The organism is Burkholderia sp. lig30, assembly GCF_000687455.2.
In the GTDB taxonomy this organism is placed as follows: domain Bacteria; phylum Pseudomonadota; class Gammaproteobacteria; order Burkholderiales; family Burkholderiaceae; genus Burkholderia.
In genome coordinates, this window is record NZ_JGVW01000070.1 from 1 (window position 1) to 108,384 (window position 108,384).

General features: G+C 67.2%; 87 protein-coding genes, 4 pseudogenes and 2 riboswitches. Of the genes and pseudogenes, 50 read left to right on the forward strand and 41 right to left on the reverse strand.

Annotated elements, in window-relative coordinates; translation table 11 throughout:
* Positions 1-511: 511 nt before the first annotated feature.
* Both LIG30_RS10435 and LIG30_RS10440 read right to left on the reverse strand, forming a co-directional pair.
* Complete coding sequence (locus LIG30_RS10435; protein ID WP_038711887.1) at positions 512-1,144, reverse strand: LysE family translocator; 633 nt, start codon at positions 1,142-1,144, stop codon at positions 512-514.
* 479 nt (positions 1,145-1,623) lie between these two features.
* Positions 1,624-2,607: a LysR family transcriptional regulator gene (locus LIG30_RS10440; RefSeq protein ID WP_038711889.1), complete on the reverse strand. Its 984-nt coding sequence runs from the start codon at positions 2,605-2,607 to the stop codon at positions 1,624-1,626.
* Between the two features lie 104 nt (positions 2,608-2,711).
* On the opposite strand from LIG30_RS10440, the gene LIG30_RS10445 reads away from it, so the two are divergent.
* Positions 2,712-3,947, forward strand: a complete 1,236-nt coding sequence (locus tag LIG30_RS10445; RefSeq protein ID WP_038711890.1) for an MFS transporter — start codon at positions 2,712-2,714, stop codon at positions 3,945-3,947.
* A gap of 140 nt (positions 3,948-4,087) precedes the next feature.
* On the opposite strand, the gene LIG30_RS10450 is transcribed toward LIG30_RS10445, so the two are convergent.
* The 8 genes from LIG30_RS10450 to cobA all read right to left on the reverse strand — a co-directional run bounded on the left by LIG30_RS10450 (position 4,088) and on the right by cobA (position 12,353).
* Complete coding sequence (locus LIG30_RS10450; RefSeq protein ID WP_038711891.1) at positions 4,088-5,152, reverse strand: 2,3-butanediol dehydrogenase; 1,065 nt, start codon at positions 5,150-5,152, stop codon at positions 4,088-4,090.
* Between the two features lie 389 nt (positions 5,153-5,541).
* Positions 5,542-7,029: a trypsin-like peptidase domain-containing protein gene (locus LIG30_RS10455; RefSeq protein WP_038711893.1), complete on the reverse strand. Its 1,488-nt coding sequence runs from the start codon at positions 7,027-7,029 to the stop codon at positions 5,542-5,544.
* 241 nt (positions 7,030-7,270) lie between these two features.
* The gene (locus tag LIG30_RS10460) at positions 7,271-7,969 is read right to left on the reverse strand and encodes a fumarylacetoacetate hydrolase family protein (RefSeq protein ID WP_038711894.1); all 699 of its coding nucleotides are present in this window, start codon (positions 7,967-7,969) and stop codon (positions 7,271-7,273) included.
* Between the two features lie 128 nt (positions 7,970-8,097).
* On the reverse strand, positions 8,098-9,018 hold the full coding sequence (locus LIG30_RS10465; protein ID WP_038711896.1) for a helix-turn-helix transcriptional regulator: 921 nt from the start codon (positions 9,016-9,018) through the stop codon (positions 8,098-8,100).
* 159 nt (positions 9,019-9,177) lie between these two features.
* Positions 9,178-9,777 carry a uracil-DNA glycosylase family protein gene (locus tag LIG30_RS10470; protein ID WP_038711995.1) on the reverse strand — a complete coding sequence of 200 codons (600 nt, stop codon included), beginning with the start codon at positions 9,775-9,777 and terminating at the stop codon, positions 9,178-9,180.
* A 61-nt stretch (positions 9,778-9,838) separates the two neighbouring features.
* Entirely contained in the window at positions 9,839-10,885 is a 1,047-nt protein-coding gene (locus LIG30_RS10475; protein WP_038711898.1) for a CmpA/NrtA family ABC transporter substrate-binding protein, read from the reverse strand.
* Between the two features lie 13 nt (positions 10,886-10,898).
* Positions 10,899-11,495 carry an ANTAR domain-containing response regulator gene (locus LIG30_RS10480; protein WP_038711899.1) on the reverse strand — a complete coding sequence of 199 codons (597 nt, stop codon included), beginning with the start codon at positions 11,493-11,495 and terminating at the stop codon, positions 10,899-10,901.
* Between the two features lie 93 nt (positions 11,496-11,588).
* Positions 11,589-12,353 (reverse strand): uroporphyrinogen-III C-methyltransferase, encoded by a 765-nt coding sequence (gene cobA, locus LIG30_RS10485; protein ID WP_038711997.1) that lies wholly within the window; start codon positions 12,351-12,353, stop codon positions 11,589-11,591.
* Between the two features lie 724 nt (positions 12,354-13,077).
* Between cobA and LIG30_RS10490 the strand changes: the two genes are divergently transcribed.
* From LIG30_RS10490 to LIG30_RS10515, 6 genes are all read left to right on the forward strand, one after another.
* Positions 13,078-14,400 (forward strand): MFS transporter, encoded by a 1,323-nt coding sequence (locus tag LIG30_RS10490; RefSeq protein ID WP_038711901.1) that lies wholly within the window; start codon positions 13,078-13,080, stop codon positions 14,398-14,400.
* A gap of 16 nt (positions 14,401-14,416) precedes the next feature.
* Positions 14,417-16,963, forward strand: coding sequence for a nitrite reductase large subunit NirB (nirB, locus tag LIG30_RS10495; RefSeq protein ID WP_038711902.1), 2,547 nt, complete (start codon positions 14,417-14,419; stop codon positions 16,961-16,963).
* Positions 16,964-16,992: 29 nt separating this feature from the next.
* Positions 16,993-17,340 carry a nitrite reductase small subunit NirD gene (gene nirD / locus LIG30_RS10500; RefSeq protein WP_038711903.1) on the forward strand — a complete coding sequence of 116 codons (348 nt, stop codon included), beginning with the start codon at positions 16,993-16,995 and terminating at the stop codon, positions 17,338-17,340.
* Positions 17,341-17,354: 14 nt separating this feature from the next.
* Positions 17,355-21,530 (forward strand): bifunctional nitrate reductase/sulfite reductase flavoprotein subunit alpha, encoded by a 4,176-nt coding sequence (locus LIG30_RS10505; protein ID WP_038711905.1) that lies wholly within the window; start codon positions 17,355-17,357, stop codon positions 21,528-21,530.
* Between the two features lie 534 nt (positions 21,531-22,064).
* Positions 22,065-24,659, forward strand: coding sequence for a bifunctional lysylphosphatidylglycerol flippase/synthetase MprF (mprF, locus tag LIG30_RS10510; protein ID WP_038711907.1), 2,595 nt, complete (start codon positions 22,065-22,067; stop codon positions 24,657-24,659).
* Positions 24,656-25,933, forward strand: coding sequence for a virulence factor family protein (locus LIG30_RS10515; RefSeq protein ID WP_038711908.1), 1,278 nt, complete (start codon positions 24,656-24,658; stop codon positions 25,931-25,933). The genes mprF and LIG30_RS10515 overlap by 4 nt, the downstream gene beginning before the upstream one ends.
* Positions 25,934-26,111: 178 nt before the next feature.
* Here LIG30_RS10515 and LIG30_RS10520 read toward each other — a convergent pair whose 3' ends face one another.
* From LIG30_RS10520 to LIG30_RS10540, 5 genes are all read right to left on the reverse strand, one after another.
* Entirely contained in the window at positions 26,112-27,011 is a 900-nt protein-coding gene (locus LIG30_RS10520; protein ID WP_051994955.1) for a hypothetical protein, read from the reverse strand.
* Between the two features lie 28 nt (positions 27,012-27,039).
* On the reverse strand, positions 27,040-28,494 hold the full coding sequence (locus tag LIG30_RS10525) for a hypothetical protein (RefSeq protein WP_038712000.1): 1,455 nt from the start codon (positions 28,492-28,494) through the stop codon (positions 27,040-27,042).
* A gap of 607 nt (positions 28,495-29,101) precedes the next feature.
* Positions 29,102-29,515: a DUF934 domain-containing protein gene (locus LIG30_RS10530; protein WP_442856849.1), complete on the reverse strand. Its 414-nt coding sequence runs from the start codon at positions 29,513-29,515 to the stop codon at positions 29,102-29,104.
* Positions 29,515-31,299 carry a nitrite/sulfite reductase gene (locus LIG30_RS10535; protein ID WP_038711910.1) on the reverse strand — a complete coding sequence of 595 codons (1,785 nt, stop codon included), beginning with the start codon at positions 31,297-31,299 and terminating at the stop codon, positions 29,515-29,517. Before LIG30_RS10535 ends, LIG30_RS10530 begins: the two co-directional genes overlap by 1 nt.
* 314 nt (positions 31,300-31,613) lie before the next feature.
* Complete coding sequence (locus tag LIG30_RS10540) at positions 31,614-33,035, reverse strand: aminotransferase-like domain-containing protein (protein ID WP_038711911.1); 1,422 nt, start codon at positions 33,033-33,035, stop codon at positions 31,614-31,616.
* A gap of 620 nt (positions 33,036-33,655) precedes the next feature.
* On the opposite strand from LIG30_RS10540, the gene LIG30_RS10545 reads away from it, so the two are divergent.
* Both LIG30_RS10545 and LIG30_RS10550 read left to right on the forward strand, forming a co-directional pair.
* Entirely contained in the window at positions 33,656-34,687 is a 1,032-nt protein-coding gene (locus LIG30_RS10545; protein WP_200929664.1) for an extracellular solute-binding protein, read from the forward strand.
* Positions 34,684-36,429 (forward strand): GGDEF domain-containing protein, encoded by a 1,746-nt coding sequence (locus tag LIG30_RS10550; protein ID WP_038711913.1) that lies wholly within the window; start codon positions 34,684-34,686, stop codon positions 36,427-36,429. The genes LIG30_RS10545 and LIG30_RS10550 overlap by 4 nt, the downstream gene beginning before the upstream one ends.
* A gap of 168 nt (positions 36,430-36,597) precedes the next feature.
* Here LIG30_RS10550 and LIG30_RS10555 read toward each other — a convergent pair whose 3' ends face one another.
* Positions 36,598-36,897, reverse strand: coding sequence for a DUF4148 domain-containing protein (locus LIG30_RS10555; protein WP_038711915.1), 300 nt, complete (start codon positions 36,895-36,897; stop codon positions 36,598-36,600).
* A gap of 237 nt (positions 36,898-37,134) precedes the next feature.
* Entirely contained in the window at positions 37,135-37,395 is a 261-nt protein-coding gene (locus LIG30_RS10560; RefSeq protein WP_038711916.1) for a hypothetical protein, read from the reverse strand.
* A 406-nt stretch (positions 37,396-37,801) separates the two neighbouring features.
* Here LIG30_RS10560 and LIG30_RS10565 point away from each other — a divergent pair, with 406 nt between their 5' ends.
* The 6 genes from LIG30_RS10565 (at position 37,802) to LIG30_RS10590 (ending at position 42,939) form a co-directional block, all read left to right on the forward strand.
* Positions 37,802-38,473 (forward strand): c-type cytochrome, encoded by a 672-nt coding sequence (locus LIG30_RS10565; protein WP_051994963.1) that lies wholly within the window; start codon positions 37,802-37,804, stop codon positions 38,471-38,473.
* 68 nt (positions 38,474-38,541) lie between these two features.
* Positions 38,542-39,762 carry a c-type cytochrome gene (locus tag LIG30_RS10570; RefSeq protein ID WP_442856850.1) on the forward strand — a complete coding sequence of 407 codons (1,221 nt, stop codon included), beginning with the start codon at positions 38,542-38,544 and terminating at the stop codon, positions 39,760-39,762.
* A gap of 7 nt (positions 39,763-39,769) precedes the next feature.
* On the forward strand, positions 39,770-39,952 hold the full coding sequence (locus LIG30_RS10575) for a hypothetical protein (RefSeq protein WP_038711922.1): 183 nt from the start codon (positions 39,770-39,772) through the stop codon (positions 39,950-39,952).
* Positions 39,953-39,963: 11 nt separating this feature from the next.
* Positions 39,964-40,533, forward strand: a complete 570-nt coding sequence (locus LIG30_RS10580) for a cytochrome c oxidase subunit II (RefSeq protein WP_038712003.1) — start codon at positions 39,964-39,966, stop codon at positions 40,531-40,533.
* Positions 40,523-42,148 (forward strand): b(o/a)3-type cytochrome-c oxidase subunit 1, encoded by a 1,626-nt coding sequence (locus tag LIG30_RS10585; protein WP_038711924.1) that lies wholly within the window; start codon positions 40,523-40,525, stop codon positions 42,146-42,148. The genes LIG30_RS10580 and LIG30_RS10585 overlap by 11 nt, the downstream gene beginning before the upstream one ends.
* On the forward strand, positions 42,145-42,939 hold the full coding sequence (locus LIG30_RS10590) for a c-type cytochrome (RefSeq protein WP_038711925.1): 795 nt from the start codon (positions 42,145-42,147) through the stop codon (positions 42,937-42,939). The genes LIG30_RS10585 and LIG30_RS10590 overlap by 4 nt, the downstream gene beginning before the upstream one ends.
* 213 nt (positions 42,940-43,152) lie before the next feature.
* Here LIG30_RS10590 and LIG30_RS10595 read toward each other — a convergent pair whose 3' ends face one another.
* Positions 43,153-44,307 carry a porin gene (locus LIG30_RS10595; RefSeq protein WP_235510282.1) on the reverse strand — a complete coding sequence of 385 codons (1,155 nt, stop codon included), beginning with the start codon at positions 44,305-44,307 and terminating at the stop codon, positions 43,153-43,155.
* Positions 44,308-44,562: 255 nt separating this feature from the next.
* Between LIG30_RS10595 and LIG30_RS27630 the strand changes: the two genes are divergently transcribed.
* Positions 44,563-45,063 (forward strand): hypothetical protein, encoded by a 501-nt coding sequence (locus LIG30_RS27630; protein ID WP_162491947.1) that lies wholly within the window; start codon positions 44,563-44,565, stop codon positions 45,061-45,063.
* Here LIG30_RS27630 and LIG30_RS10605 read toward each other — a convergent pair.
* Both LIG30_RS10605 and LIG30_RS10610 read right to left on the reverse strand, forming a co-directional pair.
* Complete coding sequence (locus tag LIG30_RS10605; RefSeq protein ID WP_038711928.1) at positions 45,057-45,377, reverse strand: DUF4148 domain-containing protein; 321 nt, start codon at positions 45,375-45,377, stop codon at positions 45,057-45,059. The genes LIG30_RS27630 and LIG30_RS10605 overlap by 7 nt on opposite strands.
* Before the next feature lie 428 nt (positions 45,378-45,805).
* On the reverse strand, positions 45,806-46,081 hold the full coding sequence (locus LIG30_RS10610; RefSeq protein ID WP_152986060.1) for a hypothetical protein: 276 nt from the start codon (positions 46,079-46,081) through the stop codon (positions 45,806-45,808).
* Here LIG30_RS10610 and LIG30_RS10615 point away from each other — a divergent pair.
* The 4 genes from LIG30_RS10615 (at position 46,080) to LIG30_RS10625 (ending at position 47,876) form a co-directional block, all read left to right on the forward strand.
* Positions 46,080-46,352, forward strand: coding sequence for a hypothetical protein (locus LIG30_RS10615; protein WP_038711929.1), 273 nt, complete (start codon positions 46,080-46,082; stop codon positions 46,350-46,352). The two genes, LIG30_RS10610 and LIG30_RS10615, sit on opposite strands and share 2 nt — an antisense overlap.
* A 140-nt stretch (positions 46,353-46,492) precedes the next feature.
* The gene (locus LIG30_RS25230) at positions 46,493-46,687 is read left to right on the forward strand and encodes a type II toxin-antitoxin system HicA family toxin (RefSeq protein ID WP_012367237.1); all 195 of its coding nucleotides are present in this window, start codon (positions 46,493-46,495) and stop codon (positions 46,685-46,687) included.
* A gap of 66 nt (positions 46,688-46,753) precedes the next feature.
* Entirely contained in the window at positions 46,754-47,167 is a 414-nt protein-coding gene (locus LIG30_RS10620) for a type II toxin-antitoxin system HicB family antitoxin (protein WP_012367238.1), read from the forward strand.
* 292 nt (positions 47,168-47,459) lie between these two features.
* The gene (locus LIG30_RS10625; RefSeq protein ID WP_038711931.1) at positions 47,460-47,876 is read left to right on the forward strand and encodes a hypothetical protein; all 417 of its coding nucleotides are present in this window, start codon (positions 47,460-47,462) and stop codon (positions 47,874-47,876) included.
* 637 nt (positions 47,877-48,513) lie between these two features.
* Here the strand turns inward: LIG30_RS10625 and metE are convergent.
* Positions 48,514-50,808, reverse strand: coding sequence for a 5-methyltetrahydropteroyltriglutamate--homocysteine S-methyltransferase (gene metE / locus LIG30_RS10630; RefSeq protein WP_038711933.1), 2,295 nt, complete (start codon positions 50,806-50,808; stop codon positions 48,514-48,516).
* Between the two features lie 135 nt (positions 50,809-50,943).
* Here metE and LIG30_RS10635 point away from each other — a divergent pair, with 135 nt between their 5' ends.
* Positions 50,944-51,852 (forward strand): LysR family transcriptional regulator, encoded by a 909-nt coding sequence (locus tag LIG30_RS10635; protein ID WP_038711934.1) that lies wholly within the window; start codon positions 50,944-50,946, stop codon positions 51,850-51,852.
* 44 nt (positions 51,853-51,896) lie between these two features.
* Here the strand turns inward: LIG30_RS10635 and LIG30_RS10640 are convergent, their stop codons facing one another.
* Positions 51,897-52,919, reverse strand: coding sequence for an ABC transporter substrate-binding protein (locus LIG30_RS10640; protein ID WP_038711935.1), 1,023 nt, complete (start codon positions 52,917-52,919; stop codon positions 51,897-51,899).
* 137 nt (positions 52,920-53,056) lie between these two features.
* Positions 53,057-53,179, reverse strand: a riboswitch (guanidine-I (ykkC/yxkD leader).
* Positions 53,180-53,634: 455 nt separating this feature from the next.
* Positions 53,635-53,770, forward strand: a riboswitch (guanidine-I (ykkC/yxkD leader).
* Positions 53,771-53,827: 57 nt separating this feature from the next.
* On the opposite strand from LIG30_RS10640, the gene LIG30_RS10645 reads away from it, so the two are divergent.
* The 8 genes from LIG30_RS10645 to LIG30_RS10680 all read left to right on the forward strand — a co-directional run bounded on the left by LIG30_RS10645 (position 53,828) and on the right by LIG30_RS10680 (position 65,122).
* Positions 53,828-54,583 carry an urea amidolyase associated protein UAAP1 gene (locus LIG30_RS10645; RefSeq protein WP_038711936.1) on the forward strand — a complete coding sequence of 252 codons (756 nt, stop codon included), beginning with the start codon at positions 53,828-53,830 and terminating at the stop codon, positions 54,581-54,583.
* Positions 54,584-54,594: 11 nt separating this feature from the next.
* A complete protein-coding gene (locus tag LIG30_RS10650) occupies positions 54,595-55,251 on the forward strand; it encodes an urea amidolyase associated protein UAAP2 (RefSeq protein ID WP_038711938.1) in 657 nt (218 codons plus the stop codon).
* Positions 55,248-58,823 (forward strand): urea carboxylase, encoded by a 3,576-nt coding sequence (gene uca / locus LIG30_RS10655; protein WP_038711940.1) that lies wholly within the window; start codon positions 55,248-55,250, stop codon positions 58,821-58,823. The genes LIG30_RS10650 and uca overlap by 4 nt, the downstream gene beginning before the upstream one ends.
* Complete coding sequence (gene atzF / locus LIG30_RS10660; protein ID WP_038711941.1) at positions 58,820-60,700, forward strand: allophanate hydrolase; 1,881 nt, start codon at positions 58,820-58,822, stop codon at positions 60,698-60,700. Before uca ends, atzF begins: the two co-directional genes overlap by 4 nt.
* A 65-nt stretch (positions 60,701-60,765) precedes the next feature.
* Complete coding sequence (locus LIG30_RS10665) at positions 60,766-61,740, forward strand: ABC transporter permease (protein ID WP_038712008.1); 975 nt, start codon at positions 60,766-60,768, stop codon at positions 61,738-61,740.
* A 43-nt stretch (positions 61,741-61,783) separates the two neighbouring features.
* On the forward strand, positions 61,784-62,698 hold the full coding sequence (locus LIG30_RS10670; RefSeq protein WP_038711942.1) for an ABC transporter ATP-binding protein: 915 nt from the start codon (positions 61,784-61,786) through the stop codon (positions 62,696-62,698).
* Positions 62,699-62,932: 234 nt separating this feature from the next.
* Complete coding sequence (locus LIG30_RS10675) at positions 62,933-64,519, forward strand: methyl-accepting chemotaxis protein (RefSeq protein WP_038711944.1); 1,587 nt, start codon at positions 62,933-62,935, stop codon at positions 64,517-64,519.
* Positions 64,520-64,726: 207 nt separating this feature from the next.
* Entirely contained in the window at positions 64,727-65,122 is a 396-nt protein-coding gene (locus LIG30_RS10680; RefSeq protein WP_038711945.1) for an acyl-CoA thioesterase, read from the forward strand.
* Between the two features lie 140 nt (positions 65,123-65,262).
* Here the strand turns inward: LIG30_RS10680 and LIG30_RS10685 are convergent, their stop codons facing one another.
* The 3 genes from LIG30_RS10685 to LIG30_RS10695 are packed head-to-tail and all read right to left on the reverse strand — an operon-like array spanning position 65,263 to position 66,824.
* Positions 65,263-65,484 carry a hypothetical protein gene (locus LIG30_RS10685; RefSeq protein ID WP_038711946.1) on the reverse strand — a complete coding sequence of 74 codons (222 nt, stop codon included), beginning with the start codon at positions 65,482-65,484 and terminating at the stop codon, positions 65,263-65,265.
* A 54-nt stretch (positions 65,485-65,538) separates the two neighbouring features.
* Positions 65,539-66,354 carry a fused MFS/spermidine synthase gene (locus LIG30_RS10690; protein WP_051994959.1) on the reverse strand — a complete coding sequence of 272 codons (816 nt, stop codon included), beginning with the start codon at positions 66,352-66,354 and terminating at the stop codon, positions 65,539-65,541.
* Between the two features lie 5 nt (positions 66,355-66,359).
* On the reverse strand, positions 66,360-66,824 hold the full coding sequence (locus tag LIG30_RS10695) for a hypothetical protein (RefSeq protein ID WP_051994965.1): 465 nt from the start codon (positions 66,822-66,824) through the stop codon (positions 66,360-66,362).
* Positions 66,825-67,110: 286 nt separating this feature from the next.
* On the opposite strand from LIG30_RS10695, the gene LIG30_RS10700 reads away from it, so the two are divergent.
* The gene (locus tag LIG30_RS10700) at positions 67,111-67,947 is read left to right on the forward strand and encodes a fused MFS/spermidine synthase (RefSeq protein ID WP_152986062.1); all 837 of its coding nucleotides are present in this window, start codon (positions 67,111-67,113) and stop codon (positions 67,945-67,947) included.
* Positions 67,948-67,956: 9 nt separating this feature from the next.
* Here the strand turns inward: LIG30_RS10700 and LIG30_RS10705 are convergent, their stop codons facing one another.
* Together LIG30_RS10705 and LIG30_RS10710 are read right to left on the reverse strand one after the other, a co-directional pair.
* Positions 67,957-68,157, reverse strand: coding sequence for a ribbon-helix-helix protein, CopG family (locus LIG30_RS10705; RefSeq protein ID WP_038711948.1), 201 nt, complete (start codon positions 68,155-68,157; stop codon positions 67,957-67,959).
* A gap of 140 nt (positions 68,158-68,297) precedes the next feature.
* Positions 68,298-69,080, reverse strand: coding sequence for a YoaK family protein (locus LIG30_RS10710; protein WP_038711950.1), 783 nt, complete (start codon positions 69,078-69,080; stop codon positions 68,298-68,300).
* 219 nt (positions 69,081-69,299) lie between these two features.
* Between LIG30_RS10710 and hyfB the strand changes: the two genes are divergently transcribed.
* The 11 genes from hyfB (at position 69,300) to LIG30_RS10765 (ending at position 83,576) form a co-directional block, all read left to right on the forward strand.
* Positions 69,300-71,306, forward strand: coding sequence for a hydrogenase 4 subunit B (gene hyfB / locus LIG30_RS10715; RefSeq protein WP_038711952.1), 2,007 nt, complete (start codon positions 69,300-69,302; stop codon positions 71,304-71,306).
* Complete coding sequence (locus LIG30_RS10720) at positions 71,300-72,250, forward strand: respiratory chain complex I subunit 1 family protein (RefSeq protein ID WP_038711954.1); 951 nt, start codon at positions 71,300-71,302, stop codon at positions 72,248-72,250. Before hyfB ends, LIG30_RS10720 begins: the two co-directional genes overlap by 7 nt.
* Positions 72,251-72,910 carry a formate hydrogenlyase gene (locus tag LIG30_RS10725; protein ID WP_038711955.1) on the forward strand — a complete coding sequence of 220 codons (660 nt, stop codon included), beginning with the start codon at positions 72,251-72,253 and terminating at the stop codon, positions 72,908-72,910.
* Entirely contained in the window at positions 72,903-74,369 is a 1,467-nt protein-coding gene (locus tag LIG30_RS10730) for a hydrogenase 4 subunit F (protein WP_038711957.1), read from the forward strand. Before LIG30_RS10725 ends, LIG30_RS10730 begins: the two co-directional genes overlap by 8 nt.
* Before the next feature lie 3 nt (positions 74,370-74,372).
* Positions 74,373-75,932, forward strand: coding sequence for a hydrogenase large subunit (locus LIG30_RS10735; protein WP_038711959.1), 1,560 nt, complete (start codon positions 74,373-74,375; stop codon positions 75,930-75,932).
* Positions 75,932-76,453 (forward strand): NADH-quinone oxidoreductase subunit B family protein, encoded by a 522-nt coding sequence (locus tag LIG30_RS10740; protein ID WP_038711960.1) that lies wholly within the window; start codon positions 75,932-75,934, stop codon positions 76,451-76,453. Before LIG30_RS10735 ends, LIG30_RS10740 begins: the two co-directional genes overlap by 1 nt.
* 163 nt (positions 76,454-76,616) lie before the next feature.
* Positions 76,617-77,513 carry a LysR substrate-binding domain-containing protein gene (locus tag LIG30_RS10745; protein WP_038711962.1) on the forward strand — a complete coding sequence of 299 codons (897 nt, stop codon included), beginning with the start codon at positions 76,617-76,619 and terminating at the stop codon, positions 77,511-77,513.
* A gap of 220 nt (positions 77,514-77,733) precedes the next feature.
* Positions 77,734-79,482: a D-lactate dehydrogenase gene (dld, locus tag LIG30_RS10750; protein ID WP_038711963.1), complete on the forward strand. Its 1,749-nt coding sequence runs from the start codon at positions 77,734-77,736 to the stop codon at positions 79,480-79,482.
* A 424-nt stretch (positions 79,483-79,906) separates the two neighbouring features.
* The gene (gene ssuD / locus LIG30_RS10755) at positions 79,907-81,040 is read left to right on the forward strand and encodes an FMNH2-dependent alkanesulfonate monooxygenase (RefSeq protein WP_038711965.1); all 1,134 of its coding nucleotides are present in this window, start codon (positions 79,907-79,909) and stop codon (positions 81,038-81,040) included.
* Positions 81,041-81,312: 272 nt separating this feature from the next.
* A complete protein-coding gene (hpnI, locus tag LIG30_RS10760; RefSeq protein WP_051994960.1) occupies positions 81,313-82,488 on the forward strand; it encodes a bacteriohopanetetrol glucosamine biosynthesis glycosyltransferase HpnI in 1,176 nt (391 codons plus the stop codon).
* Between the two features lie 53 nt (positions 82,489-82,541).
* Positions 82,542-83,576: a lysylphosphatidylglycerol synthase domain-containing protein gene (locus LIG30_RS10765; protein WP_051994961.1), complete on the forward strand. Its 1,035-nt coding sequence runs from the start codon at positions 82,542-82,544 to the stop codon at positions 83,574-83,576.
* A gap of 116 nt (positions 83,577-83,692) precedes the next feature.
* Here the strand turns inward: LIG30_RS10765 and LIG30_RS10770 are convergent, their stop codons facing one another.
* The 7 genes and pseudogenes from LIG30_RS10770 to LIG30_RS10795 all read right to left on the reverse strand — a co-directional run bounded on the left by LIG30_RS10770 (position 83,693) and on the right by LIG30_RS10795 (position 88,422).
* Complete coding sequence (locus LIG30_RS10770) at positions 83,693-85,168, reverse strand: nitronate monooxygenase (protein ID WP_235510278.1); 1,476 nt, start codon at positions 85,166-85,168, stop codon at positions 83,693-83,695.
* Positions 85,169-85,525: 357 nt separating this feature from the next.
* On the reverse strand, positions 85,526-85,768 hold the full coding sequence (locus LIG30_RS10775; RefSeq protein ID WP_038711968.1) for a hypothetical protein: 243 nt from the start codon (positions 85,766-85,768) through the stop codon (positions 85,526-85,528).
* Positions 85,769-86,207: 439 nt separating this feature from the next.
* Complete coding sequence (locus tag LIG30_RS27635; protein ID WP_038712014.1) at positions 86,208-86,345, reverse strand: toxin-antitoxin system HicB family antitoxin; 138 nt, start codon at positions 86,343-86,345, stop codon at positions 86,208-86,210.
* A gap of 108 nt (positions 86,346-86,453) precedes the next feature.
* Positions 86,454-86,660: pseudogene (locus tag LIG30_RS27235) on the reverse strand (diguanylate cyclase domain-containing protein); the annotation flags it as partial.
* 175 nt (positions 86,661-86,835) lie between these two features.
* Positions 86,836-87,093: pseudogene (locus tag LIG30_RS10785) on the reverse strand (response regulator transcription factor); the annotation flags it as partial.
* 55 nt (positions 87,094-87,148) lie between these two features.
* On the reverse strand, positions 87,149-87,601 hold the full coding sequence (locus LIG30_RS10790; protein WP_051994962.1) for a hypothetical protein: 453 nt from the start codon (positions 87,599-87,601) through the stop codon (positions 87,149-87,151).
* A 38-nt stretch (positions 87,602-87,639) separates the two neighbouring features.
* Complete coding sequence (locus LIG30_RS10795) at positions 87,640-88,422, reverse strand: COG4705 family protein (protein ID WP_038711970.1); 783 nt, start codon at positions 88,420-88,422, stop codon at positions 87,640-87,642.
* A gap of 157 nt (positions 88,423-88,579) precedes the next feature.
* On the opposite strand from LIG30_RS10795, the pseudogene LIG30_RS10800 reads away from it, so the two are divergent.
* A pseudogene (locus LIG30_RS10800) lies at positions 88,580-88,798 on the forward strand (IS5/IS1182 family transposase); the annotation flags it as partial.
* On the opposite strand, the pseudogene LIG30_RS25240 reads toward LIG30_RS10800, so the two are convergent.
* Positions 88,761-89,225, reverse strand: a pseudogene (locus LIG30_RS25240) (TonB-dependent receptor plug domain-containing protein); the annotation flags it as partial. The pseudogenes LIG30_RS10800 and LIG30_RS25240 overlap by 38 nt on opposite strands.
* 438 nt (positions 89,226-89,663) lie before the next feature.
* Here LIG30_RS25240 and LIG30_RS10810 point away from each other — a divergent pair.
* From LIG30_RS10810 to LIG30_RS10820, 3 genes are all read left to right on the forward strand, one after another.
* The gene (locus LIG30_RS10810) at positions 89,664-91,097 is read left to right on the forward strand and encodes an ISNCY family transposase (RefSeq protein ID WP_038711974.1); all 1,434 of its coding nucleotides are present in this window, start codon (positions 89,664-89,666) and stop codon (positions 91,095-91,097) included.
* Positions 91,098-91,348: 251 nt separating this feature from the next.
* Positions 91,349-92,113: a 2-keto-4-pentenoate hydratase gene (locus LIG30_RS10815; protein ID WP_038711976.1), complete on the forward strand. Its 765-nt coding sequence runs from the start codon at positions 91,349-91,351 to the stop codon at positions 92,111-92,113.
* Positions 92,114-92,403: 290 nt separating this feature from the next.
* Complete coding sequence (locus tag LIG30_RS10820; RefSeq protein WP_038711977.1) at positions 92,404-92,847, forward strand: hypothetical protein; 444 nt, start codon at positions 92,404-92,406, stop codon at positions 92,845-92,847.
* A 141-nt stretch (positions 92,848-92,988) separates the two neighbouring features.
* Here LIG30_RS10820 and LIG30_RS10825 read toward each other — a convergent pair whose 3' ends face one another.
* Together LIG30_RS10825 and LIG30_RS26205 are read right to left on the reverse strand one after the other, a co-directional pair.
* Entirely contained in the window at positions 92,989-94,137 is a 1,149-nt protein-coding gene (locus LIG30_RS10825; RefSeq protein ID WP_038711979.1) for a methyl-accepting chemotaxis protein, read from the reverse strand.
* Positions 94,134-94,478 (reverse strand): hypothetical protein, encoded by a 345-nt coding sequence (locus LIG30_RS26205; protein WP_152986063.1) that lies wholly within the window; start codon positions 94,476-94,478, stop codon positions 94,134-94,136. The genes LIG30_RS10825 and LIG30_RS26205 overlap by 4 nt, the downstream gene beginning before the upstream one ends.
* 182 nt (positions 94,479-94,660) lie before the next feature.
* Between LIG30_RS26205 and LIG30_RS10830 the strand changes: the two genes are divergently transcribed.
* The 5 genes from LIG30_RS10830 to LIG30_RS10850 all read left to right on the forward strand — a co-directional run bounded on the left by LIG30_RS10830 (position 94,661) and on the right by LIG30_RS10850 (position 103,269).
* Positions 94,661-96,001, forward strand: coding sequence for an MFS transporter (locus LIG30_RS10830; protein WP_038711980.1), 1,341 nt, complete (start codon positions 94,661-94,663; stop codon positions 95,999-96,001).
* A 489-nt stretch (positions 96,002-96,490) separates the two neighbouring features.
* Positions 96,491-97,084: a DUF2760 domain-containing protein gene (locus LIG30_RS10835; protein WP_038711981.1), complete on the forward strand. Its 594-nt coding sequence runs from the start codon at positions 96,491-96,493 to the stop codon at positions 97,082-97,084.
* Positions 97,081-98,928 (forward strand): Hsp70 family protein, encoded by a 1,848-nt coding sequence (locus LIG30_RS10840; RefSeq protein ID WP_038711983.1) that lies wholly within the window; start codon positions 97,081-97,083, stop codon positions 98,926-98,928. The genes LIG30_RS10835 and LIG30_RS10840 overlap by 4 nt, the downstream gene beginning before the upstream one ends.
* Positions 98,929-98,933: 5 nt before the next feature.
* Entirely contained in the window at positions 98,934-101,702 is a 2,769-nt protein-coding gene (locus LIG30_RS10845; protein ID WP_038711985.1) for an Hsp70 family protein, read from the forward strand.
* Between the two features lie 337 nt (positions 101,703-102,039).
* Positions 102,040-103,269, forward strand: coding sequence for a Fic family protein (locus LIG30_RS10850; RefSeq protein WP_038711988.1), 1,230 nt, complete (start codon positions 102,040-102,042; stop codon positions 103,267-103,269).
* Between the two features lie 274 nt (positions 103,270-103,543).
* Here the strand turns inward: LIG30_RS10850 and LIG30_RS10855 are convergent, their stop codons facing one another.
* The 4 genes from LIG30_RS10855 to LIG30_RS10870 form a co-directional block, all read right to left on the reverse strand.
* The gene (locus tag LIG30_RS10855; RefSeq protein WP_038711990.1) at positions 103,544-104,968 is read right to left on the reverse strand and encodes a sensor histidine kinase; all 1,425 of its coding nucleotides are present in this window, start codon (positions 104,966-104,968) and stop codon (positions 103,544-103,546) included.
* A 49-nt stretch (positions 104,969-105,017) separates the two neighbouring features.
* The gene (locus LIG30_RS10860) at positions 105,018-106,475 is read right to left on the reverse strand and encodes a nickel-dependent hydrogenase large subunit (RefSeq protein ID WP_038711992.1); all 1,458 of its coding nucleotides are present in this window, start codon (positions 106,473-106,475) and stop codon (positions 105,018-105,020) included.
* An 8-nt stretch (positions 106,476-106,483) separates the two neighbouring features.
* Positions 106,484-107,518, reverse strand: coding sequence for a HupU protein (locus tag LIG30_RS10865; RefSeq protein ID WP_083493983.1), 1,035 nt, complete (start codon positions 107,516-107,518; stop codon positions 106,484-106,486).
* Positions 107,515-108,384: sigma-54 interaction domain-containing protein (locus tag LIG30_RS10870; protein ID WP_038711994.1), on the reverse strand; the 870-nt coding region annotated here is incomplete at its 5' end. The genes LIG30_RS10865 and LIG30_RS10870, both read right to left, overlap by 4 nt.

Sequence of the window (108,384 nt, forward strand, 5' to 3'; positions counted from 1 at the left end):
ATTTCCGGCCGGGAAATCGATGGCCGGGAAATTGGCCGGCCCGCGTGGGCGCACCGCACCCCCAGCACCCAACCCAATGCGCCGCGCCCGGCAAGCCGGATCGGAGCCGGCGCGGCCACGTCTCTCGCGCTGCTCATGCCTCCCGGCACTTGCGCACGTAAAGCAGCCAGCGCGAATACCCCGCAGCAACCGTCCACCCGCCCAGTGCCGCATCGTCCGCGGGCGAGCGCTCCCTCGGACGACGCCGTGACCGCCATTGCGCCCCGGCCACGCGCCAGGCCTCCCTTCCGATCGTTCCCGACCCACGTGAATATGACGACTGCACAAGTCGAGCAGACCACGTCCGTGCCGACAAGATGCCCGCGCAGGACCGCATCGAGCGATTCGATTCGCTCGACGATGTATTCCCGCCCGGATATACGTCACAACAGCTGTCAGCCAATGGCTGCGTCCCGAAGCAAGGTGGTGTGGCCGATCGAGGGTTGTTGAAGTGAACGTTTTCGAATTCGGCTCAACCGAGTCGTTCCAGCAATTCGACTGCGGACATCATGATGCCGCCAGCAGCGATAACGACCAGCAGCGCTCCCGAGATGCGCAGCATGGCGCGGCGAAACACCGGCTTCAGAATCTTGCCGGCGAGCAGATAAGCCAGCGCCAGCGTCGAAAAATCGAGAATGAACCAGATCATTGCCAGTAAGGCAATGCTCGAGTCGGTATCCTCGGTAATGTCGATGAATTGCGGAATAAAAGATGCAAAAAAAATGAATTCTTTCGGGTTTGAAATGGCAATGACGAATCCTTTCAAAATTCCTTCATGTCGGGGCTTATTCGATGTCGATTTGTAATCGCTCGAACAGGACTCTCGAAAGATCCTCCATCCGATATATGCGATATAACAGGCGCCTGCCAGTTTGAGCAGGTTGAATGCGGACTCGTTGATGGCGAGCACTTCTTTCACCAGCATGGCCGAAAGGAGGATCACCATGAGCGACGCCGCGTTCATACCGAAGATCGTTTTCAATGCGTTCGTCGATCCACCGGCCATCCCCGCGCCCGTAACGCGTGCGGCAACCGGGTCAGGGAGCGCAATCGTGATAATGGCCGCCACCACATAAAGCGCGAAAATACTGAAATCGATTTGCATCTCATCCGTTCCTTACACATTGCCAACCGAATTGAACGGACAACGCAACGCTCTCTCCAGCGCTTTCAACGCTGATGTTGTTTCCGGCGATCTGCTTCGCGATGGCGGCCTCGTGCCGTCGAAACAAAGCCGCCATCGGCATACGCCGCTTGCGGTGCGGGACCGATGATTGGCCTGTCGTTTTTCGCTGCGCGGTAATCCGGGTTTGGGCTACGCTTGATTCGATATCTGGCGTGCGGCCGAGAAATTCGTTATGTATCTAAATATACATCGGATGGTGCGGCAGTTCGTATTGTTTGTGTGCAATTAGTGCGGCATTATCCGGAATCCCGCGTGATTGAAAATCATTTCTCGAGCGCGACGCGCGGATCATCGAATTTGGTCGTCGTCGAGTCATTGGATCTCGCCGCCATTGCCCGAATACACTCGATCGGCATCGCTGCAGGGGCGGACGCCGCGCGCTTTCCGACGCGAGGTGGTTACGGGTTGCCCCCTTCGATCAGTGCCGGCACCGCGTCGCGCATCATCGCGACGAATCGAAGCAGTCTCGACGGGTAGAACTGCGCATGCGGGTAGGTCAGGAATACCGGCAGCGGCGCCGCCTGCCAATCCGGTGTGAGGTGGAGCAAGCGTTTGTGCGCGAGATCGTCAGCCAGCAGCCACGCCGAACTGACGCACACCCCCGTGCCGAGCAGCGCCGCGGCGCGCAGCGCGAACAGGCTGTCGGTGCTGACACGCGGGCGGATCGCAATGCGCCGCGTCTCGCCCGTGACCGCATGTGTCAACGACACTTCATTGCGGTAATACGTACGCAAAGCCAGCCAGGGCAATGCTGCGAGATCTTCGGGGGCGTCGGGCACGTCGGTGCCGTCGAGCACCGACGGTGCGGCGACCACGATGCGCGGCACCTTCGACAGGCGGATCGCGACGACCGACGGATCGGCCGGCTCGCCGACCTGGATCGCGCAATCGATGCCGCTGCCGATGAAGTCCCGCACGTCGTCCTGCAGCAGCCATTCCACATTGACCCGAGGGCAGGCTTTCAGGAACGCGGCCAATGGCCCGACAAACCGCTCCTGGCCGAATGCGTGCGGCACAGCCACGCGCAGCAGCCCCTCGGGCTCTTCCTGCGCGCCGCGCATATCGGCTTCGAACGACGCCCAGCTCGCCAGCAGTTCCTTCGCGCGCTTGAAGCACCGCTCGCCGTCGACCGTCAGCCGCATCGTATGCGTGGAGCGCTGCAGCAAGCGCACGCCGAGCGATCGCTCGAGCGCCTGCAGGCGTCGGCTGATCGTCGGCTGCGTGGCGTGCAATTGCGCCGCCGCCGCCGACAAACTGCCCGACTCGACTATGCGTACGAATGTTTCCATCAGCTGGAACCGATGGCCGGCGCCGTCCATTGGCGCGGCGGAGGATTGGGAAAGCCCGCGAGGGACGGGCGTGGCAGGGCGTTTTACGGTCATGCGTCCAGCGTATAACAAATGTACATCCAGCGGTACTACCGTCGACCGCCGTGGTGCCCCACACTCGCGTCCATTCCTTCCGATCTGAAACCAGGACGTACACCATGTCTACGCCACAGAATCTCGAAGCAGCGGCGGCCGCGACGCTCGGCAAGACCGCCCCGCATGTCGCCGCGCCGATCCTCAGCCGCCGGCTGGTGCTGCTGCTCGCCGCCGGGGCTGGCCTGGGCGTCGCGCCGCTTTACTACAGCCAGCCCATGCTCGGCGTGCTCGGGCCGGACATCGGCGTATCGGCGCGGACGGTCGGATTCGTGCCGACCTTGACGCAGCTCGGCTACGCGCTCGGCATCCTGCTGCTTGCCCCGCTGGGCGACCGCTTCGACCGGCGCCGCGTGATCCTGGTCAAGGCCGCGGCACTCGTGGGCGCATTGTTGCTGGCCGCCGTCGCGCCGTCGATCGGCCCGCTGCTTGCCGCAAGCCTCGCGATCGGCATGGCCGCGACGATGGCGCAGGACATCGTGCCGGCGGCGGCCACGCTCGCGCCCGACGCGCATCGCGGCAAGGCCGTGGGAACCGTGATGACCGGGCTGCTGATGGGGATCCTGCTGTCGCGGGTGGTCAGCGGTTTCGTCGCCGAGAATGTCGGCTGGCGTGCGATGTTCGTCATCGCCGCCGCGAGCGTCGCGGCGATCGGCGTCGCCGCGTCGCGCGGGCTGCCGAGCTTCCAGCCGACCACTCGCCTGCCGTACCGCTCGCTGATCGGTTCGCTCGGCACGCTCTGGAGGCAGTACCCCGCGCTGCGGCGCGCGGCGCTCGCGCAAGGGCTGCTGTCGGTCGGTTTCAGTGCGTTCTGGTCGACGCTCGCGGTCATGCTGCACGCCGCGCCGTTCCATCTCGGCAGTGCCGCGGCGGGCGCGTTCGGCCTGGCCGGCGCGGCCGGCGCACTGGCCGCGCCGATCGCGGGGCGCCTCGCGGATCGCCGCGGGCCCGAGTGGGTCGCGCGGCTCGGGATCGGTGTCGCCGCGCTGTCGTTCGCGGCGATGGCCCTGGGCCTGCTCATGTCGCCGCATGCGCAACTGGGCCTCCTCGCCGTGAGCACGGTCGGTTTCGATCTCGGCGTGCAGGCGACGCTGATTGCTCACCAGACCATCGTCTACGGCATCGACCCGGCGTCGCGCAGCCGCCTCAATGCCGTGTTGTTCGTCGGCATGTTCATCGGGATGGCGGCTGGCGCCGCGCTCGGCAGCGCGCTGCTCGCGCAATGGGGCTGGATCGCGGTGATTGCGCTGGCCGTGTCGACGTCGCTCACGGCGCTGGCGGTACGGCTGCGCCGCAAGTGACGCGCGAGCCGAGCCCGTGCGCCGTGCGGATGGGCGAGCGGCAGACGCGCGCCCATCCGTTCGCGCAAAGCGGCAACCGCGCCGCGTGCTGCGTTGAACGACGGCCCCGGCGGCGCTGACCGGCCGGGGCTGGCGCGACGTCACCCGACCGACGGCTGGACGATGATTTTCACATTGCGGTCCTTGTTGTTGACGAGCTCGTCGAAGCCCTTCGACACGATGTCGGCGAGCGGGATGCGCCCGGTGATCAGCGGCGCGACATCGATGCGGCCGTCGGCGATGAAGCGGATCACGTCGGCAAACTCGCCGTTGTAGGCCAGCGATCCGATCACTTCCTTCTCGGTCGACACGATATCGAAGAAGTTGAATTCGGTCGGCTTCTCGAATATGCCGACCATCACGGATTTCCCGGCCTTGCGGATTACGTCGATCGCGAGCTTCGCGGTCGACGTGTTGCCGATGCACTCGAACGAGACATCCGCGCCGTAGCCGCCGGTCAGTGCCTTGACCTGCGCGACCGCGTCGGCTTCCTTGGGGTCGATCACGAGGCTGGCGCCGACTTCCAGCGCCTTCTGCTTGCGGGCCGACGACATCTCCAGCGCGATCACCCGCCCGGCGCCGGCGGCCCTGGCGCACATGATCGTGCACAGGCCGATGGTGCCGGCGCCGACCACCACGACGGTCTGACCGACGATGCTGCCGGCTTTCTTCACCGCATGGAGCCCGACCGCGAGCGGCTCGATCAGCGCGCCCGCCTCGGTCGGGAAATCGTCCGGCAGCTTGTAGAGCAGTTCGGCCGGAACGTTCACGTACTCGGCGAATGCGCCGTTGTTCATCAGCCCCGTGAACGCGAGGCGCTCGCAGATGTTGTACAGGCCATGCGTGCAGTAATAGCACTGGCCGCAGTGCTGGCATGCGTCGGCGGTTACCCGTTCGCCGACCTCGAAGCCCGTCACGCCTGCGCCGAGCTCCGCGATTTCCCCGCTGAATTCGTGACCGAGAATGCAGTGTCCCTTCAGGCCCGTCAGCGGGTGTGGCTGGTCGACCGGGATGAAGACCGGGCCTGCGACATACTCATGCAGATCCGAGCCGCAGATGCCGCACCAATGCACGCGGATCTTCACCCACCCCGCGGCAGGTTTGTCCGGGACAGGCACTTCCTCGATGCGGATGTCGTGGCGGCCGCGCCAGACCGCGGCTTTCATGCTGGGCCGATACGTCGATGCCAAATCGTTCACGTTGTTGTCTCCGTCAGTCAGAATCGTTGTCGAACGTCGAAGACGACGCGGATCCCGCCCGGGCGGGCGTCGCATCGCCTTTCGCGTCCGCGATGCTTATGCAGGAACGATGCCCGGGCGATCGGGGGGCGCACCTCGCGCGACGATGCTGCGATGCAGGAGCGGGAAGTGCCGCGTGTGCGGGAGATGTCACACCGAATCGCCGGCGCGATTGCTGCGGCGCGGCGCGGGCGTGCGGGTGAGACGATGAGACGTCCGTCTCGCGGGCGTGAGACGCGCGGCGCCGACGAGCGCCGCGGTCGCGGGCCGTTTCCGGAGGGCAACGGGCGGCGCCGGCCGGACGCCGGCGCGGCCGCTCATCGGAGCGTGACTGAAACGAACTTGCGCGCGTTGTTGCGCTGGATCAGCACGGCGATCACTTTCCCGGCTTTCGCTTCCAGGGCGGGCACCTGATCCGGCGTCTCGATGAGCGTGTCGTTGAGTTCCAGCACGACGTCGCCCGGCTGGATGCCTGCGCTTGCCGCAGGTCCATGCACCTCGTCCACCATCATGCCGACCGCGAGGCCGGTCGTGCGGCGTTCGTCGTCCGTCAGCGGGTGCATCGTCAGGCCGAGGCGATCGCCAGCGCTGCCGCCGGCGGCGGCAGGTTCCGGGCCGGCGCTCTCTCCGAACGCACCGGCTCCGACGGTAACGGGCAGCGTCATCGGCCGCCGGTTGCGGACGATCCTGAGCGACGTTCGGGTTCCCGGCGGCAGCGCCGCGGCGTCCTCGGCCAGCTCGGCCGAGCTGCCGATCGCCTTGTTGCCGATCTTCACGATCACGTCGCCCGGCTTGAGGCCGATGGCGGCGGCGGGCGTGCCGGGTTCGACGGAATTGACGAGCGCGCCCGCCGGCCGCGGCAGGCCGAACGCGGCGGCCAGGCCTGGGCCGACGTCCTGCACCTCGAGGCCGAAGCCGCCCGCCGACGCCTTGCGCTGGGCTTGCGCTTGCGCGCGCACCTTGGCCGCCAGGTTGATCGGAATGGCAAACGTCAGGCTCGGGTAGCGGTCCGCGCCCGAATAGATCTCGACGGCGATGCCGACCACCTCGCCGGCACGGTTGAACAGCGGGCCGCCCGAATTGTCCGGGTTGGAGGCGACGTCGGTTTGAAAGAACGGAAAGCTGCTGCCGTCCGGCAGCGTGCGGGACATGGCGCTGATGATGCCCGTGGTGACGGTATTCCCGTAGCTGTCCGGCGAGCCGATCGTCAACACCTGCTCGCCGACCCGCACGTGCGACGAATCGCCGAGCTTGACGGTCGGCAGCTTCGTCGCGTCGATCTGAAGCAGCGCGACGTCGCTTTGCGCGTCGACCGCGATGACGCTGGCCTTGAACTCGCGTCGGTCGGTCAGGCGGACGGTCAGCTCGGTCGCCTGATCCACGACATGGGCGGTCGTCACGATCAGCCCGTCCGCACTGACGATGAATCCGGAGCCGGTGCCCGAGATCGCGCGCGGCGCATTCTCCTTGGCGACGGGCTGGTGCGGCGCGCCGCGCTTGAAGAACGCGTAGAACGGATCGTCGGGATCGAGCGCATCGGGCGCCGGGGCGGATGCCGATGCCGATGGCTGCGGCTCTGGCGTCGCCGGGCTGATGTTCACGACGGCGGGGCCGTATCGCTCGACGATGGTCGGAAAATCGACCGCCGGCGCAGCCAGTCTGGCCTGGGCGCCGCGCTTGTCCTTCGCCGGCGGCGCTGCGATGCTGGCTGCGATTGCCGTTGGCGGCGGCCACGGAGCGCCGGCAAGCACGACCGAAATCGCCGTGGCGCGAAGCAGGGAGCGGACGAGCGTCTGGCGAAGCACAGTGCACCTCCAGGACGGTTGTGATGCAGGGGGCCGGCGCGCGAGGCCAACAAGCACGGGTGCTGGAAATTATTGCATAGCGATGGCGACTTTGGCCGGTGCGGCAGGCCGTGATGACGGAAGGGGTTGCCCTGATTGCGGCGCGCGCGGCGCGATGCGCGCCGTCATCGTGCCGCGCTCGCGTGCGATCGACGCGTATGGCCCGGGCGGCCGCGACGGCGCCCGGCTGCGCGTCATGCCGTCAAGGCTTCGCGCCGATCACGAATTCGAATGTCGCGATGCCATCGACGCCGCCCGTCACGTGGTCGCCCGGCTGCAGCGCGCCCACGCCGGCCGGCGTGCCGGTGAAGATCAGGTCGCCGGCTTGCAGTTCCACCGCCTGCGACACGTAGCTGACGATGTCCGGCACGGCCCAGATCATGTCGGCGAGATCGCCTTGCTGGCGCACGTCGCCGTTGACCGCGAGCCAGATGCGGCCGCGCGCCGGGTGGCCGGTGGCGGCCGCGGGCCGCAGCGGCGTGACCGGCCCGGACGCGTCGAATCCCTTCGCCCAGTCCCACGGCCGGCCGAGCTTTTTCGCCTGGGCCTGCAGATCGCGGCGGGTCAGGTCGACGCCGACGCCATAGCCCCACACGCGGGACAGCGCGTCGGCCGGTTCGATCGATCGCCCGCCCCGGCCGATCGCGATCACGAGTTCGATCTCGTGATGCAGATCCGCAGTCAGCGGCGGATACGGAATGGTTCCGCGCGCCGGTACGACTGCATCGGCCGGCTTGGAGAAGAAGAACGGCGGCTCGCGATCGGGATCGGCGCCCATCTCGCGCGCATGCTCGGCGTAATTGCGGCCCACGCAGAACACGCGCCGCACCGGAAAGCGCGCGGACGATTGCTCGATTTCGACGGAAGGACGCTCGGGAGCGTCGATGACGTATTCGGACATCGGAAAGCCTCGATTCGGAACAGGGACGGGAGCCGGCGCCCGCCGCGGGCGGCGCGCCGGCATGTCGTTCACGATAACCGAAGCGTGCCGCCGCACATGCGACGCAACTGCGGTTTTCCGGGACAAAACTACGCGTCGTCGTCCCGCCGCGCGGCATTGGCGTCGCGATACGCCTTTGGCGGCATCCCGACGCGCGCGCGAAAGCGCCGCGCGAAGTAGCCTTCGTCGCGGAAGCCGACCGAGCGCGCGATCTCGGCGATGCGCCGGTTCGTGTGCGCGAGCAGCGACTGTGCGAGCGCGATCCGGCGTTCGGTGACGAGATCGGTGAAGGTGCTGCCGGTTTCCTTGCGGATCAGGTGCGCGAGATAGTTCGGCGACAGGAACGCCGCTTCGGCGGTGCCGGCGAGCGTCAGGTCTTCGCGGGTCAGATTGGCGCGCACGTGGCGCAATACGCGCGCGAGCGCGTCGCGCCGTCCCGCGCGTTGCGCGCCGCGCTGCGCGAGCTTGTCGAGCGCGCCCGCGTACTGCGTGCAGACGAGGCCGATCAGTTGCAGCAGATAGCCGCGCAGCAGTGTCGTCGAGCCGAACGTGCGGGTCCGGTCGGCGTCGAGCATGCACAGCGCGAGCCGGCGCGCCTCGTCGAAGCTGTCGCCCGTCAGGATGAAATCCAGATGCTCCTGGAAGCGGAACGGCGTCAGTTCGGGGAAGCGGTGCGCGGGCACGTCCTCGAGATCGAGCGGGTCGACGTCGAGATCGGCGCGCAGGAACGCCTGGCTGAAATTGATCACGATGAAGTGCGCGCCGGGCGGATGCGGAATCAGATGCTCGCGATGCGGCAGGATGAACGCCAGCGCACCGCGCGGAAACGGCCGCGTGACGCCGCCGATCCGCTGCTCGGTGTCGCCGCCGAGATTGAACTGGATCTGGAAGTACGCGTGCCGGTGCGGCTCGGTGATCGCTTGCCGCGACGCCTGATCGCGGATGTAGAAATCGAGCCGGTCGCTGCGTTCGGGCATCCCGTACAGGCGCGGCGGGGCTAAGGAGGGCATGGCAGGTTCAGTCAGCACTGTGTGACGCGAATGGACCCGAGATGGTACAGCGAATGCGGATGCCGGGCGTGCGTCGCCGTCGCGTTGCGGCCGGCGATGCGCCGCCGGCCGGTGCCGCTTGCGCTGCCGCACCGAACCGAACCGTACCGCGCCGCAGGGTCACGGCGCAAGGCAGCGCGCGACTCGCCGCCGCAGTTCGGGCAGCACGTCGGCCTCGAACCACGGGTGGTGCTTGAACCATGCCTGATTGCGCGGCGACGGATGCGGCAGCGGCAGCAGCGCCGGGCCGTATTCCCGCCATGCGTGGACGGTCTCGGTCAGCGACGCCTTGCGCGCGTCCCGAAGAAAATAACGCTGCGCGTACTGGCCGATCAGCAGCGTGAGGCGGATCGCCGGCAATTCCGCGAGCAGGCGGTCATGCCAGCGCCGCGCGCATTCGGGCCGCGGCGGGTTGTCGCCGCTCGCGCCGCGCCCCGGATAGCAGAATCCCATCGGCACGATCGCGAAGCGCGACGCGTCGTAGAACGTGTCCGCATCGACACCGAGCCATTCGCGCAGCCGCTTGCCGCTCGCGTCGTCCCACGGGATGCCGCTCGCATGCACGCGCGCGCCGGGCGCCTGCCCGACGATCAGGATGCGCGCATCGCGGTGCGCGCGCAGCACCGGGCGCGGGCCGAGCGGCAGGTCGGCCTCGCAGGCGCGGCACGCACGGATCTCGGCGAGCAGCGTGTCGAGCGATGAGGATTCTCGAGTCGGCATCGGATGTGTCGGAGTCGGCCGCGGCGCCGAAACGCCGCCACGGAAGGCCGGCGCCGGCGCGTCATTCGGGATGCGCGACGCCGGCGTCGGCGACGGCCGCATCATACAACGCGGTGTGCGCGATGGCGGCGGCGATGGCGGCATCGTCGCGCGCGCCGTCGAGCATCCCCCAGCGCCGGTACTGCGACAGGAACCACAGGCCGTCCGCCGCGGTCGGCCGGTTGACCGTGCCGTGTTCATGGAACTTCACCGGCAGCGGCGCCTGCGCGAACGGCCCTGCACCGTAATCGCCGACGAGGCGAGGGGCGATCAGCGTCGCGGGCACGCCGATCGCGTCGGGCGCGGCCAGCCATTCGGCGGCTTGCCGGCGGTGCGCGGCGCTGTCGAGCCACGCGCAGGCGTCGACCAGCGTGCGGATCAGTGCGCGCGCCGTGTTCGGGTACAGCGCGGCGAAATCGCGCCGGCACGCGAGGGCTTTTTCCGGATGGTCGGGCCAGACTTCGCTCGTCGCGGCGACGGTGCGCCCCGCATGCCGTGCCTCGGCGAGCGCATGCCACGGCTCGCCCGCGCAGAAGCCGTCGAGTTCGCCGTCGGCCAGCGCCGCGACCATCTCGGGCGGCGGGATCACGACGCTGCGGATCTCGCGCAGCGGATCGACGCCGTGCGACGCGAGCCAGTGGTACAGCCACATCGCGTGCGTGCCGGTCGGAAACGTCTGCGCGAACACCGGCTTGCGGCCCAGCGACGCAAGCGCCTCCTTCACGCTGCCACACGCGTGGTACGCGGCGGCAAGCCGCTCGGAAAACGTGATTGCCTGCCCGTTGCGGTTGAGCACCATCAGCACCGCCATGTCGGCCTGCGGGCCGCCGATGCCGAGCTGCACGCCGCAGACGAGGCCGTACAGCGCGTGCGCGGCGTCCAGTTCGCCCGACAGCAGCTTGTCGCGCACGGCGGCCCACGACGGCTGGCGGCTCAGTTCGAGCGTGAGGCCGTGGCGCGCGCCGAGCCCGAGGCGTTGCGCGACGATCAGCGGGGCGGCGTCGCTGAGCGCGACGAAACCGAGGCGGAGATGCGCGCGTTCGGGCGCGGCAGGAGTGGGCGTGGTCATAGCGGTCAAACCATTACGGTTGCGTGGACGTGGCGAGCACCTGGCGCGCCGCGTCGACGATGCGGATGCCCTGATCCATCGCGCGCTTGCGCAGCGCGGCGTAGGCATCGTGTTCGGAAAGCTTGCGGCGGTCCATCAGCAGGCGCTTCGCGCGGTCGATGAGCTTGCGGTCGGCCAGCTCGCGCTCGACGTCGGCGAGCCGCTGGCGCAGCAGCTCGTCGTGCGAGAAGCGGGCGAGCGCGACTTCGAGGATCGGCGCGAGCCGCTCGGCGGACAGGCCTTCGACGAGATACGCGCTGACGCCCGCGCCGACCGCCGCGCGGATCAGCGCCTGATCGGCGTCGTGACTGAACATCAGCACCGGCCGCGGCGCGGTCGCGTTCATCACCGCGAGCTGCTCGAGCGTGTCGCGCGATGGCGATTCGGTGTCGATGATCACCACGTCGGGCCGCTGCTGCTCGACGACCGCAGGCAGGCGCGCGGGCGTCGCCACTTCATTCAACATGTCGTAGCCGAGGCGCGCGAGCGCGTCGCGCAGGTCGCCGATCGGCTTGTCGGTATCGGTGACGAGCAGCACGCGCAGCCGGGAATGAGGGTCGGGCTTACTCATGATGCGAACGGAACAGGCGAGCGTGCGGCGGCGCGCGACGCGCCGCCAGTTTCACTATAGGCATGCGGCTCGCGCCGCGCAGCGTGCCGCATCTCAGGCCGCCCGCGACAACAGCGGCGCCGCGCAGGCGGCGGGCGCGGCCAGTCCGGCCGCTTCGCCGATCGCCCGGCCAACCAGGATCACGGCCGGGCTGCCGAGGCCCGCCTGCTCGACGCCGCTCGCCAGCTCGCCGAGCGTGCCGCTCCAGCGGCGCTCGGCCGGCGTGCCGGCCCATTGCACCGCGGCGGCCGGCGTCGACGCGGGCAGCGCGGCGGCGAGGCCCGCCGCGATCCGCTCGATCCGGCTCATCCCCATATAGATCGCAAGCGTGGTGCCGGTGGCGGCGAGGCGCGCCCAGTCGGGCTCGCCATGATCCTGCAGGTGTGCGGTGACGAACGTCACGCCCTGGCAATGGTCGCGATGCGTCAGCGATACGCCGAGGCTCGCGGCCGCCGCGAAGCCGGACGAAATGCCGTTGACGATCTCGACCGGAATCGCCGCGTCGCGCAGCGTCTTCAGTTCCTCGCCTGCGCGGCCGAACAGCAGCGCCTCGCCGCCTTTTACGCGCACGACGTGCGCGCCGCGCAGCGCGCAGCGGCGCATCAGCCGCTCGATGAACGCCTGCGGCGTCGAGCGGCAGCCGCCGCGCTTGCCGACGCGGACGACGCGCGCCTGCGGCGCGAGCGTGACGATCTCCGGATTGACCAGGTCGTCGAGCAGCAGGATGTCGGCCGCCGCGAGCGCCTTCACGGCCTTGACCGTGAGCAGGTCCAGATCGCCGGGGCCGGCGCCGAGCAGGGTGACTTTACCTGTCGTCATGATGTTTTCCAGTGCCACGCGTGTGTGGCGGTCAATACGGCGGACGGGACGTTTCGACGGCATCCCGTCCGCGTTCGCGAAAACGACAACGGCGTCCGCCCGTGACAATGCACGGAGGGACGCCGTTGTCCTGAAGCGTCCGTCCGCGGTGGCGGGCAGGCGCGCATTGCGGGTGCTGCATCACCGGCGCCGTTGCCGGTGTTTCGCCATCACATCAGCAATATCCAGGCCAGCTTTCGGGGACACGTTGCCCGCCTTGCCGCGAGCGGCGACGCGTATCCCGCGCGGCGGCTGTCACGCCGTCACGATGATGCGGCGCACATCTATATAGGGTGGCGGCGCCGCGCACACCGCAACGGCGCCGCCCATGACGGGCACGCTTCGCGCAATCGCCCGCCGTTCACCATCGATGTGCACCGTGCTGTCGCACGCACGCAGTGCTGCGTCGCACCACACTTGTGCCTTGCTGCATCAAGACGCGTCGCGCCGCCGCCGCGAAACGCCGCCGCGCGAACCCGCGATCGGGCCGCAAGCCCTTGTGCGGCGGGAAATCGCCGGACATGGCACGGCGCTTGCGTTATCTCGCTCGAGCCCATCAATGGCGATTGGCTCGCAGTACGGAATACTGAGCGGCCCGGCAACGGGCTTCCTGGGCAACGGCGTCCTTCGTGCCCGGTCATGCGACCGGGTCCGCAGGACGCCGTTTTTGTTTGGTGGATACGAGATGTTCGACAGAGCTACCCGCATCGATCTTTTGAGTCTGCGCACGGCACCGATGCGCGCATTCCATCTGACCTGGATGGCGTTCTTCGTGTGCTTTTTCGCGTGGTTCGCCTGCGCGCCGCTGATGCCGCTGATTGCGCGCGAATTTCATCTGAACGCCGCGCAAGTGGCGAACATCAACATCGCAGCGGTCGCCGCGACGATCGTCGTGCGGCTGGTCGTCGGCCCGATGTGCGACCGCTTCGGCCCGCGCCGCGTGTATGCGGGCCTGCTCGCGATCGGCGCGATTCCCGTGCTCGCGGTGTCGTTCAGCCACGACTATCTGTCGTTCCTGATCTGCCGGCTCGGCATCGGCGCGGTGGGCGCGAGCTTCGTGATCACGCAGTACCACACGTCGGTGATGTTCGCACCGAACGTCGTCGGCACGGCGAATGCGACGACGGCCGGCTGGGGCAACGCGGGCGCCGGCGCGACGCAGGCGCTGATGCCGCTCCTCGTCACGGCCGCGCTGATGCTCGGCGTCGGCGAGGCGTCCGCGTGGCGCGTGGCGCTCGTCGTGCCGGGCATCGCGATGCTGGTCATGGCGTGGGTCTACTGGCACTTCACGCAGGATTGCCCGCAAGGCGACTTCGCCGAGCTGCGCGCACGCGGCGTGACCGTCGACAGCGGAAAGAAGGGCGGCTGGGCGAGCTTCGCTGCCGCATGCGCGAACTATCGCGTGTGGATGCTGTTCGTCACGTACGGCGCCTGTTTCGGCGTCGAGGTGTTCATCCACAACGTCGCCGCGCTCTACTACGTGAATCACTTCAACCTGTCGCTGAAGGACGCCGGCCTCGCCGCCGGAACCTTCGGGCTGCTCGCGCTGTTCGCGCGCGGGCTCGGCGGCTGGCTGTCGGACAAGGTCAGCGCGCGCCGCGGCCTCGACGTGCGCGCATCGCTGTTGTGCGCGCTGATCGTCGGCGAAGGGCTCGGCCTGATCTGGTTCTCGCACGCGGCCAGCGTCGGCATCGCGCTCGTCGCGATGCTGACCTTCGGCCTGTTCACCCACATGGCATGCGGCGCGACCTATGCGCTCGTGCCGTTCATCGACCGCAAGGCGCTCGGCGGCGTGGCGGGCATCGTCGGCGCGGGCGGTAACGTCGGCGCGCTCGCCGCGGGCTTCCTGATGAAGGGCGTCGGCGACGTGCAGCACACGCTGAGCCTGCTCGGGCTCGCAGTCACCGCGTCGGCGCTCTGCGCGATGGCGGTGCGCTTCACCGATGAACACAAGGCACGCGAGGCGGCGCTGCGCGAGCGCGCGCTGGCGGGCGGCATTGCAAACTGATCGAGAGGAATCCATCATGAAAATCATCGTCGTCGGTCATGGCATGGTCGGCCACAAGCTGCTGGAGTGCCTCGCGGCGGACGCCGCCGGCGCGCTCCAGGTCACGGTGCTCGGCGAGGAGCCGCGTCCCGCATACGACCGCGTGCATCTGTCGGAATTCTTCTCGGGCAAGTCGGCGGACGACCTGTCGCTCGTGGAGCCGGGCTTCTTCGCGCGCAACGGCCACATCGACCTGCGCCTGAACGCGCAGGTGGCGGCGATCGACCGCGCCGCGCATACGGTCACGCTGTCGACGGGCGAGACGCTGCCGTACGACAAGCTCGTGCTCGCGACCGGCTCGCGGCCGTTCGTGCCGCCCGTGCCCGGCCACGACCGGCGCGACTGCTTCGTCTATCGCACCATCGCGGATCTCGAGGCCATGCAGGCCTGCGGCGCGAGCGCGAAGCGCGGCGTGGTGGTGGGCGGCGGCCTGCTCGGTCTCGAATGCGCGAAGGCGCTGCGCGACATGGGGCTCGACACGCATGTCGTCGAATTCGCGCCGCGCCTGATGGCGGTGCAGGTCGACGACGGCGGCGGCCGGATGCTGCGCGCGAAGATCGAGGCGCTCGGCGTGCAGGTGCATACCGGCAAGAACACGCTCGAGATCGTCGACGGCGATGAAGGCACGCACCGGATGCAGTTCGCGGACGGCACGCATCTCGATGCCGACATGATCGTGTTCTCGGCCGGGATTCGTGCCCGCGACGACCTCGCGCGCGCCTGCGGCCTCGAGACCGGCCCGCGCGGCGGCGTCGCGATCGACGACGGCTGCCGCACGAGCGACGCGGACATCTACGCGATCGGCGAATGCGCGGCGTGGAACGGCCAGGTGTTCGGGCTCGTCGCGCCGGGCTACGACATGGCGCGCGTCGTCGCGAAGCAGCTGACGGGCGAGGCCGCGGCGTTCGCGGGCGCCGACATGAGCACGAAGCTCAAGCTGATGGGTGTCGACGTCGCGAGCATCGGCGACGCGCACGGCGCCACGCCCGGCAGCCGCACCTACCAGTACGCGGACGAGCGCAAGCAGGTCTACAAGAAGATCGTCGTGTCCGACTGCGGCAAGTTCCTGCACGGCGCGGTGATGGTCGGCGACGCCGCGGAATTCGGCACGCTGCTGCAGATGATGCTCAACCGGATCGAGCTGCCCGATGCGCCGGAGTTCCTGATCCTGCCGTCGTCGGACGGCGCGGCGAAGCCGTCGGTCGGTGTCGAGGCGCTGCCGGCGGCCGCGCAGATCTGCTCGTGCAACAACGTGTCGAAGGCGCAGATCTGCGCCGCGGTCGACGGCGGCGCGACCAGCATCGGCGCGCTCAAGACCTGCACGGGCGCGGGCACGTCGTGCGGCGGCTGCGTGCCGCTCGTCACGCAGATCATGAAGGCGGAGATGAAGAAGCAGGGCCTCGCGGTCAACAACCATCTCTGCGAGCACTTCCCGTTTTCGCGGCAGGAGCTGTTCCACATGATCCGCGTCGAGCGCATCCGCACCTTCGACGCGCTGCTGGCGAAGCACGGCCACGGCCTCGGCTGCGACATCTGCAAGCCGGCCGTCGCGGGCATCCTCGCGTCGTGCTGGAACGAATTCGTGCTGAAGAAGGAGCACGCGAGCCTGCAGGACTCGAACGACTACTACCTCGCGAACATCCAGCGCGACGGCACTTATTCGGTGGTGCCGCGCATGGCCGGCGGCGAAGTGACGCCGGAAGGGCTGATCGCGGTCGGCCAGGTCGCGAAGAAATACGGCCTCTACACGAAGATCACGGGCGGCCAGCGTGTCGACCTGTTCGGCGCGCGCGTCGAGCAGCTGCCGCTGATCTGGGAGGAGCTGATCGCCGCCGGCTTCGAATCGGGTCATGCGTACGGCAAGTCGGTGCGCACCGTGAAGTCGTGCGTGGGCTCGACGTGGTGCCGCTACGGCGTCGACGATTCGGTCGGCCTCGCGATCGAGATCGAGAACCGCTACAAGGGCTTGCGCGCGCCGCACAAGCTGAAGTTCGGCGTGTCCGGCTGCACGCGCGAATGCGCGGAAGCGCAGGGCAAGGATATCGGCATCATCGCGACCGAGAAGGGCTGGAACCTGTATGTGTGCGGCAACGGCGGGATGAAGCCGCGTCACGCGGAGCTGCTGGCCGCCGACCTCGATCGCGACACGCTGATCCGCTACGTCGACCGCTTCCTGATGTTCTACATCCGCACCGCCGACCGGCTGCAGCGCACCAGCGTGTGGCGCGACAACCTCGAAGGCGGGCTCGACTACCTGATCGACGTGGTCGTGCACGACAAGCTCGGCCTTGCCGCGGAACTCGAGGCCGACATGCAGCACGTCGTCGACACGTACGAATGCGAATGGAAGAAGGCCGTCACCGATCCCGAGACGCGCAAGCGCTTCCGCCATTTCGTCAACAGCGACGCGCCGGACGCGAACATCGCCTTTGTCGAGACGCGCGGCCAGATCCGCCCGGCGACGCCCGACGAGCGGGCCGCCGGCAAGCGTATCGAGATCCCGGTCGTCGTCGAAACCGTGTAACGCCAGATTTCGTCAGCAAGGAGAACGTCATGAGCAACGATCGCATTCCCGTGTCCTGGACGCCCGTGTGCGCGCTGGACGACATCGTTCCCAACACCGGCGTCTGCGCGCTCGTCAACGGCGAACAGATCGCGGTGTTCCATGTCGCCGACGCCACCGGCGGCGTGTTCGCGATCGGCAACGTCGATCCGGCGTCGCGCGCGGCCGTACTGTCGCGCGGGCTGATCGGCAATCTCGGCGAGCGGGTGGTCGTCGCGTCGCCGCTGTACAAGCATCACTTCGACCTGCGCACGGGCGAGTGCCTCGAAGCGCCGGAGCAGTCGGTCACCACGTATCCGTCGCGCATCGAGGACGGCTTCGTGTGGGTCGCGGCCTGAGCACCGGAGCAACCATGACCGGCACGAACGTCAAGACCGTCTGCCCTTACTGCGGCGTGGGCTGCGGGATGGTGCTGCACGTCGAGGACGGCGAGGTCGTCAAGGTGTCCGGCGACCCCGACCACCCGACCAACTTCGGGCGGCTCTGCACCAAGGGCTCGTCGGCGCACGTGGCGCTGCGCCGCTCCGGCCGGCTCGAAGGCGCGTTCGTGCGCCGCGCGCGCGAGGACGACCTGGTGCCGCTGCCGGTGCGCGACGCGATCGGCGAGACCGCGCGCCGCCTGCGCGCGGTGCTCGATACGCACGGCCCGGACGCGCTGTCGTTCTACGTGTCCGGCCAGATGTCGATCGAGGCGCAGTATCTCGTCAACAAGCTCGCGAAGGGCTTCATCGGCACCAACCAGATCGAGTCGAACTCGCGGCTGTGCATGGCGAGCGCGAGCAGCGGCTACAAGCAGTCGCTCGGCGCGGACGGCCCGCCCGGCTCGTATCAGGATTTCGATCGCGCGGACGTGTTCTTCGTGATCGGCGCGAACATGGCGGACTGCCATCCGATCCTGTTCCTGCGGATGATGGAGCGCGTGAAGGCCGGCGCGAAGCTGATCGTCGTCGATCCGCGGCGCACTGGTACCGCCGACAAGGCGGACCTGTTCCTGCAGATCCGCCCCGGCACCGATCTCGCGCTGCTCAACGGCCTGCTGCACCTGCTGCACGCGAACGGCAAGACCGATGCGGCGTTCATCGCCGGCCACACCGAAGGCTGGGACGCGATGCCCGCGTTTCTCGCCGATTACACGCCGGAGAAGGTCGCCGACGTCACCGGGCTGTCCGAGGCGGCGATCCGCCTCGCGGCGGAATGGATCGGCGACGCGCCCGAGTGGATCAGCTGCTGGACGATGGGGCTGAACCAGAGCACGCACGGCACGTGGAACACCAACGCGATCTGCAACCTGCACCTCGCGACCGGCAAGATCTGCCGGCCCGGCAGCGGCCCGTTCTCGCTGACGGGGCAGCCGAACGCGATGGGTGGGCGCGAGATGGGCTACATGGGGCCGGGGCTGCCCGGCCAGCGCTCGGTGCTGTCCGACGGCGACCGGCGTTTCGTCGAGGACGTCTGGCAGGTGCCGCACGGCACGCTGCGCGCCGACGCCGGCAACGGCACCGTCGACCTGTTCGAGAAGATGGCGGCGGGCGACATCAAGGCATGCTGGATCGTCTGCACGAACCCGGTCGCGACCGTGCCGAACCGGCAGAACGTGATCGCCGGCCTGCAGGCAGCGGAGCTGGTGATCGCGCAGGACGCGTTCCTCGACACCGAAACCAACCGCTACGCGGACATCCTGCTGCCGGGCGCGCTGTGGGCGGAAGGCGAAGGGGTGATGGTCAACTCCGAGCGCAACATGACGCTGATGCGGCAGGCGATCGAGCCGCCGGGCGACGCGCTGCCGGACTGGCGGATCGTCGCCGAGGTCGCGCGCGCGATGGGCTTCGCACACGGGTTCGACTACGCGTCGGCCGCCGACGTGTTCGACGAGATCGTCCGCTTCTCGAATCCGGCGACCGGCTACGACCTGCGCGGCGCGAGCCACGCGGCGCTGCGCAATGCGCCGCAGCAGTGGCCGTGCGCGCCGGGCACGGCGCACGAGCGCCATCCGGTTCGCTACCTGAACGACGGCGTCAGCCAGACGCTGCGCGCGGGCGTGGACGGCGAGATGCCGCGCATCGCGTTTCCGACCGCGTCGGGCAAGGCGATGTTCTTCGCCCGGCCGCACATCGCGCCGGCGGAGCTGCCGGCGGGCGAGTTCCCGGTGGTGCTGAACACCGGGCGGCTGCAGCACCAGTGGCACACGATGACGAAGACGGGCAAGGTCGCGATGCTCAACAAGCTCAATCCGCGCCCGTTCGTCGAGATCCATCCGGACGATGCGCGCACGCTCGGCATCGCCGCGAAGGACAGCGTCGAGATCCGCTCGCGGCGCGGCCGCGCGGTGCTGCCCGCTGTCGTGACCGATCGCGTGCGGCCCGGCAACTGCTTCGCGCCGATGCACTGGAACGACGTGTACGGCGACGAGCTGTGCATCAACGCGGTCACGAACGACGCGATCGATCCGGTTTCCCAGCAACCTGAACTGAAATTCTGCGCGGTCGCGCTGTCGCGGGTCGCCCCGGCTCCGGCCGAGCGCCCGGCACACGACACCGCGCAGCGCGATCCGGCGGAGCCGGCCGCCGCGGGCGGCGAGCCCGCGCACGAGGAACTCAACATGTCCGATATCGACACCTTCGCCGCGGCGCTCGGGATCGCCGACACTGCACCGCCGCCGCTGAGCGACGCGGAACGTCTCTACGTCGCCGGTTTCGTCAGCGGCCTGCGTACCGATGCGGGGCGCAGGGCCGGTGGCGTGCCGGTACTGCCGGCCAGCGCGCCGCTCGCCGCGCCAACACGCCTGTGGCTCGACGGCATGCTCGCCGGGCTGTTCAGCCGCGTGCCGGGTGAATGCGGTGCGGCCACTGCGCTGGCGAGCCCGCGCGGCGATGCCGACGCGGCCGCGCCGGGCAGCGTGCGGATCGTGCGCACGCGTCCCAAGGTGGTGCTGCTGTGGGCGTCGCAGACGGGCAACATCGAGTCGCTGACCGAGGACTACGCGACGCAGCTGATGAACGCCGGATTCGAGATCCGCACGACCTGCATGGCCGATTACCCGCTCGCGGGGCTCGCGAAGGCGCAATACGTGCTGCTGATGACGAGCACCTTCGGCGACGGCGATCCGCCCGACAACGGCCGCGAATTCTGGGACGCGCTGCAGGCCGACGGCGCGGCGCGCCTGGACGGCGTGCGCTTCGCGGTGCTCGCGTTCGGCGACCGCAACTACGACCAGTTCTGCGGCCACGGGCGCCAGCTCGACGCGCGCCTCGCGGAGCTGGGCGCGACGCGGCTCATCGCGCGCGTCGATTGCGACGCGGAGTTCCAGCCGGACGCGGACAGCTGGCTCGAGCGCGTCGTCGCGCGGATCAAGGAGGAAGATGCCGCACTGCACGCGGTGCCGGCCGAAGGCATGGTCCCGTCGGGCGCGCTGCCGACGAAGGCGCACCCGGCGCCGTCGCGGCTCGTGTCGAACCTGCGGCTCAACCAGCCGGGCGCGACGAAGGACACGCGCTACGTGTCGTTGTCGACCGAAGGCGCGAACCTCGAATACGAGAGCGGCGACGCGCTCGGCGTGTGGCCGACCAACTGCCCGGAACTGGTCGACGAGCTGCTGGGCGTCACCGCGCTCGCGGCCGATACGCCGGTGACGGTCGGCGGCGTCGGCGAAGTGCGGCTTGCCGACGCGCTCGCGCGGCATTTCGACATTACGCGCCCGCATCCGGACAGCCTCGCGTTCATCGCCGCGCGCAGCAACAACGACGCGTTGAAGTCGCTGCTCGCCGACGAGCGCCGGGCGGACCTGAAACACTGGCTGTGGGGGCAGCAGCTCGCGGACGTGCTGCACGAATTCCCGGTCGACCTGTCCGGCGCGGAACTCGTCGGGATGCTGAAGCGGATGCAGCCGCGGCTGTATTCGATCGCGTCGAGCCCGAGCGCGCATCGCGACGAGATCCACCTGACGGTGTCGGCCGTGCGTTATCACAACGGCCGCCGCACGCGCAAAGGCGTCGCATCGACATTCCTGGCGGATCGTGCGGGCGACGGCCGCGTGCCGGTGTTCGTGCAGAAATCCGCGCACTTCCGCCCGCCGGCGGCGGGCGACGTGCCGATCGTGATGGTCGGCCCCGGCACGGGCGTCGCGCCGTTCCGCGGCTTCCTGCACGAGCGGCGCGCACGCGGCGCGCGCGGGCGCAACTGGCTGTTCTTCGGCGAGCAGCACGAGAAGACCGATTTCTACTATCGCGACGAGTTGAGCGAGATGCACGAAAGCGGCTTCCTGACCCGGCTCGATCTCGCATTCTCGCGCGACCAGGCGGAAAAGATCTACGTGCAGGACCGCATGCGCGCGCGCGGCGCGGAGCTGTGGGCATGGCTGGAGGAGGGCGCGCACTTCTACGTGTGCGGCGACGCGGCGCGCATGGCGAAGGATGTCGATGCCGCGCTGAAGGCCGTGGCTGCCGAGCATGGCGGCCTGTCCGACGACAAGGCGAACGAGTACGTCGCCCGTCTGGCAAAGGAACGCCGCTACGTGCGCGACGTTTATTGATCGCGGTGTGACACGGCGTGGGGCTTCGGCCTCCGCCGCTCGACTCTCGCCGCACCACCACACCGCCGCGTCACGACATTGCCGCCGCTCGGTGCGGCGCATTCCCGCTGCCGGGCGGCTCACATGCCGCCGGGCATCCCGCCTGCGTTGCTGCCGGGCGGGCCGCTTGCCCGGACAGTGCGCCTCGCGCCGCCTGCCCGGCGCGTTTCTGCTCGCCAACGCGAGCCAGCCGAAATAAATCTCCCAATTCCGGCGTCGATTATTCATCCGACGAAAAAAATGCGCGGGTTCCCGGTATCATGCCTGCCTCACGCATGTAGGGACCGCTTAATATCCCGATTGCGTCAGCGCGCACGTACCCGGCGAAACGTTCTTGATGGGCGTAAGGATTTGTAATATTTATTTTGTATACTTGTAAATCCTGAATCAGGCACTGACGTGTTCCGTTGCGTCAGTCCGCCCATGCAGAACAACCCGATTCGCCGCCAGTCCGTCCGGCGTCGCGACATGCTCATGCAACACCACGAATAACCTATGTCTTTCCGCCCCACTGGTTCGCCCGGACGTGTCGCGGCGACGATCAGCCGTGTCTCGGCACTGCTCCGCCACGAGCGTGTGCTGTCGCCGCTGCTCGCGCTCGGCATCGGGCTGCTGTTGATCGTGGTCCTCCAGCACCTGTCCCAGACCGTCGACTACCGGTCCGTGATCCGCCATCTGCGGCACATGTCCGCCGCCGAATGGGGCGCGTCGCTCGGCGCGACGATCCTCAGCTATCTCGCGCTGGTCGCGCGCGACGCGGTCGGCCTGCGCTACGTCGCGGCCAAGGTGCCGCGCGTGGCGCTGTGGATCGGCGCGATCGCCGGCTCGGCGCTCGGCAACGCGACCGGCTTCGGCGCGCTGACGGGCGGCGCGGTGCGCGCGCGCGTCTATGGCGCGGCGGGCGTCACGCCCGCCCAGGTGGGCCGCATGACCGTCTTCACGAGCGGCACGCTCGCGCTCGCGCTGGTGCTGATGACCGCGCTCGGCATGGTGTGCGGCGCGCAGCCGCTCGCGGCGATGCTGCACGTCGCGCCGGCCTTGCTGACGTGGAGCGGCGGCGCGCTGTTGCTCGCGCTCGCGGCGATCGTCGCCGCATGCGGCCGCGAGGCCCGGCCGGTGCGCACGCGCTTTCGCTGGCTGTCGTTCGATATCCCGGCGCGGCGCGATCTCGTCGCGCAGGTCGTCTATGCCGTGCTCGACGTGGTGGCCGCCGGTCTTACGCTGTGGGTGCTGCTGCCGGCCACGCCGGTCAGTTTCTCCAGTTTCATCACGGTCTACGCGGCCGCGCTGCTGCTCGGGATGATCGGCCACACGCCGGGCGGCATCGGCGTGTTCGAGGCGGCGATGGTCTTCACGCTCGGCGGCCAGGTGCCCGCGCATGCGATGGTGGCGGCGCTGATCGCCTATCGCGCGATCTACTTCGGCGTGCCGCTGGTGCTGTCGGCCGCGCTGCTGGCCGGCTTCGAGGGCCGCGCGATCCAGCGCCGGCTGGTGACGCGGCAGGCCGCGCGCGCGTCGCAGCTCGCGCCGCTGTTCCTGAGTCTCGTCACGTTCGCGGTCGGCAGCATGCTGGTGATTTCCAGCGCGACGCCGGCGTTCTGGCATCGGATCGCGATCCTGCGCAACCTCGTGCCGCTGTGGGTGCTCGAGGGCTCGCAGGTGATCTGCAGCGTGCTCGGCGTCGCGCTGCTGTTCGTCGCGCGGGGCCTGTTGCGTCGTCTCGACGCCGCGTGGTGGATGACGTTCGCGATCACCGCGGTCAGTCTTGCGCTGTCGCTCGCCAAAGGGCTCGCGTTCGTCGAGGCCGGCGTGCTTGGCGCGCTGCTCGTGCTGCTGCTCGTGACCCGCCGGCGTTTCAACCGTCATTCGTCGCTGTTCGCGGAGCGCTTCACGGTCAGCTGGTTCGTGTCGGTCGCGATGGTGCTGATGCTTGCGGTGTGGGTGCTGTGCTTCGCGTTCCGCGACATTCCGTATACGCGCGACCTGTGGTCGCATTTCGCGTTCGACGAACGCGCGTCGCGGGCGCTGCGCGCGACGTCCGCCGCCGGGCTGTGCGCGGCGATGTTCGCGCTGTGGCAACTGCTGCGCCCGGCGCCCGGCCGCTTCGTGACGCCGGCGCCGCAGGACCTGCTCGACGCGGAATGCATCATCCGCGCGCAGGAGTGCAGCGACGCGGGCCTCGCGCTGATGGGCGACAAGAGCTTCCTGTTCTCGGAATCGCGCGAGGCGTTCCTGATGTACGCGAAGTACGGGCGGACCTGGGCGGCGCTGCACGACCCGGTCGGCCCGCGCAGCGAATGGCCGGCGCTGATCGGCAAGTTCATCGCGCTCGCGCACGCGCATGGCGGGCGCGCGGCGTTCTACCAGGTGCGCGCGAGCGCGCTGCCGCTGTATCTGGACGCGGGCCTCACGCTGATGAAGCTCGGCGAGGAAGCGCACATCGCGCTCGACGAATTCGACCTGAAGGGCTCGCACCGCTCGCACTTGCGCTATGCGCTGCGCCGCGGGGACAAGGATGCGCTCACCGTCGAGGTGATCGAGCCGGAGCGCGTGCCGGACGCGCTGTCCGCGCTGCGCGAAATCTCCGACGGCTGGCTCGACAGCCGCGACGCGCGCGAGAAGAGCTTCTCGGTCGCGGCGTTCCATGACGGCTATCTGGCGACGCAGTCGGTGATGCTCGTGCGTCAGGCCGGCAAGCCGGTCGCGTTCGTCACGTTCATGACGACCGACCTGAACACCGAGGCCACGGTCGGCGTGATGCGTCACCTGCCGGAAGCGTCGCCGTATGCGATGGAATATCTGTTCACGCAGCTCGCGCTGCATCTGAAGGAAGCGGGCTTCCGCAGGCTCAGCCTCGGCATCGCGCCGTTCTCCGGGATGGGGGCCGCGACGATGCCGTCGCCGTGGCACCGGTTCGGGCTGATGGTCTGGCATTTCGGCGGCCGTTTCTATAATTTCCGCGGCTTGCGCGCATTCAAGAGCAAGTTCGAGCCGCACTGGGAGCCGCGTTATCTCGCGGCGTCCGGCTCGGTCGGCGTGTTCGTCACGCTGGCGGATCTGTCTTTGCTGGCGGGAGGTCGGCGCTCATGAAGTTGAAGAAGGGAATCGTGCGGGCCGTCGTGGCCTGCGCGGGGGTGGCGTTCGCGTGCGGCGCGTCCGCCGTGCAGGCGCCGGCGGCGAAGGCGCAGACCGTCTCGGGCGGCCGCTACGGACCGGTGACGGTGACCCGGCCGGAAGGCCCGCTGCGCGGCTTCGTCGTGATGTTCTCGCGCGAAGGCGGCTGGAGCGCGGCGGACCAGCAGGCCGCGGACGCGCTCGCGAAGGCCGGCGCGATGACGGTCGGCGTGGATTCCGAGCGGTATGCGGCGAACCTCGCCGCGAAGCAGGAGACTTGCCACCATCTCGATGGGGACGCCGAAGCCGTCAGCCACCAGCTCGAGCGGCTCGCGCAGTCGTCGCGCTATTACGCGCCGATCGTCGCGGGTGTCGGGCAGGGCGGCGCGATCGCGAAGCAGATCCTGTCGATGTCGCCGGAGAATACGATCGCCGGTGTGGTGTCGGTCGAGCCGTCGCCGAAGCTCGATCCGCGCTTCAAGCCGTGCCCGCCCGATCCGACGATCGTGCGCCGCGCGATGCCGGGCTTCGTCGAGACCGCGGCGGCGGGCGACACCGCGAAACTCGTCGCGCTCCTGAAGCCGCACCTGCGCGACGGAACGGCCGACGAGCTCGACGTGTCGGACCTGCCGCTGATCGAGCTGCCGGCCAAGGGCGGCAGCAACCTGCTCGCGATCGTGATTTCCGGCGACGGCGGCTGGCGCGATCTCGACAAGACGATCGGCGAGGCGCTGCAGCGCGACGGCGTGTCGGTCGTCGGTATCGACAGCCTGCGCTATTTCTGGAGCGAGCGGCCGCCCGCGCAGACGAGCCGCGACCTGGCGCGCGTGATGCGGACCTACATGGCGCGCTGGCATGCGACGAACGTCGCGCTGATCGGCTACTCGTTCGGCGCGGACGTGATGCCGTTCGCCTACAACCGGCTGCCGGACGCGCTGCGCGAGAAGGTGTCGGTGATGTCGCTGCTCGGCTTCGCGCCGGCCGCGGATTTCCAGATCCGCGTGACGGGCTGGCTCGGCATGCCGGCGAGCGACAAGGCGCTGAAGGTTGCGCCGGAGATCGCGAAGGTGCCGCCGGGCATCGTGCAGTGCTTCTATGGCGAGCAGGAGAAGGAAACGATGTGTCCGGCGCTCGCGAATTCGGGCGTCCAGGTCATCAGGACGCAGGGCGAGCATCACTTCGGCCGCGACTATGTCGCGCTCGAGAAGCAGATTCTCGCGGCCTTCAAGAAGCAGGTCGCGGCGCAGTAAGCGCCGCCGGGCGCCGCAGTCGGCGGCGCCCGTTGCGAGTGCCGCGCGTCGCGTTGCGTCGCCCTTGCGCCGCCTTTTCAGGATCGAGCGGGGCGTCTTCATCGATCGGTGTGAAGACGCTCGCCTGCGCGTCGGATCGGGCAGCTGGTGCCGTATCGCACGGCCCGACGCGCCGCGATCACGCGAGTGTGACCTGGTTTTCGAACGCGATGCCGAGCTTCGCGTACCCCTGCGGCGAAGGATGGATCTCGTTCTCCCAGTCCCCGGACGGGCCGGTCGAGCTGGGCGGGTCGGGGTTGAGCGTGCCGATCAGATAGATCGGCCGGATATTCGGTTTCGCGATCCCGCGCGCGATGAGCTTGCCGTTGATTCCCGAAAGGTACTGTGCCCACTGGTGGATGATGTACGTTGTCAGCTTCAGCCAGTCGTCGGATGGAATGCTGTACTCGGCATAGGCGCGGGACAGCCACGGGCCGATGCCGGGGCCGGCCGGCGCATTGCGCGGTTGAGGGCAATCGTAGGTGTGGACGAAGATCGGCACGCCGTTCGAATGGCTGGCTGGCGCATCCCGCTTGGCGATCATCGCGGCGAAGCAGTCTTCGATCATCGCAAAGAACGCTTGCCAGCCTTCCGGGCGCAGATAGCGATTGATCGGCCCGCTCGCCGGCACGCGGGCGCGGTCCTGCAGCAACCGGCGTGCCGCCTTGCCCGGATCGGTTTCGTCAGGCAGCGTCAGGATCGCGTCGAACAGGTCGTTGCCGCCGGCTGACAGCAGGATCGCGTCCCACGAATAGGCGAGTGTTCCGCCCGCGAGATACGTTGCGAATTTCACCTCGTTCGTCCAGTCGATCATCTGCGCGAAGGTCTTGCCGGGCGACGCCAGCGTCACAGCCGCCGCGCTGCACGGCAGGCGCAGGCTGAACAGCAGGTTGGTGGTCGCCCACGGCGGCAGTTGACCGATGGAGAACCACGAGTCGCCTTGCGCGAGAAACCGCCAGGTGGACGTGGTCAGGACACTGCCGCGATCGCGGTTCAGGTCGCCGGGGTGCAGGACCGCCAGGGGATATTCGAATGACATGGAGCCTCTCCGCAGGTGGGGGACAACGTTATAGCGCCGGGTCGAGCGGTGTGATACGGGCCAGCATCAACGTGTACTCTTCCGCCGCGATCTGGCGGAACTTCATCTTCACGACAGCTTTCCCCTGAGTCACTGCGTCTTCGGTCTGTGCGTCGGGAAACAGGTGGGCCGTTGCGGCTGCGATGATGACATCGGGGTCTTCGAGCAGCGGCATATTGGGTAGTACGGGCGAAGGCGCAGTGGGCGATGCCACGGCTGGCGCTCCGGGCAACTTGCCGTTAAGCGCTTGTACCAGCAGAAAGATCGGCACGACGTCCGCCAGGCCGATCGGCAGCAATTTCGACGCACCCGGACCGAAATGCCGGCGCACGATCGCTTGCGAACCGAGCCGCAACGTGAAGCGAAACGGGAAGCCGGTCCGGATCGACAGCGTAACGGGATCGGCCGCCGCCATCTGCTCGATCGACGTGATGCCCTCCGCATGCAGCGAGGCTGTCACGATCTTCGTGACGCCGCTCAGGTTGAGCAGTTCATCTGGCGGGTCTTCATTCTTTTCAAGCTCGGTCACGTTTTTCGCGGCGATCCGGCGAATCACCTTCATGATTTCCTCGATCGGCAGGATCGTCAGCGTGAACGCGGTCACCACATGCGGGGGGCTGCCGAGCGATGGCGCATAGGTCGCGACGAGTGCGAGCGGTATCGCGAGGAACAGACGCAGCGAGTACCAGTACACGTCGGATGCATTGAGCGCGCGACGCCGGATGCTCAGCACGGAATCGCTGGAAACATACATCATCGCGCCGGCGATCGCGGCAACGATCACCGACGCGCTGAGCCCGCAAATGCTGGTCGCCTTGTCCGACGACATGCAATCGCCCTGCGTGCACACCCATGCTGCGATAGCCGTGATCGCGTAAGTCACCGCGAGCAGAATGAGAAACGGCGGCACGAACGCCCAGAGGCCGTACTGCTCGTGGTAGATGTTCGCGAACAGGCGGTCGCCCAGCGCCGGCCAGTGTTTCGAGAAGGTATTCAAGCGGTCGCTATCGCTACCCGCCGTCGGCGTCGCGCCGCCCTGTTGCTCCGCGAACTGGATCGTCTGCAGCAGCCATTTTGACCAGAAACGCTTCAGGTAGGCATCGAGCGCATCGTTCTTGAGGCTGTTCTGGAATTCGTCATAGCGCGCATACCAGCCAAGGCACAGGAACGCGATGAGCGGCGCGCCTACCAGCACGGTCGCGACCGCGCTGACCAGGATGATCGCCCACGGCCACTGGAGCGCTAAAAACCACTTGCGAAAGCTCTCCCAGCTTTCCCAGTTGATCGGTCGATTGGTCGCAAGCGTGGCGATCACGATACCAGCCACGTTGATGAGCATCAGATAGAGACTCAACAAATACGCCCGGCGGCGCGCCGGCCAGTGACTCATCCGCACGGGGGGCCGCTTAAGCGGCGGGACTTCAAACGGATTCGAGGTGGCCATGTTCATGCTCGCGAGTGAACGCACCCGCTTCCGGGCACGGCCGGGCGTGCGGAAGGCGGGAAAATGTCACGTTCCGCCGGCATGCGGCGAAACGCGTCTCTTTGCTTCGACGGAGCGAATCAGGGAAGGGGCCGCGGGATCAGCAAGGCGGCGCAAGTAGATGCATCGACGCGAGCACGGCCGGAATGCCAGCTTCGCATGCCGTCACGCACAATTCGTCCGGGAACGGAGTGAATACGGTGGTGTTCGTTACGCCGAGAGACAATGACTTGTTCATGGCGAATCCCCTGGTTGCAATGAATTAGTATGACTTAATTATTGTGTCGGGAATTCACGTGATATTCGTGCCATTGGGTGAATCGAATGACACTCGCTGCACGTTTGGTCCGTAGAGGCAAGCTAGATCATGCATCGAAAATGTCAAGTAATGCGAGGATTGAGTGCGTGATCGTGCTGATATTGCCGGGTAATGCGAAGGTTGGAAGAAAAAATCACACGAATTGTTTTGTCAGCCGTGATGGATGAGTCGGCGTGGCGCGTGCTCACTTTGCGTGTCGAATCCGCGCCGATGATGCGCGCACGATGACTAATCGTCTGATATTTCTTCTCACCACGACTTCGGTGTTCCAGAACGCGCATCCCGCTGATAGAAGCCGGGAAAACGTTCGAGCTGCCGCCGCGCCGCGTCGATGTCGGCATCCTCATGCAGCACCGCGCTGGAAAAGCCGGTGCGCTCCATCATCAGCAACTGATCGATCAGCACGTCGCCGGTCGCGCGCAGGTCGCCGGCGAACGCGAAGCGCTTGCGAAGCAGGTAGGCCTGACTGTACGCGCGGCCGTCGGTAAACGCCGGGAATTGCAGGTCGATGCGCGACGCGGCCGCGATGCGATCGGCGAGCGGCTTCAGATCCTCGTCGTTCGCGATCGTCAGCACGGTATCGCCGCGCGGCTGCGCGCCGCGCGTTTCTTCGTCGTGGACGGCCGGCGTGAGCAGCCGGATGCGTGGGTTCTCTTTCATCATCATGCGTTCGCTGCGACATGCCGCGCCTGATTCGCCGCGGCCTTGAAGGGATCCGGGCCGATGCGCCGGCAGGTGTCGATGAACCGCTCGCTGCGGCCCGCGACGGTCAGTCGTGCGCCGAGATACGCGGATACGATCGCGTCGACGACGTCGACGATCTCGTCGGCCGAGAACGACGGGCCGATCACCTTGCCCGGCTGCGCGGCGCCGCTCGCGGCCGAGCCGTCGGCGCCGCCGAGCGTGACCTGATACCACTCGGCGCCGTCCTTGTCGACGCCGAGAATGCCGATGTGGCCGCTGTGATGATGGCCGCACGAATTGATGCAGCCGCTGATGTGCAGGTCGATCTCGCCGATGTCGTTCAGTTCGTCGAGATCCTGGAAGCGCTCGGCGATCGCGTCGGCGATCGGGATTGAGCGCGCGTTGGCGAGCGCGCAGAAATCCCCGCCCGGGCACGCGATCATGTCGGTCAGGAGTCCGACATTCGCGCTGGCCAGCCCGGCGCCGCGCGCGATTTCCCAGAGCAGGTAAAGATCGTCGGCATGCACCCACGGCAGCACGATGTTCTGCGTATGCGTGACGCGTGCCTCGCCGGCCGAGAAACGCTCGATCAGGTCGGCGACGGCGTCGAGCTGGTCGGGCGAGGCGTCGCCAGGCGCCTGCAGGCGGCGCTTGAACGACAGCGTGACGATCCGCAGCGACGGGTCCTTGTGCGGCGCGACGTTGCGCTCGAGCCAGCGCGCGAATGCCGGATGCCGGCTGGCGCGCGCGCTCACGCGTGCATCGATCTCCTGCGCGTCGATCGTGCGCGGCGCGACGCGGGGCGGCACGAACGATGCGCTGATGCGGTCGAATTCCGCCTGCGGAATCGTGTGCGGGCCGCCGTCGAGCTCGACGATCTCGCGGAATTCCGCCTCGACTTCGTCGATGTAGCGCTGTCCCTCGGTCTTCACGAGGATCTTGATGCGCGCCTTGTACTTGTTGTCGCGGCGGCCGTAGCGGTTGTAGACGCGCACGACGGCCTCGATGTAGTTCATCACGTGCTGCCACGGCAGGAACGCGCGCAGCAGCGTGGCCGTCATCGGCGTGCGCCCCATGCCGCCGCCGACGCTGATGCGAAAGCCCAGCTCGCCCGCGTCGTTCCGCACGAGGCGCAGCCCGACGTCGTGCCAGTCGGTCGCCGCGCGATCTTCGGTCGCGCCGGTGATCGCGATCTTGAACTTGCGCGGCAGGAACGCGAACTCGGGATGCATCGTGGTCCATTGCCGCATCACTTCGGCGAATGGCCGGGGATCGGCGATCTCGTCGGGCGCGACGCCCGCGCGCTCGTCGCACGAAATGTTGCGGATGCAGTTGCCGCTCGTCTGGATGCCGTGCATGTCCACGGTCGCGAGCAGTTCCATCACGTCGGCGGCCTTCGCGAGCGGAATCCAGTTGAACTGCACGTTGGTGCGCGTCGTGAAGTGCGCGTTGCGCGTCGGCAGCCGCGTGGTGCCGAGCAGCGCCTGCGCGTCACAAGCGGACTGGTAGGTCGCGTCGTCCGGCACGTCGTAGTCGCGCGCGATTTGCGCGAGCACGCGAATCTGCGCGCTCGACAGTTCGCCATAGGGCACCGCGACGCGCAACATCGGCGCATGGCGCTGCACGTACCAGCCGTTTTGCAGCCGTAGCGGCCGGAACGCATCTTCGCTCAGCGCGCCGTCCTGCCAGCGTTCGAGCTGGTCGCGAAACTGGGCGGCGCGGCTGCGGACGAGCGCCCGGTCGAATTCCGTATATCGGTACATTTCAACACACGCAATGGGAGCGGCGGCGCGCGGGGCGCGCGCCGCTCGTTGGGGGAGTTGCGGCCTGCATGGCGCAACGAATGGACAGCGTAGGGAATGCCCGGCGGCGCGACAAGCAGCAGTTGCCGACGAATCGGGGGCAGCAGTTGCGGCCCGCGCCGCGCGCGGTAACGTAGGCATGCGTGCCGATGATGGCCGTCGTGCTGGGCGGGTGTGTGGGCGGGTGCGTGGGCGGGGCCCTGTTCGCGATCGCGAAGATCGCGAACAACGTGGCGCGAAGACGCGCCGCGCGGCGGCGCATGGCATCGCGGCGCTCAGCCGCGCTTGCGCACCGTCGGTTGCGCGACGAGTTCGCCCAGCACGCGAATCGCCCGTTCGATGTCTCGGCTCCACGGATGGCCGAAATTCAGGCGCACGCAGCGCTCGAAGCCATGCGCCGCGGAAAACAGCGGCCCCGGCGCGAAGCTGATTCCGTGCGCGATCGCCTGCCGGTGCAGTTCCATCGCGTCGATCGCCTCGGGAAACACCAGCCACAGGAAATAGCCGCCTTCCGGCCAGACCCAGTCGACCCCGGCGGGCAGCCAGCGCCGCAGCGCATCGTCCATCTGCTTCAGCTGGCCTTGCAGCGCGCCGCGCAGCTTGCGCAGATGACGGTCGTAGCCGCCGTGCTCCAGGTAGTTCGCAATGCCGGCCTGCGCGGGAATGCTCGCGGACAGCGTCGTCATCAGCTTGAGCCGCTGCACTTTCTCCGCGAAACGTCCGGCGGCGGCCCAGCCGATCCGGTAGCCGGGCGCGAGCGTCTTCGAGAATGAACCGCAATGCATCACGAGGCCGTGCCGGTCGAACGCGCGTGCGGGTAGCGGGTAGTCCGGGCCGAAGTGCAGGTCGCCGTAGACGTCGTCCTCGATCAACGGCACGTCGCGCGCGGCCAGCATCTCGACGAGCGCGCGCTTTTTCTCCGGCGACAGCGTGACGCCGGTCGGATTCTGGAAATTCGTCATGAACCAGCACGCGCGGATGTCGTGCCGATCCATCGCCGCGGCAAGCGCGTCGAGGTCGAGGCCGGTGCGCGGATCGACCGGAATCTCGACTGCACGCAGGTCGAGCCGCTCGATCGCCTGCAGCGCCGCGTAGAAACCGGGCGACTCGACCGCCACCACGTCGCCGGGGCGCGTGACGGCCATCAGGCACAGGTTCAGCGCTTCGAGTGCGCCGTTCGTGATGACGATCTCGTCGACCGGTTGCGACACGCCCATGCCGAGATAGCGCAATGCGATCTGGCGGCGCAGTTGTTCATTGCCGGGCGGCAGGTCGACGACCGTGCTCCACGGGCTGACGAGGCGGGTCGCCTGCGCCAGCGACTTCGCGAGACGCGGCAGCGGAAAAAGCTGCGGCGACGGGAAGGCCGAGCCGAGCGGCACGATGCCCGGCTGCGTCGCGGCATCGATGACGGAAAACACCAGATCGCTGATGTCCACCTTGCGCGACGCGGCGCCTTTGCCCGCGCGTGCGCTGTCCGACGGTTGCGCGCCCGGCGCCACGTAATAGCCGGAGCGTTCGCGCGCGCGGATCAAGCCCCACTGTTCCAGCAGGTAGTACGCGCGAAACACCGTCGACTGGCTCACGCCGTGCTGCGCGATGATCTGGCGCAGCGACGGCAGCCGCGTGCCGACCGCGAGATTGCCGGTGCGGATTTCGTCGGCGATCGTGTGAGCGAGGGTTTCGTAGCGTTTCATCGAAAGGGGGGGGCAATGGACGGCGCGCGTATGCGGCCGCGGCGCGATGTCCGCGCGGCGGGCCCATTGTCCAACGCCTGTCCCCAAAAGAAAAGCTGTCGCGTCGCCGCAGCCCGCGCCGCGATCGCGCGGCCGCCGTGTCGAACATTCGAATGGTATTTTGATAAGAAGGTTGGCGATCGGCACAATCAAGCGGCTCGCGCCGATGTCGAGAAGCTGACTAAAGTTTTTCGGAAATCTGTCGATAGGATGGTTAAGGATGATTCTGATCAAGCAATTGATTGAATAGCGACCGGATAAATGCGCACGTGATATTGGGCGATTGCATTTATTTCACCGATAATGGCGGCGCAAAGAATGACGAGCACGATACGGTCGCTCGGCCTTCAATGCGATTTACTCTCGATGTCGTCGGCAACGACATCTGACGAATCAATACGTGGATTATTCGTATTGCGTATCGGGTATTTTTATGGTGTCGTTGCACGATGTCGCGTCGACTTGATAAGGACCGTCGAATGCAACCGCAGGTTGAAGATTTGCATTCGGAGGCACTCCGATTATCCAGGGGATTCGGTACCGCGTGGCATGTCGTCCATGCTGCGGTGCGTGCGATCCTCATGGTTCTGGCGCTTGGCGTGATGTCCTCGCCTGGCGATCTCGCGGCGCAATCCTCGAACGAAAACGTTTTACGTGTGCTCGCATGGCCGGGTTATGCCGACGACGACGTCGTCAACGTATTCCAGTCCCGCTTTCATGCCAAAGTCGAAGTAACGTTCGTCGATTCCGATGAAGCGTTATGGTCCAGGATGCATAGCGCTTCGCCGCCGCCCTATGACGTGCTTGCGGCCAATACGGCGGAAATCCAGCGCTATGCGCATGACAATCTGCTTTCGCCGCTCGACCTGTCGCGTATCCCGAATCGGCGCCGGCAACTGTCGAACTTCCAGAAGCTGTCGGGCATCGGCGGCCTCGTGCGGAACGATCTCGCGTACGCGGTTCCGTTTACCTATTCGTCGATGGGGCTGATCTACGACCGCGAGCAGGTCCCGGTCGCGCCGCATTCGATGCTCGAGCTGTGGAATCCGCGGTTTCGCGGCAAGGTGCTCGACTTCAACAGCGCGCAGCACAATTTCTCGTTCGCCGCGCTCGCGCTCGGCTATCGCGATCCGTTTCACCTGACGCCCGCGCAGACACGCACCGTCGCCCGCAAGCTGGTCGATCTGCGGCGCAACCTGCTGACCTATTACACCGTGCCGGAGGAGGCGACCGCGCTGTTCGTGCAGCACCACGCGGCGCTGATGTTCGGCAATTACGGCACGCAGCAGGTCGAGCTGCTGCGCCGGGCCGGCGCAAACGTCGGCTACGTGGTCCCGGACGAGGGTGCGCTCGCATGGCTGGACTGCTGGGCGATGACGCGCGGCGCCGGCAACCGGGCGCTCGCGCTCGAGTGGATCAACTTCATGCTCGAGCCCGCGGTCGGCACGCTGCTGACGCAGCGTCAGGGACTCGCGAACACGCTCATGCCTGCCCGCGGCGCCGATTCCGCCCAGCATCTCGTCTGGCTCCAGCCCGTCGAGGATATCGGGCAGCGCGAGGCGCTGTGGAGCCGGATCGTGTCGGGCGAGCGGCTGGAGTATTTCCAGAAATGATCAGACTCGGACTGACCTCGCAACTGTCGATCCTGCTCGCCTGCATCGGCGTCGTGGCATCGGGCACGACCGGCTATTACGCGTACCACGCGAATCGCGCGATGCTCGTGCAGGAGGCGCAGCAAAACCTGCTGACGTCGACCCAGTTGCTCGGGCAACGCTTTACCGCCGCGCTCGGCGACGTGGCCAACGATGCGCTGGTGCTGGCGACGATGCCGTCGTCGGTGGCGGTCACGCGCGCGGACGACGCGCCGAGCGCGGCGCGCACGCGGCTCGAGCGCGTGTATCTCGGCTTCATGGCGCATCACCCCGAATATCTGCAGATCCGTCTGATCACGCGGGCGCATTACGGGCTCGAAAGGATCCGCGTCGATCGCGATACGCAGGGTGTCGTGGCGGTGCCCGCGAGCGGGCTGCAGGAGAAGGGCCAGTTCGCCTACGTGTTCGGCACCCTCGGGACCGAGCCTGGCCATGTCTATCTGTCGCCGATCGCGGTCAACCACGAACGCGGGTCGCACGCGGCCGAAGGCAGGCCGATCCTGCGGGTCGGCACACCGGTCGTCGATCCGGGCGGCGCGACGATCGGCGCGATCGTCATCGATGTCGAGCTGACGCGCATGTTCGGCCGGCTCGAGCGCGACCTGCCGGCAAACTACCTCGTCTATCTGGCGAACGAGTGGGGTGACTTCCTCGTCCATCCCGACCCGGCCCAGGCGTTCGGGTTCGATCGCGGCCGGCGCGTGCTGATGCAGGACAGTTTCCCGGCCACCCGGCCGCTCTTCGACGAATCGCGCGCGAACCTGACGCTCAACGGTCTCTTCCGTCCCGATCAGGCGCCCGGCCAGGTGCTCGCGTTCACGCGCACGCCGTTCGGGCTCGCCGAAGGCAACCGCTTCGTCGTGCTGGGGCTCGCGCGGCCGCTCTCGGACGTGCTGCTCGCCGCCGGCCTGCTCGGCGACCGGATCGTGCGAATGGTGCTGGTGTCGAGCGTGCTGGCGGTCGTGCTGGCCTTCCTGTTCGCGCGGGCGCTGACGCGGCCGCTGCAGACGCTCGCGCGCGCGGCGACGAACGTGTTCGACGATCCCGTCGCCGAACGGCTGCCGGTTGCGCGCGCGGACGAGATCGGCGTCCTTGCGCGATGCTTCGACGGCATGCGCATCGAGATCCGCACGCAGATGACCGTGCTCCACGCGAAACAGCAGGAACTCACGCATCTCGCGGGCCATGACGTGCTGACCGGCCTGCCCAACCGGATGCAGTTCATGGAGAGGCTCGACGCGGCGATCCGCCATGCGTCGGCGATGGGCGAGGGGCTCGCGGTGATGTTCGTCGATCTCGACCGGTTCAAGCAGATCAACGACCAGCTCGGGCATTCGGCCGGGGACCGGACGCTCGTCGCCGTCGCCGCGCGCCTGAGTGCGGTGCTGAGGAACGGCGACATGGCGGCGCGTCTCGGTGGAGACGAGTTCATCGTGCTGATCACGGGCGTGCGTTCGCCCGACGTGGTCGTCGACATCGCATCGCGCATCCAGCGCGTGATGGCCGAGGAACTGGAGTTCGGCGACCAGCGCATCGCGGTGGGCGCGAGCATCGGCGTCAGCGAGTTCCCGGTCGACGGCGCGTCGGCGGAAGAATTGCTGGTGAAGGCGGATGCGGCGATGTATGCGGCCAAGGCGTCCGTATGTTGCGCGTACGTCCGCTATCAGGAACTGGTTGGCGTGGGAGGCGGCTGCGAGCGGTAAGCGCGAACGCGTGACCGGCGCGCGGAACGATGCCGTCGCGTGCCGCGCGGCGAACCCGCTGGACGCCCGCTGCGGGGCGATCCGCGCATCGCGCGTCGGCGGCCCCACAGTGCAACGAGCCCGTCGTCGGACGGGCTCGGCGGGAGAGCCGCAGGGAGCGGCTGGCGCTTACTGGCCGAAGTAGACCGAATCGCGCGTGCCTTGTGCGGCCGCTGCCGGGCGGGCGCCGCGAACGACCGGCGCGGCTTGCGCGCCATAACCGCTGTTGTCGGCGGACTGCACGCGGGCTTCCGCGCTCTGGATGGTCTCAGGATAGTTCGCGTCCGACGCACTCGGGTTGTAGCCGGCCTGGCGGAGCTGCACCAGTTCGTCGCGCACCTGGGCGCGGGTCAGGCCGCTTTGCGCGAAGGCGCTGAGCGAAGCGGTCAGGGCGAGCGCGGCGACGACTGCGTGGACGAGCGATTTCATGATGACCTCCGGTATTTTATGGTGTTCGCCCGCGACACGATGTCTTAAGCGATTGATTACATCGTAGCGCCCGGAGGGTATAGGGTAAACGTGGATTTTTGCTAAAGATTCTTGTCGTAATTGAGATAATGTTGGTCAGCGCGTCGTTTGCGGCCCGCGACAATATTGAAATCTGCAATTAAGTATGAGGAATATCGGACGCGAGCCGCCATCACGCGTGACGGGCGGCGCGGCGGATCAGACGCCGTCGGCGTCCTCGATTTCCTTGCGCTCGCGGCGCTCCTCGTTGCTGCGGCGCGCGCGCAGGCGCTGGCGCGAGAGCAGCGTGACGATCTCGCCGGTGCTTGCGTCGCGCGGAATCTGGTTGCGGATGCGATCCGGCACCATCGGCAGCCCGGCGCGCTGACGGCGCAGCGCCTCGGCGATCGCGCGCCGGCACGCGTCGCCGTGGCATTCCCATTCGTCGCGGACTTTGCGGCAGTAACGGCATGTGTTCATGCCGGACAGTCTAACGCGTCTTGCCGGATCGCCGCGCGTGGCACGGCATCGTCAGGGGACGCGCGCGGCAGTCTGCGGGGCAGCCGCTTCGAGACCGTTGCGTGCGCATCGACGGGCGCGGCGCGCCGGGGATTCACGGCAATTCGCACGAATCGGCTGCGAATGTTCCGGCCTCGCGAATAGTCACCTTGAAAAGGTATCGATGACGCCCTAGTGTTAAGAGCACGCTCTGCCGGCCTGCACGGGTACTCCGATGCGGCGCCGCGATGATGGATGCCGCGATCGTATCCGGTTGCGCCGGAGCACGATCCGCACGCGCGACGTTGTTGCTGCCACGATAACCCGAACGAGGACGCTGGTGACGAATCGCATCGCACTGTTCATCGTCGTGCTGCTTGCGTCCTGCATGCGATGGGGCGCGCCGGCGCTGGCCGCCGAGCCGGCCACCGAGCCTGCGCCCGATACCATGCAGGCGCGGGTGATGGGTTGCGCCGCATGCCACGGCGCGCACGGCGAAGGCACCGACAACGATTACTTCCCGCGTCTGTCAGGCAAGCCCGCAGGCTATCTGTACCGCCAGCTTCGCGCGTTTCGCGACGGCGGCCGCAAGTATCCGCCGATGAACTACCTGCTCGCGTATCTGCCCGATGCGTACCTGCGCCAGATCGCCGAGCATTTCGCCGCGCAGCATCCGCCGTATCCGCAGCCCGCCACCCCGAGCGTCGACGCGCCGACGCTCGCGCTCGGCAAGGCGCTCGTCACGGACGGCGACCATGCGCGCGGCGTGCCGGCGTGCGCGAGTTGTCACGGCCGCGGGTTGACGGGCATGGAGCCCGCGATTCCCGGGCTGCTCGGCTTGCACGCGACTTACATCAGCGCGCAACTGGGCGCATGGCGCTATGGCACGCGCCGCGCGGCCGCGCCGGACTGCATGCACGACATCGCGACGCGGCTCTCCGAACGCGACATCACCGCGGTCGCGGCATGGCTCGCCGCGCAGCCTGCGCCGTCGAACCCAGCGCCGGCGGCGGAAGAGCGGTCGAAGCTGCCGCTTGCCTGCGGCAGCGTTTCCAACTAGCGGGGGATGCACACGTGACCCGCCCACGATTCCTCGACACGCTCGCCGCGCTGCTGGTCGGCGCGGTGGTGCCCGTTGCCGCGGCCTACGCGGCCGATCCGGCGCAGCCTTCCGAACGCGCGCAACTGATCGCGCGCGGCGAGTACCTGGCCCGCGCGGGCGACTGCGTCGCATGCCACACGGTGCCGTCCGGCAAGCTGTTCGGCGGGGGCCGTCCGATGGAGACGCCGTTCGGCACGCTCTACTCGCCGAACATCTCGTCCGACAAGGAAACCGGCATCGGCACCTGGACGGCGGACGAGTTCTACCGCGCGATGCACGACGGCAAGTCGCGCGACGGCTCGTACATCTATCCGGCGATGCCGTTCGGGTCCTACACGAAAGTGACGCGTGCCGATTCCGACGCGATCTACGCGTACCTGCTGTCGGTGCCGCCGATCCGCCAGCCGAACCGCGCGCACGAACTGAGTTTCCCGTTCAACCGGCGCGAGCTGCTGCTCGGCTGGCGCACGCTGTTCTTCCGCGAGGGCGAGTTCAAGCCCGATCCGGCCCAGTCCGCCGAATGGAATCGCGGCGCGTACCTCGTCGAGGGGCTCGGCCATTGCACGATGTGCCACACCGAGATCAACGCGCTCGGCGGCAATATTCGTTCGAAGGAGTACCAGGGCGGACTGATTCCGCTGCAGAACTGGTACGCGCCGTCGCTGACGTCGAATCGCGAGGCCGGGCTCGGCGACTGGAGCATCGCCGACATCGTCGGGCTGCTGAACGCGGGGATATCGAGTCGCGGCGCGGTCTACGGACCGATGGCGGAAGTCGTCTACGACAGCTTCCAGTATCTGAACGAGGAAGACGTGCGGGCCGTCGCGGTCTATCTGAAGTCGTTGCCCGGCCGCACGGGCGAAGCCGATACCGCGCCGCCGCCGGCGGCCGTGACCGAGGAGACCCGTCGTCTCGCGCCGCTCGGCCGGAAGATCTACGAAGCGCAATGCGCGGTGTGCCATGCGAAGGAAGGGCAGGGCAAGCCGCCGCACTTCCCGCCGCTCGCGAGCAACCAGTCGATCCAGATGACGTCCGCGGTCAATCCGATCCGCATGGTGCTGAATGGCGGCTACGCGCCCGGCACGCGCAAGAACCCGATGCCGTACGGCATGCCGCCGTTCGCGCAGTTGCTGTCGGACGAGGAGGTGGCGGCGGTCGTCACGTACATCCGCACCGCATGGGGCAACCACGGCAAGCCGGTCAGCACGAAGGAAGTCAACGAGCTGCGTCCGGCGCCCATCTTTTGAGGCCACGATGATCGAGTCATCCGCATCGCAACACGGCGAGCCCGCAGCGGACGCCGAACGCGTCGACGAAATCGTGCGGCAAGGCCCGCGCGGCGCGCTCGCGCTCGCCGGCACCGCGACGGTGCTGGTCGTCGCGATGTGGTTTGCCTTCTACTTCCTGGTCTTCCTGCCGCGCGGCGTCATCCAGTAATACGGGGCAACATGGCGAACTCCCTCGATCCGAACAGCCCGGCTTCCACCGATGTCGCCGAGCGCGTCGAACGCCGCTGGGCGGCGATCATGCTTGCCATCGTCGCGTTGCTGGTGATCATGGTCGTCTACACCGGCTTGCGCTGGGCGATGATGCCGCCTTCGCGGGTCGAGACGATCCGGCCGGAGTCGCTGCACGTCAGCGGCGAATTCGTCGAGAGCAACCTCGGCACCGCGCTCGAGCCGGACGGCTCGGTGACGGTGCGCATCGTCGCGCAGCAATACTCGTTCACGCCGCAGTGCGTGCTGGTGCCCGCCGATACGCCGATCACGTTCCGGGCGACGAGCGCCGACGTCGTGCACGGGTTTCTGGTGACGGACACCAACATCAACTCGATGGTGGAACCCGGCTACGTCGCGACGTTCAGGACCACGTTTCCGGCACCCGCCGACCATCTGATGCCGTGCCACGAGTATTGCGGCACGGGCCATCAGGGGATGTGGGCGCACGTGAAGGTCATCGACAAGGCCGCGTTCCAGCAACTGGCCGTCCAATCGCGGAGGCTGAGCTGTGTTGAATAGCAAACGACTCGTACTCGCGCATTTCTGGCTGGCCTTCATCGTGTTCGCCGTGGCGTTGCCGCTCGGCGCATGGCAAATGCTCGTGCGCAGTCCGCTGCACAGCTGGCTGCGCGACCCGGAGCTCTACTATCGCTCGGTGACGGAGCACGGCACCGTGATGGGCTACGTGTTTCCGACGCTGATCGCGATGGGTTTCGGCTACTCGGTCGCGGAGCTGGCGCTCAAGCGCACGCTGGTCGGGGTGCGCTGGGCGTGGGCCGGGTTTGCGCTGATCGCGCTGGGCGCGGTGGCGGCAAGCGTGCCGGTCGCGATGGGGCGCGCGTCGGTGCTCTACACGTTCTATCCGCCGATGATCGGCAACGTGTTCTATTACCTCGGCGTCGTGCTGGTCGTGGTCGGCTCGTGGATCTGGGTTGCGCTGATGTCGGTCAACCTCGCGGCGTGGAAGCGGGACAATCCGGGCAAGACCGTGCCGCTCGCGATGTTCGCGACCGTGGCCGGCGCCTATCTGTGGGGCTGGACCGCGGTGGGCGCGGCGATCGAGGTGATCTTCCAGATCCTGCCGGTCGCGCTCGGCTTCAAGACCACCATCGACGCGGGCCTCGCACGCGTGTTCTTCTCGTGGACGCTGCACGCGATCGTCTACTTCTGGCTGATGCCGGCCTACATCGCGTACTACACGATCGTGCCGCGCGCGATCGGCGGGCGGCTCTACAGCGACGCGATGGCGCGGATCTCGTTCATCCTGTTCCTCGTCGTGTCGATGCCGATTGGCATTCATCACCTGTTCGCCGATCCGCAGGTCGGCTCGGGCTTCAAGTTCGTGCAATCGGTGTTCACGTCGCTGGTCGCGGTGCCGACCCTGCTGACGGTATTCACGATCAGCGCATCGGTCGAGATCGCAGCGCGCCTGCGCGGCGGCAAGGGGGCGTTCGGCTGGCTCGCCGCGCTGCCCTGGGAGAACCCGCAGATGCTCGCGCTGGCGTTCTCGTTCGTGATGCTCGGTTTCGGCGGCGCGGGCGGCCTCATCAACATGAGCTACCAGCTCGACTCGACGGTCCACAACACGCAGTGGATCACCGGGCATTTCCACCTGATCTTCGCGGGGGCGATCGTCACGATGTATTTCGCGATCGCGTACGACCTGTGGCCGCATCTTACCGGGCGGGCGCTGACCAACTGGCGGCTGATGCGCTGGCAGCTCTGGCTGTGGTTCGTCGGCATGATCGTCACGACCTTTCCGTGGCACTGGGTCGGGATCCTCGGGATGCCGCGCCGGATGGCCTACTATGACTATTCGGACCCGGCGCTCGCCGGACAGGCGATGTGGGTGGCGATGTCCGCGATCGGCGGCATCATCCTCGTGATCTCGGCGATCCTGTTCTTCGTGGTGCTGATCCAGGGGCATCGCGCGCCGCGCACGGAACCCGGCACGTATCGTTTCAGCACGGCGGTTCACGAATCGCCGAGCGTGCCCGTCGCGCTCAACGGCTTCGCGCTGTGGATCGCGCTGATGATCGGTCTCACGGTCGTCAACTACGGCTACCCGATCATGCAGCTCGTCACCCGCGGCGACACGGCCGTGCCCGCGATCACGATCGGAGCGCAGCGATGAGCGACGAGCGCCTGTTCTCCTTGGCCAACCCGTGGTTCCGGGTCAGTGTCGGCGCGGTGGCCGGTGTCGTGCTGGTGTCGGCGGCAGTGGGTTTTGTCTGGCTGCCGTCGGTGCAGCGCGACCCGCAGTTCCAGGGCGTGTGGAACGCGATCTGCAGCGCGGCCGGGGTGCCGCGCCAATGGCTCGCCGGCAAGGCAATCGCGCCGTCGTACCGGATCAGCGACGTGCAGGTGACGCCGCAGTTGCTGGCGGACGCGAGCGCGCAGTCGATTGGCCGCGGCGCGACGCTGTCGCTGCGCTGCACGATGTGTCACGGCGAGAAGGGCATGAGCCAGGCGAACACGCCGAATCTGGCGGGACAGTCCGCGATCGTCGTGTACAAGCAGATGCGCGACTTCGCGAGCGGCGCGCGGCAGAACGCCGCGATGTCGCCGATGGTGCATGGCCTCGGCGATCAGGACTTGCGCGACCTGGCCGTGTATTACGCGTCGCTGCCGCGTCCGGTGCCGGTGCGCGCGGTGGATGCGCCGGGCGCGCCGGACATCGTCGTCCACGGCGCGCCGATGCGCAACGTGCCGGCCTGTGCCGCCTGTCACGGCGGGATCGACGAGAAGGCCGGCAGCCCGTGGCTCGACGGCCTGCCGGCCGCGTATACGAAGGCGCAGTTGCTCAACTTCGCGAACGGCGCGCGCCATAACGATACGTCCGAGCAGATGCGCAACATCGCGCGCAACATGACGCGAGGCGAGATCGACGCGGCCGCCGCGTGGTATGCGAGCATCACGCGTTAGGGCTAGGGCCTGTTCACGCTAATAACGGGCTTGCGAACGAGCCTTGCCGGCTGTAGTGCAAGGAGGGAGGAGCGCCGTTTGGCCGAGCCAAACAAGCGACGACCGACGCCGCAATGCGGCCGGCAAGGCTCGTTCCCCTGTCTTTGAAAAATTCCTTCTGGCGGCCAGCGCAAGCCCGTTATTAGCGTGAACAGGCCCTAGCGCAGGCTGTGCTCAGAAGCGGTGCCGCAGGCCCAGCGCGACGACGATCTGGTTGCTGTTGGCCGACGGCGGCAGCGTCCAGACCGATGCGTCGAACGCCGGGTTGCCGTTGCCGCCGCTCACGCTCTCGTAGACGCCTTCGAGGTAGGCGTCGGTTCGCTTCGAGAACGCATAGTCGGCTTGCGCGACCACCTGATTCCACTTCGGGCGGGTCTGGCCGGTCTTGCTGTCGAAGCGCGCCATCGTATACGTGTAGGCGGCGGACAGGCTCAACGCGCGCGTGACGGCGTAATGCCCGTCGATCGTGAAGTTGTCGAAAATCAGCGAATTGCCCTTGAGCGACGTGATGCTGCTGCCCTGGAGCACGCCCGTCACGCCATCGGTGGCCGAATGCGACCACGCCAGCCCGACCGAGTGCGGGCCGAATGCGTATCGTCCCGCGATCGCCCAGATCTGCTCGCCGCCGCCGGTGATCGTCGCCGAGCCGTCCGTCGTGCTGACCGCGCCGTTCGCGTTCGCCAGGTTCGCGTTCCGGTTGATCTTCAGATAGCCCGCGCCGAGCTTGAGCGGCCCGGTCGCGTACGACAGCCCCGCGCTCCAGGCCGCATTGTTTCCGAACTGGCCGGCCGTGTTCGAAAACGCGTACATCGCGCCGAACGTCAGTCCGCGGTAGGTCGGGCTCGTATACTTGACGGAGTTGTTGATGCGGATGTTCCGGTTGGAATCGTCGTTGTCGTACGGATGCACGGCCAGATTGCCTCCCCAGCCGGGGCCCGACGGCTCGAGCGGCGTCACGAAATCGAGGATCAGGTCGTACTGGCGGCCGAACGTGAGCGAGCCGTCCTCTTTCGATTTCAGCCCGACCCAGGCCTGACGGCCGAACATGTCGACCCCTTTCTGCGACAGCCCGCCCGTGGGCACCGAGAAGCCGTTTTCGAGTGTGAAGATCGCGGACCAGCCGCCACCGAGATCCTCGCTGCCTTTCAGCCCCCACCGCGATGCGTTCAACGCGCCATTCGTCATCGACCAGCTGCTGCTGCCGGACGAGCCGGCCCCGTGGGTGCGCTGATTGTTCGCGTAGGTGATCGACGCGTCGATCAGGCCGTACAGCGTGACACTGCTCTGAGCCTGGGCCGCATCGGTGCCGAAGCCGCCCAGGCATGCCATCAGGCAGGTACCGGCAATGCCGGACGCCAGCCGGTTGCCGGCGGCTGGCCCGTGCGTGACGGGGGCAAGCTTGTTGCTCGCCTCGTTATTTTGATAGTAGTGCATATGATCTTGTTGTAATGGATAAGGCGGGATCGTCGGCGTGCCGTAAGGTCGGCCGCGTGAATTATTGGAGAGAGGGTGGCAGTCTATTAATGCTTTTGGCGGGAAAGGTCTTGTGCAGAATCTGGAGGAATCGGGCCGCTCGGTGTGGAGGTGATCGGACTCGATCTGTCAAAGCCGCTCGACGCGGGCGACTTTGTGCGGATCCGCCATGCTCGTCTGGACCATCATGCGCGGGTGTTGCAGGACCGAGACGCTGCGGCTGTCGCCGTGCGCACGCCGTTCCATGGCGTGCAGATCGAACGCGCGCTGGCCGGCGCGATCTTCGGCGGCGCGAACGCGCCGTTGAGCCGCCAGCTCGAGAGTGCCGGCGCGAAGCTGAATCGTGAAGTGCAGCGGGTGCCACGGCCCGTACAGCACGTGGCTGGTCACGACCAGAATGATGTGCTCGGTGCGTGCCGCCAGCGCGACGGTTTCGCGGGCCGCCGCGCGTGTCTTGCAGGGCGGCGATCTGCAACCGGCGATTGCCCGGTTTCGGCATCCGCTACCAGCGGTTTGACGCACAACCGTCCGATCACAGGCACAACGCAATGGCAGGCCACAAGCCCGGACACGGAGCATCGTCAGCGGCCGCTCGTTTACTCATGTCAATGATGTGCGTAGAGGGATCGGTGGAGATCGTGGCCAGCGGTCACGTGGCCGGCCTCCTCTGCTGTTCGTTGTGCGTAGCCATAGCCCGATTCGCCCGGCTGTGCGGCCGATTCCGGCGAATGGATGCGTGCCTCGGCCTGCTGTATTGATTGCGGGTAATGGTTGTCCTTTTGCACGGGGTTATAACCCGCTTCTTCGATCTGAACGAGCTGCGCCTCGACTTGTCCTCGAGTCAATCCCTCGTTTTGGGAGTGGGCGGATGCGAGTGCCGGCGTGATTGCTGTCGCGATCGCGATGACGCTGATGAAGAATTTCATGATAGGGGCCTCCAGTAGTCCAGGGCGGCAATTGAGCAGTCGCTGTTGCCGTGAAATCAGGATGCGCCGCCCAAGCTGAAGACAGCCTTAACTACTTTGGCTCAATTGCATGGTGGGTTTCTTCCGGGGGGGCGTGTCCCTCGCGATTCGACGGCGTCGTCGGGAGGTCGGCGCGTTTTCGTGTACGCCAGTTTGGCATGTAAATCGTGCTGTTGTGATAAGAAAACTTATCTTGCCAGTTTGATATTGAGGCCATGCTGTCGCGTCGGGATGCGCCGCCCACGCAACTAAAGTTGTGTCTAAATTTCAAGGAAAGTTGTATCTACGGCCGTGCGACCGCCGGTCGGCGCCATGGGAAGCGGGATACGTGGCCCGAACCGATGCCGTGACCCGCGCGCGTCGGCCGGGCAGGCTGGCCGGGGGAACAGTCAGGCCGCGTAATTCCGGTAGCCGAACCAGGCGGCCAGCGCGAGTGACGCCAGCCACACCACGCCGGTCACGACGGCCGTCCCACGGCTGACGGGGCGTTCGGCGGCCAGCGCAGCCGCGGCGCGATGTTCAGCCATGATTCCAGGCGGCACGAGGTTGATCGCGGCCAGGATGCCGAACGGCACCAGGATCGCGCCATCGAGTAGCCCGATCACCGGGATAAAGTGGGGGATGAGCTCAACCAGCGAAGGCCAAACGAAGGCCACCGTGGTCATGGCATGGATCCGCGATTGTGAGGCCGACTCGCCGCGTTTGATCTTCGAACTGGATGAGCAACAACGTGGCGCCCGGTGCAACTGCGAATGCGTCAGTTGCGGCACGCCGCTCGACGCGGTCAACGCAGCGCGGGACACTTTTCAGCTACGGCCGCACTTCCGGCACCCTGAAGGCACCCCAAGGCATTCCTGCGTGGAGACGACGGCCCGTATGGCGCTGCTCCACGAGCTGGAAATCCTTTTCCAGGCCGACGTCGCGACGCCCAAGTGACCGGACTCAGCAGGGATTTTTACACACCGGATACACAAACTTTCCTTGCATTCCTCTGCGGTGCGTATAGGATACACACTAGGTCAGGAGAAAAGGGGTGTGTATGGCGACAGCTTTGGCGAAGGATATGGTGCGGCGTTATGGATTCGAGAACAGTGATACGGCGGCTTGAGCAGGATGGGTGGGTGCAGAAGCGGGTGAAGGGGAGTCATCATCACTTCAGGCACCCCAGCAAGCCAGGCACGGTAACGGTGCCGCATCCAGAGAAAGACCTCACGATTGCGACGCTGAAAAGCATCGAGAGGCAATCTGGTTTAACACTCACCGGGCAGTAAGGCTGGTGGCTACAACGGACCCCGAGGGCCGCAACCGGTCAGCGGGTTCCAAACAAGGAGTTGGATGTGAGATTTTTCGTTGCTGTCGACAAGCAAGAGGGCACCGATTATGGCGTTGTCGTACCGGATTTTCCGGGCTGCAACTCATGGGGAACGACGCTCGAACAAGCGCTCGAAAACACGCAAGAGGCTATCGAGGGATGGGTTGAAACTTCCGTCGAGGCGGGGGACGAAGTTCGCTTCGAGCCCACGTCGTTTGAGGAACTTCGCGACAACCCAGACTATGCCGGCTCATTTTGGGCTGTCGTAGACATTGATCCTTCGAAATTTGATATGAAGCCAGAGCGTGTGAATATAAGTTTGCCACGCTTCGTGCTTACACAGATTGACGCCTTCGCGGAGGCCCACAAGGAAACGCGTAGCGGCTTTCTTGTTCGTGCGGCACTAGAAGCCATTCGGCACGAGCAGACAGCCGTCTGATCGAAAAAGCCCCGCCGGAGTGGGGCATGGGGTATCCGTGCTTGGCCTACTTGGGTTCGGCCTGATCCGGGTCGCATAGCAGGGACGTAATGCCGTCGAGATCGACTCATTCGATTGCACGCCGAACCCTGCCGTATTATCGGCAGCGAACTCCTATGCCGCGATTAGCATCAGTGGGGAGACTCGGTGGCGTACCGGAACTGTAAGGCCGCAGTGGCCACTGCCAGCGCTGCGGGAGGAGCCTCTTAAGGCTGCGATTGTTGACGCTATTCACGCTCTGGCCGAACCCATCATGCAAGACTGGACTGCGCATGACCTCGATGCCGCCATCGAAACGCTGAAGAAGTTGTTGCCAGACCAGCCGGCCAAGACGTCGACAATCGTTCCTCGCGTGCAGCAGTCAATCGATGTCCTGACCGAATGGTCGTCCCATATCAGGTCGCCCGCTCCCGAAGACATCGAAGGTGTTCGAGATATTGTCTTGAAAGCGCTTCCCACGTTCGTGTACTACTCGAGCTATGGAAATCTGGACTCGGAAATTTATCTCCCTCATGTGGTCCAGAATCTTGAGAGAAAGGATCTGGGAGCCAAGGAGGCGGCGAAAGCTCGGATGGGTACAGCTCTTCGCCCGGTTCGAGCCGTCCGACAATTGAGGCTCGATTCGCTCACAGTGGCCGGCATTCGAACGCCAGCGCCAGGCGCCAACTGACGCGTCGCCCAATGGCCGCAGAACGGCGGTTGTAGCTAGAAAGCCGCCTTTTGGCTGGACGAACCGTTTCGGGTTGCGAACCGCTTTTCGCACGGCTCTGCAACGGCTACTCAATGTTGTGCGGAGTTGTTTGCAGGCATCGGCGAACGGCACGACAACTATCCGGTTTATCACGCCAGCGCGATTGGGGCGCCAACCTGGCCGATGGGAAAACGCGCCCATCCTCGACCGCCCCCAACGCCATCGGCTTTCCGGATGCCAGCGCTGGCCGTCGAGCTCGTCGGCCATCGTCGTCAGGGCAGATGGACGGGACGTCATCCGCACATCGAATAATTCTGCCGCGTCCGGCACAGCAAAGATCGGCTTATGTACTCACCCTGCTACTTGGCTGGGAGAGCGACGCGGAGCGCCGCACGCGTGGCACGATGCGTGTGCCATCGCCGTGGTGGGCATCGGAGAGGGGGAGATCCGGCGGGCGAACCGCGTGGTCATGCGTGCGATGCCGCCCCGCTTCGGCCAATCCGGGAATGCGCAGCAGTCAGCGGCGAGCGCATGGTGCAGTGCATAACAAACGACTTTACTTGTGTAAGCGGTGGTGGCCTCGCGTCGGCTGGCGCCGCCGCAAGGCCGTGCCGCGTTACCGTACCTGGCTGCGCAGCACCTTCGCCGCGCTGACCATGTTCGTCAGCGCCGGCATCACCTCGGCCCACTGGCGGGTCTTCAGGCCGCAGTCCGGGTTCACCCACAGCCGCTCCGCCGGAACGCGCTCTGCCGCCTTCTTCATCAGGCCGACGATGTGCTGTTCGGTCGGGATGTTCGGCGAGTGGATATCGTAGACGCCCGGTCCGATCTCGTTCGGATACTTGAAGTGGTCGAATGCGTCGAGCAACTCCATGTCCGAGCGCGACGTCTCGATCGTGATCACGTCTGCATCCATATCGGCAATCGACGCGATGATGTCGTTGAACTCCGAATAGCACATGTGGGTGTGGATCTGCGTTTCGTCGCGCACGCCGTTCGCGGTGATGCGGAACGATTCGACCGCCCAGCCCAGATACTCTGCCCACTGCGAGCGGCGCAGCGGCAGGCCCTCGCGCAGCGCCGCTTCGTCAATCTGGATCACCTTGACGCCGGCCTTCTCGAGGTCGAGCACTTCCTCGCGAATCGCGAGCGCGAGCTGATGGCACGACACCGAGCGCGGCTGGTCGTCACGGACGAACGACCAGTTCAGGATCGTCACCGGGCCGGTCAGCATCCCCTTCATCGGCTTCTTCGTCAGCGACTGCGCGTACGTGATCCATTCGACGGTCATCGCCTTCGGGCGGCTGATGTCGCCGAACAGGATCGGCGGTTTCACGCAGCGCGATCCGTACGACTGCACCCAGCCGAACTGGCTGAACGCGTAGCCGTGCAACTGCTCGCCGAAGTATTCGACCATGTCGTTTCGTTCGGCTTCGCCGTGCACGAGCACGTCCAGCCCGAGCGCTTCCTGTTCGCGTACGCTGCGCGCGATTTCCGCATGCATCTCGGCCTTGTAGCCCGCCTCGTCGAGCGTGCCACGCTTGTATTCGCTGCGCGCGTGACGGATGTCGGCGGTCTGCGGGAACGAACCGATCGTGGTGGTCGGGAACGCCGGCAGTTTCAGCAGCGCCGCCTGCTTCGGTGCGCGCAGTGCATAAGCGCTCATGCGCTTGCCAAGCGCGGCGTCGATCTTTGCGACCGCGGCTTTCACGGCGGGGTTGTTCACGCGCGGCGACTCGCGGCGCGCGTTGATTGCTGCCGCGTTCGCCGCGAGCGCATCGGCGACGGCTTCGCGGCCGTCGTTCAGTGCGGTTGCCAGCACCTTCAGCTCGTCGAGCTTCTGCAGCGCGAACGCGAGCCATGAACGGATCTCGGCGTCGAGCTTCTGTTCGCTCGCCAGATCGACCGGGACGTGCAGCAGCGAGCACGACGGCGCAATCCACAGCCGCTCGCCGAGCTGCGTCGCGAGCGGTTCGAGCCAGTCGAGCGTCGCGATCAGGTCGGTCTTCCAGATATTCCGGCCGTTGATCACGCCGACCGACAGCACGCGGTCCGCCGGCAACTCGCGAGCGAGCGTCGCGATTTCGTCGCGCGCATTGATCGCGTCGATGTGCAGGCCGTCGACGGGCAGCGAGCAGGCGAGCGCGAGATTCTCGCGCAACTGGCCGAAATACGTGGCGAGCAGCAGCTTGATCCGTCGCGTCTCCAGCGCGGCATAAGCGGTCTTCACGGCTTCTTGCCACGGGGCACCGAGTTCGGTGACGAGCACCGGTTCATCGATCTGGACCCACTCGACACCCTGAGCCGTCAACGTATCCAGCAGCGCGCCATAGACGGGCAGCAGCTTCGGCAGCAAGGCAAGGCGATCCGAATCGTCCTTCGCCTTGCCGAGCCACAGGTACGTCACGGGGCCGATGATCACGGGTTTTGCGTTGACACCCAGTTCGCGTGCTTCGCCAAGCTGCTGGAGGAGTCGCGACGGGTCGAGCGTGAAGTTCGTGTCGGCGTGGAATTCCGGGACGATGTAGTGATAGTTGGTGTCGAACCACTTCGTCATTTCGCCCGCCGCGACGCCGCCGCAGCATGCCGCGTGCTCTTCCGCCGACTGGGCCGAGCGACCGCGCGCCACGCGGAAGGAGTTGTCGATGGCATCGCCCTGGAAGCCCTGGACGCGCCTGGGCAGATTGCCAAGCGTAAAGCTCATGTCCAGAACCTGATCGTAGAACGCGAAATCGCCGACCGGCGCGAGATCCAGATCGCGCTGGTTGTCCCAGTGACGCCGGCGCAGCTGTGCGCCGAGCGCCTTCAGTTCGTCGCGTGACGATTCGCCTTTCCAGTAGCGTTCGAGGCCGAACTTGAGTTCGCGTTTTGCGCCGATGCGCGGAAAGCCGAGGTTGTGCGTGGTGACCATAGGTGCTGCCGTCCGATGAAAAATCACGAGGAAAAAGACTGGCAGCGATGATAGGATGCTCGACCCATGAAGAATAATGGAATTAATTCATGTATCCATTAATATTGTTCATGTGAAATTTATCCGGTTGCCCATATGCTCGAACGTATCCACCTTGTAATCATCCGCGAAGTTGCCCGCCAGGGCTCCCTGACGGCCGCCGCCAACACGCTGTTTCTGACCCAGTCCGCGCTCAGTCATGCCGTCAGGAAAATCGAGCAGCAGCTGGGCACGCCAATCTGGGACCGCGACGGACGCAGCCTGCGACTGACGCAGGCAGGGCAGTATCTGCTCTCGCTCGCGGAACGGCTTCTCCCCCAGTTCGAGCATGCGGAAGCGCGGATGAAGCAGTACGCGGACGGCGAACGTGGCACGCTGCGGATCGGGATGGAGTGCCATCCGTGCTACCAGTGGCTGCTCAAGGTGGTGTCGCCGTATCTGGCGCGCTGGCCGGACGTCGATGTGGACGTCAAGCAGCGGTTCCAGTTCGGTGGCATCGGCGCACTCATCGGCTACGACATCGATGTGCTCGTGACACCCGATCCGCTGAAAAAGCCGGGCCTGCGCTTCGATCCCGTGTTCGATTACGAACAGGTGCTGGTCGTCGCCGAGCAGCATCGCCTGGCAGGTGTCGGTTACGTCAGGCCGGAGCAGCTCGCGGACGAGATCCTGATCACGTACCCGGTCGAAACCGACCGGCTGGACATCTATACGCAATTCCTCACGCCGGCCGGCATCGCCCCCAAACGGCACAAGACGATCGAGACCACGGACATCATGCTGCAGATGGTGGCGAGCGATCGCGGCGTCGCGGCGCTACCGCGCTGGCTCGCTGACGAATACGCCGATCGCATGCCGGTGGTGAGCGTCAAGCTCGGCAAGGACGGCATCGCCAAGCAGATCTTTCTCGGCACGCGCGACGCGGATGCGTCGATCGAATATCTCGGATCGTTTGTCGAGATGGCGGGCGGCGCCCATTGGCGGGCACCGCGGATGCGGCGCTGAAGCTGTGCGGGGCGACGCGCCGTTTCGCGCCGCCCCGCAGAATGTCAATGCGCGTTGGTGAGCGCCGGATCGATGTACGCGTCGACGTCCTGAGACTGCTTGTAGACCGCGTTGCGCACGTTGAACGCATTGGCGTTGCGGGTCGAGCCGTAGATCGAATCGAGCCCGTCGCCCTTGCGGAATGCCTGTCTGGCGGCGGCCGCATCGAGCAGGTGCGTGCCCTTGAGCAGCGGCAGGTATTGCTCGGGCTTGAGGCCGACACGCGCGGACATGATTCGGACCGCGTCCGCCTGCGTATTCGGATCGTTGATGTACGCGACGCAGCGATACCAGACCTTCGTCACCTTGGCCCAGTCGGCTTTGCGGGAGGCGAGGCTGGTCGGCGTGACGGTGATCGCGTCGTAAATCAGGCCGGGCGCGTCCGCCGACGTGAAGATCGCCCGCGCGCCCGGCGCGCGCCTGAGCGCCTCGCCGGCGTTCGGCTGCCACGCGGCGACCGCCGCGATGTCGCTCGACGAGCCGAGCACTTGCGGCAGCTCGTTGGTTTTCGCGTTGACGAGCTTGACGTCGGTGTCCTTCAGCCCGTGCTTCTGCAATGCCGTCTCGAGCAGCAGGTGGTCGACGAGGCCGAGTTCGACACCGACCTTCTTTCCCTTCAGGCCTTCGACGGTGCGCAGCGGCGGTTTCGCGACGATCATGTCGTTGCCCGCGGAATAGTCGGTCAGCAGGATCATCACGTTCCTGGCACCCGACGCGCCCGTCACGAGCGCGTCACCATTCGTGACCGCGACCGCATCGAGTTTGCCCGCGGAGAACGCATCGATCGACGCCGAATAATCGAACCACTCGAAGTCGACGTCGACGCCGGCCTCCTTGAACCAGCCTTTGTCGAGCGCGACCTGGAACGCGACCCAGCCGGGCCAGTCGCTGTAGCCGATTTTCAGCGGCGCGGCCGCGTGTGCGGCGGGCGCGGCGAGCAGGGTGCCGGCGAGCGCGACGGCGCCGCATGCGCGGCGGACGGAACGGGAGGACAGCAGGCGGTGGAACGGGGAGGCGAGGCGCGTCATCGTTTTCTCCAGGAGACCGGGAATGCAAGGGTTCGTGAAGGACCGCGCGCTTGCGCGATCCCGCGACATGACCGGTTCCTGCGGATGCGGGACGAAACGCCGGCCACGGAGAGGCACGATGGCCGCCGCCATCGCCGATCTCCCGGGCTTTTGTCCCGCCGTGTAGCGCGCATCCACCCGGCCTGACGGCCGCCTGAAAACGCGCCGGGCTGCTCTCGGACCAGACGTTCTGACGAACCGGAACCCTAGCATCCCTAAGATGCGACGCCGCCGCACCTCTCGATGCCGGGGTGAGCGAGAAGCGTGCCAGTCATGCGGCGCGCGTTGGCCGGCAGCGGCGCTTCAACCGGCGATCAGCGACGGCGCGCGGGCCGCTGCAGTTCGATGAAACGGGCGGAAAGCAATGCGGCGAGTACGCGCCGCAACGTGTCGAGTCTGTTCATGAGCGCTTGAAGTCGAGAGGAAGATGCAGGTGACGAGCAATGGCCATGCCATTGCGGCAGCGCACGCGAAGCCCGGGCTTCGTCGCCCCGCATTGGTGCGCGTCGCGTTCGTCTGGTGCGCGATGCGCCCCGTGCGGGGGCGGGCCGACCGCCGATTCATCCGGCGTGACACGGCGCCACGCGTGCGGCGCCGCCGCAATTGCACATATCGCATGTGCTGGCACGCAAATCGCTTCATCGGCCTGCGAGAGGTGCGAAGCAATTTGCATCATCTTCAGGATCGCTAGGGTTCCGGTCGCGCGGCACACATTGCCGTGCGATGCCTGGTCCGAGAGCAATCCGGTCTTGCCGCCTTCCTCGACGAGAGGAATCGACGAGGCTCCACGGAGGGATAAAAGCCCGGGAGGTCGCGATGTCGTTCGGTCGCCCTCTCACGCTTTTTCTCAACCGATCCGAGGAGCCGTCATGTCGTCGAGCCCCCAAGCCTTTCTTGCCCCGCTTGCGCACGTCGCGTGGGAAACCATCCTGCCCGCCGGCGCGCACTGGTCCGGTATCCTGCGCCGCGGCATGGCGCTGCGCGTCGTCGATCCCGACGGCGGCGCGAACCTGTCAGCGGTCTTCCATCGTCAGGAAGATCCGCTCGAACGCTACAACATGGCCGATACGCTGAAGGCCCAGCACACCGCGCACCTGACGCGCGGTCATGCGCTTTACACGGACATGGGCCGCGTGATCGCGTCGATGACGGCCGATACGCTCGGCTGGCACGACGCGCTCGGCGGTGTCGGCGATGCGCGGTTGTTCGCGCGCAAGTACGGCGCATCGTCGTACCAGGCCGATCGCAACGCGATGATCCGCAACGGCCGCGACAGCCTCGTGCTGGAGCTGGCGAAATACGGGCTGTCCGCGCGCGATCTTGCCGCGAACGTCAATTTCTTCAGCAAGGTCGCGCCCGGCGACGACGGCTCGCTCGACTACGTGACGGGCCATTCGCCGGCGGGCAGCGCGTTCGATCTGCGCTTCGAGATGAACACGCTGGCCGCGTTCTCGACCGCGCCGCACCCTCTCGATCCGAATCCCGCCTATGCGCCGAAGCCGGTGAAGCTGATCGCGTATCGCGCATATCCGGCCGACGCCGTCATACCCGCCGACGATCCGTGCCGCAGCGCGTGCGCGGAAAACGAGCGCGGCTTCACCAACACCGACCGATTGTTCGCCTGAGGAGCACCGCCATGCCGATTATCGAAAGCACCCTCGACACGCAGCATGCGGTGTACGACTTCACGCTGAACGCGGGCGACCCCTGGCTGCACGAGGTCAGGCGCGGGCAGGTGTTCCGCATCCTCGATCTCGAAGGCAACCAGGCGGTCGATACGCTGTTCTATCGCACCGACGATCCCGAAGAGCGCTACAGCGCGCAGGACACGATCCGCGAGCAGCGCAACCTGTACCTGAGCGCGGGCAGCGTGCTGCTGTCGAATCTCGGCAATCCGATGATGACGATCGTCGCCGACACCTGCGGACGCCACGACACCCTCGGCGGCGCGTGCGCGGCCGAGAGCAACACGGTCCGTTATGCGCTCGACAAGCACCACATGCACAACTGCCGCGACAGCTTCCTGAACGCGATCTCGCATTGCACGTGCGGTGCCGGCGCGCAACTCACGAAGCGGGACATCGTCAGCAACATCAATTTCTTCATGAACGTGCCGGTTACGCCGCTCGGCCGGCTCACATTCGAGGACGGCATCTCGGCGCCCGGCAAATATGTCGAGATGCGCGCGGAGATGGATGTCACGGTGCTGATCTCGAATTGCCCGCAGCTCAACAATCCGTGCAACGGCTACAACCCGACGCCGGTGCGCCTGACGATCTGGGAGGCGCAATGAGACTGGCGAAAGTGCTCGTCGCGAATCGCGGCGAAATCGCGTGCCGCGTCATCCGCACGCTGAAGCGGCTCGGCATCGCATCGGTCGCGATCTACTCGGAAGCCGATCGCGACGCGCGCCATGTGGCGCTCGCCGACGAGGCGGTGTGCGTCGGCCCGGCGCCGGCGGCCGACAGCTACCTGAACGTCGCCGCGATCCTGGACGCGGCGCGCGCGACGGGCGCGCAGGCGGTGCATCCGGGCTACGGTTTCCTGTCCGAGAATCCCGGCTTCGCCGACGCGTGCGAAGCGGCCGGCCTGCGCTTCATCGGGCCGCGCGGCGACCAGATGCGCGCGTTCGGCCTCAAGCACACGGCGCGCGAACTGGCGCGCGAGCAGGGCGTTGTGCTGCTGCCCGGCACGAGCCTGTTGCCCGACGTCGAGACGGCGCTCGTCGAAGCCGAAGCGATCGGCTATCCGCTGATGCTGAAAAGCACCGCGGGCGGCGGCGGCATCGGCATGTCGCTGTGCCGTGATGCCGCCCAGCTCGAAGCCGCATTCGAGACGGTCGTGCGGCTCGGCAGCGCGAATTTCGCGCATGCGGGCGTCTACCTCGAGAAATTCGTCGAACAGGCGCGGCACATCGAAGTGCAGATCTTCGGCGACGGGCGCGGCGGCGTGATCGCGCTCGGCGAACGCGACTGCTCGGTGCAGCGGCGCAACCAGAAGGTCATCGAGGAAACGCCCGCGCCCGGCCTGACCGATGCAGAGCGCAACGCGCTGCATGCGAGCGCGGTGAGGCTCGCGCGCGCGGTCGGCTACGCATCGGCCGGCACCGTCGAATTCGTGTTCGACGAGACTGCGCGGCAGTTCTATTTCCTCGAGGTGAACGCGCGGCTGCAGGTCGAGCACTGCGTGACCGAGGAAGTCACCGGCATCGACCTCGTCGAATGGATGATCCTGCAGGCAGAAGGCGACCTGCCGCCGCTCGACACGCTCGCAGTCGCGCCGCGTGGCGCAAGCATCCAGGTGCGCCTCTACGCCGAGGATCCGAACAAGCAGTTCCAGCCCAGCGCGGGCGTGTTGACGCATGTCGCGTTTCCGGACGCGGCGCGCGTCGAGACGTGGGTCGATGCCGGCACGGAAATCAGCCCGTTCTACGATCCGCTGCTCGCGAAGCTCATCGTAAGCGGCGACACGCGCGAGCACGCGCTCTCGGCGCTGCGCGACGCGCTCGACGGCACCGAGCTGTACGGAATCGAGACCAATCTCGACTACCTGCGCGCGATTGCCGGTTCCGACACGTTCGCGCGCGGCGCGCAAACGACCGCGTTCCTGTCGCGCTTCGCGTTCGCGCCGCACACCATCGACGTGCTCGATGGCGGCGTGCAGACGACCGTCCAGCAGACGCCCGGGCGAATCGGTTACTGGGACGTCGGCGTGCCGCCGTCGGGGCCGATGGACGACCGCGCGTTCGATCTCGCGAACGCGCTGCTCGGCAATCCGCGCGACGCGGCCGGACTCGAATTCACGATGGTCGGGGCGACGCTGCGTTTCAATACGGCGACGCTGTTCGTGCTCGGCGGCGCGCCGCTCGCGGCCACGCTCGACGGCGTGCCCGCGCCGTTCTGGCAGGTGCTGCGCGCCGCGCCGGGCGCCGTGCTGAAGCTCGGCGGCGTGACGGGAGCGGGCGTGCGCGCGTGCCTCGCGGTGAAGGGCGGCCTGCAGGTGCCCGACTACCTCGGCAGCAAGGCGACCTTCACGCTCGGCCAGTTCGGCGGGCACGCGGGCCGCGCGCTGCGCAAGGGGGACGTGCTGCATCTGCCCGCGGGGGCGGGGCGAGGCGAAGCGGGCGCGACGCTCGACGTGGCCGAGCGTCCGGTGCTCACGCATGCCTGGACGCTCGGCGTGCTCGACGGCCCGCACGGCGCGCCGGATTTTTTCACGGCGGACGATATCGCGATGCTCTACGACACGCGCTGGACCGTCCACTACAACTCGAGCCGCACCGGCGTGCGGCTGATCGGCCCGAAGCCGCAATGGGCGCGCGCGGACGGCGGCGAAGCGGGCCTGCACCCGTCGAACATCCACGACAACGCGTATGCGATCGGCGCGGTCGATTTCACCGGCGACATGCCGGTGATCCTCGGGCCGGACGGGCCGAGTCTCGGCGGATTCGTCTGCCCGGTGACGGTCGTGCGCGACGAGCTATGGAAGCTCGGCCAGTTGCGGCCGGGCGACACCGTGCAGTTCGCGCGCGTCGCGCAACCGGCGATGGCGCCGGCGGGGGGCGAGATCGCGCCGCACGGCTGCGTGCTGTATCGCGATCCGTCCGCCGGCGACGGGACCGGCGTCGTCTACCGCCGGTCGGGCGATCGCAACGTGCTGATCGAATACGGCCCGCTCGCGCTCGACCTGAACCTGCGTTTTCGCGTGCATGCGCTGATGTGCTGGCTCGATGCGCACCGGCTGCCCGGCATGCTCGACCTGACGCCCGGCATCCGTTCGCTGCAGGTGCAGTTCGACGATCGCGTGCTGTCGCTCGACACGCTGCTCGCGCATCTGCGGCAGGCCGAGCGCGCGTTGCCCGGCGTCGCCGAGATGCGGGTGCCGAATCGAATCGTGCATCTGCCGTTGTCGTGGGACGACCCGTCGACCCGCGTCGCCATCGAGCGCTACATGCAGTCGGTGCGCCCTGACGCGCCGTGGTGCCCGAGCAACATCGAGTTCATCCGCCGCATCAACGGCCTGTCGGGCATCGACGACGTGAAGCGGATCGTGTTCGACGCGCGCTATCTCGTGATGGGGCTCGGCGACGTCTACCTCGGCGCGCCGGTCGCGACGCCGATCGATCCCAGGCACCGCCTCGTGACGACGAAGTACAACCCTGCGCGCACGTGGACGCCGGAAAACGCGGTCGGCATCGGCGGCGCCTATCTGTGCGTGTATGGCATGGAAGGCCCGGGCGGCTATCAGTTCGTCGGCCGCACCGTGCAGATGTGGAACCGCTATCGCACGACACCCGAGTTCGAAGCCGGCAAGCCGTGGCTGCTGCGCTTCTTCGACGAGATCCGTTTCTACGAGGTGAGCGAGGCCGAGCTGACGGCGCTGCGCGAGGATTTCGCGGCCGGTCGCGCCAGCCTGAAGATCGAGGAATCGGTGTTCGATCTCGCCGAATACAACCGCTTCCTGCGCGACGAAGCGCAATCGATCGCCGCGTTCAAGTCGACGCAGCAGGCGGCGTTCGACGCCGAACGCGAGCGCTGGCGCGCGGCGGGGCAGGCCGACTATGCGGGCGACGCCGGCGGCGGCGCCGACGATGGCGCGGCATCGGCGAGCGAGGAACTTACCGCCGCGCAGCGCGGAATTACCGCCGACGTATCGGGCTCCGTATGGAAGGTCCTCGTCGAGGCAGGCGCGCGTGTCGCCGAAGGGCAAGTGGTCGCCATTCTCGAATCGATGAAGATGGAGGTGTCCGTGGCAGCGACGGAAGATGGCGTGATCGAGTCGATCGACTGCGCGCCCGGCACGGCGGTGACCGCCGGCCAACGGCTGATGGTGATGCGGGCGGATGCCGCCGAGGAGGTCGCATGAGCATGCCCGATCATGGCGAGATGCCGGATCTGCGCTCGCTGGCCGCGCTGCGCCAGTGCTACACCGAGGGCAGCCTGACGCCGCGGGCGCTGGTCGACGCGATCGCCGCGCGTTTCGCGCAGGGTGATCCGCATCATGCGTGGATCCGCCCGCTCACGCATGACGAAATGACGTGCTACGCGGCGGCGCTCGACGGACGCAACATCGCCACGCTGCCGCTGTTCGGCGTGCCGTTCGCGATCAAGGACAACATCGATCTCGCCGGCATTCCGACGACCGCGGCCTGCCCGGCCTATGCATACACGCCGGCGCGCAGCGCGCCCGTCGTCGAGCGCCTGATCGCGGCGGGCGCGATTCCGGTCGGCAAGACGAACCTCGACCAGTTCGCCACCGGCCTGTCCGGCCAGCGCTCGCCGTATGGCGCGTGCCGCAACGCGCTCGATCCGCGCTACGCGTCGGGCGGCTCGAGTTCCGGTTCGGCGGTCGCCGTCGCGCTCGGGATCGCCGCGTTCTCGCTCGGCACCGATACGGCCGGTTCGGGCCGCGTGCCGGCCGCGTTCCACGGGCTCGTCGGGCTGAAGCCGACGAAGGGCGTGTTGAGCACGCTTGGCGTCGTGCCCGCCTGCCGGTCGCTCGATTGCGTGTCGGTGTTCGCGCACACGCCGGCCGACGCACAGGCGGTGTTCGATGTCGCGCGCGGCGTGACGGCGGGCGATCCGTATGCGCGCGAATGGCAGCCGCTTTTGGCCGCATCGGGCATTGCCTGCGGCTCGCCGATGCTGAGCCGCATGCGCTTCGGCACGCCGCGCCGGGATCAGCTCGAATTCTTCGGCGACGAATCGTACCGGCTCGCCTACGACGCAGCCGTCGCGCGTCTGCGCGGGAGCGGCGCACACGTTGTCGAGATCGACTTCATGCCGTTCCTCGACACCGCGCGGCTCTTGTACGACGGGCCGTGGGTCGCCGAGCGGCTCGCGGCGCTCGGCACGTTCATGGCGCGGCAGCCCGACGCATTGCATCCGGTGATCCGCGACATCGTCGGCGGCGCGGCCCGCTTCAGCGCCGCCGACGCGTTCGCGGCGTTCGACCGGCTCGCTACCTTGCGAATGGAGGCCGCGCGCGTCTGGGAACGCATCGATGCCATCGTGATGCCGACCTCCGCGACGACCGCAACGGTTGCCGAGCTGGAGGCGGATCCGGTCGGCGTCAATGCGCGGTTCGGCTATTACACGAACTTCGTCAACCTGCTCGACCTGTCGGCGATCGCGGTGCCGGCGGGCACGTGCGCAACCGGACGTCATGCGGGGCTGCCGTTCGGCATCACGTTCGTCGGCCGCGCACACGACGATGCGATGCTGCTGGGGTTGGCGCAGGCGTGGCTCGATGAACAACCGGGTGGCGGCGCAAGCGGCGAGGGCGCGCGTTCGGAGGCCGGCGCGCGCGCGGGCGCGATCGCCGATGCCGGCGGCTTCGTGCGTGTCGCCGTCGTCGGCGCCCATTTGCGCGGCGAACCGCTGAACTGGCAGCTCACGCAGCGCAGCGCGCGTTTCGTCGCCGAGACGACGACCGCGGCGGCGTATCGCCTGCATGCGCTGCCGGCCGCCGCGTCGGGCGGCGTCGCGAAGCCCGGCCTCGTGCGCGTCGCCGAAGACGGCGCCGCGGTCGCGGTCGAGCTCTGGGACATGCCCGTCGCGGGGTACGGCAGCTTCGTTGCCGGGATCGCGGCGCCGCTCGGCATCGGCACGCTGACGCTTGCCGACGGCGCGCAAGTCCAGGGCTTTCTTTGCGAAAGCGCCGCGCTCGGCGGCGCCGAGGACATCACGCGGTTCGGCGGCTGGCGAGCCTATCGCGCAAGCCTCGCGCCGGCACCGAGATGAACGCGACGCCGCGCGTCCGGCAACGGATTCGCGCGGCACGCCTGCAACACGACACGGAGATTCACATGTCAACGACCCGCAATACGACTGAATGGCTCGCGGTTCGCCGCGAGCTGTCGACACGCGGAAAATGGATGCTCGGCATCGCGTCCTTCCTGCTGCCGCTCGCCGTCTGGTGCCTGCTCAGCTACGCGCCGTTCGTCTGGCACCCGCAGGTGCGCATCACGAACCCGGGCAGCGTCGATTACTTCCAGACCGGCATGCAGGTCGACAAGGAGGTGTTCGCCGACGAGCTCGCGCATGCACGCGACACGCATGCAGCCGTGCCGGAGGGCATGCCGGCGAACCCCGTCTATCTGCCTGCGCCGCACCAGGTGCTGCGCGCGTTCTATACGGCGTTCACGACGCCGCCCGCATCGCGCGATGGCGTCTGGCTTCATCAGAGCCTCTGGCACAGCATCCGGATCATCTTCTGGGGGTTCGTGATCTCGTCCGCGATCGGCGTGCCGATCGGCATCGTCTGCGGCACCTTCAGCGCGATCGCGCGGCTGCAGGAACCGTTCTTCGAGTTCTTCCGCTATTTGCCGGCGCCTGCGTTCGGCGCGCTGATGGTCGCGATTCTCGGCATCTACGACGCGCCGAAGATCGCCATCATCGTCATCGGGACGCTGTTCCAGCAAGTGCTGATCGTCGCGAACACGACGCGCAAGCTCGAATACGGGCTGTTCGAGGCCGCGATGACGCTCGGCACGAAAAAGCTGCAGCTGATCTCGCATGTCGTGATCCCCGGCGTCCTGCCGGATCTCTACCGCGACCAGCGGATCCTGCTCGGATGGGCGTGGACCTACCTGATCGTCGCCGAACTGGTCGGCACGAGTTCCGGCATTACCTGGTACATCAGCCAGCAGGCGCGCTACCAGCATTTCGACAACGTCTATGCGGCGATCCTGATGATCGGGATCATCGGCCTCGGCACCGACATCGTGCTCGGGCTGCTCGGCCGCAAGCTGTTTCCGTGGGACCGCACGCTGAAAGCGTGATGGCCTTTGACTTTCGAGCCGAACGATTTCCGAAGGGGCAATCATGCAGAATCCGCAAGCCATTCCCGACTACCTGATCCAGTCCGACGCGGTGCGCGCGCGTTTCGCGCGCCTGAAGACGCGCGACGTCATCCTCGAGGTGCGCCATCTCGGCAAGCGATTCAAGTCGCCGCAGGGCGAATGCGTCGCGCTGAACGACATCAGTTTCAAGACACACCGGCGCGAGTTCGTGTGCGTGATCGGCCCGTCGGGCTGCGGCAAGTCGACGCTGATCCGCATTCTCGCGGGGCTGGAATCGCAGTCGAGCGGCGACGTGCTGCTCGACGGCAAGCCCGTGCAGGGGCCGGGCGCCGACCGCGGGATGGTATTCCAGGGCTACACGCTGTTTCCGTGGCTGACCGTGAAAAAGAACGTGATGTTCGGCCTCAGGATGAACGGCAGCAGCAGCGGCGAGGCCGAGCGCGAAGCGATGCAGTGGCTCGATCTCGTCGGGCTGACGCGGTTCGCGAACGTGTACCCGCATCAGCTGTCGGGCGGGATGAAGCAGCGCGTCGCGATCGCGCGCGCACTCGCGAACCGGCCGCGCATCCTGCTGATGGACGAGCCGTTCGGTGCGCTCGACGCACAGACGCGCGCGAAGATGCAGGCGCATCTGCTCGACATCTGGCGGAACATCGACATCACGATCCTGTTCATCACGCACGACCTCGACGAAGCGATCTTCCTGGCGGACCGCATTCTCGTGCTGAAGGCGAATCCGGGCGAAGTGCAGGAATTGATCGAGGTGCCGGTGCCGCGGCCGCGCGACTATGCGCAAGTCAATTCGCCCGAGTTCGTCGCGACCAAGGCACGGCTCGAGGCGCTCATTCATCCGAAGGAGGCCGCCGAAGCGCCGGACGAGGATGGGGGGCGGCCGCACATGATCCGGATGACGGATGTGACGGACAACGTCGAGTGAGCGCCGGAATGGCGTATCCACGGGGCGACCGGCCTGGGCGGGCGCCTCGTGGATTGCCGGCGGGTTTCGCAGTCGCTCCACCGGGGGGATCGCGTCAGGCGAGACAGTGTGCATGTTCCTTGCGCCATCGCAAGATTTCCGCCTCAAGAAACGCGGGAGATGCGTCGTCAAGTAGTTGTTCCCTGGCAAGTAGCCTGCGGAAATCCGACACTTTCTCCATCCGCTTACCCTGTCATGAAACTCTTCGCGAAATTCAGCCTGACAAGCCGACTGTATGCCGTATCGGCCGCATTGATTGTTGTCCTGTCGGCAGTCGCCGCCGTTTCCTGGATCCAGTTGACCGGCGCGCAGCGGATCGCCGCCAACGCGGGCAATGTGCGCATGCAGCAGCTGGAGCGCATCGCGAGCACGGAACTGAGCATGACGCAGGTATTGCTGGACTTGCGCCACGCAATGCTGGTGTCGTCGGCTGCGGACGTCCAGGCCGCGGCGCAGGACATCGACGCGAAACGCCAGCAGATCCACCGTAACGACGACGCATTCCTGAACGAGATTACCGACGCCGCCGGAAAGGAGGCGTTCCATAACGTCTGGCTCAAGATGCAGGCCGATGCGTGGCCGGTCGCGGAAGCCAATCTCCGGCTGATTCGGGAAGGGCACCGCGACGAAGCGTTCCAGATGTTGACGGCCCAGACCATCCCGACCTTCGCGCGGATTCAGAAATGGCTGGGCGAGGAGCGCGCCAGGCAGGGGGATCAACTGGGTGGCCAGGTCGTCGACATCGAGCACGCCGTGCAGTCGACCCGTGTGCTGCTGGTGAGCCTCGTGGCGGCCATCGCAATCGGTCTGGTGGCGTTTTCGTGGTACATCGGGAAAAGTCTTCGCAGCCGCGTCGCGGAATCCCGGGAGGTGGCCGAACGCGTCCGCGACGGCAATTTCACGGTGGCGGTGGTGGATTCCTCCGCCGACGAGATCTCTCCGCTGCTGGGCGCGCTGGGCGCGATGCAGGGTTCGCTGACCGACGTGGTGCGCTCGGTCCGCGGCAACGCGGAAAGCGTGGCCACCGCCAGCGCGGAAATCGCGGCCGGGAACACGGATTTGTCGTCGCGCACCGAGGAGCAGGCGGCTTCGCTCGAACAAACGGCGGCGAGCATGGCGCAACTGACCGAGACGGTGCGGCACAACGCGGACAACGCCCGCCAGGCGAACGCACTGGCACTCAATGCCACGGGCCTGGCGGAAACGGGCAACGCATCCGTGCAGTCGATGGTCGGCACGATCGAGCAGATCAGCAGCAGCTCCAGCAAGATTTCCGACATCACCGGGGTGATCGAAGGCATCGCGTTCCAGACCAACATCCTTGCGTTGAATGCCGCCGTGGAGGCCGCGCGTGCCGGCGACCACGGGCGCGGATTCGCCGTCGTCGCGAGCGAGGTGCGGAGTCTCGCGCAGCGCTCGGCATCGTCGGCCCGCGAGATCAAGGACCTCATCGGTTCGTCCGTCGCGATGATTCAGGACGGTGCGCGGCAGGCGTCCGCGGTGGGCTCCACGATGGGCGAAGTCCAGGATGCGATCAAGCGGGTGGCGGACATCGTCGGTGAAATCACCGCGGCGTCCGACGAACAGAGCCACAGCATCGAGCAGGTGAGCCAGGCGGTGAAGCAGATGGACGAAGTGACCCAGCAGAACGCCGCGCTGGTCGAGCAGGCCGCCGCCGCGGCGCAGTCCCTGCAGGAACAGGCAGGCAAGCTCCGGGGGGCGGTGTCGGTGTTCAAGCTGACGGATGCGACGATCGGAGGCGCTTCGCTGGCGGCCGGTTGAAGCAGCAGGATGCCGGTGGCGAACGGCGGCCTGGCCGAGTGTGCCGGCCCGCCGCGCCGGCATGGGCAGGCGCGCCGACCGCGTCGCGATGGGCGGCGCGCATGCGGATCGGGGGCGTCGCTGCGCGCTTTAGCCGCGCTGTTGCTGGCACGGAATTTTGAAACACTGCATAATTAGGGAAAACCCTGATTCATTGGAGTGTATCAAATGCAGTTCTGCACCAAAAAGTGGGTCAAGCCCGAAGATCTGAACGCGCACGAAACGTTGTTTGGCGGTCGTCTGCTGTCGTGGATCGACGAAGAGGCCGCCATTTACATGATCGATCTCGTCGGGCACCGGCGCGTGGTGACGAAGTATATGTCGGAGATCAACTTCGTGAGTTCGGCGCGCAAGGGCGACGTGATCGAGCTGGTCTTCATTCCGAGCGCGTTCGGCAAGACCTCGGTCACGCTGCAGTGCCATGTCCGCAACACCGTGACCGGGAAGAGCATCCTGACGGTCGATCGCATGGTGTTCGTCAGCCTCGACGAGAACGGCAATCCGCAGCCGCACGGCAAGACGCACGAGAGCCTCGCCGAGGAAGCGGACGCGGTTGCCGCGTGACGCGATGATCGCCGCGCATCATCCGGGCACGCATGCGCGGCGTCGGCGGATGTCCGGTTCCGGGTCTTTCCGCATCGAAGGCGATGCGGCGTCGAGCATGGCCGGGCCGCGCGCACACGCCGCGCCGCGGCGACGGGATCTCACTTGAGGCTTTGCACGAACGCTTTTCCGGCGGCGGTGATCGACACGCCGCTGCGCCCGTTCGCCGCGTATGCGACGAATCCCGCGCTGATGAGTTCCCGGGTGACCGACCAGCCGAGTGCGGGCGTTTCCCGCCCGTAACGGATTTCGGCCAGGCGCTCCAGCGCCCAGATCGCCGAACGCGAAAGCGTGCCGGCGTTTGACGTGTTGTCGCTGTTCATGCGTTCTCCCTGAAAAATGGCGCTTCGTGCGAAGCGACCCGGACCGTTGCGGGTTCAGCCGGCGGACGGCCGTCCGAATCGCTCCCAGTCGTAACTCGCGCCGATCTCGAGACGCATCGCCGTACCGAGGATATCGACGCCGTACTGGTCGGCGAGCCGATGGGCGTGCTCGATCGAGGTCTCGAGCGACGGCAGCGTCGCGTCACCGTTCCACGCGAAGGCGATGATGTTGTTCGCGCTGTCTTCCGCCGGCGCCAGCGCGACGGACGTCGCACCGAACGCGCGGCGCAGCCCGGACAGATAGTGGCCGAGATGCGGGTCGTCGCACAGGAAATTGATCGCGAGCACGCCGCCGTGGCTCAACCGGCGCCGGCAGTCCGCGTAAAAGGTGTCGCTGCCGAGCGCCTGCGGGAAGCCGGCCGCGTCGAATCCGTCCAGCAGGATCGCGTCGAACTGCGCGTCCGTGACGGACACGAAACGGGCGCCGTCGTCGCACAGCACCGTCAGCCGGCCGTCGTCCGGCGGGATGTGGAACCGCTCGCGCAACGCGATGACTTCCGGGCTGATTTCCACCGCGGTGATGCGTGCGTCGGGCAGGCGCCGATAGCAATATTTCACGAGCGATCCGCCGCCCAGGCCGATCATCCCGATGTGGGACGGCTTCGCATGGAACAGCAGGAAGCCCATCATCGTGCGGGTGTAGCCGAGCGTCAGCGCGTCGGGGTCTGCGCGCAGCATGCAGCTCTGCATGCCGCGATGGTCGAAGCACAGCGACACGAGATCCGCGGTCTCGATCACGATCGGCTTGTCGGCGAGCGCCGCGGGCTGTGGCACGCGGGTGCCCAGATACCGGTAGGTCATGGGGCGCATGCGGATCAGTTCCCGGCCGGCGCCGCGTCGTTCGCGCCGACATGGATGCGCGACAGGTACGCGTGCAGCCCGTCTTCCCACGCTTCATTCCGCAGGTCGATGTCGGCGGCGTCGAGCAGCGCCATGTCGTGCGCGAGGTGCGCGACCGCGAGCGAGCGGACCGGCGGTCCGCTTCGGAACAAGCATCCGTCCGCGTCCAGCAGCAAGCAAGGGCGACGCTGCAGGCGCGCACTGGAGGCCGAGATCGGGTCCAGCACGTGGCGCGCCGATTCCCTCGGGTACGCGAATACCAGGTGAACGCCTTGCGACGCCAGCCGTTCGCTGTCTTCCCGAAACCGGTAGAGCATCTGGAATCCTCTTTCGCCACCGCGTCCTACGCCGACCACGACGAGCCCGCGGCTCCCCGCGACGTCACGCAGTGACATCGGCACGCGATCGGGGGACAGCAGCGTCACGCCGTGGTCAAACATGTCGAAATCCTCGTCGAGCCCCACTCATCGCTGCCGCGCGATCGCACGAACGTGAAGGCGGGCCTGGATTATAATGAGAAGGTAAAAATATGTGTATTTCATTATCATAGCATGTGCGTCCTTCAGGCAGCCTGCCGTCTCGGTCGAGCCGGGGGCGCCTGCGGCCGTCAGGTTGCGGCCGGGCAGTCGTCATCGTCATCGAGGCGGCGAACGGGAGAGGCTGCGCGCGCATGCGTCGCGGCGCCTGCATGTCGGCGCGGCGCGCGTCATCGGAGGGAGCGGTAACGTGGATGGCGATCGATCGTCCTTCAATGCATTCATGGAATTCCTGTCGACGCCGTTGAGCGACGCGCAGCCGTTCGTGCTGGAGACGAAGCAGGCGTTGTCGCTGCATTTCGATCACCTGTCGACGCAGAGCTTCATGTCGCTCGACGAGCCGGACAGGCTCGTGCTCGGCTATACGCGCGCGATGATGGGCTTTCTGCTGCTTCAGCCGCGTCCGCGGCACATCTGCATGGTCGGGCTGGGCGGCGGGTCGATGGCGAAGTATTGCCATGCGCGCCTGCCCGGGACGGCGGTCACCGCGGTCGAGATCAACCCCGAGGTGATTGCGCTGCGCGACGTGTTCCGGATTCCCGTGGACGACGCGCGCTTCGAGGTGGTTCAGGCGGACGGCGCCGAACACATGCGGGTGGCGGCGGCCCGCTCGGATGTGATCCTGCTCGACGCGTTCGTCGCGCAGGGCATGCCGGCCCAGTGCGCGAGCGCCGCGTTCTTTGCCGCGTGCCGGGAGCGGCTGGCGGATGCGGGCGTGCTCGTCGTCAATCTGGCCGATTGCGATCCGGCATTGCCGGAGCACGTCGAGCGGCTGCGATCGGCGTTCGGGACGTCATACGCACTGTTCGCGGTGCGCGACAGCGGAAACTATGTCGCGTTTGCGTGGAAGGGGGCGCATCGGCTGCCGGCCGGCCAGGCGCTGCTCGAACGTGCGCGCGCGCTCGGCGACGCGCATCCGCTCGAGCTGGCTTCGACGGCTCGCAGCCTGAAGCGCGGCGAGCGCTTCGACCCGGCCCGCTTCGTCCGGCACGCGAACGCGCCGCTGCGCTGGAGAATCGCCGCGTGACGTACCCGGTCAGTCGGCCGGGTTGCGCCGCACGCGATTGCCGAGCGTGCTCTTCGTCTTGTAGGTGACGCCGTGCTGCGCGAGATACTCGCGGATCAGTTGGCGCACGACTTGCGACGGTGTGAGATCCTGCGCGGCGCAAAGCATTTCGAACGCTTCCTTCTTGGCAGGGTCGATCAGGACGGTCAGGCGCGCAGTCTTCGTTTCCATCGCGGAGAGGGGCAGGGCAAATATGATAATTTGATTATAATGCATCCGCCCCCGATCGGCGCTCCCGCGCGCAGGCCGCTGCGATTGCGGCGCCGTGGCGGGACGTTTCGATCGTTGGCGGCCGCTGCAGGCCCGTTCCGTTACTCGCGCGAACGGGCTTCGATGCGGCGGGGGCGAAACAGCCAGTCCAGCATGTCGTCGGCGAGCGGAACGATCGCCAGCGCGATCAGCACGGCGGCGAGCGGGATGGTCGCCGCGTAGCCGACGTGCTTGAAGCCGATCGCGCCCGCCACGCCCCCCGTCAGGAACGATCCGAGCATGGTGCCGAGCACCTTCAGCTTCGCGCGATTGGCGAGCACCGCGGGCGCGTCGGCGCCGGTCCTCGACGAATTCCAGTAGAAAAGTTTGCCCAGTTCGATGCCGATGTCCGTCACGATGCCCGTCATGTGGGTCGTGCGGATTTCGGCGCCCGACAGTTTCGTGACGGTCGCGTTCTGCAGGCCCATGATGAAGCACAGCAGGATCACGGTCACCGGCATGAAGAACGCTTCCCACATCGCGAGATGGCTGCCGAGCAGCCCGAACAGCAGCAGAAGCGCCGCCTCGAGCAGCAGCGGCAGCATGTACTGGCTATGAAGGTTGCGCCGGCGGCCCCAGTTGACGAGCACCGCCGAGCATCCCGCCCCGATCAGGAACGACGCAAGCGAGCCGATGCCGGCGAGCGCGAGCGGAATATCGCCGAGCGCCGCCTGATCCGCGATGCTCGACACGACGCCGCTCATGTGCGACGTGTATTGCCTGACCGCCAGAAAGCCGCCCGCATTGGTCGCGCCCGCGACGAACGCGAGAGAGAACCCCAGGTGGCGGTTTGCGTTGGCATTGCGGTCTTTTCCCGCCAAGCTCCGGAAGTAGTGCGCAGGCATCGGAAGTCGTTCGCTCGAGTGCCCGGTCCGGCGCCGCGAACGCGGTGTCGCGCCGCCGGACTGAGCTGGATCATGTTACTGACATGATAATGTGATTATCATGCGTTGTTAACCGCCATGCGCTTTCGATGCAATAATGGCGCCGTTGGCCGCCGCGAACGGCTTGTCGCGCGCGTGGCGTGCCGTCAACAACCTTTGAGGGTACGGGAGACGCGTCGGATGGCGCCTGCGCCTGTCGTCCAACTTGTCCTGTGGGTCGTCGCGGCCTGGCTCGCGATCGGCGTGCTGGGCCTCTGTGCGCAACGCCGCACGCGGCTGGTCGCGCATGGCCTGTTCCCGCTCGGCGCGCTGGCCGGGCTGCTGCTGGGCGGGCTCGGGCTGGCCGGCATCGCGGGCGAGCCGTCGTCGCAGACCCTGCCGCTCGGTCTGCCGGGCCTGCCGTTCCATCTCAGGGTCGACGCGCTGTCGGGGTATTTCCTGTTCGTGCTCGGCGCCGTCAGCGCGGGCGTCGGCGCGTTTTCCGCCGGCTACTTCCGCAAGGGCGAAGGCGCCTCGCCGGGCCTGATCTGCTTCGAATACCATGCGTGCGTCGCGAGCATGGCGCTCCTGCTCGTCGCGGACGACGCTTACGTGTTCATGATGGCGTGGGAAACGCTGACGCTGTCCGCGACCTTCCTCGTGATGACCAATCACCGGATCGGCGAGATTCGCCGCGCGGCCTACCTGTATTTCCTGATCTCGCACGTCGGCGCGCTGGCGTTGCTGCTGTGCTTTGGCCTGCTGCAGGCAAAGACGGGCGACTACACGTTCGCCGGCATGCGCGCGCAACAGCTCGGCGCGTTCTGGGCGTCGATCGCGTTCCTGCTCGCGCTGTTCGGATTCGGCGCGAAGGCCGGCGTGTTTCCGCTGCACGTGTGGCTGCCGGACGCGCACCCGGCCGCGCCTTCGCCGGTGTCGGCGCTGATGAGTGGCTTCGTGCTGAAAGTCGGCCTGTACGGGATGTTGCGCACGATCTTCGACCTGCTGCACGTCCAGATCGCGTGGTGGGGCGTGCTGGTGCTCGTGCTGGGCATCGTCACCGCGCTGCTCGGCGTCGTGTTCAGCGCGATCCAGACCGACATGAAGCGACTGCTCGCGTATTCGTCGATCGACAATATCGGCCTGATGTGCGTCAGCCTCGGGCTCGCGGTCCTGTTTCGCGCGTACGGCATGCCGCGCCTGTCCGCGCTGGCGATGACCGCGCTGCTCTACCAGATCGTGTCGCACGCGATGTTCAAGAGCCTGCTGTTCCTCGGTACCGGCGCGGTGCTCCATGCGACGGGCGAACGCAATCTCGGCAAGCTCGGCGGGCTGATCCGCTTCATGCCGTGGACGAGCTGGGCGGTGCTCGCCGGCGTGGCGGCCAGCGCGGGCCTGCCGCCGCTGAGCGGCTTCGTCGCGGAATGGCTGCTGTTGCAGAGTTTCCTGTTTACCCCCGGATTGCCCGACCCGGTGCTCAACATGACGGTGCCGATCCTGGCCGCGCTGATCGCGCTGACGGCCGCGCTCGGCGGCTACACGATGGTCAAGTTCTTCGGCATCGTGTTCCTCGGCCAGCCGCGCGAGGCGAAGCTCGACCGCGCCCGCGACGCGAATGCGTGGGAGCGGCTCGCATTCTGCGCGTTCGCGGCGGCCAGCGTGATGCTCGGCCTGATCCCCGCCCAGTTCGTCAAGCTGCTCGACGGCGTGACCCGCTCGCTCGTCGGCGCGGGGCTCGGCGCCGAGCATCACGGCTGGCTGCTGTTCGTGCCGGTCTCGTCCGCGCGCGCGAGCTACATGCCCGCGGCGTTCATGCTGTTCTTCCTCGCGTTCTGCGGGCTCGCGTGGCTGCTGGTGCGGCGCTTCTATCACGGCCGGCTCAGGCGCGCGGCGCCGTGGGGCTGCGGCTTCCCGTTCCCGACCGCGCGCATGCAGGACACGGCGGAAGGGTTCGGGCAGCCGATCCGCGAGATCTTCACGCCGTTCTTCCGGGTCGAACGCGAACTGCCGTCGCCGTTCGATCCGCAACCGGCCTACCGGGTGTCGGTCACGGATCGCACCTGGCCGGCCCTCTATGCGCGCATCGCGAGGCTGACGCAACGCGTGTCCGAATTCGCCGGGCGGCTGCAGACGGGGCGGATCGCCGTCTACCTGACCTACAGCTTCCTGGTCCTGATCGCACTCCTGTTGCTGGTGAGACGATGGTGACGATGTCCGGCGTGCTGTCGCAGACCCTCGAAATCCTGGTGGCGCTCGCCGCCGCGCCGCTGCTCACGGGCTGGGTCGACCAGTGCCGCGCATGGCTGCAGAACCGGCGCGCGCCGGGCATCTGGCAGCCGTACCGGATGCTGCACAAGCTGTTCAACAAGGAATCGGTCGTCGCCGAATCCGCCAGCCCGATCTTCCGCGGCGCGCCGTACGTCGTCTGGGCGGCGATGACGCTCGCCTGCGCGATCGTCCCGACGCTGTCCACCGAATTGCCGCTGTCGCCGGCCGCCGACGCGATCGCGCTCGTCGGCCTGTTCGCGCTCGCGCGCGTCGCGCAGTCGCTGGCGGCGATGGACGCCGGCACCGCATTCGGCACGCTCGGCGCGCGGCGCGAGATGCTGATCGGCTTTCTCGCGGAGCCCGCGCTGTTGATGGTGCTGTTTTCCGCGTCGCTGATCACGCAGTCCACGCTGCTGACCCGCATCGTGGCGACCCTGAGCCGCGGCGAGCTGACGATCTATCCGAGTCTCGCGTTCGCGGGCATCGCGTTCACGCTGGTGTCGCTCGCCGAGAACGCGCGGCTGCCGGTCGACAATCCGGCCACCCATCTCGAACTCACGATGATCCACGAGGCGTTGATCCTCGAGTATTCCGGGCGCCACCTCGCGCTGATGGAGTGGGCCGCGAGCCTCAAGCTGTTCGCGTATTCGTGCATCGGTCTCGCGCTGTTCATGCCGTGGGGCATTGCCGAAGCCGGCAATCCGCTCGCGCTGCTGCTGGCGGTGCCGGCATTGTTCGCGAAGCTGGCGGCGGGCGGCGCGGTGCTCGCCGTCGTCGAGACCGCCAACGCGAAAATGCGCCTGTTCCGGGTGCCCGAGTTCCTCGCGACCGCGTTCCTGCTCGCGGTGATCGGCATGCTCGTCCATTTCCTGCTGGGGGCGTGAATGCACCACTACGCGACCCAATTGATCAATCTGCTCGCGGCGGTGCTGCTGCTGCTGTCGTTCGCGATGCTGAGCCAGCGCCGCATCCTGTCGCTGATCCATCTGTATACGCTGCAGGGCGTCGCGCTCGTGTCGGCGAACCTGATCCTCGGCTTCGTGACGCGCGACGCGCACCTGTACGTGTCCGCGGTGCTGACCCTCGTGCTGAAGGTCGGCCTGATTCCGTGGATCCTGTACCGCCTCGTGCGGCGGCTCGACGTCAGGACCGACGTCGAGCCGCTCATCAACATCCCGACGACGCTGCTGATCGGCATCGTGCTGGTGATCGTCGCGTTCAACGTCGCGACGCCGATCAGCCAGCTCGCCACCTCGGTGGCGCGCGGCACGCTCGGCATCGCGCTCGCGTGCGTGCTGCTGTCGTTCCTGTCGATGATCACCCGCGCGAAGGCGATTCCGCAGGTGATCGGTTTCCTGTCGATGGAGAACGGGCTGTTCTTCGCGGCGGCGGCCGCCACCAACGGCATGCCGATGATCGTCGAGCTGGGCATCGGCCTCGACGTGCTGGTCGGCATCCTGATTCTCGGCGTATTCCTGTTCCAGATCCGCGAACAGTTCGACAGCCTCGACATCCATCACCTCGAGAAGCTCAAAGATGAATGACACGCCGGTCGTGCTGGCAGTGCTCGGCATTCCGCTGGTCGCGGGCGCGAGCCTCGCGTGCGTGCGGCCCGGGCCGCTCGCGCGCAACCTGAACGCCGGCTTCAGCCTGCTGACGTTCGCCGCGACGGTATGGCTCGCGGCACGCACGGTCGAGCACGGGCCGTCGTTCGCGATGGGGCGCGCGCTGTTCGTCGATCCGTTCAACGTGTATCTGGTCGCGCTGACGGCGTTCGTCGGCTGGACGACGTCGCTGTTCTCGCGCCCGTACATGCGGATCGAGGAGGATCGCGGCCGGATGACGCCCGCCCGCATGCGGCTCTACCACGCGATGTACCAGCTGTTCATGTTCGCGATGCTGCTCGCGCTGCTCACCAACAACATGGGCGTGCTGTGGGTCGCGATGGAGGCGGCGACGCTCGCGACCGTGCTGCTCGTGAGCGTCTACCGGACCGCCGCGAGCCTCGAGGCGGCGTGGAAGTATTTCATCCTGTGCGGCGTCGGGATCGCGCAGGCGCTGTTCGGCACGATCCTGCTCTATCTGGCCGCGAGCCGGCAGCTCCCCGACGGCGATGCGCTGATGTGGACGAGCCTCGATGCCGTCAGGACGCATCTCGATCCGACCATCGTGTCGATCGCGTTCGTGTTCCTGCTGGTCGGCTACGGCACCAAGGTCGGGCTCGTGCCGATGCACAACTGGCTGCCCGACGCGCACGCCGAAGGGCCGACGCCGATTTCGGCGGTGCTGTCGGGGTTGCTGCTCAATGTCGCCCTGTACGCGGTGCTGCGCTGCAAGGTGCTCGCGGACGGCGCGCTCGGCAACGGCCTGCCGGGGCGCCTGCTGATCGGCTTCGGGCTGGTGTCGGTGCTGGTCGCGACGTTCTCGCTGTTCCGGCAGAAGGACGTCAAGCGGCTGTTCTCGTACTCGTCGATCGAACACATGGGCCTGATGACGTTCGCGTTCGGGCTCGGCGGCCCGGTCGCCACGTTCGCCGGGCTGCTGCACATGACGGTCCATTCGCTCGTCAAGTCGGCGATCTTCTTCGCGGTCGGCCACGCCGTGCAGAAGGCCGGCACCCAGGCGATCGACGGCATCCGCGGGATGGTGCAGGCCAGCCCGACGGTCGGCTGGGGCATGATGCTCGGCACCCTCGCGATTCTCGGGCTGCCGCCGTTCGGGGTGTTCGCCAGCGAATTCCTGATCCTGACGACGGCGATCAATACGCTGCCGTGGACCGCGCCCGTGTTGCTGCTGGCGCTCGCGGTCGCCTGCGCGGCGATCTTCTCGCGCGTGCAGCGGATGGTGTTCGGCGACGCCGCCACCACCGCCACGCCGCTCGCGCACCGGCCGGCGCTGTTTCCGGTGTTCGTGCATCTGGGGCTCGGCCTGATGCTCGGTCTTTACGTGCCGCCGTATCTCGAGATGTGGTACCGGCAGGCCGCAACGATGATGGCGGGGTAGACGATGCGACTCGATGCGATAGGCGGTACGCGAATCCGCCTCGCCAGGCTGGCCGGACAGGTGCCGGTCATGTGTGCCGACGTCGACGCGCCGGGCTGGCTCGACATCGCGCAGGCGGTGCGGGCGGGCGGCGGCCGTCTGATTGCGATGTGGGGCGCGGAGTCGCCCGAGCAGGCGTTTTCGGTGTGCGCGGCCTACGAACTCGACGACGGCGTGCTCTGGGTGCGGCTCGTCATGGGCCACGCGCTGCAGGCCGGCGGCGACTATCCCGATCTCTGCGCGGTGTTTCCGTGCGCGACGCGCATGCAGCGCGCGATCCGCGACCTGACCGGGCTGCGCGCGCGCGGGGCGCAGGACATGCGGCCGTGGCTGAATCACGGCAACTGGCCCGACGATTACCATCCGTTGCAGAAACAGGCATCCGGCGTCGAGCGGTTCGCGTCGCGCGAGGCGGATTATCCGTTCGTGCAGGTGGCCGGCGACGGGGTGCACGAGATCGCCGTCGGTCCGATCCACGCGGGGATCATCGAGCCGGGACATTTCCGTTTCACGGTCGTCGGCGAGAAAGTACTGCGGCTGGAGGAGCGGCTCGGTTACGCGCATCGCGGCGTCGAGCGCCTGTTCGAGCGGACGCCCGCGTCGCTCGGCCACCGGCTCGCGGGCCGCATCGCCGGGGACTCGACCGTCGCGTTCTCGTGGGCATACTGCATGGCGCTCGAGCAGGCGCGCGGCGTCGCGGTGCCGGCGCGGGCGTTGCGCATGCGCGCGGTGCTGCTCGAGCGCGAGCGCATCGCCAATCACCTCGGCGACCTGGGCGCGCTCGGAAACGACGCCGGGTTCGCATTCGGCCTTGCCCAGTTCTCGCGCCTGAAGGAGGAGTGGGTGCGCATGAACGGCGCGCTGTTCGGGCATCGCTATCTGATGGACCGGATCGTGCCGGGCGGCGTGGCGGTCGACGTCGATCGCGCCGCGATCGACGCGATCGGCGCGCACTGCGACCACATCGAGCAGGAAGTGCAGGTGATGCGCCGGATCTATGACGACCAGTCCGGCCTGCAGGACCGCTTCTCGGGGACCGGCCGGTTGACGTCCGACGTCGCGCGCCATTTCGGCGTGCGCGGCATGGCGGCGCGCGCGAGCGGCAGTGCGTTCGACGTGCGCGCGAACCTGGCCCACGCACCGTACGACGCGATCCGCGTCGAGGCCGCAAGCGATGCGCGCGGCGACGTCGCGGCGCGCGTCGCGGTGCGGTTCGAGGAAGTCGCCGCGTCACTGTGGCTGATCCGCGCGTTGCTGACGGATCTGCCGGACGGCCCGTGCGCGGTGGCGGTGACGCCGGGTGCCGCGCCGTCGCGCGGCGCCGGCTGGATCGAGGGATGGCGCGGCGACGTGTTCGTCGCGCTCGAAACGGCGGCCGGCGACGCGATCGCGCGATGCCATTGCCACGACCCGTCGTGGCAGAACTGGCCGGCGCTCGAACATGCGATCATCGGCAACATCGTTGCCGATTTCCCGTTGATCAACAAATCGTTCAACCTGAACTACGCGGGGCACGACCTGTAATGTGGCAGCTGATCCGACAATTCGCGCGAACGGACTTCCCGGAACAACCCGCTGTGCCGGATGCGCCCGAGTGGCGTCACGACGTGCAGCAGATTCACCGGGACCTGCTCGACCTGCTCGGGCGGGCATTGTGCATCCGGCAGATCGACGCCGGCTCGTGCAACGGATGCGAGCTCGAGATCCATGCGCTGGGCAACCCGTATCACAACATCGAGGGGCTCGGGATCAAGTTCGTGGCGAGCCCGCGGCATGCGGACCTGCTGCTCGTCACCGGGCCGGTGGCGCTGAACATGAAGGCGGCCGTGCTGGCCGCCTACGACGCGACGCCCGAGCCGAAGCTCGTGGTGGCGGCCGGCGAGTGCGCATGCACCGGCGGGCTGTTCAAGGACAGCTACGCGGTGTGCGGGCCGGTCGCCGATCTGCTGCCCGTCGACGTGACGATACCGGGCTGTCCGCCGCCGCCTGTCGATCTGCTCAGGGGAATCCTCGCGGCCTGCCGGCTGCGAGAGGCGCGCGGGTGACGCGCGGCGGCGGCGTCATTCGTGATGTCGCTGCGCGGGGGCGATCGACTGCGCGCGGCCCCAGCTGCCGCGCCGCGGCAGCGCGGCTCCGATACGATTGGGTTAGAATCGCCCGCCCGAGCCGATCGCTCCCCGTCCACCGCATGTCCGACACGAAAACCGCATGGAATTCCGTCAGTTGCGCTACTTCCTCGCGGTGGCCGAGTATCTCCATTTCACCGAGGCAGCCGAATTCCTCGGCATCGCGCAGCCCCCGCTGAGTCAGCAGATCCTCAAGCTCGAACGCGAGATCGGGACGCGTCTGTTCATCCGGCACCCTCGGCGGGTCGAGCTGACGGAGGCGGGCAGGCTGTTCCGGGAGCGCGCGGCGCGTATCGTCGAGGAAGCCGATCTGGCGCTCGCCGAAGCGCAGAACGCCGGTCGCGGCGAAAGCGGGCGGCTCGTGCTGGGGTTCGCCGGCTCGATCGTCTTTCATCCGCTGGTGGCGTCGTTGATGCAGCGCTACCGGCGCGACTACCCCGGCGTGCTCATCAAGTGCGAAGAAAGCAATAGCCCGGCGCTGCTCGACAAGGTGCTCGAGGCGCGCGTCGACGCGGCGTTGATCCGCCTGCCGCTGGATTGCCGCGAGCTTGCCGTGCAGCCGCTCGTGGAAGAGGAATTTCTCGCGGTGCTGCCGTCCGGCCACCGGGCGAGCGCCGACAGCGCGCTTGCGCTGCGCGCGCTGTCCGGCGATCCGCTCGTGCTGTTTCCGCGTTCGATCGGCCCCGACCTGTACGACGCCATCGTCGGCGCGTGCCACGCAGCCGGCTTCACGCCGGCCATCGGCATGGAGTCGCCGCAGATTTCGTCGGCGGTGAACATGGTCGCGGCGGGCTTCGGCGTCACGCTGATCCCCGAGTCAGTGCGCCAGGTGCAGGCGCGCGGCGTCACGTACCACGCGCTGCAAGGCGAGCCGCTTCGTACGGGGATCGCGCTCGTGCACCGGCCGAGGGAGAAGTCGCCCGTGATTCGGAACCTCGCGCGCGCCGTGCGCGAGCTTGCGCGGGACGCGGCCGCATAAGCGGCAATGCCGCGGTGACGGACGCCTGCATCCGTTCACGTATCCATATGCATTTCGTCTTGAAGTCGCGCCCGCGCGATATTGGACTTCGCCTGCGCGCACGCCTAGCCTTACCGCATTCGACCGGACGGGCGGGTCGGGCGCCGCGCCGCCTGCCGCGCGTCCGCTCAGCCCACGACAAGCGCGCATCGCGCGATGCGCGGCCAACAGGAGAATTCACGTGTCAACCGTTCCAGGCGGAACTTCCGCGTCGCTGAAGCCGATCAGCACGCGGCAGGAGACTTTCCTTCATTCGCTGACGGAAATCGTCGGGCATCAGGACGTGCTGACGACGGAGCAGGATACGCGCCGCTACCGCACGGGGTTCCGGTTCGGCGAGGGCAAGGTCGTGGCGGTGGTGCGGCCCGGCACGCTGCTCCAGCAGTGGAAGGTGCTGCAGGCGTGCGTCGCCGCCAACGTGATCGTCATCTGCCAGGCATCCAACACCGGATTGACGGGCGGGTCCACGCCCGACGGCGAGGACTATGACCGCGACATCGTGATCGTCAGCACCGCGCGGATCAGAACGGTCCACGTGATCGGCGGCGGAAAGCAGGTGATCTGCCTGCCGGGCGCGACGCTCGACCAGCTCGAACAGACGCTGAAGCCGCACGGGCGCGAGCCGCACTCGGTGATCGGCTCGTCGTGCATCGGTGCATCGGTGATCGGGGGCGTCTGCAACAACTCCGGCGGCGCGCTCGTGCAACGGGGGCCGGCCTATACGGAAATGGCCGTGTTCGCGCAGGTCGGCAAGGACGGGCGCCTGAGCCTGGTGAATCACCTGGGCGTCCGGCTCGGCGCGGTGCCCGAGGACATCCTCGCGCGCCTGGACAAGGGCGAGTTCACGGAGAAGGACATCGTCTACGGCGAGGCGGCCGCGTCCGACCACCACTATTCGGATCACGTGCGCGACGTCGATGCGGACACCCCCGCGCGCTACAACGCCGATCCGCTGCGGCTGCACGAGGCGTCGGGTTCGGCGGGCAAGGTCATGGTGTTCGCGGTGCGCCTGGACACGTTCCCGATCGAGGCGGGCGCGAAGGTGTTCTATATCGGCACCCATGACGTGGACGAGCTGACCGACATCCGCAGGCATGTGCTCACGCAATTCAGCAAGCTGCCGATCGCGGGCGAGTACCTGCATCGCGACGCGTTCGATATCGCCGAGAAGTACGGCAAGGACACGTTCCTGATGATCCACCATCTCGGGACCAAGCGCATGCCGATGCTGTTCGGCTTCAAGAGCAAGTGCGACGCGTTCTTCGACCGGCTGGGCTTCCTGCCCCGGCATCTGAGCGATCGCCTGATGCAGGCCGTCAGCCACCTGTTCCCGAAGCACTTGCCCAGGCGCATTCGCGACTACGGGAAAACGTACGAGCACCACCTGATGCTCAAGGTGTCGGCGGAGACGGCCGACGAGGCGCGCACGTACCTGCAGTCGTTTTTCGCCGCGCGCAACGGGGCGTTCTTCGAATGCACGCCGGACGAGGGCGCAAAGGCGTTCCTGCACCGGTTCGCGGCCGCGGGCGCGGCGATCCGTTACCGCAACGTGCATTCGCGCGAAGTCGAGGACATCGTCGCGCTCGACATCGCGCTTCGCCGCAACGACCGCGCGTGGTTCGAAACGCTGCCGCGCGAGATCGACGCGCCGATCGCGATCAAGCTGTATTACGGCCATTTCCTCTGCCACGTGTTCCATCAGGACTACATCGTCAGGAAGGGCAACGACTGCCTCGCGCTCGAACACGCGATGTGGAAGCGCCTCGACGCGCGGCGCGCCGAGTATCCGGCCGAGCACAACGTCGGGCACCTGTACCGTGCGAAGCCGGCGCTGAAGTCGTTCTACGAAGGCCTGGACCCGTGCAACTGCTTCAATCCGGGCATCGGCCAGACCTCGAAGTTCGCGAACTACCGCGAAGCGCACGGTTGAGCGACGGCGGGATGGCACTCGCGCGTTCCGGCCGCGTGCGTGGCGAGCAGCATGCCGCAAGCCGATCGATCCATCCCGCCCGAACATGGACAACCGGAAAGCGCAGGTTCCGCGACAAAAGCGCGCAACACGGCGGGCCGGACGGATCGCGACCTCGATATCCACTGAGCGCCAGCGGCGCGTGCATGCGGCCTGGCGGGCCGCGTCCCGGCTGCGGGAACCGGAAATCGGAAAACCAGATTTGCATTTCCGATATTGATGGTAGGCCATCGCGAATGGCGCTGTTTCAATGGGCGACTAGCCGATTCGACGCAATCGCCGGCGCCGCTGCAGCGGCACCGGTCAGCGAGCGTGCGGGCTCCCCGCGGCCCGGCATGCGTCGATCGCGATCCGTCATTCACCACAGCTCCATGAGGACGTACCCATGTCTCTCGACATTTTCTGGTTCCTGCCCACGTCGGGCGATACGCGCTACCTCGGAAAATCCGACTTCGGCCGCCCGCCGACCAATGAATACATGCGCCAGATCGCGGTCGCGGCCGAGGATCTGGGCTACGACGGCCTGCTGATCCCGACCGGCAGCAGCTGCCTCGACCCGTGGGTCACGGCCGCGAGCCTCGTGCCGGTCACGCGCCGGATCAAGCTGCTCGTCGCGCTGCGCACGTCGCTCAGCGGGCCGACCGCGTCCGCGCGGCAGGCCGCGACGCTCGATCAGGCGTTGCACGGCCGGCTGCTGCTGAACGTCGTGCCCGGCGGCGACTCGACCGAACTCGCGGCCGACGGCGTGTTTCTGTCGCACGACGAGCGCTATCAGGCCGCCGACGAATTCCTGCAGGTCTGGCGCGCGCTGCTGGCCGGCGAGACGGTCGACTTCAGGGGCAAGCATCTGCACGTCGAGCAGGCGCGGAACTTCCATCCGCCGGTGCAGACGCCGTATCCGCCGCTGTTCTTCGGCGGCTCGTCGCCGGCTGCGCACGAACTGGCGGCCAAGCACGTCGACACGTACCTGACCTGGGGCGAGCCGCCGGAGGCGGTCGCGGAGAAATTCGCGGACGTGCGGGCGCGCGCGGCGCGATACGGCCGGACCGTGGAATTCGGCGTGCGGTTGCACGTGATCGTGCGCGAGACAAACGAGGAAGCATGGGCGGAGGCCGACCGGCTGATCAGCAAGCTCGACGACGACGACATCCGGCGCGCGCAGGAAAACTACGCGAAGATGGACTCGGTCGGCCAGCGCAGGATGGCGGAGCTGCATGGCGGGCGGCGCGACAAGCTGGAGATCAGCCCGAACCTCTGGGCGGGCGTCGGCCTCGTGCGGGGCGGCGCCGGCACCGCGCTCGTCGGCGATCCGCGGACGGTCGCCGCGCGGCTGCAGGAATATGTGGACGCCGGCGCGCAGCGCTTCGTGCTGTCCGGATACCCGCATCTCGAGGAGGCGATCCGCTTCGCCGAGCTCGTGTTCCCGCTGTTGCCCGGCAAGCAGCCGGTGACCCTGCGGGACACGTCGCTCACGGGCGGCGCGTTCGACGTGCGGGTGAGCGGCGACGCGAAGGGCTGACGCGGCGTGGCTGCGGCCGCCTGACGGCGGCGCAGCCCGGTGGCGGGGCGCGCGTACCCCGCGCGCGATCGTCACACCAACTTCAATTTGGGCACTTATACTAAAAGGCGGGTCGCCACACGAATTGCGAGGGATTTGCCGAACATGGAAACGCCGAAGATCCATCGTGCGCATGACGCATGATGGGGAGCACACATGCCAGAAGGCGCTCGGCCGGGGGGCGGGCGGTATTTTCGACGGCGGTCATCGCCGCGTTGTCGGCGGGTGTGTCAATGATTGTCGCGTTGCCGCACCTCGTGCGGATCCTGCTCGAGCTGCTCGCCGCGTTGTGCGCGCTGTGTTCGGCGCTGGGCATCGCGTATAGCTCGCTCGCCGGATTCCTGGTGCGCCGCTTCTTCGCGCGGCCGTGCGTGGCGCCGCAAAGCCATCCAGGAGTCACGGTCGTCAAGCCGTTGCATGGCGACGAATGGAATCTCGCGCAGAATCTCTCCACGTTTTTCGAGCAGGATTACCCCGGTCCGGTCCAGTACCTGTTCGGCGTTCACGATCCGGATGATCCGGCGCTGAAGACGGTCGATGCGCTGCGTGACCGTTATCCGCTCGCGCAGATCACCGTCGTCGCCGACTCGCGGCTCTACGGGCCCAACCGCAAGGTCGCGAATCTGGTCAACATGCTTCCGCAGGCGGCGTACGACGTGCTGTGCTTCGCCGACAGCGACGTGACGGTCGATCGCGACTACCTGCGCCATGTCGTCGGTGCGCTGCAGCAGCCGGGCGTGGGCGCCGTGACCTGCGTGTACCGCGGCATGTGCGCGCCCGGTTTCTGGCCCCGCTTCGCCGCCGCTTCGACGAACTATCATTTCCTGCCGGGCGTGGTGACCGGCCTCGCCATCGGCCGGGCGCGGCCGTGCTTCGGGCAAACGATCGCGTTGCAGCGCGCGATGCTGGAGCGGATCGGCGGCTTCGCGCAGTTCGCGCATCATCTGGCCGAGGACCATGCGATCGGCGAGGCGGTGCGGCGTACCGGGGCAACCGTGGCGATCCCGCCGTTTACCGTGCGGCACGCATGTGTGGAAACCACGTTCGCGCGGCTCTTCGAGCATGAGCTCCGCTGGAGCCGCACGATCCGCGCGGCCGATCGCGCCGGGCATCTCGGCTCGGTGCTGATGCATCCGTTCCCGATGGCGATCCTCGCCGTGCTGGGCTCGGGCGGCGAACCGGCTGCCTGGGGCCTCGTGGCCGCCGCGCTGCTGGTGCGCGCGACCCTCAAGTGGCGGACCGACCGCGCCATCGGCGAACGATGCCGGGGGTTGTGGCTGCTGCCGCTGTGGGATATCGTGCAGTTCATGATATTCGTCAGCAGCTTCTTCTCGTCGCGCGTGGTCTGGCGCGGTTTCAGTTTCAGCGTGGACGGCAACGGCCGGTTGTCCCCGCAGCACGACGATTGACTCGCCATGCATATCCTTCGTGAGGTAACGGCAGGCGTGGCGGTAACCCTTCGATGAGGCATTTCGGACGTGTGGCGGCCCTGTGCGGCCTGGCAATTGCGATCTGGCTCGTCTGGCGCGATCATCCCGCAACGATTTTCGGGCTGCTGCAACAGGCAGGGGCGGGGCTGCTCGTGGCCGCGTTCGCGCACGTGTTGCCGATGCTCGCGAACGCGTGGGACTGGCGCACGCTGATCCGCTCCACGCAACAGCCGCGCTATATGGCGATGCTCAAGCTGGTATGGATTCGCGAATCCATCAACGGGTTGCTGCCCGTTGCGCGCATCGGCGGGGAAATCGTTTCGTTCCGGCTGCTCGGGCGGCTCGGCGTGCGTCCCGCGACGGCGGCGGCCAGCCTCGTCACCGACATGCAGCTGACGCTGGTCAGCCAGCTGGTGTTCGCGTTCGTGGCGATCGGCTACCTGCTCGAACAGGCGTCGTCCGGCACGGTGCGCGCGGCGGGTCACCTGGCCTGGGGCATCGCCGGCGTCGCGCCGCTCATGTTGCTGTTCGCGCTCGTCCAGCACGCCAAGCCGTTCGAGCGCGCGGCGCGGACGCTCAACCACATCACGAGCGGCAAGGTCGTCGCGCTGGTCGGCAAGTCCGTCCGCATCGACCAGTCAATCAAGCTGATCTGGCGGCAGACCGGCGTCGTCGTGCGCTATCTGTTCATCTGGCAGACGCTGCAGTGCGCGGGCTTCGCGCTCGAAATCTGGCTGGCGCTGCACGTCCTCGGCGTGAACGCGAGCTTCATGCAGGCGTTCGTGATCGAGGCGCTGATTCAGCTCGTCAGCAGCGTCGCGTTTCTCGTGCCGGCCGGGCTGGGGGTGCAGGAGGGCGGCTTCGTGCTGATCGGCGGCCTGTTCGGCTTCGACGCCGCGACCTGTCTCGCGCTCGCGAGCGTGCGGCGCATCCGCGACCTGCTCTTTTACGTGCCCGGCCTGATCGCGTGGCAGGTCGCCGAGCATTCGCCCCGGTATCTGGGCGCCGGCGCCGCGCCGCGCATGTGCGTCGAAGCCGCGAAGCGCGACAGCGACACGCGGGGCTGAGGAGGCGATGCCTTTTTCCCCTTTTCGACGTGCGTTGAACGCCCGACGCCGCAAGCGTTCGTTCGACGCGCGATGCAGCGTCGCATGCGGCATCGGGATGGTATCTCCGCGGCGATTCAGCGAGGATCGTCGGTCAGCGCGTTGACCTTGTCGAGATTGGCTTCGTGGGCGGCGAGCATGTCCGCCAAACCCTGCCGGATTGCCGCATCGTCCACCAGCGGCAGAAGTTCTCGCACCTTTTTCACCACCCATCCCTGGCCGCGATTGAGAAACGCAAGGCGCGCGCCGAGATCCTCGATGGCCATCGCCTTTTCATAAAAGCTGCCGGTGCGCGTACCGGGCATTCTTTCGAGGTTGCGGATCGCGCGAGTCAGCATCACGCACCATTTCACTTCGTCTCGATGGATGGCTTCCACGACATCCCGGATCGCCGCGTCCTGCACGCGGGGGGCCGTTTCGCGCGTCACTCGCGCGCCCGCGCGTTCAGCCTCGAGCAGTTCGTCGAGCCGCGCGACGATGGCGTCGGTTCTGTCGCGCTCGAATTCAGCCGCATAGCAGACCGGTGACGCTCGCTCGATCGCCGGGGCGTCCGCGCGCGGCATGTGCGTTGCCGCTTCGGCCACGATGCGGGCCATGCGCCGCGCGGCGGGCTCCACCGCCACGACATGCTCGACGCCCAGTCCCGCGTAGAGCGCCATCGCCTCGAAGTCTCCCGTCATCGACCGTAGCGGCGAATCGGTGCTGAAAAGATAGATGGCGCGGCCGGCCTCGTCGCCGATCACGGTCCGGCCGGCGGAAAACGGATCGCCGCGCTCGCCACGCGTCACGCTGTTGCTCAGCACCCGCACTGCCGCGTGAGGCGGCCAGTTGATATGGAAGGCCTCGGTGAGCACGGTGTCGGAGGCGCGCGCTTCCACCAGGCGCTTCTTGTGATAGTCGTGGGCGAAGGACTCGTCCGTCGCCATCAGCGCCGTGCCGAGCACGGCGGCCTGGGCACCCTGCATGAGTACGCGAGCGACATCGCGGCCATTGCCGATGCCGCCAGCCGCTGCCACCGGCACGCACGCCACCGCCAGCACTTCCGCGAGAAGCTCGGACAGCGGCTGCCGGCCCCGGACGTGGCCTCCCGCTTCGACCCCTTGCGCGATCAGCGCATCCGCGCCGGCCTCCTGCGCCAGCAGGGCGTCGGCGACAGAGCCGATCTGGCAGACCACGAGAATGCCGGCGTCCTGCAGCCTGGCGATCACCTCGCGCGAGACGTCCCAGAACAGTCCGACCACCGGCACCCGCAGCTCGATGCATAGCTCGATCTGCTGATGCAGCAGCGTCGCATCGGTCGCCGCGGGGATGAGGTTGACGCCAAACGGCTGGTCGACACGCTCCCGGACACGGCGCACTTCGTCGCGGATCAGGTCGAGCGGCTCGCGCACCATGCCGAGAAAGCCGAATCCGCCGGCGGCGGTCACGGCAGCGACAAGTTCCGAGCGGGAGACGCCCCCCATCCCCGCCAGCACCACGGGGTATCGACAGCCAAGCAACGTGCAGAGCGGGGTCTGCTCGAGTGCATGAATCTCGTGGAACGACTGGGGCATGGTTGAACTCATGGTTCGGTGGGCGGATACGGAATCAACGTCATGCCTCCCATGGGCGTTGGCACAACATCCCGTTGCAGGCATTTCTTCGCAATGACGGCGATATGCTGCCTCGGTATATATCACAAGATGATGCATCTGGGCGAGCAGGCCGCGTACCGATTGCCGGGGAGGGCGCGCAACAATTTGCAACCCATGCATGCCGACGCCGGAGCAGCGCTGTGGCGCGCGTCGATCATTGCAGCGGTGGGGGCTTCGGTGGATGTTTGCGCAACTTGGCGCCGTATGTCTCATGGGCACAAAGCCGGCGGGCCGATCTCGTCAATCGTTGAATCTGATCAGAGATGCGCGCGTCGGTCACGCCTGGGTGGCGCGCATCATGGGCCGATTCGTTGCTGGCGGAAACACCTGCCATGATCCGTCGTCGTGCCTGAAAAAGAACATGATCTGCACGCCGGCGGGCCTTGAGGCTTCCACGCACACATAGCGCCCGCGGCTCGAACTCATGCGGCTGAATCCGGCGATGCGGGCCGGCATCGTGGGGGTTGGCGCGAGCCATTTTTCGACAAGCCGTCGCAACGACATCCCGTGAGTTTTCATGAGATCAACCCTCAATGCAGTTCTGCTGGATTAAGGGAGCATGATCCGTACCAGTGCAAAGGGAGCCGATTTTCAAGCCGAGCAACCGGATGCCGTATCAGGATTGCTCCAATTCGGATCAATGCGTTGCGTTCTGGAGCGATGACGCGTGATCACCATCACTATGTGCGCAGTCGCTGGCTGATCTGCCGGCCGTGCCACTGGAGCAGCCCCGTCAAGCACTTCGCCTCCGGTGCGCTCTAGCAGCATCCTGCCGATCGCATTTGCGATGAGTTCCCGGGCACCAGACTCATAGGCCATGGCGCTCATGCAAAGCCGGGATACGGTGGCCAGGGGGGCGACTACACGTTGCCCAGTGGTTATCGGGATGGGGACCTCAGCGGGCCACTTTGTATGGGGAAAGGCCGCCGACGTGGTGACGCGCGACGGCCATCCGATATCAGGCATGCGCGGCGCGCTCCAACACTTCGCGCGCGGCGCGGCCGAGCACTTCTTCAGACCATTGGTTCACGCTCTCACCGGATACGGCAGACGCGATGCCGACGCGTGCGTGCACGTCCGGATCGATGCGGAGCATGAGTTTCCCCGACGCCGGTTTCTGCGGCCTTGCGGCCGGCCTGCTCGCAGTCGGTCTGCTGGCGTGCTCGATCGCCAATGCGTTGATCACGGCTCGAATCTTCTCCGCAATCGCTGCGGCGTCAGTCAGTGTCGTGTCCGGCAGCAGCACGACGAACTCCTTCCCGTCATTGCGGGCGGCGACCTCCCCCCGGGCGCAGAATGTTCTCGCCGATCACTGAGCGACGGCCGCTAGCGCGTCATTTCCGGCCAGGTGGCCATAGGTGTCGTTGTGCGCCTTGAAGCAGTCGACATCGACGAACGGCAGCGAGAACACGATACGCGCCCGCTGCGCCCGACCTCACTTATGATCGAGTAGAAGATCCATGCGCCATCACCGATCCATCGACAGTGAGCATGACGAAATCACGGACCGCCGGACAGCAGTGACCCGGCACGCGGGCGCGAACGAGCGTGTCCGGTGTGTCGACAAGACACACAAATACATCGGCGTCCTGGCCACCGTCGCGCGCAGTGACGACAATGACCGGCACCGCGCTATCCCTCGCGCGGATGCCGGCCAGGACCGCGAGGCCGTCTCGGCCGGGCAGGCCGAGGTCGAGCAGAATCAGGTCATAGCGTTTCGCGGCGAATGCGGTCAGCGCGAACGCACCGTCCGTGACGCGGTCCGCCGCGTACGATGCGTCCTTCAGCTCGGCCTGGACGGCCTCGCCGATCATCGGGTCGTCTTCGACCAGCAGTATTCGCATACCCCCACTCCACGCGCGATATCCGGAATCAGCGGATGCGTTTCCCGCCTGCGTGTCACGCTGTCTTGCCGGCGAGCTTGTCGAACGTGTGCAGGAGGTCGTTCATCGCAGCGGTGCAGTCCGCCTGCGTCGGGTGGTCGGCGCGCAGCGCTTCGAGGGCGCGGTCGATCGCCTTGTCGAGCACATGCCAGTCGTCCGCCGCGCGTGGCTTCAGGCCAGCTTCTGCCTCGTCCCAGGCAACCTCGAGATCCTTGATGCGTGTCTTGCCGCCTGCGAGGTCACCCTTCGCGACGAAACCGGACACGTCGGCGGCAATCGTGCGGAACTGGGACAGGTCGCCGAGCTTCGATGCGCTCGTGGGCGAGCCACCCTGCGCGGCGGCGGAGGCGGGCGCCGCGGTCAGCGCGTCGGCGCTGTCAGCCCGCTTCGAGCAGCCGGCTGCGAGGCCGAGTGCAGCGCACACGGAAACAGCAACGAGCAGGCGTGAAAGCGTGGTCGGATGACGCATGAAAGATCCTCGATTCGATGGTGAAGTAAAGGTGACGGTCATTCGGCGGCCCCGGCGCGCGTGCGGCTGCTGGCGGCGAACTGTGCGGCGGCGACGAGCACAACGATCACGGTGAGGAACAGCAAACTCGTCGACGCGGCACCGAGGCCGAACCCGCCGTAGGTGCGCGACTGCGTGAGCAGGTCGCCGAGCGACGCGCCGAACGGCCGCGTCAGAATGTACGCAATCCAGAATGTCGGGACCGCGTTGGCGCCACAGTGCCACGCGGTGTAGACGGCCGCGAGCAGGATGCCGAACGATACGGCGCCGAGCGAGAAGCCGAGACCGACCGCTTCGGTCGCGAGATCGCCGGCGGCAGTGCCAAGCGCGAATGTGCCGAGGATCGCGGCCCAGTAGAACAGCTCGCGACGCGGCGTGTCGATCGCGCCGATCGACAGGGTGCCCTCGACGCGATACCAGATCGCGAAAAATGCCGCGAGCGCAACGGCGAAGACGCCCGTGCTGACATAGAGACTGACGCCGAGGCCGTCGGTCAGCAGATCGGTGATTTGTGTCCCCACGATGCTCACAAGCACGACCGTGAGCCAGTAGATCCACGGCGTGTATTTGCGTGTGCGCATCTGCAGGATGAGCGCGATCGCAAGCAGCGACATCATCAGCCCGCGCGTTGCGCCCTGGCCCCATCCCGCGTTGACTGCGAGAAAGTCGGCGCCAGTCTCGCCGACCGTGGTGGACATGATCTTGATGATCCAGAACGCGAGGGTGATCTCGGGAACCTTGTTGAGCCAGCGGGTGGCCGGTCGATCGGCAGCGTAGGACATGCGGACGACTCCTCGGAAATTGGGTGGCGGACGTGCAGTCTAATTGCTCCGGCTTAACAGAACCTTAGCAGGCTGTTGAAATAGCTCCCGCCGTGGTCATCCGACCGGGAGCGGTAAACGTTGAAACAAGGAAGCAGACAACACTGAAACCGAAGCGATGCGCGGAGCGGACAGCTACACCGAGACGATGTTCGCGATGGCGCGGCTGGATGACTTCGTGCCGGCCAATCACCCGCTGCGTCCGATTCGCATATGGCTGAACGACGTGCTCAAGCGCATGGACCCGGTGTTCGCGCGCATGGACGAGAGCGACGCGAAGGGCGGCCGCCCGAGCATCGCCCCGGAGAAGCTGATTCGTGCGTTGCTGTCGCAGGTCGCTCGAGGTTCGCGGTGTCGCGCGGGACGCTAATTCCGCGGTTCCATGAGAAGCCGTTGACCAGGTAGTCGGTGCCGGACGTGCTGCCGTCGCCGGCGAAGCCGCGCACCGCGTAGTTGTCCCACAGGCCGCCGAAGTTGTTCTGTCGCGAGACGCCTGCGACCCAGTCGTACAGGTCTTCGCCGCGTGTCGCGGCAATGGTCTGAACCAGCTTCGTATCGACGCTGCTGACCGCGAACGGAATCTCCATCACGTCCACCTCGCTGCGCGTAGCGCTCGTCGATTCGCGCGTACGAAACGGCGCCATCGCACGTTGCGCGGAGATCTCGATGGCGGGCAACGACATTTCCTGCGCGTCGGCGGCGCCCATACCCGCCGCGCCGACGACGATGGCCATCGGTGCGGCCGCCCAGTTCTTTCTGCTCATACCTCGTCTTTTGGTGTGGTTCGCGTTCGGGCACGGCGGGCGGCCTCGCGCTGACATCTGTGTTCAAAACAGTACATTTGAGCGGAAAGGTCATGCAAATGAGATGTATGTGCAATCGCAGGTTAAGCTTATTAAGTTTGGGTTGAAGCGCAGCGCGAGGAACGGGTCGAGGTCGTTCTGGTTGGGGCGGTGCTGTCGATGAGATGTGGTCTCGCTCGTTCGGACAGTTTTCCGAGATTTTTAAGTGGAGCGTCCGGGAACAGGGGTGCTTTGATTGCCTAAATCGCCGTGGCAAATTTGCGAACGAAATTTGACATAAGATGAATTATCGGCAAAACAGGTGTAGGTCCCAAGTTCAGATGTCGCGTTTCCGCTAAATAAAAATGTCGTGTTTTAGCTTGCAGGATGGTTGCCGACACCCCTCAGGGAGCGCCGGCGATGAACGCGACTGGGACGATCACGATGACGATGCGCGAACTGGACCGATACAAGGTGATTGAGGCTGTAGCTGATGCGCGGCTGAAACCGGGCCAGGCCGCCGAGCGGCTTGGGTTGAGCGTGCGTCAGGTGGAGCGCCTGGTGCTGCGTTACCGAGCCGCTGGCACGGCGGGACTGGTGTCGGGCAAGCGCGGACGCCCGAGCAATCACCAGTTGCCTAGCGGCAAAGCGCAGCGTGCAGTAGCTCTGATCCGAGAGCGCTACGCCGATTTCGGGCCGACGCTGGCCCGCGAGAAGCTGTTTGAGAGTCATGGTATCGATCTGGCGGTCGAAACGGTGCGCACGTTGATGATCGCTGCCGGTCTGTGGGTGCCGCGCCGGCAACGCCCGCCGAAGGTCTACCAGCCGCGGGCACGGCGCGCGTGCCTGGGCGAACTGGTGCAGATCGACGGCAGCGAGCATCGGTGGTTCGAGGAACGGGCGCCGGGATGCACGCTGCTGGTGTACGTGGACGACGCGACCAGCCGGCTGATGCAGCTGCACTTTACGGCCACCGAGTCGACCTTCAGCTACTTCGAGGCGACGCGGGCGTATCTGGAGCGCTACGGCAAGCCGGTGGCGTTGTATAGCGACAAGGCCAGCGTGTTCCGCAGCCCGAACGCGGGCAAGACCGGTCGCAGCGTGACGCACTTCGGCCGGGCGATGTACGAGCTGAACATCGACACGTTCTGTGCGAACAGCAGCCCGGCCAAGGGGCGTGTGGAGCGCGCGCACCTGACGCTGCAGGACCGGCTGGTCAAGGAACTGAGATTGCGCGGCATCAGCACGATCAACGACGCCAACGCGTACGCGCCCTCCTTCATCGCGGCTTATAACGCCCGCTTCGCAAAGCCGCCACGGAGCGACTTCGACGCACACCGGCCATTGCGGGACGACGAGGATCTGGATCTGCTGCTGACCTGGCGCGAAACGCGCCGGGTGTCGAAATCGCTGACGGTGCTGTACGACCGGGTGCTGTACTTGCTGGACGACACGCCGGAACACCGCAAGCTGATTCACCGCTACATCGACGTGTGGGAGTATCCGGACGGACGGATCGAGATCCGCACCGACGGCGCCGTGCTGTCCTGTCGTCCTTACGACAAGCTGGCGGAGGTCGATCAAGGCGCGGTGATCGAACACAAACGCCTGAGTCACGTGCTGCAAGTGGCAGAGGCGATTCAGGCGCAGCGCGACAACCGGCGGATCTCGGGGTCACCGTCTCGCACCAATCAAGGCCAGGCCGTGCGTACCCCAGGCCGTCCAGCCGGAACCAAGAAGCAACGGGAGTTCACCCAGGCGGACATCGAGCACGTGATCGTGGACTTGGCCGAGCGCAGGCAGGCACAACCGCAACCCCGCAAACCGGGTCGTCGGTCTGCAAGCCCTATCTGAATGGGCACCAGCGCCCCGCTGCCTCACCCCTGACCTTCTACGCTGAGTGACGGACAAACCGATGAAAGATACGACATCTCTATCTGGCTGACGCTACGACATTTGAGAATGGCTTTGACAACAGGTGTAAGAGCTATATGCAAATGTCATGTTCTGGCCGCCGCAATGAACGCGTTATCATCGGTCCCGCTTCTTCCCGCCGACGTGTGCCGGCGGGCCGACCACTCATTGCGCGAAGACGCGAAAACGACATGACAGACACTCTCCAACGCGTCGACGATGCGGCGCGGCATCTGCTTGCGGCCCGTCGCGCCGGCGTCGCCGGCCCGCTTCTGCCGGATGCCTGCCGGCCCGGCGACATCGACACGGCGCTCGCGATCCAGCGCCGCGTCGTCGAACTGTCGGGCGAGCCGGTCGGCGGGTGGAAGTGCGCGCTGCCGCCGCCAGGACGTGTAGTCGTCGCGCCGATCTTCGCGTCCACGATCCGTGCGTCGGGCGGCCCGTTCCGGGTGGTCGCCGGTACGCCCACCGTCCGGATCGAACCGGAAATCGCCTTCGTGCTCGATCACGATTTGCCGCCGCGCGGCCAGCCGTACAGCGAGGACGAGGTGCGCGGCGCAATCCGCGAGGTTCGTCTCGCGCTCGAAGTGCTGGGCTGCCGCTATGCGGATCCGTCGCGGGCGACGGTGCCGGAATTGCTCGCGGACGGGCAGTTCAACCAGGGCCTGTGCGTCGGGCCGGTCGTGCCGGGCGCCGGGCATGCGACGCTCGATGCGATCGCTCTCGAATTTCAAGGCTGCGTGAACCGGCTGATCGACGGGCGCCATCCGGACGGACACCCGTTCAAGCCGCTGCCGTGGCTCGTCAATTTCCTCGCGGCGCGCGGCGAATCCGTTCGGGCGGGCCAGGTCGTGACGACCGGCTCGTATGCCGGCGCGATCGACGTGCCGCTCGGCCAGCCGCTGACCGTGCGATTCGGCGAGCTTGGCAGCCTGACGGTGGAACTGGTCGCGTGATGTGACCCCGGACGAATGCGGCGTACCGGCATTTTTTACGCCGCGTTACAGCCGCATCCTGCGGAGGCGTTGTCGCGCCGCTTTCCGCGCGTTCCGCTGCCGGCGGGAGGCTTTTCGCGGCGCCGCCTCGAGGAATCTCTCGCTTGACCGTTCGTCGGAATTATCTTAAAAAAGTAAACAGGCACTTACGGAAAGTGCGCGCAGCGGCGAGCGTCTTCCGGGTCGGACTGATGGCGTAGAATCAGTCGTGCTGTCGCAATATCGAGTTGAAGACATTGAACGGTCATGCCATGAACAAGTCCCTTCTCGCCCCCCTGTTTTCGGTGATGCTGCTGGGCGCCGGGTTCTGTCCCGCGTCCGCGTCAGCACACGCGCTCGACGAGCAGTTCACCTGCAAATCCAGCGCGCATTCTTTCATCACCCGGCTCATCAACGACCAGTCGATCGATCCGACGCCGATGCGCGTCGAGTCCAATTCGGTCAATGCGTTCAAGCCGAAGCACGAAGCGGATCTGACCGCGTTCGGCCTGCGCGTTCGCGCGGTATTCGGCTACCAGCCGGGTGACCCCACCTTCAAGCCCGGAAACGGCAAGAGCTCTTCCGGCCCCGTGTACGGCGCGGTGGTGTTCGGCTCGACGGACTCGCTGGAGCCGCTTCTGAAGCAGGCCGGCAGTCACGCGGCCATCCATCAGGTCATCCCCCTGGTGCTGTCGGCCATCGTCTGCGAGGCGTGACGCAATCGGGCCCGCGTCGCCGGGGCGACACCGTCCCGGTGCCGTCAGGCTTTGCCATTGCGGCACGGAGCTGCGCTCCCCGCGTACCAGCGAGCAATCGGACGCACGCCGGGCGCACTCGCCCGGCAACCGTCACCCGAATCAGGCTCCCGCATGCGCGTTGCGGGTCAACGTAAACGCCGACACCGCCGTTTTCAGCTTCACCGCCTGTCCTTCGAGCGAGTGCGCGGCCGCGGCCGCCTGCTCGACGAGCGCGGCATTCTGCTGCGTGACGCGATCCATCTCCATGACCGCCGTGTTGATCTGCTCGATCCCGCGCCCCTGCTCCTCCGCGGTGCCGGCGATCTCGTCGACGATTCCGGAGACCTGGCGCGTCGCCGACCGGATTTCGCCGATCGCCGCACTGACGATGTTCGCCTGCCGGAGGCTGTCCTGGGTCGTCGAGACGGATGACGCAATCACGTCGTTGATCTCCTTCGCGGCCGCCGCGCATCGCTGTGCCAGGCTGCGGACCTCGCCCGCCACGACCGCGAACCCCCTTCCTTGCTCGCCGGCACGGGCCGCCTCCACCGCGGCATTGAGCGCGAGGATGTTGGTCTGGAACGCGATCCCCTCGATCACGCTCGTGATGTCGGAGACCTTCTGCGAACTCGCGCCAATGCGCTCGATCGTGTCGAGCATCGCGCGCATCGCCTGGCTGCCGTCATCGGCGAGCTTGTCGGCATTCGACGCGAGATCGTTGGCCGCATGCGCACTGTCGACGCTGCGCTTCACGCCCTCCGTCAGCTGCATCATGCTTGCGGCGGTCTCCTGAAGCGACGCGGCCTGCTGCTCGGTACGCGCGGAAAGATCGAGGTTTCCCGCGGCGATTTCCCGCGTGGCAGTCGATACCGAGTCCGATGACGCGTGAACGACGCCCATCGATTCCTCGACGCGCCGCATCAGCCTGTCGAATGCAACCGCCGCCCGCCCGAACTCGTCCATCTTCGGGCTCGCCGATCGTTTCGACAGATCGAGCGTGGTCGCAACCTCTTCGAATTTTCCGGCCATCCGGTTCAGTCCGCCGCACACGACGCGCAGCAGATGAATCGCGAAGCCGAGCGCGACGACAGCCCCGGCCACTGCGATCGCGATCTGGCCGCGCAGCAGGAACGGGAAGATCGACGGCACGCTCGCATCGACATGACGCATCCCGGCTACGCCGAGGATGGCAGACGCGATCATCGTCGACGTCCAGATGCCGAACGCAAGCCACAGCTTGAGCCTGATCGTGAGAATGGGTTGCTTCACGGGATTTCCTTCGTAAGTAACGCGACGACCGCGCGTCCGCCTCGACAGCGGCCCGCAGGTAATCGACTCGATTGATGACTCGCGTCACGCGCGGCAATCCGGCATGCGGTGGCGATGTGCGTCGAATGTCCGGTGTCGGACGGACGCAGGTCCGCCTGACGCGATCGAACGTAAAAACGACATTGATACGGCATCCTTGATGATCGTTTACCCGATATGGACAGTTCGAAGATAGTTCGTTCCACGATGTTGCCGTCGTCGTGGCGGGCGATGACGCGTGGAAAAACGCTGCGAAACCGCTGAAAAATGCAGAAAAATCCGCGGCAGACGACATCGGACATCGTCGAAAACTGGTTGCGCGCACACCGTTAAAGCCAATGCGCGATGACGAACCGGCCACATCATGCCTCTCAGGTATGGAAACCAGATCACGAGGGTATTGGACTGGCCGTGCGCGATTGACTTACCTTGTCCCGACACCAAGCCGGCGCGCGGGACGCGACATGGCATCCAAGGAGACATCATGAGCAAGCCTCTCGACATCGCATCGCTGATCGACCGGGAAGCGGTCGGCTTCCATCAGTGGCTGGTCTTCCTGCTTTGCTTCGCGACGACGCTGTTCGACGGCTTCGACACGCAGGCCATCGCCTACACCGGCCCTGCGATCATCTCGGCATTCGGCCTCGCGCCCGGCGGCCTCGCGCCGATCCTGACCGCCGGCGTAGTGGGCATGACGATCGGCGCCATGACGCTCGGGCTCGTCGGCGACCGCATCGGACGACGTCCCGCGCTGCTCGGCGGCGTCGCGCTGTTCAGCGTCGCATCGCTGGCGACGGCATGCGCGACGAGCACCGATCAGATCCTCGCGCTTCGCTTCGCGGCAGGGCTCGGCATGGGCGGCTGCACGCCCGTGCTGCTGGCGCTCGCCGCGGAATACGGCCCTGCCCGTCATCGCGGCGCGATCATGACGGGCGTGCTGCTCGGCCTGCCGGCAGGCGCGATGCTGGGCGCGCTGCTCGCGGCGCGCATGATGCCCGCGATCGGCTGGCAAGGCATCTTCGTGGTCGGCGGCGCGTTGCCGCTCGGGTTGCTCGTCGTGCTCTGCTTCGCGCTGCCCGAGTCGCTGCAATTTCTGGCCGCGCGCACCCGTGCCGAGGATGTCCGGCGCGTCCATGCGATCCTGCGCCGGATGCTGGGCGCCGCGCTGCCGGACGACGCACGGTTCCATGTCAGCGAGGCAACCGTCCGCGCGAGCGTGAGCGAACTGTTTCGCAACGGCAACACGCGCAATACCGTTGCGATCTGGGCGGTCTACCTGTTCAACTGGGTCGCGTGGTTCATGTTCCTCTCCTGGCTGCCGACCGTCCTGAAGACTGCCGGCCTGTCCGTCACGCTGGCGCCGATGGGCACGGTGACGGTCAATGCCGTCTTCATCGCGTGCGCGATTCCGCTTTCGATGCTGCTCCGGAAAGTCGATACCCGGCATCTGCTCGTCGGGCTGCTGCTGCTCGGGATCGCCATCGCGATCGGGCTCGCCAACGCGGGCACGGCGTGGTCCCTCGTCTTCGTGCTGGCCGGCGCGGCCGGGCTTGGCATCGGCGGGCAGCAGATCGCGCTCAACTATCTGGTGGTGACCGCCTACCCGACTTCGTTGCGGGCCACCGCGACGGGCTGGGCGATCGGGATGGGGCGCGTGGGCGCAATCGCCGGCTCCGCCGTCGGCGGGACGGTGCTCGCCGCGGGCGGGCCGGCCGGGTTCTATCTCGCGCTGGCGGTTCCGCTCGCCGCGGCGTTGCTCGGCGTTCTCGCCATCCGCCCCGGCCGGTATGCGATCGATCCGGGGCTGGCCCCTTCCGCGCACTGACGCGATACGCATCCTTCGAACGTACGCTGCCCGATGATCGCCTGCACGCGCGGGGCGCCCGGCTAGGGCATTGATTGCCGGGGTGCGGCGTCGCGCCGGCGAATCGATTGCCTTCCATGCGCACGACATCGGCGCAATGAATCGATTGTCTTCCATGAGCGCGGCGGCGCGCCGGCGAGTCGATTGCCTTCCATGAGCACGGCGTCGCGGCAAAGAGTCGATTGCCTTCCATGAGCGCGGCGTCGCGGCGACCGTTCAATCCCCCTCCGTGAAGACGGACGCCCCCCGACATTGCAGAAATAGCGAAATTTCCGCCAGAAAATTCGCAATTTGGCCGGCACACGCTCAGATCAAGGCAAAATACGGGTTTTGCGCCCGCGTGGCTCAGAGACGAAATGCCGGCATGGGGCCGTTGGCGCCCCGAGCGCGGCGCGTTCCGCGTCCGGCAGTCCGGCTCGTCGCACTGGCGAGCCTACAGGAGCACTTTTCATGACCGACACGAACATTTCATTCGTCGGCAGGCTGTCGCTTGCCGTCGGAACATTCTTTGCCCTTCTGGGCGACCGCGAACTGGCCGGCCGCGTGCGCCGGTTGCGCGACGGCGCGCCGCTTGCCGCGCCCGTGGCCGCGCCGGTCGCGCCGCCGCAACCGGTGGCGCCAGCCAGGCCCGCCCCCGCTCCTGCTCCCGTCGTGATCAAGGAAGCCACCCCCGACGCCGCGCTCCAGTTGCTCGGATTGCTGCAGCGGGACGCCCGTCTGATCGACTTCGTCGAGGAAGACATCGCCGGCTATTCCGATGCCGACATCGGCGCCGCCGCGCGCCTCGTACACGACGGCTGCCGCACGACGCTGCGCGAGCACTTCACGATCCGCCCGGTGCGCGACGAGGCCGAGGGCACCCGCGTGACGATCGACGAAGGCTTCGACGCGGCCGCGATCCGGCTGACCGGCAATGTCGTCGGCAAGGCGCCGTTCAGCGGCAGCATCAGCCATCGCGGCTGGCGCGTCGAGTCGGTGCGCCTTCCGAAGCTGAACGCGTCCCACGACGCAACCGTGATCGCGCCGGCGGAGGTGGAGCTATGAGCGAGCCGCGCTACTCGATCGGCATCGATCTGGGCACGACCCACTGCGCGCTGTCGTACGTCGACCTGACGTCCAGCGATGGCGAGAAAACCACCCTCGACGTGTTGCCGATCACGCAGCTCACCGCGCCGGGCGCGGTCGAGTCGCCGAATCTGCTGCCGTCGTTTCTGTACCTGCCGCACGAGAACGAACTGACGCCGGGCGACCTGACGCTGCCGTGGATCGCCGGGCGCGACTTCGCCGTCGGCGAACTGGCCCGCAGCCGCGGCGCGGGCACGCCGATCCGTCTGGTGTCGAGCGCCAAGAGCTGGCTTTGCCATCCGGGCGTGGACCGTCGCGCGGCGATCCTGCCGAGCGACGCGCCGCCGGAAGTCGCACGCGTGTCGCCGCTCGAAAGCTCGGTCCGCTATCTCACGCACCTGCGCGAAGCATGGAACCACGCGCATCCCGATGCGCCGTTCGGCGACCAGGACGTCACGGTCACGATTCCCGCATCGTTCGACCCGGCCGCCCGCGAACTGACCGCCGAGGCGGCGCAGGCGGCCGGCTATACGCGGATGACGCTGCTCGAGGAGCCCCAGGCGGCGCTCTACAGCTGGATCGAGAAAAGCGGCGGCGCGTGGCGCAAGGACGTGAAGGTCGGCGACATCATCCTGGTCGTCGACGTCGGTGGCGGCACGACCGACCTGTCGCTGATCGCGGTCGTCGAGCGCGACGGCAACCTGGAACTGCATCGCGTCGCGGTCGGCGAACACATCCTGCTGGGCGGCGACAACATGGACCTTGCGCTAGCCCACGTGGTCGCGCGCAAGCTGGCGGCACAGGGCACGCAGGCCGATCCGTGGCAGTTGCGCGCCCTCACCTACGCGTGCCGGGCCGCAAAGGAAACGCTGCTGACCGATGCCGCGACGGATGCGGTGCCGCTCGTCGTGCCGAGCCGCGGCTCGAAGCTGATCGGCGGATCGATCCGCACCGAACTGACCCGCGCGGAACTGACGCAGACGATTCTCGAAGGCTTCTTCCCGCAAGTCGACGCGGTCGCGCGGCCGGTCAGCCGCACGCGCGCCGGCCTGACGCAGCTCGGCCTGCCGTACGCGCAGGATGCCGGCATCACGCGCCACCTCGCGGCTTTCCTCGGCCGGCAGGTCGCGGCACTGGCCGAGCTCGACGGGCTGCCGCAGCAGCCGGCGGCGGGCGCGAGCTTCCTGCACCCGACCGCAGTGCTGTTCAACGGCGGCGTGTTCAAGTCGCCGCTGCTGGTCGAGCGCATTCTCGGCACCCTCAACGGCTGGCTCGCGGCCGACGGCGCGCCGCCGGCACGCCTGTTGGGCGGCGCCGATCTCGACCTCGCGGTGGCGCGCGGCGCGGCCTACTACGGCTACGTGAAGCGCGGCAAGGGCGTGCGGATTCGCGGCGGCACGGCACGCGCGTACTACATCGCGATCGAGTCGGCGATGCCGGCGGTGCCGGGCCTCGAGCCGCCGATCCAGGCGTTGTGCGTCGCGCCGTTCGGCATGGAGGAAGGCACCGACGCCGCCCTGCCCGCGCAGGAATTCGGCCTCGTGGTCGGCGAGCCGGTGCATTTCCGCTTCTTCGGTTCATCGGTGCGCCGTCAGGACCAGGTCGGCACGTTGCTCGACTACTGGTCGCCCGACGAGCTGCAGGAGATGGAGGAAATCCAGGCGACGCTGCCGCCCGAAGGCCGCACACCCGGCGAAATCGTGCCGGTGAAGCTGCACGCGCGGGTCACCGAGGCGGGCACGCTCGAACTCGAAGCCGTGCCGCGCGGCACGGACGAGCGCTGGAAGGTCGAGTTCGACGTGCGCGGCGGGGTGAACGCCTGAGCCCGATGAAGCGATACATCGTCGGGATCGACCTCGGCACGAGCAATACCGTCGTCGCGTACGTCGAGGCGGGCGGCGACGCGATCCGCGTGTTCGACGTCGAGCAGCTCGTCGGCCTCGGCGAGGTCGGCGCGCAGCCGCTGTTGCCGTCCGCGCGCTATCACCCGGCGCCCGGCGAGTTTGCGCCGGGCGACCTGCAACTGCCGTGGCGCGATGACGACGTCGGCACGCAGCCGGCCGCGATCGGGCGTCTCGCGCGCACGCTCGGTGCGCAGGTGCCGGGCCGGCTCGTGACCAGCGCGAAAAGCTGGCTGTCGCACGCGTCGGTCGACCGTCTCGCGCCGATCCTGCCGTGGGGCGCGAGCGACGACATCGCCAAGGTGTCGCCGGTGGCGGCGAGCGCCAGCTATCTGGCGCACGTGCGCGCCGCGTGGAACAGCCGCTTTCCGGATGCGCCGCTCGAAGATCAGGACGTGGTGCTCACCGTGCCCGCGTCGTTCGACGACGGCGCGCGTGCGCTGACGCTGGAGGCGGCGCGCCTCGCGAAGCTGCCGAAGCTGCGCCTGCTCGAAGAGCCGCAGGCGGCGTTCTACGACTGGCTGTTCCATCATCGCGACACGTTGCGCGCCGAGCTGGCGCAGACGCGGCTCGTGCTGGTGTGCGACGTGGGGGGCGGAACGACCGACCTCACGCTGATCAAGGTGCACGTCGAGGACGGCGAGCCGCAATTGACCCGCATCGGCGTCGGCGACCACCTGATGCTCGGCGGCGACAACATGGACCTCGCGCTCGCGCGCCTCGCCGAAACGCGTCTCGCCGGCGAGCAGACGCGCCTGTCGGCGGCGAGCCTGTCCCAGCTCGTCGAACGCTGCCGCGTCGCGAAGGAGCAACTGCTCGGCGACGCGCCGCCGGAATCCGTCGGGATCACACTGCTCGGCGCGGGCGCCCGGCTCGTCGGCGGCGCGCGCAAGGCGGACTTGAGCCGCGACGAAGTCGAGCGGATCGTCGTGGACGGCTTTTTCCCGGCCGGCGGGCCGGACGACCTGCCGCACCGGTCGCGGGCCGGGATCGTCGAGTTCGGCCTGCCCTACGCGGCCGATCCGGCCGTCACCCGGCACATTGCCGCGTTCCTGCACAAGCTCGCCGCGCAGTCGTGCGACGCGCTCGGCATGCCGGATGCGCCGCAAGCGGGGTTGCCGGTGCCCGATACGCTGCTGCTCAACGGCGGCGTGTTCCGGTCGAAGGCGCTTGCCGGCCGTCTGGCGGGCACGCTCGGCGCATGGCGGCAGCAGCCGGTGCATGTGTTGCACAACGACCATCCGGATGTCGCCGTCGCGCGCGGTGCGGTCGCTTACGGGCTGGCGCGCGCAGGACACGCGCCGCGCATCGGCGGCGGCTCGCCGCGCAGTTACTTCCTCGTCCTCGACAAGGGCGAGCAGGCGTCCCGTGGCGTGTGCGTGTTGCCGCGCGGCACGCCGGAAGGCCACGAGGTGCGTCTCGACGACCGGGTGTTCGCGCTGCGGCTCGGGCATCCGGTGCGCTTTCACCTCGCGTCCACGGTGGCCGACACCGCGTGGCAGCCGGGCGAACTGGCCGACCTGACGGCCGGCGATTTCGTGCGCTTGCCGCCGGTGGCGACGGTCGTGCAGCAGCAGGACCCGAACGGGCCGCGCGAGCGGCTCGTCAGGCTCGCGACGTCGCTGACGGAGGTCGGCACGCTGGAGATGCACTGCACCGCCACCGACGACCCGTCGCAGCGATGGCTGCTCGAATTCCAGCTGCGGCGCGACGACGGCGAAGACAACGGCGCCGGCGCGACGCGTCATCCATCGCTCGACAAGGCGATCGAACTGATCGACCGCTCGTTCGGCGCCCGTCTGGCGAACGTCGATCCAAAGGAAGTGAAGCGCCTGCGCGCGCAGCTCGAGCAGTTGCTCGGGCCGCGCGAGCAATGGGACGGCCCGCTGCTGCGGGAGCTGTTCGGGGTGCTATGGGAGCGTGCGGGCCGGCGCCGGCGCTCCGCGGATCACGAGCGCGTATGGCTGAACCTGGCCGGCTTCTGCGTGCGGCCGGGGTTCGGCTATCCGCTCGACGAATGGCGTGTCGAGCAGCTGTGGTCGCTGTTCGACGACGGCATCCAGTACGTGAACGAGGGGCAGGTCTGGTCGGAATGGTGGACGCTGTGGCGTCGCGCGGCGGGCGGCCTGAACGAGGAAGCGCAGCTTCAGGTGCTCGACGCGATGGCATGGCTGCAGGAGGCCGCGCGCGCGAAGCGTCCCAAGCTGCCGTTCGATCCCGCGAAGGTCGGCGACATGGACATGGTGCGCCTGTCCGCGTCGCTCGAGCGGGTCGAGGTCGAGCGCAAGATCGAGCTCGCGGAGCAGCTTCTGGCGCGGCTGCAGCGGCCGTCGGAGAACCCTCAGTGCTGGTGGGCGGTCGGGCGGATCGGCGCGCGCCGGCTGCTGTACGGCAGCGCGCACGGCGTCGTGCCGCCCGAGGTGGCGAGCCGGTGGCTGGAAACGATCCTGTCGGTCGACTGGAAGAAGGTCGAGCCGGCTGTGTTTGCCGCGGTGCAGATCGCACGCATGACGGGAGACCGGTCGAGCGATCTGGCGCCGGAAATTCGCGAGAAGGTCGTGCGGCGGCTCGAAGCGGCGAATGCGCCGGCCGCGTGGGTGCAGATGGTGCGCGAGGTGGTCGCGCTCGACAACGCGGATACCGGGCGCGCGTTCGGGGAGGCGCTGCCGCCGGGATTGAAGCTGGTTGCGGCGTGAGCGGGGTGGCACGGTGCGGCAGTCGCACGAGCCGTTCGTCGACCATGCTGTGTATCGCCGCCTCGCCGCCTCGCCGCCTCGCCGCCTCGCCGCCTCGCCGACGAAGCGCTACGCGTTCCGCCACCTCGGTGGGTCATCGTCCTTGAGCGCGAACGGAACCTCCAATCCGCTATCGGCGCCCCACGATAGTCGCCAACAAACTCGCCAAACTTTTTTCAATAGAATTATAATCCATTGATATTTAAGAAATTTTTTGCGTAAAATCGGCCCGTTTTTGAATGCAAACAGCCGCCACGGAACACGCCAGGACGCACGTGGGTGACACCGACACCTATTCATGACTGAGACTGCCAGTTCGTACCCCTATCACAGCCCGCACCAGATGCTGCCGATGCTACCCGGTCCGCACAAGATCGATGATCTTCGGCCACTGGCAGCCGACGTCATTGCTCGCGCCGCCGGTCTCGTCGCGCATGGTATGCCGCGATTGCGCGCGTTATTGCGCGACGCTCTTCGCCCAATGAATTCGTACTATACGAACAAGATTGAGGGCCAGCATACGGAACCGTTGCTCATCGAGCAGGCCATGCGGCAGGACTTCTCCGGCAGTCCGGACGAAGCGCGCCGTCAACGCATCGCCATCGCCCACATCAACACGGAGCGCTGGAGCGAGACGACCTGGATGGCATTCGACGCGATGACGTTCTTTGCGCCTGAAACCGTGAGTCAAATTCACCACCACCTGCACGCCCAACTGCTGCCGGAAGATCTCGCACAACAGGGCGACGATGGTGAGGTCGACGCGGTAGACCCAGGCGAATGGCGAACACGCGGAGTTCGCGTCGGAAATCACGTACCTCCCGATCCCGCGAGTATCCCCGCCTTCATGCAGCGCTGGCATGAAGCCTATCGACATGCCAGGCTCGGCGAAACGGCACTCATCGCGCTTGTCGCAGCTCATCACCGCCTCGCCTGGATTCACCCATTTCTGGATGGCAATGGCCGCACCGCACGCCTGCATACGCATATCGGACTCGCAGGGCTCGGCCTTACTCACGGGCTGTGGTCCCCCATGCGAGGGCTCGCTCGTTCGCAAACGCAATACTATGAGCGCCTGATCGCTGCCGACCAGCCGCGTCAGGGGGATCTGGACGGCCGCGGCAACCTCACCGAACGCGGGTTCGTCGAGTTCATCGAATTTTTCCTCGGTATATGCGTTGACCAGATCCAGTTTATGAGCGGCATGCTGGACCTTCAAGCGTTTGAAAAGCGTCTCGCGCAGATGCTTGCGGCGCTCAGCCAGGACTCGGACACCCGCTTTCTCCGCACGGAAGCGGCACCCGCGCTTTCCTATCTCGCGACGGTCGATTCCATGGACCGGTCAAGGTTCAAGGCAATGATGGGACTCGCACCACGAACCGCGGACAGGGTGCTCGCGGACCTGTTCAAGATTGGGATCTTGACCTCACCCAGCCCTCGTGGTCCGGTGGAACTGGCGATCCCGCTCTTGCTCTTCCGGTGGCTTTTCCCACGGCTTTGGCCCGAAGCGGAAGCCACTGGCGCGTAAGCCCATGGCAGGGCGATCGTATGAGCGGAAGCGCATCACCACCGCGCGCCGGTGGAGCGGCTAGCCGCGCAGTTGGAATCTGGTCGAGCTTGTTGCCAAGCGATGCCTGTCTCAGCGCATGCATTGCTTCCGGAGTTTCGACTCGAAAAACGGCTCGAAATTGATTCACGGTGCTCGAAATTTCGTCACAAACCGGATATTTCGTCTCCATCGCTCGAAAAATCTTCGCTCCAGTTGGCGCTCGAGGCCGACCAGGGTCATGCCGCGACAGACATCATGCGGAAACCGCGTCCCCGTCCCACTCCGGCAATTCGACGATGAATTCGGCCCCGCCCTGCGGCGCGTTGCGCGCCATCAGCCGGCCGTCGTGCCGCTCGATGATCCCATAGCTGATCGACAGCCCCAGCCCGGTACCGCGCCCTTGCGGCTTGGTCGTGAAGAACGGCTCGAACAGCTTGGGCAAATGCGCGTCGGCGATGCCCGGGCCGTTGTCGCGCACGGTCACGACGATGTTGCGATCGCAGCGCGCCGCGTCGATCCACAGCTCGGGCGTGCCGCGATGTGCGCCGGACGCCGCGTCGCAGGCGTTCTGGATCAGATTCATCATCACCTGCAGCAGCTGCCCGGCGCTGCCGCGCACCCGCATCGGCTCGCCGGGCGACCAGTGCACGTCGAACGCCGGCCCCGTGCCCTTCCTGATCCAGTGAATGGCGCGCGTCACGACTTCGTTCATGTCGACCTCGCCGCGCTCCTCGCGATCGACCGCGGAAAACCGCCGCAACGCGCTGACGATGTCCGCGGTGCGCTGCGCGCCCTCGATCATCCCTTCGATCAGCGACGGCAGGTCGGACAGGATCGGATCGATCCGCAGCGTGGCCCGCAGGCGCGCGCGCTCGGCCGCCGACATCGGCTGCGACGACGCGTCGATGAAGTTGGTCAGCCGTTCGCCATACCGCTTGAGCACGTGGACGTTGCCGAGCACGAAGCTGATCGGGTTGTTCAGCTCGTGCGCGACGCCGGCCACGAGCCGCCCGAGCGCCGCCATTTTTTCCGAATGCAGCAGCTGCTGCTGCGCGTGCTTGAGCGCGTCGTGCGCTTCGCGCAACTGGCGGTATGCGCGCTTGAGCTCGCCGGTCGGACGGCCGACCAGCAGGTAGCCGACCCGCCGTCCGCGCGGCCCGCCGCGCGGCGTGCAGCTGAAATCGACCGGCACGGGCGTGCCCTGCGCGTCGCGCATGGTCAGCTCGACCACCGTGCCGCGCGCCGGTGCACCCGACCCGAGCGCACCGCGCAGCGCGGCGACGCTCGCGTCGTCCGCCAGCCAGTGCTCGAAGCGCGAGCCGCGCACCACGCGGTCGGGCTGCCCGAGCAGGTCGCACAGCGCGGCGTTGGTTTCCTCGATCTCGCCGCGCTCGTTGCACGCGGCCAGCACGTCCGACATCGACGACAGCAGGCCGAGAATGAACTGCTGAGACTGTTCGAGCTGCGCGTTCTTTTCCTCGAGCGCGGTCTCGTCCTCCACCAGCTGCGAGTAGACCTCGTCCATCTTGCGGATGACCTCGAGCCACGTCGCCTCGTCGATTCCTTCGAAATTCGGCACCTCGTGCGCGCCGCCGACCGTGCGGCTCAGCGCCTCCTCGGCGGGCGCGGCCTGGCGCTTCGCCGGTCGATCGGGAGGATTGGATTGATTGCTCGCCATGACCTTCGTACTGTACAGAACCCGGATTCAGCGTACCCAGCGGCCGCCGTCAATGCACCGTGCAGACCATGCACGGATCGAATGACCGCACGATGTGCTGGACCGCCACCGGCGTCGTCTCGCCCGGCTCGACCGGCGCGCCGACGAGCGCGGCTTCCAGCGCGCCGGGCCGGCCGCTCGCGTCGCGCGGGGAGAAATTCCACGACGTCGGCGCGACGATCTGGTAATTCGCGATCCGCCCGCCCTTCACGTCGAGCCAGTGGCCGAGGCTGCCGCGCGCGGCTTCGTTGAGCCCGACGCCGCTGCCCTCGTCCGGCAACGCGAATGCCGCGCAATACGGCATGCCCGGCGCCAGCGCACGCACCCACTGCTCCATCATCGGCACGACGCGCGCCAGTTCGAGCGCGCGTGCCAGCACCCGCGTATAGACATTGCCGCCGCTGCGGCCGACGGCCTCCGCGATCAGCGGGTGCCGCTCCGCGAGCTGCCGCGCGATCGCGCCGGTCTCGAGCACCGCGCCGTTCAGGCGCGGCGCCTTGTTCCACGTATAGCCGCCCGGCTTGTCGGCGCGCGGTTCGGTCACGCCGGCCGACGGGTGGCGCGGGCCGCCGGCATCGTCGAGCCACGCGCAGGTCGCGTCCTCGACGATCGCGGTCACGTCGACCGCGTCGAGCCGCGCATGGCGCGCGTCCCAGACGCCGGCGCCGAATGCGTGGCCGCCTTCCGGCTGCGGATACGCGCCGTACGACAAATACAGCCCCGGCCCCGGCCCGAGACGCTCCAGGCCGAGATCGCGCGCGAGCATCAGGAAGAACCGCAAGTCGCCCTGCCCACCCGCGCGCTCGCACCACGCGGCGAGCGCGGCCTCGCCGTCGAGCGCGGCGACCTCCTCGAGCGGCGCGCCGAACAGCGTGTCCTCCAGGAATTGCCGGAACTCGCCGATGCACGCCAGCAGGCGTATCCGTTCGGCGGGCTCGACGGCGCGCGCGCTGCCCCCCGGCTGGATCGAGCCGGTGTGCGGCCACTTGCCGCCCAGCGTGCCCATCAGGCGCAGCCAGCGCTGCCGCGCGGCGAGCGCCGCGCGGTGCCGTTCGCCGTGATACGGCGTGAAGCGCGCGACCGCGTCCGCGTGCCAGTGTCGCGCGGCGTACACGGGCCGCACGAAATCCGGCATGAAGAACAGGTAGAAATGGCTCAGGTGGTCCGCGAGATTCTCGGCCGCGAGCATCAGGTTCGACGCGATGAGGCCGTTCGGCGTCGGCGTCACGCCCGCGAGGTCGGCCAGCGCGCGCGCCGCCGCGATCCCTTGCGACACGGAACAGATGCCGCAGATGCGCGGCACGTAGACGAGCGCGTCGAGCGGATCGCGACCCTGCAGGATGCGCTCGAAGCCGCGGAACATCGTCGCGTTCACGTGCGCGCTCGTCACCGCGCCGTCGGCGATGTCGAGGCGCACCTCGAGGTCGCCTTCGACGCGGTTGAACGGACCAATCACCAGTCGGGACATGGGCGTGCCTATTTGCGGGACGTCGAGCGGATCGCCGGCGCGATCTTCGTATGGTCCGCCGTCGCGTTCTCGCGCACGCGCTTCGGCGTCGCCGCCTTCGACAGCGACGCGAGCGCGACGAACCAGGCCTTCGGCATGTCGCTCGGCAGGCCGATCGGGATGCCGGCCACCTTCGGCGTCTGCGCGAACGGGTGGCCGGGCTCCTCGAAGCCGGGCGCGGTGCAGTTGATGCACGCATGGCCGCCGCGCGTGCACGAGCCGTCGCCGTTCCACAGCCGCGTGTTGCAGTCGCCGTGCGCCTGCGTGCCCTTGCAGCCCATGTGCTCCATCATGCAGCCGAGGTCGGACGGCTTTTCCGCGCTCGCCTTGTATTCGTAGAACTCGTTGCGCGTGCAGCCGTGATGCACGAGCTGGTCCGCGTACAGGCGCGGACGGTTGAGCGGGTCGAGGCCGTCCGTGTCGATCAGCCCCATCGCGAGCGCGCCGAGGGTGTCGAGGACCCATTCGGGATGCGTCGGGCAGCCGGCCACGTTGATCACCGGAAAGCCGCTGCGCGACCGGTAGTCGGCGCCGAGCAGGCCGCCCGGCCGCTCGCCGTCGTACTGCAGCCCGCACGCGTCGGTCGGGTTGTCGCCGCCCGCGCTGATGCCGCCGTACGCGGCGCACGTGCCGATCGCCACCGTGTGGTGCGCGACGCGCGCGAGCCGCGCGACCCAGTCGATCATCGGGATGCCGGTGCCCGCCAGCACGTGAAACCGGCCGGTGCCGTTCGGCCCGCGCAGCATCGCGCCCTCGACGCACAGCGCATGCAGCTCGACCGTGCCGTCGAGGCAGGCCTGCAGCACGTCGAGCGCCTCGACGCCGGTCTCGACGGACAGCGACGGATGCCACAGCATGTCGATGCCGGCGCGCGTGAGCATCGCGGAGAAATCCATCGTGTCGGCGCACAGCAGCGACATGTTGCAGCCGCCGCAGCCGCCGGACTGCAGCCACAGCACGTTGAACCTGCCGGCGCGGCCGGGAGCGCGACGCGTGGCGTTCACTTTTTCTTCTCCAGGCCGAAGCGCTGCAGCTTCTGGCGCAGGCCGGCACGCGACAGGCCGAGCTCGGACGCGGCGTGGGTCTTGTTCCAGCGGTGCCGCAGCAGCGCTTCCTTGAGCAGCATCGCCTCCATCGCGTCGAGCCGCTCCTGCAGCGTGCCGCTGGCCGGCATCGGCGCATCCGGCGCGCGCGCGACGGTGCCGGGCTGGCCGCGCAGCACCTTCGCGGAAAACACGTCCGCGTGGATCAGGTCGCCGTCGCTCAGCGCGATCGCGCGGTAGATCTCGTTGCGCAGCTCGCGGATGTTGCCCGGCCACGGATAGCCGAGCAGCACGGCGAGCGCGTCGCGGGCGAAGCCGAGCCCGGTGCGCTGCGGCTCCTGCTCGGCGATGTCCTGCAGCAGCCGGTGCGCGATCGGCGCGAGGTCGCCGGTGCGCTCGCGCAGCGGCGGCAACGACAGCGTCGCGGTCGCGATCCGGTAATACAGGTCTTCCCGAAAGCGCCCGGCCTCGACTTCGCGTTCGAGGTCGCGATGCGTCGCCGCGATCACGCGCACGTCGACGGGCACCGCGCGGGTTGCGCCGACCGGTCGCACCTCGCCCTCCTGCAGCACGCGCAACAGCTTGACCTGGAACGCGAGCGACGTGTCGCCGATTTCGTCGAGGAAGATGGTGCCGCCGTTCGCGCGCTGGAACAGGCCGGTATGCTCGTGGAACGCGCCGGTGAACGCGCCGCGCTTGTGGCCGAACAGCTCCGATTCGAGCAGCGTGTCGGCGACGGCCGCGCAGTTCTCCACGACGAACGGCCCGGCGGCGCGCGGGCTCGCGTAATGCATCGCGCGCGCCAGCAGCTCCTTGCCGGTGCCGGA

Coding starts and splice junctions, on each gene's coding strand:
- LIG30_RS10435 (WP_038711887.1), bottom strand. CDS start 1,144: ATGCAAATCGATTTCAGTATTTTCGCGCTTTATGTGGTGGCGGCCATT.
- LIG30_RS10440 (WP_038711889.1), bottom strand. CDS start 2,607: ATGACCGTAAAACGCCCTGCCACGCCCGTCCCTCGCGGGCTTTCCCAA.
- LIG30_RS10445 (WP_038711890.1), top strand. CDS start 2,712: ATGTCTACGCCACAGAATCTCGAAGCAGCGGCGGCCGCGACGCTCGGC.
- LIG30_RS10450 (WP_038711891.1), bottom strand. CDS start 5,152: ATGAAAGCCGCGGTCTGGCGCGGCCGCCACGACATCCGCATCGAGGAA.
- LIG30_RS10460 (WP_038711894.1), bottom strand. CDS start 7,969: ATGTCCGAATACGTCATCGACGCTCCCGAGCGTCCTTCCGTCGAAATC.
- LIG30_RS10465 (WP_038711896.1), bottom strand. CDS start 9,018: ATGCCCTCCTTAGCCCCGCCGCGCCTGTACGGGATGCCCGAACGCAGC.
- LIG30_RS10470 (WP_038711995.1), bottom strand. CDS start 9,777: ATGCCGACTCGAGAATCCTCATCGCTCGACACGCTGCTCGCCGAGATC.
- LIG30_RS10475 (WP_038711898.1), bottom strand. CDS start 10,885: ATGACCACGCCCACTCCTGCCGCGCCCGAACGCGCGCATCTCCGCCTC.
- LIG30_RS10480 (WP_038711899.1), bottom strand. CDS start 11,495: ATGAGTAAGCCCGACCCTCATTCCCGGCTGCGCGTGCTGCTCGTCACC.
- cobA (WP_038711997.1), bottom strand. CDS start 12,353: ATGACGACAGGTAAAGTCACCCTGCTCGGCGCCGGCCCCGGCGATCTG.
- LIG30_RS10490 (WP_038711901.1), top strand. CDS start 13,078: ATGTTCGACAGAGCTACCCGCATCGATCTTTTGAGTCTGCGCACGGCA.
- nirB (WP_038711902.1), top strand. CDS start 14,417: ATGAAAATCATCGTCGTCGGTCATGGCATGGTCGGCCACAAGCTGCTG.
- nirD (WP_038711903.1), top strand. CDS start 16,993: ATGAGCAACGATCGCATTCCCGTGTCCTGGACGCCCGTGTGCGCGCTG.
- LIG30_RS10505 (WP_038711905.1), top strand. CDS start 17,355: ATGACCGGCACGAACGTCAAGACCGTCTGCCCTTACTGCGGCGTGGGC.
- mprF (WP_038711907.1), top strand. CDS start 22,065: ATGTCTTTCCGCCCCACTGGTTCGCCCGGACGTGTCGCGGCGACGATC.
- LIG30_RS10515 (WP_038711908.1), top strand. CDS start 24,656: ATGAAGTTGAAGAAGGGAATCGTGCGGGCCGTCGTGGCCTGCGCGGGG.
- LIG30_RS10520 (WP_051994955.1), bottom strand. CDS start 27,011: ATGTCATTCGAATATCCCCTGGCGGTCCTGCACCCCGGCGACCTGAAC.
- LIG30_RS10525 (WP_038712000.1), bottom strand. CDS start 28,494: ATGGCCACCTCGAATCCGTTTGAAGTCCCGCCGCTTAAGCGGCCCCCC.
- LIG30_RS10530 (WP_442856849.1), bottom strand. CDS start 29,515: ATGATGAAAGAGAACCCACGCATCCGGCTGCTCACGCCGGCCGTCCAC.
- LIG30_RS10535 (WP_038711910.1), bottom strand. CDS start 31,299: ATGTACCGATATACGGAATTCGACCGGGCGCTCGTCCGCAGCCGCGCC.
- LIG30_RS10540 (WP_038711911.1), bottom strand. CDS start 33,035: ATGAAACGCTACGAAACCCTCGCTCACACGATCGCCGACGAAATCCGC.
- LIG30_RS10545 (WP_200929664.1), top strand. CDS start 33,656: ATGGTTCTGGCGCTTGGCGTGATGTCCTCGCCTGGCGATCTCGCGGCG.
- LIG30_RS10550 (WP_038711913.1), top strand. CDS start 34,684: ATGATCAGACTCGGACTGACCTCGCAACTGTCGATCCTGCTCGCCTGC.
- LIG30_RS10555 (WP_038711915.1), bottom strand. CDS start 36,897: ATGAAATCGCTCGTCCACGCAGTCGTCGCCGCGCTCGCCCTGACCGCT.
- LIG30_RS10560 (WP_038711916.1), bottom strand. CDS start 37,395: ATGAACACATGCCGTTACTGCCGCAAAGTCCGCGACGAATGGGAATGC.
- LIG30_RS10565 (WP_051994963.1), top strand. CDS start 37,802: ATGCGATGGGGCGCGCCGGCGCTGGCCGCCGAGCCGGCCACCGAGCCT.
- LIG30_RS10575 (WP_038711922.1), top strand. CDS start 39,770: ATGATCGAGTCATCCGCATCGCAACACGGCGAGCCCGCAGCGGACGCC.
- LIG30_RS10580 (WP_038712003.1), top strand. CDS start 39,964: ATGGCGAACTCCCTCGATCCGAACAGCCCGGCTTCCACCGATGTCGCC.
- LIG30_RS10590 (WP_038711925.1), top strand. CDS start 42,145: ATGAGCGACGAGCGCCTGTTCTCCTTGGCCAACCCGTGGTTCCGGGTC.
- LIG30_RS10595 (WP_235510282.1), bottom strand. CDS start 44,307: ATGGCATGCCTGGGCGGCTTCGGCACCGATGCGGCCCAGGCTCAGAGC.
- LIG30_RS10605 (WP_038711928.1), bottom strand. CDS start 45,377: ATGAAATTCTTCATCAGCGTCATCGCGATCGCGACAGCAATCACGCCG.
- LIG30_RS10615 (WP_038711929.1), top strand. CDS start 46,080: ATGGCATGGATCCGCGATTGTGAGGCCGACTCGCCGCGTTTGATCTTC.
- LIG30_RS10610 (WP_152986060.1), bottom strand. CDS start 46,081: ATGACCACGGTGGCCTTCGTTTGGCCTTCGCTGGTTGAGCTCATCCCC.
- LIG30_RS25230 (WP_012367237.1), top strand. CDS start 46,493: ATGGATTCGAGAACAGTGATACGGCGGCTTGAGCAGGATGGGTGGGTG.
- LIG30_RS10625 (WP_038711931.1), top strand. CDS start 47,460: ATGCAAGACTGGACTGCGCATGACCTCGATGCCGCCATCGAAACGCTG.
- metE (WP_038711933.1), bottom strand. CDS start 50,808: ATGGTCACCACGCACAACCTCGGCTTTCCGCGCATCGGCGCAAAACGC.
- LIG30_RS10635 (WP_038711934.1), top strand. CDS start 50,944: ATGCTCGAACGTATCCACCTTGTAATCATCCGCGAAGTTGCCCGCCAG.
- LIG30_RS10640 (WP_038711935.1), bottom strand. CDS start 52,919: ATGACGCGCCTCGCCTCCCCGTTCCACCGCCTGCTGTCCTCCCGTTCC.
- LIG30_RS10645 (WP_038711936.1), top strand. CDS start 53,828: ATGTCGTCGAGCCCCCAAGCCTTTCTTGCCCCGCTTGCGCACGTCGCG.
- LIG30_RS10650 (WP_038711938.1), top strand. CDS start 54,595: ATGCCGATTATCGAAAGCACCCTCGACACGCAGCATGCGGTGTACGAC.
- uca (WP_038711940.1), top strand. CDS start 55,248: ATGAGACTGGCGAAAGTGCTCGTCGCGAATCGCGGCGAAATCGCGTGC.
- atzF (WP_038711941.1), top strand. CDS start 58,820: ATGAGCATGCCCGATCATGGCGAGATGCCGGATCTGCGCTCGCTGGCC.
- LIG30_RS10665 (WP_038712008.1), top strand. CDS start 60,766: ATGTCAACGACCCGCAATACGACTGAATGGCTCGCGGTTCGCCGCGAG.
- LIG30_RS10670 (WP_038711942.1), top strand. CDS start 61,784: ATGCAGAATCCGCAAGCCATTCCCGACTACCTGATCCAGTCCGACGCG.
- LIG30_RS10675 (WP_038711944.1), top strand. CDS start 62,933: ATGAAACTCTTCGCGAAATTCAGCCTGACAAGCCGACTGTATGCCGTA.
- LIG30_RS10680 (WP_038711945.1), top strand. CDS start 64,727: ATGCAGTTCTGCACCAAAAAGTGGGTCAAGCCCGAAGATCTGAACGCG.
- LIG30_RS10685 (WP_038711946.1), bottom strand. CDS start 65,484: ATGAACAGCGACAACACGTCAAACGCCGGCACGCTTTCGCGTTCGGCG.
- LIG30_RS10690 (WP_051994959.1), bottom strand. CDS start 66,354: ATGCGCCCCATGACCTACCGGTATCTGGGCACCCGCGTGCCACAGCCC.
- LIG30_RS10695 (WP_051994965.1), bottom strand. CDS start 66,824: ATGTTTGACCACGGCGTGACGCTGCTGTCCCCCGATCGCGTGCCGATG.
- LIG30_RS10705 (WP_038711948.1), bottom strand. CDS start 68,157: ATGGAAACGAAGACTGCGCGCCTGACCGTCCTGATCGACCCTGCCAAG.
- LIG30_RS10710 (WP_038711950.1), bottom strand. CDS start 69,080: ATGCCTGCGCACTACTTCCGGAGCTTGGCGGGAAAAGACCGCAATGCC.
- hyfB (WP_038711952.1), top strand. CDS start 69,300: ATGGCGCCTGCGCCTGTCGTCCAACTTGTCCTGTGGGTCGTCGCGGCC.
- LIG30_RS10720 (WP_038711954.1), top strand. CDS start 71,300: ATGGTGACGATGTCCGGCGTGCTGTCGCAGACCCTCGAAATCCTGGTG.
- LIG30_RS10725 (WP_038711955.1), top strand. CDS start 72,251: ATGCACCACTACGCGACCCAATTGATCAATCTGCTCGCGGCGGTGCTG.
- LIG30_RS10730 (WP_038711957.1), top strand. CDS start 72,903: ATGAATGACACGCCGGTCGTGCTGGCAGTGCTCGGCATTCCGCTGGTC.
- LIG30_RS10735 (WP_038711959.1), top strand. CDS start 74,373: ATGCGACTCGATGCGATAGGCGGTACGCGAATCCGCCTCGCCAGGCTG.
- LIG30_RS10740 (WP_038711960.1), top strand. CDS start 75,932: ATGTGGCAGCTGATCCGACAATTCGCGCGAACGGACTTCCCGGAACAA.
- LIG30_RS10745 (WP_038711962.1), top strand. CDS start 76,617: ATGGAATTCCGTCAGTTGCGCTACTTCCTCGCGGTGGCCGAGTATCTC.
- ssuD (WP_038711965.1), top strand. CDS start 79,907: ATGTCTCTCGACATTTTCTGGTTCCTGCCCACGTCGGGCGATACGCGC.
- hpnI (WP_051994960.1), top strand. CDS start 81,313: ATGATTGTCGCGTTGCCGCACCTCGTGCGGATCCTGCTCGAGCTGCTC.
- LIG30_RS10765 (WP_051994961.1), top strand. CDS start 82,542: ATGAGGCATTTCGGACGTGTGGCGGCCCTGTGCGGCCTGGCAATTGCG.
- LIG30_RS10770 (WP_235510278.1), bottom strand. CDS start 85,168: ATGCCCCAGTCGTTCCACGAGATTCATGCACTCGAGCAGACCCCGCTC.
- LIG30_RS10775 (WP_038711968.1), bottom strand. CDS start 85,768: ATGAAAACTCACGGGATGTCGTTGCGACGGCTTGTCGAAAAATGGCTC.
- LIG30_RS27635 (WP_038712014.1), bottom strand. CDS start 86,345: ATGCTCCGCATCGATCCGGACGTGCACGCACGCGTCGGCATCGCGTCT.
- LIG30_RS10790 (WP_051994962.1), bottom strand. CDS start 87,601: ATGCGTCATCCGACCACGCTTTCACGCCTGCTCGTTGCTGTTTCCGTG.
- LIG30_RS10795 (WP_038711970.1), bottom strand. CDS start 88,422: ATGTCCTACGCTGCCGATCGACCGGCCACCCGCTGGCTCAACAAGGTT.
- LIG30_RS10810 (WP_038711974.1), top strand. CDS start 89,664: ATGAACGCGACTGGGACGATCACGATGACGATGCGCGAACTGGACCGA.
- LIG30_RS10815 (WP_038711976.1), top strand. CDS start 91,349: ATGACAGACACTCTCCAACGCGTCGACGATGCGGCGCGGCATCTGCTT.
- LIG30_RS10820 (WP_038711977.1), top strand. CDS start 92,404: ATGAACAAGTCCCTTCTCGCCCCCCTGTTTTCGGTGATGCTGCTGGGC.
- LIG30_RS26205 (WP_152986063.1), bottom strand. CDS start 94,478: ATGTCCGATGTCGTCTGCCGCGGATTTTTCTGCATTTTTCAGCGGTTT.
- LIG30_RS10830 (WP_038711980.1), top strand. CDS start 94,661: ATGAGCAAGCCTCTCGACATCGCATCGCTGATCGACCGGGAAGCGGTC.
- LIG30_RS10835 (WP_038711981.1), top strand. CDS start 96,491: ATGACCGACACGAACATTTCATTCGTCGGCAGGCTGTCGCTTGCCGTC.
- LIG30_RS10840 (WP_038711983.1), top strand. CDS start 97,081: ATGAGCGAGCCGCGCTACTCGATCGGCATCGATCTGGGCACGACCCAC.
- LIG30_RS10845 (WP_038711985.1), top strand. CDS start 98,934: ATGAAGCGATACATCGTCGGGATCGACCTCGGCACGAGCAATACCGTC.
- LIG30_RS10850 (WP_038711988.1), top strand. CDS start 102,040: ATGACTGAGACTGCCAGTTCGTACCCCTATCACAGCCCGCACCAGATG.
- LIG30_RS10855 (WP_038711990.1), bottom strand. CDS start 104,968: ATGGCGAGCAATCAATCCAATCCTCCCGATCGACCGGCGAAGCGCCAG.
- LIG30_RS10860 (WP_038711992.1), bottom strand. CDS start 106,475: ATGTCCCGACTGGTGATTGGTCCGTTCAACCGCGTCGAAGGCGACCTC.